General features: G+C 60.1%; 103 protein-coding genes and 1 riboswitch (2 of these 104 cut by a window edge). Of the genes, 62 read left to right on the top strand and 41 right to left on the bottom strand.

Annotated elements, in window-relative coordinates; genetic code table 11:
• From PSH96_RS20980 to PSH96_RS20945, 8 genes are all read left to right on the top strand, one after another.
• On the top strand, window positions 1-232 hold the 3' portion of the coding sequence (locus PSH96_RS20980; RefSeq protein ID WP_305454827.1) for a sulfotransferase. Its footprint begins 1,649 nt before the window's first position; 232 of the gene's 1,881 nt are visible here — the last part of the coding sequence; its start codon lies beyond the left edge, outside the window; the stop codon is at window positions 230-232.
• Between the two features lie 29 nt (window positions 233-261).
• Complete coding sequence (locus PSH96_RS20975; protein WP_058422497.1) at window positions 262-1,341, top strand: DegT/DnrJ/EryC1/StrS aminotransferase family protein; 1,080 nt, start codon at window positions 262-264, stop codon at window positions 1,339-1,341.
• 32 nt (window positions 1,342-1,373) lie between these two features.
• Window positions 1,374-4,028 (top strand): glycosyltransferase, encoded by a 2,655-nt coding sequence (locus tag PSH96_RS20970; protein ID WP_305454824.1) that lies wholly within the window; start codon window positions 1,374-1,376, stop codon window positions 4,026-4,028.
• Complete coding sequence (locus tag PSH96_RS20965; protein WP_305454822.1) at window positions 4,018-5,196, top strand: glycosyltransferase; 1,179 nt, start codon at window positions 4,018-4,020, stop codon at window positions 5,194-5,196. Before PSH96_RS20970 ends, PSH96_RS20965 begins: the two co-directional genes overlap by 11 nt.
• Window positions 5,197-5,278: 82 nt before the next feature.
• Complete coding sequence (locus tag PSH96_RS20960; RefSeq protein ID WP_305454819.1) at window positions 5,279-5,935, top strand: acetyltransferase; 657 nt, start codon at window positions 5,279-5,281, stop codon at window positions 5,933-5,935.
• Complete coding sequence (locus PSH96_RS20955) at window positions 5,935-6,900, top strand: glycosyltransferase (RefSeq protein WP_305454817.1); 966 nt, start codon at window positions 5,935-5,937, stop codon at window positions 6,898-6,900. The genes PSH96_RS20960 and PSH96_RS20955 overlap by 1 nt, the downstream gene beginning before the upstream one ends.
• Window positions 6,897-7,970 carry a glycosyltransferase gene (locus PSH96_RS20950; protein ID WP_305454815.1) on the top strand — a complete coding sequence of 358 codons (1,074 nt, stop codon included), beginning with the start codon at window positions 6,897-6,899 and terminating at the stop codon, window positions 7,968-7,970. Before PSH96_RS20955 ends, PSH96_RS20950 begins: the two co-directional genes overlap by 4 nt.
• A 34-nt stretch (window positions 7,971-8,004) precedes the next feature.
• Complete coding sequence (locus tag PSH96_RS20945) at window positions 8,005-8,454, top strand: hypothetical protein (protein ID WP_305454813.1); 450 nt, start codon at window positions 8,005-8,007, stop codon at window positions 8,452-8,454.
• 145 nt (window positions 8,455-8,599) lie between these two features.
• Here the strand turns inward: PSH96_RS20945 and cysN are convergent, their stop codons facing one another.
• From cysN to PSH96_RS20925, 4 genes are all read right to left on the bottom strand, one after another.
• The gene (gene cysN, locus PSH96_RS20940; RefSeq protein ID WP_305454811.1) at window positions 8,600-10,486 is read right to left on the bottom strand and encodes a sulfate adenylyltransferase subunit CysN; all 1,887 of its coding nucleotides are present in this window, start codon (window positions 10,484-10,486) and stop codon (window positions 8,600-8,602) included.
• Window positions 10,486-12,024, bottom strand: coding sequence for a sulfate adenylyltransferase subunit CysD (cysD, locus tag PSH96_RS20935; RefSeq protein WP_305454809.1), 1,539 nt, complete (start codon window positions 12,022-12,024; stop codon window positions 10,486-10,488). Before cysD ends, cysN begins: the two co-directional genes overlap by 1 nt.
• A gap of 100 nt (window positions 12,025-12,124) precedes the next feature.
• Window positions 12,125-13,018: a DMT family transporter gene (locus PSH96_RS20930; RefSeq protein WP_305454806.1), complete on the bottom strand. Its 894-nt coding sequence runs from the start codon at window positions 13,016-13,018 to the stop codon at window positions 12,125-12,127.
• A gap of 64 nt (window positions 13,019-13,082) precedes the next feature.
• Window positions 13,083-14,645: a methyl-accepting chemotaxis protein gene (locus PSH96_RS20925; RefSeq protein WP_370694374.1), complete on the bottom strand. Its 1,563-nt coding sequence runs from the start codon at window positions 14,643-14,645 to the stop codon at window positions 13,083-13,085.
• A gap of 451 nt (window positions 14,646-15,096) precedes the next feature.
• Here PSH96_RS20925 and aceK point away from each other — a divergent pair, with 451 nt between their 5' ends.
• The 5 genes from aceK (at window position 15,097) to PSH96_RS20900 (ending at window position 23,353) form a co-directional block, all read left to right on the top strand.
• Complete coding sequence (gene aceK, locus PSH96_RS20920; protein WP_305454802.1) at window positions 15,097-16,806, top strand: bifunctional isocitrate dehydrogenase kinase/phosphatase; 1,710 nt, start codon at window positions 15,097-15,099, stop codon at window positions 16,804-16,806.
• Between the two features lie 183 nt (window positions 16,807-16,989).
• Window positions 16,990-20,901, top strand: a complete 3,912-nt coding sequence (hrpA, locus tag PSH96_RS20915; RefSeq protein WP_305454800.1) for an ATP-dependent RNA helicase HrpA — start codon at window positions 16,990-16,992, stop codon at window positions 20,899-20,901.
• 365 nt (window positions 20,902-21,266) lie between these two features.
• The gene (locus PSH96_RS20910; RefSeq protein WP_056861495.1) at window positions 21,267-22,388 is read left to right on the top strand and encodes a beta-ketoacyl-ACP synthase III; all 1,122 of its coding nucleotides are present in this window, start codon (window positions 21,267-21,269) and stop codon (window positions 22,386-22,388) included.
• Between the two features lie 123 nt (window positions 22,389-22,511).
• A complete protein-coding gene (locus PSH96_RS20905; RefSeq protein ID WP_064453547.1) occupies window positions 22,512-23,126 on the top strand; it encodes an RNA polymerase sigma factor in 615 nt (204 codons plus the stop codon).
• Window positions 23,120-23,353, top strand: coding sequence for an anti-sigma factor (locus PSH96_RS20900; RefSeq protein ID WP_305454796.1), 234 nt, complete (start codon window positions 23,120-23,122; stop codon window positions 23,351-23,353). The genes PSH96_RS20905 and PSH96_RS20900 overlap by 7 nt, the downstream gene beginning before the upstream one ends.
• A gap of 120 nt (window positions 23,354-23,473) precedes the next feature.
• Here PSH96_RS20900 and PSH96_RS20895 read toward each other — a convergent pair whose 3' ends face one another.
• Window positions 23,474-24,796 (bottom strand): putative porin, encoded by a 1,323-nt coding sequence (locus tag PSH96_RS20895; protein ID WP_017134842.1) that lies wholly within the window; start codon window positions 24,794-24,796, stop codon window positions 23,474-23,476.
• A 282-nt stretch (window positions 24,797-25,078) separates the two neighbouring features.
• On the opposite strand from PSH96_RS20895, the gene PSH96_RS20890 reads away from it, so the two are divergent.
• Entirely contained in the window at window positions 25,079-26,203 is a 1,125-nt protein-coding gene (locus tag PSH96_RS20890) for a GNAT family N-acetyltransferase (protein ID WP_305454794.1), read from the top strand.
• A gap of 11 nt (window positions 26,204-26,214) precedes the next feature.
• Here the strand turns inward: PSH96_RS20890 and aqpZ are convergent, their stop codons facing one another.
• The 5 genes from aqpZ to PSH96_RS20865 form a co-directional block, all read right to left on the bottom strand.
• On the bottom strand, window positions 26,215-26,916 hold the full coding sequence (gene aqpZ, locus PSH96_RS20885) for an aquaporin Z (protein ID WP_305454792.1): 702 nt from the start codon (window positions 26,914-26,916) through the stop codon (window positions 26,215-26,217).
• Window positions 26,917-27,196: 280 nt separating this feature from the next.
• Window positions 27,197-29,029, bottom strand: a complete 1,833-nt coding sequence (locus PSH96_RS20880) for an ABC transporter ATP-binding protein (RefSeq protein WP_056861493.1) — start codon at window positions 29,027-29,029, stop codon at window positions 27,197-27,199.
• An 82-nt stretch (window positions 29,030-29,111) separates the two neighbouring features.
• Window positions 29,112-29,675, bottom strand: a complete 564-nt coding sequence (locus tag PSH96_RS20875; RefSeq protein WP_016979352.1) for a peptidylprolyl isomerase A — start codon at window positions 29,673-29,675, stop codon at window positions 29,112-29,114.
• 3 nt (window positions 29,676-29,678) lie between these two features.
• Window positions 29,679-30,482 (bottom strand): alpha/beta fold hydrolase, encoded by an 804-nt coding sequence (locus PSH96_RS20870; RefSeq protein WP_305454789.1) that lies wholly within the window; start codon window positions 30,480-30,482, stop codon window positions 29,679-29,681.
• A gap of 14 nt (window positions 30,483-30,496) precedes the next feature.
• Window positions 30,497-31,420, bottom strand: a complete 924-nt coding sequence (locus PSH96_RS20865; RefSeq protein WP_065929812.1) for a LysR family transcriptional regulator — start codon at window positions 31,418-31,420, stop codon at window positions 30,497-30,499.
• A gap of 49 nt (window positions 31,421-31,469) precedes the next feature.
• On the opposite strand from PSH96_RS20865, the gene PSH96_RS20860 reads away from it, so the two are divergent.
• The 3 genes from PSH96_RS20860 (at window position 31,470) to PSH96_RS20850 (ending at window position 33,599) form a co-directional block, all read left to right on the top strand.
• On the top strand, window positions 31,470-31,784 hold the full coding sequence (locus PSH96_RS20860) for a 3-phosphoglycerate kinase (protein WP_065929811.1): 315 nt from the start codon (window positions 31,470-31,472) through the stop codon (window positions 31,782-31,784).
• A gap of 151 nt (window positions 31,785-31,935) precedes the next feature.
• Window positions 31,936-32,535, top strand: a complete 600-nt coding sequence (locus tag PSH96_RS20855; RefSeq protein WP_099486792.1) for an FMN-dependent NADH-azoreductase — start codon at window positions 31,936-31,938, stop codon at window positions 32,533-32,535.
• Window positions 32,536-32,738: 203 nt separating this feature from the next.
• Entirely contained in the window at window positions 32,739-33,599 is an 861-nt protein-coding gene (locus PSH96_RS20850) for a carboxylate/amino acid/amine transporter (protein ID WP_305454786.1), read from the top strand.
• Window positions 33,600-33,836: 237 nt separating this feature from the next.
• On the opposite strand, the gene PSH96_RS20845 is transcribed toward PSH96_RS20850, so the two are convergent.
• Complete coding sequence (locus PSH96_RS20845) at window positions 33,837-35,135, bottom strand: mechanosensitive ion channel family protein (protein ID WP_305454783.1); 1,299 nt, start codon at window positions 35,133-35,135, stop codon at window positions 33,837-33,839.
• A gap of 193 nt (window positions 35,136-35,328) precedes the next feature.
• On the opposite strand from PSH96_RS20845, the gene PSH96_RS20840 reads away from it, so the two are divergent.
• Window positions 35,329-36,675 carry a DEAD/DEAH box helicase gene (locus tag PSH96_RS20840; RefSeq protein WP_026013512.1) on the top strand — a complete coding sequence of 449 codons (1,347 nt, stop codon included), beginning with the start codon at window positions 35,329-35,331 and terminating at the stop codon, window positions 36,673-36,675.
• 114 nt (window positions 36,676-36,789) lie between these two features.
• Here the strand turns inward: PSH96_RS20840 and PSH96_RS20835 are convergent, their stop codons facing one another.
• Entirely contained in the window at window positions 36,790-37,065 is a 276-nt protein-coding gene (locus PSH96_RS20835) for a hypothetical protein (protein WP_305454780.1), read from the bottom strand.
• A 155-nt stretch (window positions 37,066-37,220) separates the two neighbouring features.
• On the opposite strand from PSH96_RS20835, the gene PSH96_RS20830 reads away from it, so the two are divergent.
• Window positions 37,221-37,610, top strand: coding sequence for a hypothetical protein (locus PSH96_RS20830; RefSeq protein ID WP_017134854.1), 390 nt, complete (start codon window positions 37,221-37,223; stop codon window positions 37,608-37,610).
• Window positions 37,611-37,724: 114 nt separating this feature from the next.
• Here the strand turns inward: PSH96_RS20830 and PSH96_RS20825 are convergent, their stop codons facing one another.
• The 3 genes from PSH96_RS20825 to PSH96_RS20815 form a co-directional block, all read right to left on the bottom strand.
• Window positions 37,725-38,591, bottom strand: coding sequence for a DUF6279 family lipoprotein (locus PSH96_RS20825; RefSeq protein WP_305454778.1), 867 nt, complete (start codon window positions 38,589-38,591; stop codon window positions 37,725-37,727).
• Window positions 38,592-38,657: 66 nt separating this feature from the next.
• A complete protein-coding gene (locus PSH96_RS20820) occupies window positions 38,658-39,380 on the bottom strand; it encodes a TorF family putative porin (protein ID WP_305454776.1) in 723 nt (240 codons plus the stop codon).
• Between the two features lie 207 nt (window positions 39,381-39,587).
• On the bottom strand, window positions 39,588-39,767 hold the full coding sequence (locus PSH96_RS20815) for a hypothetical protein (protein ID WP_003193095.1): 180 nt from the start codon (window positions 39,765-39,767) through the stop codon (window positions 39,588-39,590).
• 324 nt (window positions 39,768-40,091) lie between these two features.
• On the opposite strand from PSH96_RS20815, the gene PSH96_RS20810 reads away from it, so the two are divergent.
• The 3 genes from PSH96_RS20810 (at window position 40,092) to PSH96_RS20800 (ending at window position 43,020) form a co-directional block, all read left to right on the top strand.
• On the top strand, window positions 40,092-40,928 hold the full coding sequence (locus PSH96_RS20810; RefSeq protein ID WP_305454774.1) for a S1 RNA-binding domain-containing protein: 837 nt from the start codon (window positions 40,092-40,094) through the stop codon (window positions 40,926-40,928).
• Between the two features lie 52 nt (window positions 40,929-40,980).
• Window positions 40,981-41,379 carry a DUF2177 family protein gene (locus PSH96_RS20805; protein WP_305454771.1) on the top strand — a complete coding sequence of 133 codons (399 nt, stop codon included), beginning with the start codon at window positions 40,981-40,983 and terminating at the stop codon, window positions 41,377-41,379.
• A gap of 198 nt (window positions 41,380-41,577) precedes the next feature.
• On the top strand, window positions 41,578-43,020 hold the full coding sequence (locus PSH96_RS20800) for an NCS1 family nucleobase:cation symporter-1 (protein WP_305454768.1): 1,443 nt from the start codon (window positions 41,578-41,580) through the stop codon (window positions 43,018-43,020).
• Here the strand turns inward: PSH96_RS20800 and PSH96_RS20795 are convergent.
• The gene (locus PSH96_RS20795) at window positions 42,932-44,131 is read right to left on the bottom strand and encodes an MFS transporter (RefSeq protein ID WP_305454766.1); all 1,200 of its coding nucleotides are present in this window, start codon (window positions 44,129-44,131) and stop codon (window positions 42,932-42,934) included. The genes PSH96_RS20800 and PSH96_RS20795 overlap by 89 nt on opposite strands.
• Before the next feature lie 103 nt (window positions 44,132-44,234).
• Here PSH96_RS20795 and PSH96_RS20790 point away from each other — a divergent pair, with 103 nt between their 5' ends.
• Both PSH96_RS20790 and PSH96_RS20785 read left to right on the top strand, forming a co-directional pair.
• On the top strand, window positions 44,235-45,128 hold the full coding sequence (locus PSH96_RS20790; protein WP_305454763.1) for a LysR family transcriptional regulator: 894 nt from the start codon (window positions 44,235-44,237) through the stop codon (window positions 45,126-45,128).
• 142 nt (window positions 45,129-45,270) lie between these two features.
• Window positions 45,271-45,393, top strand: coding sequence for a PA1414 family protein (locus PSH96_RS20785; protein ID WP_305454760.1), 123 nt, complete (start codon window positions 45,271-45,273; stop codon window positions 45,391-45,393).
• 196 nt (window positions 45,394-45,589) lie between these two features.
• Here PSH96_RS20785 and PSH96_RS20780 read toward each other — a convergent pair whose 3' ends face one another.
• Genes PSH96_RS20780 through speB form a run of 4 tightly spaced genes read right to left on the bottom strand, consistent with a single transcriptional unit; the run spans window position 45,590 to window position 49,976 of the window.
• Window positions 45,590-46,972 (bottom strand): sodium:solute symporter, encoded by a 1,383-nt coding sequence (locus tag PSH96_RS20780; protein ID WP_305454758.1) that lies wholly within the window; start codon window positions 46,970-46,972, stop codon window positions 45,590-45,592.
• Window positions 46,973-47,001: 29 nt separating this feature from the next.
• A complete protein-coding gene (locus tag PSH96_RS20775; RefSeq protein ID WP_305454756.1) occupies window positions 47,002-48,585 on the bottom strand; it encodes a cytosine permease in 1,584 nt (527 codons plus the stop codon).
• 21 nt (window positions 48,586-48,606) lie between these two features.
• On the bottom strand, window positions 48,607-49,026 hold the full coding sequence (locus PSH96_RS20770; protein WP_305454754.1) for a nuclear transport factor 2 family protein: 420 nt from the start codon (window positions 49,024-49,026) through the stop codon (window positions 48,607-48,609).
• Window positions 49,026-49,976, bottom strand: a complete 951-nt coding sequence (gene speB / locus PSH96_RS20765) for an agmatinase (protein ID WP_056861477.1) — start codon at window positions 49,974-49,976, stop codon at window positions 49,026-49,028. Before speB ends, PSH96_RS20770 begins: the two co-directional genes overlap by 1 nt.
• 278 nt (window positions 49,977-50,254) lie before the next feature.
• On the opposite strand from speB, the gene PSH96_RS20760 reads away from it, so the two are divergent.
• The 7 genes from PSH96_RS20760 (at window position 50,255) to PSH96_RS20730 (ending at window position 58,194) form a co-directional block, all read left to right on the top strand.
• Complete coding sequence (locus tag PSH96_RS20760) at window positions 50,255-51,148, top strand: LysR family transcriptional regulator (RefSeq protein WP_305454752.1); 894 nt, start codon at window positions 50,255-50,257, stop codon at window positions 51,146-51,148.
• A 6-nt stretch (window positions 51,149-51,154) separates the two neighbouring features.
• A complete protein-coding gene (locus tag PSH96_RS20755; RefSeq protein ID WP_305454751.1) occupies window positions 51,155-51,760 on the top strand; it encodes a tRNA-uridine aminocarboxypropyltransferase in 606 nt (201 codons plus the stop codon).
• Between the two features lie 217 nt (window positions 51,761-51,977).
• A complete protein-coding gene (gene cysM / locus PSH96_RS20750; protein ID WP_305454750.1) occupies window positions 51,978-52,880 on the top strand; it encodes a cysteine synthase CysM in 903 nt (300 codons plus the stop codon).
• Window positions 52,880-54,232, top strand: coding sequence for a 23S rRNA (uracil(1939)-C(5))-methyltransferase RlmD (gene rlmD / locus PSH96_RS20745; RefSeq protein ID WP_305454749.1), 1,353 nt, complete (start codon window positions 52,880-52,882; stop codon window positions 54,230-54,232). Before cysM ends, rlmD begins: the two co-directional genes overlap by 1 nt.
• Window positions 54,233-54,384: 152 nt before the next feature.
• Window positions 54,385-56,628, top strand: coding sequence for a GTP diphosphokinase (gene relA, locus PSH96_RS20740; RefSeq protein ID WP_017134872.1), 2,244 nt, complete (start codon window positions 54,385-54,387; stop codon window positions 56,626-56,628).
• Window positions 56,629-56,789: 161 nt separating this feature from the next.
• Complete coding sequence (gene mazG / locus PSH96_RS20735; protein ID WP_305454746.1) at window positions 56,790-57,623, top strand: nucleoside triphosphate pyrophosphohydrolase; 834 nt, start codon at window positions 56,790-56,792, stop codon at window positions 57,621-57,623.
• A 25-nt stretch (window positions 57,624-57,648) separates the two neighbouring features.
• Window positions 57,649-58,194, top strand: coding sequence for a DUF2058 domain-containing protein (locus PSH96_RS20730; RefSeq protein WP_017134874.1), 546 nt, complete (start codon window positions 57,649-57,651; stop codon window positions 58,192-58,194).
• Window positions 58,195-58,261: 67 nt separating this feature from the next.
• Here PSH96_RS20730 and PSH96_RS20725 read toward each other — a convergent pair whose 3' ends face one another.
• The 7 genes from PSH96_RS20725 to purM all read right to left on the bottom strand — a co-directional run bounded on the left by PSH96_RS20725 (window position 58,262) and on the right by purM (window position 66,916).
• Window positions 58,262-60,382, bottom strand: a complete 2,121-nt coding sequence (locus PSH96_RS20725) for a TonB-dependent receptor (protein WP_305454744.1) — start codon at window positions 60,380-60,382, stop codon at window positions 58,262-58,264.
• Window positions 60,379-61,605: an MFS transporter gene (locus PSH96_RS20720; RefSeq protein ID WP_305454741.1), complete on the bottom strand. Its 1,227-nt coding sequence runs from the start codon at window positions 61,603-61,605 to the stop codon at window positions 60,379-60,381. The genes PSH96_RS20725 and PSH96_RS20720 overlap by 4 nt, the downstream gene beginning before the upstream one ends.
• Window positions 61,595-63,520 (bottom strand): IucA/IucC family siderophore biosynthesis protein, encoded by a 1,926-nt coding sequence (locus tag PSH96_RS20715; protein WP_305454739.1) that lies wholly within the window; start codon window positions 63,518-63,520, stop codon window positions 61,595-61,597. Before PSH96_RS20715 ends, PSH96_RS20720 begins: the two co-directional genes overlap by 11 nt.
• A gap of 385 nt (window positions 63,521-63,905) precedes the next feature.
• On the bottom strand, window positions 63,906-64,094 hold the full coding sequence (locus PSH96_RS20710; RefSeq protein WP_305454737.1) for a hypothetical protein: 189 nt from the start codon (window positions 64,092-64,094) through the stop codon (window positions 63,906-63,908).
• A 391-nt stretch (window positions 64,095-64,485) separates the two neighbouring features.
• The gene (locus tag PSH96_RS20705) at window positions 64,486-65,199 is read right to left on the bottom strand and encodes a DUF3108 domain-containing protein (RefSeq protein WP_305454735.1); all 714 of its coding nucleotides are present in this window, start codon (window positions 65,197-65,199) and stop codon (window positions 64,486-64,488) included.
• 8 nt (window positions 65,200-65,207) lie between these two features.
• Entirely contained in the window at window positions 65,208-65,858 is a 651-nt protein-coding gene (purN, locus tag PSH96_RS20700; protein ID WP_017134880.1) for a phosphoribosylglycinamide formyltransferase, read from the bottom strand.
• Window positions 65,858-66,916 (bottom strand): phosphoribosylformylglycinamidine cyclo-ligase, encoded by a 1,059-nt coding sequence (gene purM, locus PSH96_RS20695; protein ID WP_305454731.1) that lies wholly within the window; start codon window positions 66,914-66,916, stop codon window positions 65,858-65,860. Before purM ends, purN begins: the two co-directional genes overlap by 1 nt.
• 355 nt (window positions 66,917-67,271) lie before the next feature.
• Here purM and PSH96_RS20690 point away from each other — a divergent pair, with 355 nt between their 5' ends.
• The 5 genes from PSH96_RS20690 (at window position 67,272) to PSH96_RS20670 (ending at window position 71,889) form a co-directional block, all read left to right on the top strand.
• Complete coding sequence (locus tag PSH96_RS20690) at window positions 67,272-68,312, top strand: DUF2066 domain-containing protein (protein ID WP_305454729.1); 1,041 nt, start codon at window positions 67,272-67,274, stop codon at window positions 68,310-68,312.
• A gap of 53 nt (window positions 68,313-68,365) precedes the next feature.
• Window positions 68,366-69,439: an AI-2E family transporter gene (locus PSH96_RS20685; RefSeq protein WP_056861686.1), complete on the top strand. Its 1,074-nt coding sequence runs from the start codon at window positions 68,366-68,368 to the stop codon at window positions 69,437-69,439.
• Window positions 69,440-69,642: 203 nt separating this feature from the next.
• On the top strand, window positions 69,643-70,347 hold the full coding sequence (gene hda / locus PSH96_RS20680; protein ID WP_017134884.1) for a DnaA regulatory inactivator Hda: 705 nt from the start codon (window positions 69,643-69,645) through the stop codon (window positions 70,345-70,347).
• A gap of 213 nt (window positions 70,348-70,560) precedes the next feature.
• Window positions 70,561-71,205 (top strand): C40 family peptidase, encoded by a 645-nt coding sequence (locus PSH96_RS20675; RefSeq protein WP_305454726.1) that lies wholly within the window; start codon window positions 70,561-70,563, stop codon window positions 71,203-71,205.
• A 144-nt stretch (window positions 71,206-71,349) separates the two neighbouring features.
• Entirely contained in the window at window positions 71,350-71,889 is a 540-nt protein-coding gene (locus PSH96_RS20670) for a C40 family peptidase (RefSeq protein WP_056861462.1), read from the top strand.
• 539 nt (window positions 71,890-72,428) lie between these two features.
• On the opposite strand, the gene PSH96_RS20665 is transcribed toward PSH96_RS20670, so the two are convergent.
• Complete coding sequence (locus tag PSH96_RS20665) at window positions 72,429-73,742, bottom strand: sorbosone dehydrogenase family protein (protein ID WP_305454723.1); 1,314 nt, start codon at window positions 73,740-73,742, stop codon at window positions 72,429-72,431.
• Between the two features lie 99 nt (window positions 73,743-73,841).
• A riboswitch (cobalamin riboswitch) is annotated at window positions 73,842-74,093 on the top strand.
• Between the two features lie 78 nt (window positions 74,094-74,171).
• Here PSH96_RS20665 and cobO point away from each other — a divergent pair.
• The 13 genes from cobO (at window position 74,172) to PSH96_RS20600 (ending at window position 85,965) form a co-directional block, all read left to right on the top strand.
• Entirely contained in the window at window positions 74,172-74,783 is a 612-nt protein-coding gene (cobO, locus tag PSH96_RS20660) for a cob(I)yrinic acid a,c-diamide adenosyltransferase (protein ID WP_025855821.1), read from the top strand.
• Window positions 74,780-76,183: a cobyrinate a,c-diamide synthase gene (locus tag PSH96_RS20655; RefSeq protein ID WP_305454720.1), complete on the top strand. Its 1,404-nt coding sequence runs from the start codon at window positions 74,780-74,782 to the stop codon at window positions 76,181-76,183. Before cobO ends, PSH96_RS20655 begins: the two co-directional genes overlap by 4 nt.
• Window positions 76,180-76,830 (top strand): 5,6-dimethylbenzimidazole synthase, encoded by a 651-nt coding sequence (gene bluB, locus PSH96_RS20650; RefSeq protein ID WP_305454718.1) that lies wholly within the window; start codon window positions 76,180-76,182, stop codon window positions 76,828-76,830. The genes PSH96_RS20655 and bluB overlap by 4 nt, the downstream gene beginning before the upstream one ends.
• Window positions 76,827-77,735 carry an adenosylcobinamide-phosphate synthase CbiB gene (gene cbiB / locus PSH96_RS20645; RefSeq protein WP_305454716.1) on the top strand — a complete coding sequence of 303 codons (909 nt, stop codon included), beginning with the start codon at window positions 76,827-76,829 and terminating at the stop codon, window positions 77,733-77,735. The genes bluB and cbiB overlap by 4 nt, the downstream gene beginning before the upstream one ends.
• Window positions 77,728-78,717 (top strand): threonine-phosphate decarboxylase CobD, encoded by a 990-nt coding sequence (gene cobD, locus PSH96_RS20640; RefSeq protein WP_305454715.1) that lies wholly within the window; start codon window positions 77,728-77,730, stop codon window positions 78,715-78,717. Before cbiB ends, cobD begins: the two co-directional genes overlap by 8 nt.
• On the top strand, window positions 78,714-80,165 hold the full coding sequence (locus PSH96_RS20635; RefSeq protein WP_305454713.1) for a cobyric acid synthase: 1,452 nt from the start codon (window positions 78,714-78,716) through the stop codon (window positions 80,163-80,165). The genes cobD and PSH96_RS20635 overlap by 4 nt, the downstream gene beginning before the upstream one ends.
• Before the next feature lie 514 nt (window positions 80,166-80,679).
• Window positions 80,680-81,201 (top strand): bifunctional adenosylcobinamide kinase/adenosylcobinamide-phosphate guanylyltransferase, encoded by a 522-nt coding sequence (cobU, locus tag PSH96_RS20630; protein ID WP_305454711.1) that lies wholly within the window; start codon window positions 80,680-80,682, stop codon window positions 81,199-81,201.
• Window positions 81,198-82,253, top strand: a complete 1,056-nt coding sequence (gene cobT / locus PSH96_RS20625; RefSeq protein ID WP_305454710.1) for a nicotinate-nucleotide--dimethylbenzimidazole phosphoribosyltransferase — start codon at window positions 81,198-81,200, stop codon at window positions 82,251-82,253. Before cobU ends, cobT begins: the two co-directional genes overlap by 4 nt.
• A complete protein-coding gene (gene cobC, locus PSH96_RS20620; RefSeq protein ID WP_305454708.1) occupies window positions 82,250-82,825 on the top strand; it encodes an alpha-ribazole phosphatase family protein in 576 nt (191 codons plus the stop codon). Before cobT ends, cobC begins: the two co-directional genes overlap by 4 nt.
• Before the next feature lie 2 nt (window positions 82,826-82,827).
• Window positions 82,828-83,556 (top strand): adenosylcobinamide-GDP ribazoletransferase, encoded by a 729-nt coding sequence (locus tag PSH96_RS20615; RefSeq protein ID WP_305454707.1) that lies wholly within the window; start codon window positions 82,828-82,830, stop codon window positions 83,554-83,556.
• A 42-nt stretch (window positions 83,557-83,598) separates the two neighbouring features.
• Window positions 83,599-84,003: a MarR family winged helix-turn-helix transcriptional regulator gene (locus PSH96_RS20610; RefSeq protein ID WP_305454706.1), complete on the top strand. Its 405-nt coding sequence runs from the start codon at window positions 83,599-83,601 to the stop codon at window positions 84,001-84,003.
• A 64-nt stretch (window positions 84,004-84,067) separates the two neighbouring features.
• Window positions 84,068-85,267 carry an MFS transporter gene (locus PSH96_RS20605; RefSeq protein ID WP_178076253.1) on the top strand — a complete coding sequence of 400 codons (1,200 nt, stop codon included), beginning with the start codon at window positions 84,068-84,070 and terminating at the stop codon, window positions 85,265-85,267.
• 149 nt (window positions 85,268-85,416) lie between these two features.
• Complete coding sequence (locus tag PSH96_RS20600) at window positions 85,417-85,965, top strand: glutathione peroxidase (RefSeq protein ID WP_058422151.1); 549 nt, start codon at window positions 85,417-85,419, stop codon at window positions 85,963-85,965.
• 63 nt (window positions 85,966-86,028) lie between these two features.
• Here the strand turns inward: PSH96_RS20600 and PSH96_RS20595 are convergent, their stop codons facing one another.
• The 4 genes from PSH96_RS20595 to PSH96_RS20580 form a co-directional block, all read right to left on the bottom strand.
• Window positions 86,029-87,330 (bottom strand): OmpP1/FadL family transporter, encoded by a 1,302-nt coding sequence (locus PSH96_RS20595; protein WP_305454704.1) that lies wholly within the window; start codon window positions 87,328-87,330, stop codon window positions 86,029-86,031.
• 146 nt (window positions 87,331-87,476) lie between these two features.
• Entirely contained in the window at window positions 87,477-87,959 is a 483-nt protein-coding gene (locus PSH96_RS20590; protein ID WP_056861447.1) for a hypothetical protein, read from the bottom strand.
• 277 nt (window positions 87,960-88,236) lie between these two features.
• Window positions 88,237-88,461 (bottom strand): hypothetical protein, encoded by a 225-nt coding sequence (locus PSH96_RS20585; RefSeq protein ID WP_005790139.1) that lies wholly within the window; start codon window positions 88,459-88,461, stop codon window positions 88,237-88,239.
• A gap of 442 nt (window positions 88,462-88,903) precedes the next feature.
• The gene (locus PSH96_RS20580; RefSeq protein ID WP_305454702.1) at window positions 88,904-89,209 is read right to left on the bottom strand and encodes a hypothetical protein; all 306 of its coding nucleotides are present in this window, start codon (window positions 89,207-89,209) and stop codon (window positions 88,904-88,906) included.
• A gap of 461 nt (window positions 89,210-89,670) precedes the next feature.
• Between PSH96_RS20580 and PSH96_RS20575 the strand changes: the two genes are divergently transcribed.
• Window positions 89,671-89,994 carry a hypothetical protein gene (locus PSH96_RS20575; RefSeq protein ID WP_056861445.1) on the top strand — a complete coding sequence of 108 codons (324 nt, stop codon included), beginning with the start codon at window positions 89,671-89,673 and terminating at the stop codon, window positions 89,992-89,994.
• Between the two features lie 175 nt (window positions 89,995-90,169).
• Window positions 90,170-91,534: a DNA recombination protein RmuC gene (gene rmuC / locus PSH96_RS20570; RefSeq protein ID WP_305460126.1), complete on the top strand. Its 1,365-nt coding sequence runs from the start codon at window positions 90,170-90,172 to the stop codon at window positions 91,532-91,534.
• Window positions 91,535-91,598: 64 nt separating this feature from the next.
• On the opposite strand, the gene PSH96_RS20565 is transcribed toward rmuC, so the two are convergent.
• The 3 genes from PSH96_RS20565 to PSH96_RS20555 all read right to left on the bottom strand — a co-directional run bounded on the left by PSH96_RS20565 (window position 91,599) and on the right by PSH96_RS20555 (window position 96,180).
• Window positions 91,599-95,069 carry a PAS domain-containing hybrid sensor histidine kinase/response regulator gene (locus PSH96_RS20565; RefSeq protein WP_236370781.1) on the bottom strand — a complete coding sequence of 1,157 codons (3,471 nt, stop codon included), beginning with the start codon at window positions 95,067-95,069 and terminating at the stop codon, window positions 91,599-91,601.
• Between the two features lie 119 nt (window positions 95,070-95,188).
• Complete coding sequence (locus PSH96_RS20560; protein ID WP_305454696.1) at window positions 95,189-95,581, bottom strand: YbaN family protein; 393 nt, start codon at window positions 95,579-95,581, stop codon at window positions 95,189-95,191.
• Window positions 95,582-95,592: 11 nt separating this feature from the next.
• Window positions 95,593-96,180: a YecA family protein gene (locus PSH96_RS20555; protein ID WP_017134909.1), complete on the bottom strand. Its 588-nt coding sequence runs from the start codon at window positions 96,178-96,180 to the stop codon at window positions 95,593-95,595.
• A gap of 276 nt (window positions 96,181-96,456) precedes the next feature.
• Here PSH96_RS20555 and recQ point away from each other — a divergent pair, with 276 nt between their 5' ends.
• Complete coding sequence (recQ, locus tag PSH96_RS20550; RefSeq protein WP_065929768.1) at window positions 96,457-98,586, top strand: DNA helicase RecQ; 2,130 nt, start codon at window positions 96,457-96,459, stop codon at window positions 98,584-98,586.
• Window positions 98,587-98,707: 121 nt separating this feature from the next.
• A complete protein-coding gene (locus PSH96_RS20545; protein ID WP_056861440.1) occupies window positions 98,708-99,142 on the top strand; it encodes a MarR family transcriptional regulator in 435 nt (144 codons plus the stop codon).
• 179 nt (window positions 99,143-99,321) lie between these two features.
• On the opposite strand, the gene PSH96_RS20540 is transcribed toward PSH96_RS20545, so the two are convergent.
• Window positions 99,322-101,511, bottom strand: coding sequence for a patatin-like phospholipase family protein (locus PSH96_RS20540; RefSeq protein WP_305454693.1), 2,190 nt, complete (start codon window positions 101,509-101,511; stop codon window positions 99,322-99,324).
• An 84-nt stretch (window positions 101,512-101,595) separates the two neighbouring features.
• Between PSH96_RS20540 and PSH96_RS20535 the strand changes: the two genes are divergently transcribed.
• Complete coding sequence (locus PSH96_RS20535) at window positions 101,596-101,883, top strand: SelT/SelW/SelH family protein (RefSeq protein WP_017134913.1); 288 nt, start codon at window positions 101,596-101,598, stop codon at window positions 101,881-101,883.
• A gap of 3 nt (window positions 101,884-101,886) precedes the next feature.
• Here PSH96_RS20535 and PSH96_RS20530 read toward each other — a convergent pair whose 3' ends face one another.
• Both PSH96_RS20530 and PSH96_RS20525 read right to left on the bottom strand, forming a co-directional pair.
• Window positions 101,887-102,771: a DMT family transporter gene (locus PSH96_RS20530; RefSeq protein WP_305454691.1), complete on the bottom strand. Its 885-nt coding sequence runs from the start codon at window positions 102,769-102,771 to the stop codon at window positions 101,887-101,889.
• Window positions 102,772-102,871: 100 nt separating this feature from the next.
• Complete coding sequence (locus PSH96_RS20525) at window positions 102,872-103,621, bottom strand: AraC family transcriptional regulator (protein ID WP_305454689.1); 750 nt, start codon at window positions 103,619-103,621, stop codon at window positions 102,872-102,874.
• 138 nt (window positions 103,622-103,759) lie between these two features.
• On the opposite strand from PSH96_RS20525, the gene PSH96_RS20520 reads away from it, so the two are divergent.
• Window positions 103,760-104,569, top strand: coding sequence for a UDP-2,3-diacylglucosamine diphosphatase (locus tag PSH96_RS20520; protein ID WP_065929763.1), 810 nt, complete (start codon window positions 103,760-103,762; stop codon window positions 104,567-104,569).
• 145 nt (window positions 104,570-104,714) lie between these two features.
• Here the strand turns inward: PSH96_RS20520 and PSH96_RS20515 are convergent, their stop codons facing one another.
• From PSH96_RS20515 to phhA, 3 genes are all read right to left on the bottom strand, one after another.
• Window positions 104,715-105,908, bottom strand: coding sequence for an amino acid aminotransferase (locus PSH96_RS20515; protein WP_305454687.1), 1,194 nt, complete (start codon window positions 105,906-105,908; stop codon window positions 104,715-104,717).
• On the bottom strand, window positions 105,908-106,264 hold the full coding sequence (locus PSH96_RS20510; RefSeq protein ID WP_110625390.1) for a 4a-hydroxytetrahydrobiopterin dehydratase: 357 nt from the start codon (window positions 106,262-106,264) through the stop codon (window positions 105,908-105,910). Before PSH96_RS20510 ends, PSH96_RS20515 begins: the two co-directional genes overlap by 1 nt.
• Before the next feature lie 97 nt (window positions 106,265-106,361).
• Window positions 106,362-107,168, bottom strand: a complete 807-nt coding sequence (phhA, locus tag PSH96_RS20505) for a phenylalanine 4-monooxygenase (protein ID WP_305454685.1) — start codon at window positions 107,166-107,168, stop codon at window positions 106,362-106,364.
• 257 nt (window positions 107,169-107,425) lie between these two features.
• Here phhA and PSH96_RS20500 point away from each other — a divergent pair, with 257 nt between their 5' ends.
• The 7 genes from PSH96_RS20500 to flgK all read left to right on the top strand — a co-directional run.
• Window positions 107,426-108,988 (top strand): sigma-54-dependent transcriptional regulator, encoded by a 1,563-nt coding sequence (locus tag PSH96_RS20500; protein WP_305454682.1) that lies wholly within the window; start codon window positions 107,426-107,428, stop codon window positions 108,986-108,988.
• Window positions 108,989-109,316: 328 nt separating this feature from the next.
• A complete protein-coding gene (locus PSH96_RS20495; RefSeq protein WP_017134921.1) occupies window positions 109,317-110,057 on the top strand; it encodes a flagellar basal body rod protein FlgF in 741 nt (246 codons plus the stop codon).
• Between the two features lie 67 nt (window positions 110,058-110,124).
• Window positions 110,125-110,910, top strand: coding sequence for a flagellar basal-body rod protein FlgG (gene flgG, locus PSH96_RS20490; RefSeq protein WP_056859743.1), 786 nt, complete (start codon window positions 110,125-110,127; stop codon window positions 110,908-110,910).
• Window positions 110,911-110,963: 53 nt separating this feature from the next.
• Window positions 110,964-111,659, top strand: coding sequence for a flagellar basal body L-ring protein FlgH (gene flgH / locus PSH96_RS20485; RefSeq protein WP_056859744.1), 696 nt, complete (start codon window positions 110,964-110,966; stop codon window positions 111,657-111,659).
• A gap of 27 nt (window positions 111,660-111,686) precedes the next feature.
• On the top strand, window positions 111,687-112,775 hold the full coding sequence (locus PSH96_RS20480) for a flagellar basal body P-ring protein FlgI (RefSeq protein ID WP_305460124.1): 1,089 nt from the start codon (window positions 111,687-111,689) through the stop codon (window positions 112,773-112,775).
• 4 nt (window positions 112,776-112,779) lie between these two features.
• Window positions 112,780-114,051, top strand: coding sequence for a flagellar assembly peptidoglycan hydrolase FlgJ (gene flgJ, locus PSH96_RS20475; RefSeq protein ID WP_305454676.1), 1,272 nt, complete (start codon window positions 112,780-112,782; stop codon window positions 114,049-114,051).
• A 10-nt stretch (window positions 114,052-114,061) separates the two neighbouring features.
• Window positions 114,062-114,504: the start of a flagellar hook-associated protein FlgK gene (flgK, locus tag PSH96_RS20470; RefSeq protein WP_305454673.1), read on the top strand. The gene runs 1,594 nt beyond the window's last position; only the first 443 of its 2,037 coding nucleotides appear in the window; it begins with the start codon at window positions 114,062-114,064; the stop codon falls past the right edge of the window.

Raw genomic sequence — 114,504 nt, 5'->3', positions numbered from 1 at the left:
GCGTTTGATTCAACAACTGACTGCTTCTGTTGACGCGTTGAATTCAACGAGCATGCAACAGGCGGAAAAAATCGAACAACTGATGTTCGATGCTGTTGTCAGTGCTAATACGAATTCCCAACTCGTTCAGGAAATCACCGATCAAAAACTATTGATCGAGGATTTGGAAGGCCGTCTTAATGAATTTGAGCGTTCGTGGTATGGAATCCTAAGAAAACGTCTCTCTAAATGAGATGTTATTAATTTTCGCTTGAGAACTTCATGAATATTACAGTCACCAAACCCTTTATGCCGCCGTACGCCGACTATCAGAGCTATCTGGCAGGCATATGGTCTCGCGAGTGGTTAACGAACAACGGCCCTTTGCTGAACGAGCTGGAAATCAAGCTCAAAGAATGCCTGTCGGTTGATAATCTGCTGTTTTTGAGCAATGGCACCGTCGCGCTGCAGATTGCAATCCGTGCGCTTGAACTTCAAGGCGAAATCATCACTACGCCGTTCAGTTATGTTGCGACCACTTCCAGCATTGTCTGGGAGCATTGCGAGCCGGTCATGGTCGATATCTGCCGGGACACGCTGAACATCGACGTGACCCTGATCGAACAGGCCATTACCGAAAAGACCACAGCGATCCTTGCCACGCATGTCTTTGGTAACCCGTGTGACGTCGAAGCGATTGCGGTTATTGCCAAAAAGCATAACTTGAAAGTGATCTACGATGCGGCGCACGCTTTTGGTACACAGCACAAAGGCAAATCCTTGCTGGCCTACGGTGACGTGTCGACGTGCAGTTTCCACTCCACCAAGCTCTTCCATACAGTGGAAGGCGGTGCCGTGATCAGCCCGCACGCCGATGTCTCCAAGCGCATGGCCATGATGCGAAACTTCGGCCACTCCTCGGCGACTGATTTCGGCGATGTGGGTATCAACGGCAAGAACTCCGAGTTTCATGCGGCGATGGGCCTGTGCAACATCAAGCATGTACCCGATATCTTGAAGGTGCGCCGCCAACTGTGTGAGCGTTATGTGCAAAATCTGGAAGGGCTGCCTGTCACTTTCCAGAAGATCCTGCCGAAGACTGAATATAACCACGCGTATTTTCCGGTGGTGTTTCAAAGCGAAGCGGTGCTCTTGAAACTGGTTGAATTTCTCAACCTGAACAGCATCTACCCACGTCGTTACTTCTACCCGTCGCTGACAAAACTGCCGTATGTACACGGGCAGAGCGCCAGCGTCGCAGAAGATATTTCTCGCAGAATTCTTTGCTTGCCGCTGTATCACACCCTTTCTTTGGAAGAGGTGGACATGATCTGCCGGCTGGTAAAACAAGACCTGTCGTGACCGGCAGTTTTGTATAAATAGGGACATTTGAAATGGCTGTCAATACTAGTGAATACGCAGGCGGGGACACGAACGTGAGTGGTACTGAAGTCTTTAAACGTGATTATTTCAGCGACGAGGATAAGCTCGGTTTGCTGAATTTTCTCATGCAGGAGTTCGGTCTCGAGCAGCCACTCGTGTTGAAAGGGGCCGACGCAGCGGTGTCGGCCCGGTTCATTGCCAAGCAGTATTCACTTCGCGGCAAAAAAATCGACCTGCTGTTGTTGGATGCTGTCCTCGTGCAGCAGGCTGACGCCTCGGTGGCCAAGCTCTTCGAACTGCTGTCGGGGAGAGGGCTTGTCTGTGTTGAGTCCAAAGGCGCCGCGCCTGAAGTGCTGAACAGCCTGCAGCAGGCATTTGAGCCGATTCTGACCACGCCCGGTTTTTCGATCTTCGCGAAGCAGGAAGGTGAGCGTTCAGTTCGCAGTGCGCGCTATCAAGTTGATCTGTTTCTCAGAAAGCTGCATTTTCAGAAAAGCTGCTTGATTGCCAAAGGCCCTGACCACCTGCCCCTGGTGACCGTGGTTGTCCTGACTTACAAGCATGAAGCTTACATTGCAGAGTGCATCAACTCGGTACTGCGCCAGCAAGGCGCGTTCCGTATGCGCATTATCGTGATTGACGATGTGTCGCCGGATAACACTGCCCAGGTGGTTCGTTCCACCATCGAGAACCAGCAGAACGAACGTATCTCCATTGAGTTCCATGCCAACACCAAGAACGTTGGCGTTGTAGCGAACCTGGCGACCTCGGTGAACCTGGCCAAGGGCTGTGACTACCTGACGTTTTGTGAAGGCGACGATTTCTGGACCTCAGACACGCGTATTCAACAGCATATTGATTTCCTGGCGAAGCACCCGGAATCGGTCATGTCGTTCAACTCGATCGAGCTGTGTGTGTCTGATGGCTCTTCGCGCGAGATTTTTTCGGAACACAAGCATCTGGCGAGTGACACGATCAGCGGCCTGGAACTGGCCGAAAACAATGTCATCGGCAACTTTACCGCGTGCTTCTATCGTGGCCCGATTCTGGACGTTATCCCTGCAGAAATATTTGATATTTATACAGTGGATTGGTTCTTCAACACGTACTGCGCGCAGTTTGGCAGTATTGCGCACCTCAAGCAGCCGCTGTCGGTTTACCGTCAGCATATCGGTGGCGAGTGGAGTGCGCGTAAAGAACTGGACAAGGCCACTGCGCTGCTCGGCCTGATCGATGAATACAACGCTTTTATCGACTTCAACTACAACGAAGGCTACCAGAAGTACAACTGGAAGCTGTATGCGTGGGTAAACGGCAACTACTCCGACAGCTTTGAAAAGCTTGACTTGATTGTTGTCGATGATGTGTTCCCCTCGCGTCGTAGCGGTTTCCGCCATGTCGAGTTCACCGCCTACTTGAAGGCGTTCAAGCGTTCGCTGGTACTGACCACCGGCGCTACCTTGCACGTGCTTGAAAACGCGTCGATCAACAGCGTGGTTCGCGATTACCAGCACAGCTACCCGGAGCTGGGCAATCGGGTCATGGTCGCGGATGAGTCGTTCCCATTGACCATCGGCAAGGTGCTGTACGCCAACTTCATCTCCAACGCTTTTTCGTTGTTGCCGCATGCTGAAGCGCTGAATATTCCGTTCGTCTTCACCCTGTATCCGGGCGCCGGTTTTGCCCTGAACAGCATCGAATGTGACAAGAAGCTCAAGCGCATCTTTGATTCGCCTTGCTTCCAGAAAGTCATCGTTACCCAGCAAGTGATTTATAACTACATCACTGAAAAGCACCTGTGCCCGGCTGACAAGATCGAGATGATTTTCGGCGTGGTGATGCCTGAACCCGTCGGCGAGCGACCGCGCCTGCAGAAAAACCGTTGGGGGTTCGGCAAGGAGCGTCTGGACATCTGCTTCATGGCGCATAAATACACGACCTACGGTGAAGACAAGGGTTACGACGTCTTTATCAACACGGCGAGTATCTTGTGCCAGCGCTATGACAACATCTTCTTCCACGTGGTCGGCCCGTTTAACAAGACGGTCATCGACGTCAGCTTGTTCAGTGACCGGATCAAGTTCCATGGCTCGCTGAACCCGGATGAGTTTGATGGCTTCTTCCAGGACATGGACATCATCATGTCGCCGAACATCAGCGGCAAAATCTTCCCCGGCTCTTTCGATGGTTTCCCAACGGCCAGCTGCACTGAAGCTGCGCTGCGCGGTACCGCGATTTTCGCCTTTGACGAGTTCAACTCCGCCAAGGGGCGGTTCACCGACGGCGAAGATATCGTACTGATCAAGTACGACCTGTGGGATATCGTTGGCCTGGTTGAGAAATACCATGCCGATCCTGCCGCCTTGAAAGCGGTCGGCGAGGCGGGCATCGGCCGTGTCCGTGCGCTTTACAGCTATGACGCACAGCTTGCACCGCGCATCGAAATACTGCGTGAGGTCATCCGCAATCCGGTGATTTCGTCGGTGAGTGTCGACCCGTTGCCGCTGGGCATGCAAAACGTCGTGCCGGCGAATGAGGGTGTGCAGCAAGTGGCTTCCTTACCGGTAGCGTCGGCCCCCCGTGGCAGATTGGGTACGCTGCGCAAGTACTGCCCTGAACCGCTCAAAAAAGTGTATCGCCTTTGGAAGGCTCGCCATGTCTCTTAAGCAAGTGGATGCAGTACCGGGCGCTGACGAGATGCCATTGGTCAGCGTTGTGGTGCCGTCTTATAACCACGCAAAACATATCAGCAAGGCCATCGACAGTGTCCTGGGCCAGAGCTTTTCGAACTTTGAATTGCTGATCTCCGATGACTGCTCGCCGGACAATAGCTGGGAAGTGATTTCCAGCTTCACGGATCCGCGTATTCGAACGTTCCGGCAGGAACGAAACCTCGGGCCTGTGGGGAACCTGGTGTTCCTGATCCAGCAGGCACGCGGTCGGTATGTTGCGCTGCTCAATTCCGATGATGCCTGGTACCCGTCCAAGCTCAGCAAGCAGGTCGCGATCCTGGACGCTCAGCCTGAGTTGGGCGCGTGCTTTACGTGGGCTGACCTGGTGGACGGCACGGGGCAGGAGATTTCCGGCCCTGAGGCGATCTGGAACGATGTCTTCAGGCAGCCTAACCGCACGCAGGGTGAGTGGCTCAAGCACTTCTTCTTGAAGGGCAACTGTATTTGCCACCCAAGCATGCTGGCGCGCAAGGAAGTGTTCGAGACCCTTGGCTATTACAACCCTGGGTTAAGGCAGCTGCCGGACTTCGATATGTGGATTCGGCTGGTCAAGCAGTTCCCGATTCATGTGATCCAGGAGAACCTGGTCGCGCATCTTCGCGATGGCAACAATACCAGTGCGGTGTCGCCGGAAAACTCGGCGCGAAACTTGACCGAACTGGTCGAGATATTTGCATCCTTCTTCGAGTCGTTGCCGGATCACGTCTTTATTGACGGGTTTTCTGAATACTTTCGCCTCAAAGGTGTGCCGCTCACCCCGGCCAGACTGGAAGCCGAGAAGTTCTTTCTGCTGTTGGACAGCGCATTCGTTCAAGCATCGGGCAAAGCCGCGGCCTTGTCCTTGTTTATCAAACGGTGTGCGGACCCGGAGTTCGAGCGTGTGCTGCGCGATGAGTACATGTTCTCGGTTTTTGATTTCTACCGCATAACCGGACAAACCGGGTTCGGGCATTTCCTGATGGCTGCCCATCATGCTGCTGCCCCAGCGCCGGCTTCGGTAGGCGGGACACTTGCAAGCCCGTCGGGTCAGAGCCGTGTTATCCACTTTTTAAAGCGGGTAGTGCGCCGTTTGCGCAGAGAATTACAGCGTATCAGTGCGTAGGCCAGCGGGTTGAAGGTGGACTGGCAGGAGGGTGCATCAGCACGTTCCTGTCGAAACAGCGAATAATCGTTCAGAGAGCATTATGAAAACATTTTTTGGTCTTATTGGTGCAGGCGGGCATGGCAGGGAAGTCATGCCGATGCTGCGATCAATGATCAAGGGCACGCCCGCCGAATTGAACGCTGAATTATTATTCGTTGTGGAGAATTTAGAGGCGCCAACTCAGATCAATGGGTATCGGGCGATCAGTCTGGAGGCCTTCTTCGCGCTCGAGGGGGTCAAGCGATTCAACATCGCGATTGGCAACTCGGAGGCTCGTCAGCGGATTGCTGACGCGTGTCTGGCGAACGATATACAGCCGTTCTCATTAATTGCTGGCAGCGCAATCTTGTTGGACAGCAATGAGATCGGTGAAGGGGTGATGATCTCCGAGCAAACGATCATTACTTCCAATGTAAAGATTGGTCGTTTTTTTCAGGCCAACAACCAGTGCAACATTTCCCATGACTGTGTGATTGGCGATTTTGTCACGTTCGGACCGGGCGTGAAGTGCAACGGCAATGTCACCATTGGTGATCATGCTTACGTAGGCGCCGGTGCACTGATCAAACAAGGCAGGCATGGGGCTCCCTTGAAGATTGGGGCGGGAGCGGTTGTAGGCATGGGCGCGGTTGTGGTCAAAGACGTTGAACCCTACACCACGGTAGTGGGTAACCCGGCCCGGCTGTTGGTGAAGTAATGTCAGACGCAAGTTCGCGCTTCGAATTATCGGTGCTGCTGGTGACCTATAATCATGAGCGGTATATCGAGCGGGCGCTGGACTCGCTGTTCAGCCAGGAGTTCTGCGGCGCTATTGAACTGGTTATCGCGGACGATGCTTCATCGGATTCGACGTTGGCCTGTATCCAGCGTTATGAGGGTCGCGACGCGCGGTTTACCTTCAAGTACCTGGCGCCGTCGGCCAACCTTGGGATTACCAGGAATTATCAGCGCGGTTTTTCGGCGTGCTCCGGTACCTATGTGGCGGTGCTTGAAGGTGATGATTACTGGAGCAGCCCGTATAAGTTGACGCGCCAGGCCCGGTTTCTTGATGCACATGGGGAATGTGGCCTGTGCTCGGTCAATTACTTCGTTTTTAATGAAGAGGACGCCAGCTTCGTCAGCCGGGTCGAGCGCGGCGACGGTTATCGGTTGTTAAGTGCGCGTGATCTGATTGCGGATAACCTGGTCGGTAACTTTTCGACCTGCCTGTATAGAAAGTCCGCCTTGGACGCACTGCCGCAAGCATTGTTCGAAATCAAGTCGTATGACTGGATCGTCAATATCTGCGTGGCCAGAAGCAGCCTGATCGGGTTTATCGAAGAGCCGATGTCGGTGTATCGCGTGCATTCAGGCGGGGCGTGGTCCCACGTCGCCCATGCCGGGCAATTGGAGCTGCAACTGAGCCTGATTCCCGCTTATGACCAACTGACCCATCAGCTGTTTCATACCAGCTTCGTCAAACTGCAGCGCCACTTGCGCAAGGCGATTGTGATGTCGCGACGTGGCCATTCACTGGGTACCGTTGCGCGTGCGGTTGCCTGGGGTGCAGCCAACGTTGAGCAGTTCCTGCCGCCTGTTGTGGTCATGCTGTTCAACGCCTTGACGCCGCCAGTGGTTAAAAAAGTCTTCCTGAGACTCATCCGCCGCGGTGGAGGTGTATGAGCGGGCCTCTGATCAGCGTGATAATGGCAACCTTCAATCACGCTGAATACGTGAAAGAAGCGATTGCCAGTGTATTGAAGCAGCGCGGGGTCGAACTGGAATTTTTGATTGCCGACGACGGTTCCACCGATGGCACTCCTAAGGTCGTCGAGGCGATTGTCGACCCTAGAATCCGTTTTTTCCCCTATGAAGAAAATCGCGGCGCCTGCGCGGTAACCAATGAGTTAATTGCGCGTTCGCAGGGGCAATACATCGCGCTGATCAACTCGGACGATGCCTGGTGTGATGACGACAAGCTGATCTATCAGCTGCAGATATTGCTTGAGAACCCGCAGCTAGGGGCAACCTTTGGCCGCGCCCGTTTTATTGACAAGCGTGGTGAAGTCATCAGCAAGGGGCGTTTGACCTTTGGTTCGGTATTTGATCAGCCGAACCGTTCCCAGGGCGAGTGGTTGCGCTTTTTCTTCGATCGGGGCAACTGCATTTGCCATCCGACCATGCTTATTCGGCGTGAATGTTTTGATCAGGTGGGTGTCTACGATAATAACCTTCGACAGCTGCCTGACTTTGATATGTGGGTCCGACTGGTCAAACGCTTCCCTATTCACATCTCTGAGCGCGAACTGATCAACTTCCGCGTGCTACCAGGGCAAAGCGCCAGCAGTCAAACGGTGGCCAACGCTGTGCGCACGATGAATGAGCATTATTTGATTGCCAGTAGTTTTTTTCAGCACGTCGGAACTCAACATCTCAAGGATGGTTTTTCTGACTTGCTGAGATATCCTGACGTTCCGGGTGACAAGCACTTGGATATCGAGAAAGCACTGCTTTTTTTCGTGCCAAACAAAGCCTTGGGCAAGGCCTATGAGATGGTCGGTATTCTCGAACTCAATCGGCTTCTCAGCGCCGATGAGCATCGGGAAGTGCTGGCAAGGGACTACAAGATCGATGCCGGTTGGTATCATCGCAAGATGCAGGAAGTCGATGTGCTGCGCCCGAAATTTCTGGCAGTGATTGGCAATAAAATCGCGGGTTTGAAAAGCCTCTGTTTGAAGCTTTTCAAGTCTTAATTGTTTGAAAATAGTAACTTAAAAAGGAATATTTATGCGTTCTCTCTATCTGCTACCGGCCGTTGCTTTACTGGGTCTTCTTGCTGGCTGCGATGCAGACAAGATGAAAGATGTTGCGGCGAATGATTCGTGCTCGCTGGACAGCCCGGTCAACGGTAGCGAAGTCATGTCCAATGTCCCGTTCGAGCCATGGGGCTGGGCATACAACGCTGTAGCCAGCACCATTCCAAAAGACGTGACGCTGCAAATCATCAACGCCAAGAACGATGTTGTGCTGACTTCGCCGGTTGCACGCGTTCCGCGTCCGGACGTAGCCAAGGCCTTCTCCAAGCCTGACCTGGCGAACTCCGGCTTCGTTGGCAAGCTCGACATCAGCAAGCTGGACGCGGGTACCTACTCGATCAAAGTAATCCAGCAGGAAGGCAACTTCCGCTACAACTGCACGTCCCCAACCAAATTCAAGATCCAGGCCAAAAAAGCCTGATTGAATTCGGATTGAGCTGCACACACAACTCGGCGTTGAGCGGGTTGTGAGCATTCGTCATTAATGGATAGCTGCATTAATGACCGGGAAAAACACCTACCCTGTCGCCAACAAGGTAGGTGTTGCCCGTAGGGTGTTACATTGATTACTTGATGATGTCCTGCAGCCGTTCAAGTGCCAATGCGAGGTCGGTATGCGCCGTATCGATTTCAAGCTGCGCTTCGACGGGCGCTTCATAAGGGCTGCCCACCCCTGACAGGTTCGGCAGTTGTCCGGCCCTGGCCTTTTTATACAACCCTTTCACATCCCGCTCTTCACACACTTCAAGGGTTGTACTGACGTACACCTCTACAAACCGGTCCTCACCAATCAGTTCTTTCGCCATTTGCCGCTCTCTCCTGAACGGCGAGATAAAGGCCGTCAAGACGATAAGCCCGGCATCCATCATCAGTTTGGCCACTTCGGCGATACGCCGGATATTTTCCACGCGGTCCGCATCGGTAAAGCCCAGGTCTCTATTCAGGCCCTGGCGTACGTTATCGCCATCGAGAATATAGGTGCGATAGCCTTGGGCATGCAGTTCCAACTCCAGTGCGTTGGCCAGCGTTGACTTGCCCGACCCCGACAGCCCGGTAAACCAGATGACTTTGCCTGGGTGGCCATTGAGCTTTTCCCGGTCTTCACGGGTAATCGAAAGGGCCTGCCGGTGCACGTTCTGCGCCCGCCGCAGGCTGTGGTTGATCAGCCCTGCCGCAACGGTGGCGTGGGTAACGCGATCCACCAGAATGAAGCTTCCCAGGGTCCTGGACTGTCGATAGCTGTCAAATACCAAGGGTTTGCTGGTTGCCAGGGTGCAGACACTGATGTCATTTAGGGACAGATGGCGGCTGGCATCACGGGCAAGGGTGTTGGTGTCGATGCGATATTTTATGTTGGTGATTGAAGCCGATGCCCATTGCGTCGCCAGTTTGATGTCGTAGCTGCGGCCGTTGAGCCCCGCGTCTTCGTTCATCCAGATCAGCACGGCTTCAAACTGGTCGGTAACCTCCAGCGGGCTGTGGCTCAGGGACAGTATGTCACCGCGTGAGACGTCGATTTCCTTGCTCAGTGTCAGCGTAACGGCGTCGGTGGCAGTGGCGCACTGGGTGGAGCCGTTCATGCCGATAATGTCGGTGACCGTAGCGGTGTGGCCCGAGAGGCTTGCGCGCACCTCATCGCCGACGCTGACCTGACCTTCTGCCACACAGCCGCTGAACCCTCGAAACGAGGCATCCGGACGATTCACCCATTGCACCGGAAATACCAGGCGCTCGGACGCAGGCGTAGCAATCTCAAGGGTTTCCAGGCAGCCCATCAGGGTCGGGCCGTTGTACCAAGGCGTGTGGGTGGAGCGTTGGGTGATGTTGTCACCCTTGAGCGCGCTGAGAGGGATCGGAATGATCTTCTCGAACCCCAGGCTTTGCGAAAACTCGCGGAACTCGTCGGTAATCTGGCGAAAAACGCCCTCGTCGAACCCGACCAGATCCATCTTGTTCACGGCCACGACCACCTGGCGAATGCCCATCAACGACACCAGGTAGGCATGCCTGCGGGTTTGCGTCAGCACGCCCTGGCGGGCATCGATCAGGATCACCGCGACATCGGCGGTCGATGCACCCGTGACCATATTGCGTGTGTACTGCTCGTGGCCTGGGGTGTCGGCGACGATGAACTTGCGTTTGGCGGTGGAGAAAAAACGGTAGGCCACGTCAATAGTGATGCCCTGTTCACGCTCGGCGGACAGGCCGTCGACCAAGAGTGCAAAGTCGAGATCCTTGCCCTGGGTGCCATGTTTTTTCGAGTCGGCGTGCAGCGCCGTCAGCTGATCGTCGGTGAGTTGCCGTGCATCCCACAGCAAGCGGCCGATCAGTGTGCTTTTGCCGTCGTCGACGCTGCCGCAGGTGATGAAACGCAGCAGGTCCTGGTCACCCTGTTGCGCCAGAAAGGCTTCGATCGTTGCATCAGTGGCGAGCGCGGTAGGTTCGAGTGCCATCAGAAATAGCCCTCCTTTTTCTTCTTCTCCATGCTTGACGCGCTGTCACTGTCAATCGCTCGGCCTTGTCGCTCGGAGCGGGTGGAGCCCAGCAATTCAAGGATGACATCGGCGGCGGTGAGGGCGTTTGACTCCACCGCGCCGGTCAGTGGGTAGCAGCCCAGGGTGCGAAAACGCACGTTGCGCGCTTCAATTTTCTCGTCCGGGAGCAACTTCATGCGTGAATCATTCACCATAAGTGCCACGCCATTACGGATAACGACAGGCCTTTGTTTTGCGAAATAGAGTGGGACCAATGGGATGTTTTCCTGGTGGATGTATTGCCAGATATCGAGTTCTGTCCAGTTGGACAGCGGAAAAACGCGAATGCTCTCGCCAGGATTTTTATGGGTGTTGTAGAGGTTCCATACCTCGGGACGCTGGTTTTTTGGATCCCATTGATGGCTTTTGCTGCGGAAGGAAAACACGCGCTCCTTGGCGCGGGATTTCTCTTCATCGCGGCGTGCGCCACCAAACACCAGGTCAAATTTGTACTTATCCAGGGCTTGCTTGAGGCCTTCGGTCTTGGTCAGGTCGGTGTGCAGCGCCGAGCCGTGGTCAAAGGGGTTGATGTTCTTGCTGATCGCTTCGGGGTTGATATGCACCAGCAGGTCCATGCCGCTTTCGCGTGCCATGAAATCGCGGAACATGTACATCTCCTGAAACTTCCAGCGCGTATCGACGTGCAAGAGCGGGAAGGGCGGCACAGAAGGGTAAAAGGCTTTGCGGGCCAGGTGGAGCATGACCGCGCTGTCTTTGCCCATCGAATACAGCATGGCTGGGTTTTCGGATTCGGCCACCGCTTCGCGGATGATTTGCACGCTCTCTGACTCAAGTCGCTTGAGATGAGGCGTGAGCGACTTTGCCGGGGAATGTGGCGCGCGCAATGAGCTTTCGTCGAGTACCGGGGCATAACTGAGCAGCCCGAGTTCGACGCTGGCCGGTGGGCAGACTTGCCTGCAAATGGCAGTGAGACGTCCGCTGGGAAACACGACGATGTATTTGCCAATGTGGGCTTGCAAGCGCTGCAGGGCATTGGCCAGGGCCTGGGAATCGAGCGGCACCGGCCCGAGCGGCAGCCAGTAGCGGGCGCCCCTGGCGTCGTTGGCGTGCAAACAGTCTTGGCCGTCCGGTGTACGGAACAATTGCGCGAAGATCACCAGCTTGCGCTTGGCCCGCGCCCTTTCTACATCCCAGGCCAGCACGACAGGGGTCGGTGGGCGTCCCAACTCATCTTCAAGGGAGTGCACCGTGAGTTCGGCGGGCAGCAAGCCCAATTCGTGCAGGCGGCGTTCGGCCGTGCGTTTGGTGTCGGCTTGTTCGAGCGCATGAAGGTGTTGATAAGCCGAGTGCGTATCCCATACAACGGGGGCATCCAAGCCGAAAAAGTCTGGGTTGGGCATGATGACCTTTGTCGCATTTTGCGAATCTGTCCAATTGTGCTGCGTAAAATACATTATCTGTATTTTTTTGTTATGTGTTTTGTTTGTGTATTGCAAATAGCGACGACCTGGTGTGCGAAACCTTCACGTCACCCTGAAGGAATTGCTACGGCCAATACCTCAAGCGTTTACTGCGTGACCAGATGATGACGGGCGCCTAGCGGGTCGATAATTTCCCTGGTCGCAGCACCAGCCAAAGGGCGCCCGCAATCAACACCCCGCCATACAGATGGGCCATCGACAACGGTTCATCGAGCAGCAACGCGCCCCACAACACGCCAAATGGCGGAATCATAAAGGTCACGGTCATCGACTTCACCGGCCCAATCGACGACAGCAAGCGGAAGTACAGGATGTAGGCAAACGCCGTACACACCAGCCCCAACCCCAGCAATGACGACCATACCTGCCAACCACCCCAGCTCGCCGGTGGATGGCTGATGGCGCTGTAGGCAAAAAACGGCAGTAAGAACAGGGTAGCGCCGAGCATGCTGCCCAATGCCGAAAGCCGGCTGTCCAGGCCGCCACGCTGATCGAGCCAGCGCCGCGCAAGGAAACCGGCAAAGCCGTAGCACGTGGTGGCCAGCAGACAGGCCAGTGCGCCCATCAACAAGTCCATATCAAAGGCTACCGGCCCGGCACGGGTCAGGATTCCTACGCCAAACAGGCCCAAACAAACACCTGCGATTTTGGAAGGCGTCAGGCGCTCACTGAAGAACAGCCCGCCGATCAACACACCCATCAACGGCGTGGTGGCGTTGAAGATCGCCGAGTAACCCGCCGGCAGCACCTGGGCGGCCACGGAATACATAGTCGCGGGAATCCCGGAGTTGATCACGCCGAGCAGCAGCACGGTCTTGAACTTGCCCTGGAAGTCCCAGTTCACGCGCATCATCGTGAGGATCACCAGCAACCCGGCGGCGGCGATCGACACGCGAAAAAACGCCGTCGGCACCGTGCCGATTTCCGGCGCAATGATGCGCATGAACAGGAAGCTGGCGCCCCAAATGGCAGCCAGCCCCAACAGGTACAGGGTGTCGACAGGTCTCACGGAACACTCCTACATCAATAAGGCGGCGAGTGTTGCCCAGTGGCCTGCGCGACACAATCGCTAATTACAGGACAAACCGCGTGACCATGCCGTTGAGGTCCACCGCCAGGCGTGACAGCTCCTGGCTGGCCGCCGAGGTCTGGGTGGCACCGGCGGCGGTCTGGGTCGACAGGTCGCGAATGTTCACCAGGCTGCGGTCGACGTCGCGGGCCACCAGCGCCTGTTGCTCGGCGGCGCTGGCGATCACCAGGTTACGTTCACTGATCTGCGAGATGGCTGCGGTGATTTTTTCCAGGGCGCTGCCGGCGCTGTTGGCCCGCTGCAAGGTCTGGCCGGCGTGCTCGGCGCTGCTGTTAAGCGCTTCGACAGTGCCTTGGGTGCCTTGCTGGATGCCGTTGATCATCTGCTCGATTTCTTCGGTGGAGTCCTGGGTGCGTTGTGCCAGCGAGCGTACTTCGTCGGCCACCACTGCAAACCCGCGCCCGGCTTCGCCTGCACGGGCGGCTTCGATGGCGGCATTGAGCGCCAGCAGGTTGGTTTGCCCGGCGATGCCGCGGATCACTTCCAGCACTTTACTGATGTCCTGGGCCTGCACCGCCAGGCCTTCGGCCTTGTTGGACGCACCGAGCACTTCGTCCACCAGGCTCTGGATCGAGCTGATGGTTTCGCTGATCTGGTAATGACCGTGCTTGCTGTCTTCGTCGGAGGCCGTGGACGCCTCGGCGCTGGACACTGCATTGGCCGCTACTTCGTCCACCGCCGCGCTCATCTCGTTGACGGCGGTGGCGGCCTGTTCGATCTCATCGTTCTGCGCTTGCAGGCCACGGGTGCTCTGCTCCATCACCGAACTCATCTCTTCGGCTGCGGACGCCAGTTGCTGGGCCGACTCGCTGATGCCATGAATGGTGGTGCGCAACTGATCCTGCATGGTGGCCAGGGCCGTCAGCAATTGCGCCGGTTCGTCGCTGCCTTTGACCACGATGGGCTGGCTCAAATCGCCACCGGCAATGGTGCGCGCCACCGCCAGGGCCTGGCCCAGCGGGGCGGTGATGCTGCGGGTCAGCAGCCAGGCGAGCAACAAGGTTGCGATCAGTGCACACAGGATGATCAGGCCGACCACCCACTGCGCGCGGGTGTACATCTGCGCCGCCGCGTCCGCTGCGGCTTCCACGCCTTTTTGATTGAAGGTAATCATGTCCTCCAGGCTTTTATTCAAGACCGTGCCCTGTGGGCCGATGCGTGTGTTGAGCAGGTCGATGGCGTCTTGCTGCTGGTCCTTGTCGACCAGCTCCATCATCTGGCTGACGATGCTGTTGTAGGTGTTCACATCGCTGTTGAGTTGCTTGAGCATGGCGCGCTCTTCGTCGCCGCTGAGCAGGTCGGTGTGGTGCTCAAGCAGGGTGTTGAGTTCGTTGCGCTGGCGGGCGATCAGGCTTTTGCTGTTGTCGCGGATCCTTGATTCGTCGGTGGTCGCCATGCGCATCGACTCCAGGCGGATGCTGGCGATGCAGGCTGCAGCGTCGTGGATATTCTCGATGCTCGGCATCCACGACTCTTCCATCACCAACGCGCTTTCGCGCAGCTTGGCCATCTGCCCCAGGCCAAACATTCCGACGATCACCAGCATGCTGGCCAACACCCCGAAACTCAGGCTGGCGCGCAGACCGATCGGCATATTCCTCAATGACATCTTAGTGCTCCTTAGGCGATTTGAACCGGTTCCCGGGTCGGTCTTCAGACCTTGTTCGGTTGGGAAAGGGCGCGCTGTATATCAAAGTGCCATTAAGGTAGTAATCGGGGTTTCCCCTAAGCGGTGTCGAGGTTGTTACATCAGTTGTGAATTCACAGGTGGGTACGCTTTGCGCTCGGCTTGGGCAGGGCCACGCAGTTCCAAGCCTGTAGCGGTGAGTGGGGTGACTTTTTGGTGCGTTTATTGACTGAGTGGTCTACTTATTAAAACTGAAACTAAATGTACAAAACACATGATGTTGTACAGTCAGGCCGTGCAAATCATCCTTCTCCTGCCTCGATTCACTGGCTAAGCTCAGGCATCCAGATACCCGTTCGAGGTTTCCCGCATGTCGTCATCCGCCCCTGCCATTGCCCGCATGATCCTCGATGGCTTCGACGATTACCGTGAGCACTTTCGCCAGATCACTGACGGCGCCCGCGAGCGCTTCGAAAAGGCTCAATGGCAGCAAGGGCAGGCGGCATCGGCGGCGCGCATCAATTTGTATGAAGAGAAGGTCGCTGAAGTCACGGCGCGTCTGCGTGCCCACTTCGATGAGGCGGCGTTGCTGGCAGTGGACGAGTGGCCATTGGTCAAAAGCGCGTACATCGGCCTGATCGATCTGCGTTTTGACGATGAGCTGTCCGAGACCTGGTACAACTCGATCTTCTGCGGGCTGTTCAGCCATGACCTGATCAGCGACGGCTGCATGTTCATCCACACCACGCGGCCGAGCCTGCGCCGGGCGCGTGCGGCGCAAACCCGAACGTATCAACCTGCGGGCGACCTGGCGGCGACGCTGGCGCAGATCTTCGCCGATTACCGCTTCAGCGAAGCCTACGCCGACCTCGACGGCGACCTGCGCCGCCTCCAGGCGCAGCTGCGCGAAAATCTGCCGGATTGGGTGTGCAAAGACCCGCAGCTGAGTATCGAGCTGTTTTCATCGGTGCTTTACCGTAATAAAGGTGCCTACCTGGTCGGGCGCATTTTTACCCGCGACGAGCAGTGGCCACTGGTGATCCCGTTGCTGCACCGCGAAGGGCGCGGCATCCAGATCGATGCGCTGATCACCGACGAAGCCGATGTGTCGATCATCTTTTCCTTCACACGCTCTTACTTCATGGTCGATGTGCCGGTGCCCGCGGAGTTTATCGGCTTTCTCAAGCGCATCCTGCCCGGCAAGCATATTGCCGAGCTGTACACCTCGATCGGTTTCTACAAGCACGGCAAATCGGAGTTCTACCGCGCGTTGATCAACCACCTGGCCACCACCGATGATCAATTCATCATGGCGCCCGGCGTGCGCGGCATGGTCATGAGCGTGTTCACGCTGCCGGGTTTCAACACCGTATTCAAGATTATCAAGGACCGCTTTTCGCCGTCGAAAAACGTCAACCGCGCCACGGTGATCGAGAAGTACCGGCTGGTTAAAAGCGTTGATCGGGTGGGGCGCATGGCCGACACCCAGGAATTTGCCGACTTCCGTTTTCCCTTGAGCAAATTCGAGCCCGAATGCCTGGCCGAGTTACTGGAAGTCGCCGCCGGCACGGTGCAGGTGGAGGGCGATACGGTACTGATTCGCCATTGCTGGACCGAGCGGCGCATGACCCCGCTCAACCTCTACCTGGACAATGCCAACCCCGCCCAGGTGCGCGAAGCCCTGGAAGACTATGGCCTGGCGATCAAGCAACTGGCGGCGGCGAACATCTTCCCCGGCGACATGCTGCTGAAGAACTTCGGCGTCACCCGTCACGGTCGTGTGGTGTTCTATGACTATGACGAGATCTGCTTTCTCACCGAAGCCAACTTCCGCCACATCCCCGCACCGCGCACGCCCGAAGATGAAATGGCCTCGGAGCCCTGGTACTCCATCGGCCCGCTGGACGTGTTCCCGGAAGAGTTCCCGCCGTTCCTGTTCGCCGATGCCGGCCAGCGCAAGCTGTTCGACGAGTTGCATGGCGAGTTGTACAACGCCGACTACTGGAAAGGCCTGCAGGAAGCGATTCGCGCCGGCAAGGTGATTGATGTGTTTCCGTATCGGCGCAAAGACCCGCTGTAAACGCCTATTCCTGTGGGAGCGGGCTTGCTCGCGAAAGCGGTGCATCAGTTGACCATTAAGGTGACAGGCACACCGCATTCGCGGGCAAGCCCGCTCCCACATTTAGATAGGCGTCTGCCAGATCAGCCGCTTTTCTGCCACACTTGCCGGCCGTGCATAAATAGACGACCTGCAAAGTACCTGATGACTGACCAAGCGCCCGCTATCGACCAACTGCTCAAGAACCTCGATCACGCCATGCTCGCCGACCGCCACCGCTTGCGGCGCCAGTTGCTTGAGCTGCGCAAGAAGCCTGACGAGGAGAAGCTGGCGCAGTGGGTCACGCGTATGCAAGCATCCTGCGCCCAGGTCACCGCGCGGCGCGCCAGCCTGCCGGTGATTCGCTATGACGACAGCCTGCCGATTGCCGCCAAGCGCGACGAGATCAAAGAAGCGTTGCTCAAGCATCAGGTGCTGATCATTGCCGGCGAAACCGGCTCGGGTAAAACCACCCAGTTGCCGAAAATCTGCCTGGAAATCGGTCGCGGCCAATACGGCCTGATCGGCCACACCCAGCCGCGCCGGATTGCCGCGCGCAGCGTCGCCAGCCGGGTTGCCGAAGAGCTTGCTACGCCATTGGGCGCGCTGGTCGGCTATCAGGTGCGTTTCGAAGATCAGAGTGACTCCAACACCCTGATCAAGCTGATGACCGACGGTATTTTGCTGGCCGAAACCCAGAACGACCGTTACCTCGAGCGCTACGACACCATCATCGTCGACGAAGCCCACGAACGCAGCCTGAACATCGACTTCCTGCTCGGTTACCTGAAAACCCTGTTGCCGCGTCGCCCGGACCTTAAAGTCATCATCACCTCGGCGACCATCGACCTGGAGCGCTTTTCCAAGCACTTCGACGATGCGCCGATTGTCGAGGTCTCGGGTCGTACCTTCCCGGTCGACACCTGGTACCGCCCGCTGACGCTGGAGCAGGACGAGGAGGGCAACCGCGTCGAGGATGACTTGACCGTCGACCAGGCGATTCTCGCCACCCTCGACGAAATTGCCGCTTATGAGCGCAGCGAACGTCGCAGCCCCGGCGATGTGCTGGTGTTTTTGCCCGGCGAACGCGAGATTCGCGACGCCGCCGACATGCTGCGCAAGGCCCAGCTCAAGCACACTGAAATTCTGCCGCTGTACGCGCGCCTGTCGCCGGCCGAACAGCAGCGGATTTTCCAGTCCCACCCAGGCCGCCGCGTGGTGCTGGCGACCAACGTCGCGGAAACCTCGCTGACGGTGCCGGGCATTCGCTATGTGATCGACAGCGGCACCGCGCGCATCAGCCGCTACAGCTACCGCGCCAAGGTGCAGCGCCTGCCGATCGAGGCGATTTCCCAGGCCAGCGCCAACCAGCGCAAAGGCCGCTGCGGCCGGGTCGAGCCGGGCATTTGCATTCGCTTGTACAGCGAAGAAGATTTTATCGGCCGCCCGGAATTTACCGACCCGGAGATCCTGCGCACCAACCTCGCTGCGGTGATCCTGCAGATGCTGCACCTGCGTCTGGGCGAAATCACCGACTTCCCGTTTATCGAGCCGCCGGATGGCAAGGCGATCAGCGACGGTTTCAACCTGCTGCAAGAACTCTCGGCGGTGGACCGCAACAGCCAGCTCACGCCTCTGGGCCGCCAATTGGCGCGCCTGCCGGTGGACCCGCGCATGGGCCGCATGCTGCTCGAAGCAGCCAAGCTCGGCAGTTTGCAGGAAGTGTTGATTGTGGCCAGCGCCATGTCGATCCAAGACCCACGCGAGCGTCCGCCGGAGCGTCAGCAAGCCGCCGACCAGGCCCACGCGCAGTGGAAGGATGCCGATTCGGACTTCGCCGGGCTGGTCAATCTGTGGCGTGGCTTTGAAGAACAGCGCCAGGCACTGACCGCCAGCCCGTTGCGTAACTGGTGCCGCAAGAACTTCCTGAATTACCTGCGCCTGCGCGAGTGGCGTGACTCCCATCGCCAGTTGAGCCTGATCTGCCGCGATATGCAGCTGACGGTCAACAAGGAACCGGCCGACTTTGCGAAACTGCACAAGGCGGTGCTGTCCGGTTTGCTCAGCCAGATCGGCCAAAAGACCGAAGACGGCGATTACCTCGGCGCACGGCAGCGGCGCTTCTGGATTCACCCGTCTTCGGGCATCGGTAAAAAGCGTCCGCAATGGCTGATGGCCGCCGAACTGGTGGAAACCACCAAACTGTATGCGCGCATGGTCGCCAAGATCGATGCCGACTGGATCGAGCCGCTGGCCGGGCACCTGATCAAGAAAAACCACTTCGAACCGCACTGGGAAAAGAAGCGCGGCCAAGTGGTGGCGTTTGAGCAGATCACCCTGTTCGGGCTGATTGTGGTCGGGCGACGGCCGGTGCATTACGGGCCGATTGACCCGGTGGTGTCCCGCGAGTTGTTTATTCGTGAAGGTTTGGTACGCGGCGAGATTCAATCCCGCGCCAAGTGCCTCACGGCCAACCAGCAACTGCTGGAGCAGCTCGATGAGCTGGAGGCCAAGGCCCGTCGTCGTGACATTCTGGCGGATGAAGAAACCCTGTACGCCTTCTATGACGCGCGCTTGCCGGCAGAGATCCACCAGACCGCCACGTTCGACAGCTGGTACAAGGTCAACAGCCAGAAAGATCCGCAACTGCTGATCATGCGTGAAGAAGACGTACTGGCCCGCGAGGCCAGCGAGGTCACCGCCGCGCATTACCCGGACACGCTGCATTTGGGCGACCTGGAACTGGCCCTGAGTTACCACTTTGAACCCAACCACCCTCGCGACGGCGTAACCCTGCGCGTACCGGCGCCGCTGTTGCCGGCGTTGCCGCCGGAGCGTCTGGAGTGGCTGGTGCCGGGTGTGATCGAAGCCAAGTGCATCGCGCTGGTGCGCAACCTGCCCAAGGCGCTGCGCAAGAACTTTGTGCCGGTGCCGGACTTCGTCAAGGCCGCCCTGCAACGTATCGAATTTGGTCAGGGCTCGCTGCCTCAGGCACTGGGCCGCGAATTGCTGCGCATGACCGGCGCGCGGGTCAGCGATGAGGCCTGGGCCGAGGCGGCGCAGCAGGTGGAAAGCCACCTGAAGATGAACCTTGAAGTGGTCGACGGCCAGGGCAAGTTCCTGGGCGAAGGCCGCGATCTGGCCGAGCTGACCGCACGTTTCGCCGAGGCCAGCCAGGCCGCATTGGCGGTGCCGCAGACTGCGAAAAGCCAGCAGCCGGTGGAAGCCAAGGTGTTTGCCGCCGTAGCGGAAAAGACCCAGCAAAAGATTGCCGGCCTGTCGATGACGGTCTATCCGGCCCTGGTCGAAGAAAACGGCACGGTCAAGGAAGGGCGCTTTTCCACCGCCGCCGAAGCCGAGTTCCAGCACCGTCGCGCCTTGCAGCGCCTGCTGATGCAGCAACTGGCGGAACCGGCAAAATTCCTGCGGAGCAAACTGCCCGGTTTGACCGAATTGGGCCTGATGTACCGCGAGCTGGGGCGCATTGATGCACTGGTGGAAGACATTCTATTGGCCAGCCTCGACACCTGCGTGCTCGAAGGCGAAGCCAGCCTGCCGCGTGACGGTGCCGGCCTGGCTGCATTGGCCGAACGCAAGCGCGGCAGTTGGGCCGAGCACGCCGAGCGCCTGGCGCGCTTGACCCTGGACGTGCTGAAACTCTGGCATGGTTTGCAGAAACGCTTCAAAGGCAAAATCGACCTGGCCCAGGCCGTGGCGTTGAACGACATCAAGCAGCAGCTCAGCAACCTGGTGTATCAAGGGTTTGTGCGCGAAACCCCGGCGCAGTGGTTCAAGGAATTGCCACGCTTTCTGAAAGCCATCGAACTGCGCCTGGAGAAACTGCCGAGCCAGGTGCAAAAAGATCGCGTGTGGAGCACTGAGCTGGGCGGCTTATGGGCGCAGTACCAGAACCGCCTGAACAAACACGCCCAGGAAGGCAAGCGCGACCCGCAGCTCGAACTCTATCGCTGGTGGTTGGAGGAATACCGAGTGTCGCTGTTCGCCCAGCAGTTGGGCACCAAGGTGCCGATTTCGGATAAGCGTTTGAGCAAGCAGTGGAGCCTGGTCGAGGCCTGATTACTGTTGATGAGCGGCTGTTGTGGCGAGCGAGCTTGCTCGCGCTGGGCTGCGAAGCAGCCCCACCTTGGGCATCGAGATAGTTGAGTTAAAACTCGGTTGTTGGCAATAGGGGCCGCTACGCGCCCCAGCGCGAGCAAGCTCGCTCGCCACAGGGTTTGTGCGCACCCATTACAGCGGGTGGCGCCAAATCTGCAGGGTTGTGGCAAACTTCGCAGTCATAAAGACCGGTAACGCCGCGAAACGCGTGGCGCGATGGGATAAAGCGTTGCCAGTTTGATGCCCGCTGGAAGGCATCGAACGACTTAAAGTTTGGTACGACGGTACCAATTTCTTCTCTGCCTGACAGATTTAGAGGAACGACCGTGCATAACGTCGTCATCAGCGGCACTGGCCTGTACACCCCGGCCAACAGCATCTCCAACGAAGAGCTGGTGCAGTCTTTCAATGCTTACGTGCAACAGTTCAACAGCGATAACGCCGCGGCCATCGAGCGCGGTGAGGTGCAGGCGCTGACCGAGTCGAGCGCGGCCTTTATCGAGAAGGCTTCGGGCATCAAGAGCCGTTTTGTGATGGACAAGGACGGCATCCTTGACCCGCAACGCATGGCCCCGCGCTTGCCCGAGCGCAGCAACGACGAGTGGTCGGTCCTCTGCCAGATGGCCATCGGCGCCGCCGAACAGGCCCTGCAGCGCGCCGGCAAGACCGCCGCCGACATTGATGGCGTGATCGTCGCCTGCTCCAACCTGCAGCGCGCCTACCCGGCCATCGCCATTGAAGTCCAGGAAGCCTTGGGCATCCAGGGTTTCGGCTTCGACATGAACGTGGCGTGTTCCTCGGCCACCTTCGGCATCCAGAACGCCGCCAACAGCATCCAGCTGGGCCAGGCCCGGGCGATCCTGATGGTTAACCCGGAAGTCTGCACCGGCCACCTGAATTTCCGCGACCGCGACAGCCATTTTATCTTCGGTGATGCGGCCACGGCGGTGATCCTCGAGCGCGCTGATCTGGCGACCTCCGAGCACCAGTTCGACGTGGTCAGCACCAAGCTGCTGACCAAGTTCTCCAATAACATCCGCAACAACTTCGGTTTCCTCAACCGTACCGCCGAAGAAGGCATCGGCGCGCCGGACAAACTGTTCGTGCAGGAAGGCCGCAAAGTCTTCCGTGATGTCTGCCCGATGGTTGCCGAGTTGATCGGTGTGCACCTGGAAGAAAACCAGTTGAACGTGACCGACGTGAAGCGCTTCTGGCTGCACCAGGCCAACCTGAGCATGAACCACCTGATTGTGAAGAAACTGCTGGGCCGCGAAGCCTCGGTGGAGGAAGCGCCGGTGATCCTTGATACTTACGCCAATACCAGCTCGGCAGGTTCGGTGATTGCGTTTCACACCTACCAGGACGATCTGCCCAAGGGCTCGGTTGCAGTGCTCAGCTCGTTCGGCGCGGGTTACTCGATTGGCAGCGTGATCCTGCGCAAGCGCTGATCCTGTGGGAGCTGGCTTGCCTGCGATGGCATCACTGTGGTGTGACTGATCCACCGGGGTGCCTGCATCGCAGGCAAGCCAGCGCCCACATCGACCGTATTCCAAGGTAATTTGAGGTAAACAATGGCAGCAGCCGACGACGCGCACCTGCTTGAACGGCTGCTCAAGGGCGAGCAGCGGGCCTACAAGGAACTGGTCACCACTTACCAGAGCGCCATGCGCGCGGTAGCCTATGCCATTGTCGGCCAGCGCCACGCCGATGAAGTGGTGCAAGACGCCTGGCTGTCGGTGGTACGCAACCTGGCCAAGTTCGAAGGGCGCTCCAGCCTCAAGACCTGGCTGCTGACCATCACCGCCAACTCCGCCAAGGGCCGCTACAAACAGAATCGTCGGGAAGTATTGCTCGATGATTTGCCTTCGCCCCACGGCACCATTGGTGATGATCGCTTCGTCCCCGACGACGGCCACTGGGCTGTTGCGCCTTACGCCTGGCACCAGGACACCCCGGAAGCCTTGCTGACCGAGGATGAGCTGCGCAAATGCCTGGAGCATACACTCCTGAGTTTGTCGGAGCTGCAAAGCAGCGTGCTGGTGCTGCGTGAACGCCAAGGCCTGGAGTTGGAGGAGATTTGTAATCTTCTGACCCTCTCGCTCTCCAATGTTCGTGTGCTGTTGCATCGAGCACGGCTTAAAGTCTTCGCCACGGTGGAGCATTTTGAGGAAACGGGTGAATGTTGACCTGTAAGGAACAAGTGGCGCGGTCCAGTGACTACCTCGATGGGCAATTGACCTTTCGAGAGCGTTTGCTGGTGCGTCATCACTTGATGTTCTGCCCCAACTGCCGGCGATTTATTCGTCAGATGCGCCTGATGCAGGCGACGTTGAAGATCCTGCCGCAGGAGCCGGTAAAGGATGTTGATGCACTGGCTGATCGGCTGGCGGCCGAAAGGCTCAAGGATCAGTAACGGCGGGGAAGAGCCAGGCTCGCGTGGGTGAGTCGAACGGATGATGGGGATCGACCCATCCACGCAAGGCTGTTGAAACCCCCTCGGGCCGTCCTGGCCCAAGGGTTATTGCACACACATTTAGAACTTGGCTTCAGCATCCAGCTGCAGGGTGTTGGTGTTGGCATCACGCTGCGTGCGGCTGGCGTAGTCAGCCTTGGTCAGGAAGTACGTGGCGCCGAGGGCGAAGTTCTTGTCGATGTCGTAGCTGACTTTGAGCTTGTGACCGCGCGAACCGGTGGTGCCGTTGGCGAAGTCCGAATCGGTGAACGCGCCAACCACTGCATCACGCTGAGTATCGCGGTAGTTGTAGTCCAGGTTGAAACCGAACACCTTGGATTTGGCACCGATCAACCAAGCGGTGTCCTGGTCGGTCACTGCATCGTTGTTTTTCACGTACTGGCCGTAGAACGCCAAAGGCACGGCCAGGCCGCCGATGTCGGCTTGGGCAAAGCCTTCATACAGGCGGAATTCGTTGTTGGCCGAGTTGCCGTTGACCGCCAGCGCGCATGGCGTGGTGGTGGTTGTGCAGCGGCTGTCCTTGTCGTTCTGGTAGGCGTAGACGCTGCCGCCCAGGGTCATTTTCAGGTTGTCGGTGAGCGAGAAGCGCGTGCCCAACTGGCCGGACGTCAGGCGCAGGTCATGGCGAAATTGCACGCCGTCGCCGTCCACGTTGTCCTTGAGGTTGTAGTTACCCAGGCTGCCGAACAGCTCGGCGCTGCCGCCCAATGGGTACTTGTAGGTGACGGCCAGGCCTTCAGGGTTGATGTCGCTATCCCAGATCACGTCGCCCATGTTCACCCACGGTTGCAGCATCTTGCCGCCGATCACGTGCAGGTTCTTGATCTGGTCCGGGTGGTAGTCGATGTAGCCCAGGTCCAGCCAGATCGACTTCTTGTCGAAGTAGTTGTCCTGGTCCTGGTTGGTGGAGCGCGCGTCGTCGCTGCTGCCGGTGGCCACGCGGATGCCGGTGTCGACCTGGGAGTTGATCTCGGTGTAGGCGCCCAGGCGGGCACGGATGCGCTGACGGTCTTTGTCGCGGCCGCCGTTGTTGGATTCGCCCTGGATCTTCACGGTTTCCTGACGGAAGCGCACATCACCCTTGAGCTGGGTGCGCGCGGCCCAGGCCAGCTTCTGATCGAAGACGCTGAGGTCGTTGGTTTTTTTCGCGGTGGCCGCGATCTGCTCGTTGGTCTCTTGTTGAGCTTGCTGTGCGATCTGCTTTTCTTTCTGGTCCTTGGCTAATTCCGTTTGCAGTTCAGTGTACTGCGCAGCGGTGATCTGGCCGTTGGCCTTGAGCATGTCGAGCAATTTAGCGTCGACTGCAGCGCTGGCCGGAACGCTCAGGGCCAGCAACAGGCCGCCACACAGGGCCGCCGCAGTTTTAGTGGAAGCAAGACGCATATCAATCTCCGAAAGTGAGGAGGGATGGCAAACCATCCAGGACACAACCGACCGATGACGGACGGAAAATAGCCGCCTGGTAGAACCAGGCGCTCTAAAAACAGGCGTCAGTATCACGATCGTTTATGACGGAGTAGTGGCTAAGTGATTTCACCTAGATGACAAATTATTTAATCTGGAACTAATTGTTTCGAGGTTTGTCCCGCTCGTTTCGAGGTGTGCCTGGCGCCGCGATAGGCGATACTCGCCAGGCTTTCACGCCAAGAAACAGAGAGGATGCCGATGCCGCTGCAACGCCTGGACAAGCTGTCTGCAATCGCCCCACAAGTCTGGGATGCGCTGGTGCCGCAGGCCCAACCCTTTGTGCGGCATGCCTTTCTGAGTGCGCTGGAAGACAGCGCCAGCCTGGGCCCGCAGTCCGGTTGGCAGCCCGAGCATTTGCTGCATTGGGAAGGCGAACGGCTGGTGGCGGCCCTGCCCAGCTACCGCAAGTGGCACTCCTATGGCGAGTACGTGTTTGATCACGGCTGGGCGGATGCCTGCGCGCGCGCGGGCATCGAGTACTACCCCAAGTTGCTGACGGCGGTGCCGTTCAGTCCGGTGAGTGGCCCGCGCTTGCTGGCCAGGAATGCCGAGGACGGGTTTGAACTGCTGGGTAGCCTGCCCGGTTATCTGGAAATCGAAGGGCTCTCCAGTGCCCATATCAACTTCACCGACCCGTTGGCCGATGCCGCACTGGCTGGGCAGGCGGGTTGGTTGCAGCGCCTGGGCTGCCAGTTTCACTGGCAAAACCGCGGTTATCGCGACTTCCAGGACTTTCTCGATGCCTTGAGTTCACGCAAGCGCAAACAGATGCGCAAAGAACGCGAGCAAGTTGCCGGGCAGGGCATCGATTTTGAATGGTTGCAAGGCCATGAGTTAAGCGAGGCGCAGTGGGATTTTGTCTACGCCTGCTACGCCAATACCTACGCGGTGCGTCGCCAGGCACCCTACCTGACCCGCGCCTTTTTCAGCCTGCTGGCCGAGCGCATGCCCGAGGCGATTCGCGTGGTGCTGGCCAAACAAGGCACACGCCCGGTGGCCATGGCCTTCAGCCTGATCGGTGGCGACAGTTTCTACGGCCGTTACTGGGGCTGCCTGGCCGAGTTCGACCGCCTGCATTTTGAAACCTGCTTCTACCAGGGCATGGACTACGCCATCGCCCACGGCCTGCAACGTTTCGACGCCGGCGCCCAGGGCGAACACAAGTTGATTCGCGGGTTTGAGCCGGTGATCACACGGTCGTGGCACTACCTGCGCCATCCCGGTTTGAAGAATGCTGTCGAAGACTTCCTGGAACGCGAGCGGGTTGGGATTCTGGCGTATGCCGAAGAGGCGAGGGCAGCCCTGCCTTATCGGCAGGGCTGAACCCGTTTGCCTCAGGCCGGCTGCTCCTTGCCCAGCCATCGATAGGTCACGCCACCGATTACAGCGCCGAGGATTGGCGCCAGCCAGAACATCCACAACTGCTGGATCGCCCACCCGCCGACGATCAATGCCGGGCCGGTACTGCGGGCCGGGTTGACCGAAGTGTTGGTCACGGGAATGGAGATCAAGTGGATCAAGGTCAGGGCCAGGCCGATGGCGATAGGTGCAAGACCTGGCGGGGCACGACGGTCGGTGGCGCCGAGAATGATCAGCACGAACATCGCTGTCATCACCAGCTCACAGACAAACCCCGCAGCCATCGAGTAGCCCCCTGGCGAATGCTCGCCGTAGCCGTTGGAGGCCAGGCCGCCGGCTAGCTCAAAGCCCGGTTTGCCGCTGGCAATGAAGTACAACAGTGCAGCAGCGACGGTGGCGCCGATTACCTGCGCGACGATGTAAGCCGGTAAATCTCTGGCCGCAAACCGCCCGCCCACGACCAGCCCCACTGACACTGCCGGGTTGAGGTGGCACCCACTGATATGCCCGATGGCAAACGCCATGGTCAGCACCGTCAGCCCGAAGGCCAGGGCCACACCCAGGAACCCGATCCCGACGGCGGGAAACGCTGCGGCCAACACCGCACTCCCGCAACCGCCCAACACCAGCCAAAACGTACCTAACCCCTCTGCGACTGAACGTTTGAACAAAGACATGCGACACGTCCTTGATAGATAGCTCTACCGAATCAGTAAATCAATGATGCTCCCTGCAGATTTACTTCAGCGCCCCTCTGGGCACTGCACTGATTACAGCACGCTTTTGATATAAATCCAGGCCATAAAAAAGCGCCAGGGGCCCGTGCATGAGGGGCTTGGCGCTGATTAAAGGTGGGAGCTGGCTTGCCTGCGATTGCGGTGTGCCAGATAACCGATTCGTTACTGACGGTGCGCTATCGCAGGCAAGCCAGCTCCCACATTGTTTCGCGGTGTACTTTTAATCGATACCGACGAACCCGCCGGTCTGGTGCTGCCACAACCTGGCATACAAGCCACCATGGGCCAGCAATTCGGCATGGCTGCCGGTCTCGGCGATCTGGCCTTTTTCCAGCACTACCAGGCGGTCCATGCGGGCAATGGTCGACAAGCGGTGCGCAATCGCGATCACGGTCTTGCCTTGCATCAGCGTTTCCAGGCTTTCCTGGATCGCCGCTTCCACTTCCGAATCCAGCGCCGACGTCGCTTCGTCCATGATCAGAATCGGCGCGTCCTTGAGCAGCACTCGCGCAATGGCAATGCGCTGGCGTTGCCCGCCCGAGAGTTTCACCCCGCGCTCGCCCACGTGTGCATCCAGCCCGGTGCGGCCTTCGGCATCCGACAACAGCGGGATGAACTCATCGGCGCGGGCTTTGTGGATGGCGGCGTTGAGTTCTTCATCGCTGGCATCCGGTTTGCCATACAACAAGTTGTCACGGATCGAACGATGCAGCAGCGAGGTGTCCTGGGTGATCATGCCAATCTGTGCCCGCAAGGACTCCTGGGCGACTTCGGCGATGTTCTGGCCGTCGATCAGGATGCGCCCGCCTTGCAGGTCGTACAGGCGCAGCAGCAGGTTGACCAGGGTAGATTTACCCGCACCGGAGGGGCCGATCAGGCCGATTTTCTCACCGGCCTTGATCTGAAGGTTCAAGCCGCCAATGATCCCGCTCTTCTTGCCATAGTGGAAATCCACCTGCTCGAAACGTACTTCGCCGTGGGGCACCTGCAGGCGCGGCGCGTTTTCGCGGTCGGTCACCGCCAGCGGTGCCGCGATGGTTTTCAAACCGTCCTGCACCATGCCGATATTTTCGAAGATGCCGTTGACCACCCACATGATCCAGCCGGACATGTTGACGATACGGATCACCAGGCCAGTGGCGAGGGCGATGGCGCCCACGGAAATCAGCGACTGCGTCCACAGCCACAAGGCCAGGCCAGTGGTGGTGACGATCAGCACGCCGTTCAAGGTGCAGATCACCACGTCCATGCTGGTGAGCACGCGCGCGGCCAACTGGGTTTTTTCGGTCTGCTCGATGATCGCTTCCTTGGCGTACTCCTGCTCATTCTGCGTATGGGCGAACAGCTTCAAGGTGGTGATGTTGGTGTAGCCGTCGACAATGCGGCCCATCAGTTTGGAGCGCGCTTCGGAGGAGATCACTGAGCGTTCTTTCACGCGGGGCACGAAGTAACGCAGCGCCAGGCTGTAGAGAATGATCCAGGTGATCAGCGGGATCATCAGGCGCCAGTCCGCCTCGGCAAACAGCACCAGCGCGCTGATGGCGTAGATCGACACATGCCAGATGGCCTCCGCCGTCGCCACTGCCGAATCGCGCAAGGAGTTGCCGGTTTGCATGATGCGCTGGGCGATGCGCCCGGCGAAATCGTTCTGGAAGAAGTTCAAGCTCTGCTTGAGTACGTAGCTATGGTTCTGCCAGCGGATCAAGCTGGTCATGCCGGGGTTGATGGTCTGGTGCACCAGCAAGTCATGCAGGCCGTTGAAGATCGGACGCAGCAGCAGGGCCACCACGGCCATCCAGATCAGTTCGGCACTGTGAATCTGGAAAAAATTCGCGGGCGGTGTGCCTTGGGCCAAATCGATAATGCGGCTCAGGTAGCTGAACAGCGCCACTTCGATCAACGCACCAATCAGGCCGACCACCAGCAAGGCGGCAAAGCTTGGCCATACCTGGCGCAGGTAGTAGAGGTAGAAAGGCAGGACTTTATCAGGAGGGGCGGCGCTGGGAGCGTCGCGGAAGATGTCGATCAGTTGTTCAAAGCGACGATAGAGCATTCAGTCTGACGCCCGCGCTGCGGGCTCTCCTTTCAAATGCGCACGCGGCGTTGTGGGCCGCGTGCGGAGCTTGCTGCGGACCTCAGTCGATGCGCTTGGCCGACTTGATCACCACAGGATCGATTGGCACGTTTTGCATGCCTTGCTTGGTAGTGGTTTGCGAGTTGACGATAACATCGACGACGTCCATGCCCTTGACCACTTTGGCGAACACGGCATAACCCGCATCGCGGCCCGGGTCGAGGAAGGCATTGTCGGCCACGTTGATGAAGAATTGGCTGGTGGCCGAATTTGGATCATTGGTGCGTGCCATCGACAAGGTGCCGCGCACATTATGCAGGCCGTTGCTGGCTTCGTTCTTGATCGGCGCTTCGGTCGGCTTCTGCGACATCTGCGCGGTGAAACCGCCGCCCTGGACCATGAAGCCCGGGATCACGCGGTGGAAAATCGTGTTGGTGTAGAAGCCTTTGTCGACATAGGCCAGGAAGTTCTTGGTGCTGATCGGCGCCTTGACCGGGTCCAGTTCGATTTCGATGTCGCCGTTGGTGGTGGTGATCAGGACGTGAGGGGCCTTGGCAGGCTCAGCAGCCATCAGGTTGGCTGCGAACAATACGGAGCCGGCAAAGAAGGCGATTTTTTTCAGCATGGGTCAGTGATCCTGGGTAGTGGTTTCGACTGTCTTTAGAAAATCGAGCAAGGTAGCGTTAAAGACTTCGGGTTGGTCCAAGGGCGTGGCATGGCGGGAATCCTCGATCACCACCAGCCGCGCATCGGGCAGCAGTTTTACATAGTTTTCTTTGTGCGCCACGGGGGTGTAGTCGTGGTCGGCGCTGATGACCAGCGTAGGACAGGTAATTCGGGAAAGTTGTTCCTGTACGCCCCAGCCGACAATCGCATCGAAGCTGGCGAGATAAGCACGTTTGTCGTTTTTTGCCCAGCGTTCGGCCATTTTGCGCCGCAGGTCGGCTTGCTCGGGTTTTGGGAACAGCCGATCGCCCAGGGCCTTGCCGATGGTGGCCAGGCTGAGCACGCGCGCCAGGCTCCAGCGCTTGGCCCATTGCCAGTAATCATCGGCGCTGCGCACCTTGACCTCCGGTGCGCTGTTGACGATGCACAGGCTCGTGACCCGCGCGGGCTCGTCCACGGCCAGCTGGAACGCGATCATGCCGCCCATGGACAAGCCCACGACATGGGCGGCCGGCAGGTTCAGGTGTTCGATCAACGCCAGCAGATCGAAGGTAAAACCCTGGATGCTGTAGCGTTCGCGGGGTTTGTCGGAGCGTCCGTGACCGCGTACATCCACCACGATCAGGCGGTAATGCCGGGCCAGCACCGGAATCTGCAATTCCCAATCCTGGCTGCTGGAACCCAGGCCGTGGATCAGGATCAGCGGGGTGCCGTGACCGTATTCTTCGTAATGCAGGCTGCAGCCTTCGTGGTCGAACCAGGCCATGGGTGAACTCCGTTTCAGGCTTGCTGGGGAGCGGCGAAAGGTGCGTCCAGGGGAGCGGTGTCAAAGGTGCGCAACAAATCGATAAGAATCTGCGTGGCCGGCCCCAGGGGTTTGTCTTTGTTCGAGTACAGGTAGAACGTCGGGTTGCGGCTGCCACCCTTTTCCAATGGCAGCTGCTTGAGCAGGCCATCTTTGAGTTCGCGTTCGATCAAGTGTCGGGGCAACCAGGCGAAGCCCAGGCCGCTGCTGACGAAAGTGGCGGCGGTGGGCAAGCTGCCGACGGTCCAGCGCTGTTCGGCGCCAAGCCAGCCGACATCGCGCGGCTGTTGGCGACCGGAGTCACGGATCACCACTTGCATCTGGCTTTCCAGGTCCTGGAAGCTCAACTCGCGGTTCAGGCGATGCAACGAGTGGTCGGGATGGGCCACGGCAATAAATTCCACGTCGCTCATTTCGGTGCCCAGGTAGCCCGGAATGATGAAACTGCTGATGGCCAGGTCAGCCATGCCATCTATCAACAGCTCTTCAACCCCCGACAGCACTTCTTCACGCAGGCGCACGCGGCAGCCACGGCTTTGCGGCATAAAGGCGGTGAGGGCACGCACCAGGCGCGCATTCGGGTAGGCGGCGTCCACCACCAGGCGTACTTCGGCTTCCCAGCCCTGTTCCATATGGTGGGCGAGGTCTTCCAGTTGGCTGGCATTTTTGACCAGTTGCCGCGAGCGGCGCAACAGCACTTCACCAGCCTCGGTGAGCACGGCCTTGCGCCCGTCGATGCGCAGCAATGGCACGCCAAGCTGGTCTTGCATGCGGGCCACGGTGTAGCTCACCGAGGACTGCGAACGGTGCAGTGCTTCAGCCGCCTGGGCGAAGCCACCGTGGTCGACCACGGCCTGCAGCGTGCGCCATTGATCGAGGGTAACGCGGGGCGCTTTCAAGATGAGCTCCTCTTGTCCTAAGCTGGCGGTCCTTATTGGAGACTGCCGAATGAGAAAATTCTGTTGTGTGTTGCTGGCGCTGCTGCCGATGAGCGCGTTTGCCTATCCCACCGACGTTACTAAAAAGATCGAGGGCGTGAGCATTGACTACACGGCGTCCGACGTCGACAACGACATCAGTTCGATACAGCTCAATAACTACGGCACCAATGACGCGGTGTGCTCGGTAACCTTCACCAACGGCCCGGAATCGCCGCGTCGCCGAACGGTCACGGTGCCGGCAGGTAAAAGCACCAACACCACGGTCAAATTCACCCGCTCGATTATCAAGATGCGTATCGCCCTGGCGTGCGCGCCAAAATAACGCGGCAGCGGAGCATGCCCACAGCAATACTCCGCTTATAAACAAATTTATAGATGGGTTATAGCAGTTTTTTACGCTTTTTTATCGAATTGGCTCTGTTTAATCTTCACTCCATCGCCTTACAGCATTTACAGATGGAGCCTACCCAGCCATGTCCAATGTTCTGATCATCGAAAGCAGCGCCCGCCAGCAGGATTCGATTTCCCGCCAGCTGACTCAACAGTTCATCAGCCAATGGCAGGCCGCCCACCCGGCGGATCAGATCACTGTGCGTGATGTGGCCCTCAACCCGGTCCCGCACCTGGACGCCAACCTGCTCGGCGGCTGGATGAAACCCGCCGACCAGCGCAGCGGCATCGAACAGGCGTCCCTGGACCGCTCCAACGAACTGACTGACGAGTTGCTCGCCGCCGATGTGCTGGTGATGGCCGCGCCGATGTACAACTTCGCCATTCCCAGCACCCTTAAAGCCTGGCTGGACCACGTGCTTCGCGCCGGTGTGACCTTCAAGTACACCGCCACCGGCCCGCAGGGTTTGCTGACCGGCAAGCGCGCCATTGTGTTGACCGCCCGCGGTGGCATCCACACCGGCGCCACCTCCGATCACCAGGAACCGTACCTGCGCCAGGTCATGGCGTTTATCGGGATTCATGACGTCACTTTCATTCATGCCGAAGGCGTGAACCTGAGCGGTGACTTCCAGGAGAAGGGCATCAACCACGCCAAAGCGCTGCTGGCACAGGTCGCTTAACGCTTTAATCGTCACATAATCGTGTGGTGTTTATATCGCCCCACGCAAACCCTTCAAGTACGCGTATCGAACCTCCCTTTGCACTTGTTGCTCCTGAGTGCTCCTGCCCGACTGCCGCTATAGCGAGGTCGGGTTTTTTTTGCCTTGAGTTTCAGTAAACGCCGAAAACCTTTAATGTCCCGCCCATTCGAAACGAGGCGCGCATGGGCTACTTACTGGTTGTCACCCTGATTCAGGCATTTTCCTTCAGCTTGATCGGCGAATACCTCGCCGGTCACGTTGACAGCTACTTCGCCGTGCTGGTGCGCGTGGTATTGGCCGGGCTGATTTTCATCCCGCTGACCCGTTGGCGTTCGGTGGCGCCACCCTTCATGCGCGGCATGTTGCTGATCGGCGCGCTGCAGTTCGGCGTGACGTATGTGTGCCTGTACTTGAGCTTTCGTGTACTTACGGTGCCGGAAGTATTGCTGTTCACTATCCTCACACCGTTGCACGTGACCCTGATTGAAGACGCGCTTAACCGCCGTTTCAACCCGTGGGCATTGGTTGCTGCGCTGGTGGCCGTGGGCGGCGCGGCCGTGATTCGCTTCGACCAGATCACGCCGAACTTTCTGATGGGCTTCTTGCTGCTGCAACTGGCCAACTTTACCTACGCCGCCGGGCAGGTGATGTACAAGCATTTGGTGGCGCGTTATCCGAGCGATTTGCCGCACTACCGGCGCTTTGGCTACTTCTACGTGGGCGCCTTGATCGTGGTGCTGCCGGCGTTCCTGCTGTTCGGCAAAACCAACTTCCTGCCCGAAGCGCCGCTGCAATGGGGCGTGCTGGTGTTTCTCGGGCTGGTCAGCACTGCGCTGGGCATGTACTGGTGGAACAAAGGCGCCTGCCTGGTCAACGGTGGCACACTGGCAGTGATGAACAACCTGCATGTGCCGGTGGGGTTGCTGCTGAACCTGCTGATCTGGAATCAGCACGAGCCGCTGGGGCGGTTGGCGTTGGGTGGGTTGGTGATTCTGGGGGCGGTGTGGGTCAGTCGCTTGGGTGTGCGTCAGCAAGCGGCCTAACGCTGACCCTAATGTGGGCTTGCGCTAATGCCAGCCAGTTAAGAGCTAGAACTGACAACCAGTAACCTGTGGCGAGGGAGCTTGCTCCCGCTGGGCCGGGCTGGCGCTCCAGCGCGAAGCGGCCCTGCTCTTTGCTTTAAAAGCATGGGACTGCTACGCAGTCCAACGGGAGCAAGCTCCCTCGCCACAATTACCGGCTATCTCTTAACTGCAAGCCCCCACAGGGAATTGATGGCGTCAGGCAGATTCGTTTTCCAACGCTGGCAAATGGCTGGCCCCCAACACTGCCGGCAACACCCCGGCGCGTAGATCATTGCCACTCGGCTGCTGATACAGGCTCAAGCCAAACTCCGGCAACACCGCCAGCAAATAATCAAAGATATCGCCTTGGATGCGCTCGTAATCGCCCCACGCCGTGGTGCGCGTGAAGCAGTAGATCTCCAGCGGCACGCCTTGGGCAGTGGTTTGCATCTGGCGCACCATGCAGGTCATGTTCGGCTGGATGTCCGGGTGGCTTTTCAGGTACGCCAGGGCGTAGGCACGGAAGGTGCCGAGGTTGGTCATGCGGCGGCGGTTGGCCGACAGTTGCGCGCTGTGGCCCTGGGCTTCGTTCCAGGCCTTGAGTTCGGCCTGCTTGCGGCTGATGTAGTCGGTGAGCAGGTGTACCTGGGTCATGCGCACTTCTTCGTCGTCGCGCAAAAAGCGCACGCCGCTGGCGTCGATATACAGGCTGCGCTTGATACGGCGCCCGCCGGACGCCTGCATGCCGCGCCAGTTCTTGAACGACTCCGACATCAGGCGCCAGGTCGGGATCGAGACAATGGTTTTGTCGAAGTTCTGCACCTTGACCGTGTGCAGGGTGATATCCACCACATCACCGTCGGCGCCGACCTGGGGCATCTCGATCCAGTCGCCGACCCGTAGCATGTCGTTGCTGGTCAGCTGCACGCTGGCCACAAACGACAGCAGCGTGTCCTTGTACACCAACAAAATCACGGCCGACATGGCACCCAAACCGGAGAGCAGCAACAGCGGTGAACGATCGATCAAGGTGGCGACGATGATGATCGCGGCAAACACGAACAGCACCATCTTCGCCAACTGCACATAGCCCTTGATCGAGCGCGTGCGGGCATGTTCGGTGCGCGCGTAGATATCCAGCAAGGCGTTGAGCAGGGCGCTTACGGCCAGCGTCATGAACAGGATGGTGAACGCCAGCGCCACATTGCCGATAAACAAGGTGGCGGTCTTACTCAGGTCGGGCACCAGGTACAGGCCGAACTGGATCACCAGGGAAGGCGTCATCTGCGCCAGGCGGTGAAAGACTTTGTTATGCCGCAGGTCATTGAGCCAGTGCAGCGCCGGTTGCCGGCCGAGCAGTTTGATGGCGTGGAGGATGAGGTAGCGCGCTACCCGTCCGACCAATAAGGCGACTACCAGCAATATCAGCAAACCCAGGCTGGAATGCAGCAGTGGGTGTTCATCGAGGGCGCCCCAAAGGTCTTGGACGTTAAGCCAGAGCTGTTTGATATCCATGGGTAAAACCGATTCTTCTGTAAGACAACACGGGCCGATTAGAGCATTTATGTGCAACAAAGTTGGTTTTGTGGACAAATCTGCTGACAAAAAAGCAGCTGATTAGCGCCGTTCGCGTAAAGAAACTCGGTTTGAGCGCCCGAAACCGTTACCCTATGCAGCTGATATTTTGTATTTCTTCGAGGTAGCACCCGTGTTTTCCCAATTCGCCCTGCACGAACGCCTGCTCAAAGCCGTGGCCGAGCTTAAATTTGTCGAGCCTACGCCTGTGCAAGCAGCGGCCATCCCGCTCGCGCTCCAAGGGCGTGACCTGCGGGTGACGGCGCAAACCGGCAGCGGTAAAACCGCTGCTTTCGTCTTGCCGGTGCTGAACCGCCTGATTGGCCCGGCCAAAGTGCGCGTGAGCATCAAGACCCTGATCCTGCTGCCGACCCGCGAGCTGGCCCAGCAGACCTTGAAGGAAGTGGAGCGCTTTTCGCAGTTCACCTTCATCAAGTCCGGCATCATCACCGGCGGTGAAGACTTCAAGGTCCAGGCCGCCATGTTGCGCAAGGTGCCCGACATCCTGATCGGCACTCCAGGCCGCATGATCGAGCAGCTCAACGCCGGCAACCTCGACCTCAAGGAAGTCGAAGTGCTGGTGCTCGACGAAGCCGACCGCATGCTCGACATGGGCTTTGCCGACGACGTGCAGCGCCTTGTGGCCGAGTGCGTCAACCGTCAGCAGACCATGCTGTTCTCCGCCACCACCGGCGGTTCGACCTTGCGCGACATGGTTGCCAAGGTGCTGAACAACCCTGAGCACTTGCAGGTCAACAACGTCAGCGACCTGAACGCGACCACGCGTCAGCAGATCGTGATGGCCGACCACAACGTCCACAAAGAACAGATCCTGAACTGGTTGCTGGCCAACGAGACCTATCAGAAGGCCATCGTCTTCACCAATACCCGTGCAGCAGCCGACCGCATCTACGGTCGTCTGGTGGCTCAGGAATACAAGGCGTTCGTGCTGCACGGCGAGAAAGATCAGAAGGACCGCAAGCTGGCCATCGACCGCCTCAAGGCCGGCGGCGTTAAGATCCTGGTCGCCACCGACGTTGCCGCCCGAGGCCTGGACGTGGATGGCCTGGACATGGTCATCAACTTCGACATGCCGCGCAGCGGCGACGAGTACGTACACCGTATCGGCCGGACCGGGCGTGCCGGCAACGATGGCCTGGCCATCTCGCTGATCTGCCACGGCGACTGGAACCTGATGTCGAGTATCGAGCGCTACCTCAAGCAGTCGTTCGAGCGCCGCACCATCAAGGAAGTCAAAGGCACCTACACCGGGCCGAAGAAGGTCAAGGCGTCGGGCAAAGCCGTTGGCGTGAAGAAGAAAAAGACCGACGCCAAGGGCGACAAGAAGAAAACCGGCGCCAAGTCGCCGACCAAGCGCAAGATCGCCAACCGGCCGAAGACCGACAACCTGTCGCTCGTCAGCAAGGACGGCATGGCGCCGCTCAAGCGCCGCAAGCCAGAAGCGCCAGCTGCCGAATAAGGCCGCTGATATGAAAAAACCGGACGCTGTCCGGTTTTTTTTTGCCCTCAGTTAATCGTTCCTACGCTCTGCGTGGGAATGCCGCCAGGGGCGCTCCGCGTCCCGTTGTGGTGGTTAATTTTTTGCTTTGGCGGCCGCCTCATCCAGCTCCCTGAGGCGCTGGTCGATCAGTTGGCACTTGTCCGGCAGGTCCGCGCTGGCGGTTTCCAGGTTCATTTTCTGCAGCTCATCGTTAATTTCCTTGGCCTTGGCCGGATTTTGCTGGGTCAGCCTGGTCACTTCCTTGGCCAGTTGTTCGCGTTTGGCCGTGGCCTCTTCCGGCGTGCAGGCCCAGGCAGGCAGGGCGCTCAGCAGGGTGGCGGCGATGGCCAGGTTCATCAGGGTTTTCATGGTCGGACCTCCTTGGCAGTGATGTTCAGTTGAGGGGGCGAACGTCTGGAAAGTTCAGAGAAATGACGCTCGTCTATTCGGGTGAACGGCCAGTGCACGGTCGTGTCATTACCTCTAACGGGCCACTTTTTAATCTGCCCGCAGGAGGAATCAGGATGACGACTTACAACTGGGATCTGATCGAGCGACTGCTGCATGAAGTGCAGAACGGTGAAGGCAGCTTTGCGCCGCGCAAATACGCCGAGCAGGAAGCGGCCGAGAAGGCCACGGCGGGCGAATCCACCGGTAACCTGGACGCGTTGAAAAAGACCGCCGCCGATTACGAAGCGCTGTTGTTCAAGCGTGGTTTCATTGAATCGCGCCCGGAAGAAGAGGGCGGCAATGGTGAGAACTTCATTCTCACGGCGCTGGGCGCGCAGCTGCTGGCCCTGATCGATAGCTCAATTCCGGGCAACGACCACCCGCGCCAAGTGCTGGACGAGCAGGCCGACGCGCTGGACCCGGCGACGTTCGCCGAGGTGGCTTCCAAGGCGCAGATTGCCTAAAAGAGCACACCCCAAACCAAAATGTGGGAGCGGGATTGCTCGCGAATACAGTGTGTCAGTCAATAGATTCATCGACTGATTCACCGCATTCGCGAGCAAGCCCGCTCCCATATTTTAAATCGAGGCGGCCTTGAGGCATTTGAGGGCCTGGAAGTCACTGCGAACCTTGCCGATTTTTTGTGTGAGTGTCTGGCGCTGCTGCGCCGTGCTTTCGGCCATCAGGTCGATGATCAGGCCGCGCGCAGCGGCTTCGGTCTGTGCATAGGCGGTGCGGTATTGCGGGGTCCACAGGCTCTCGCGGTCGACCAGCAGCTGTTGGATTTTCTGTGGGAAGTCAGCGCTGTGACGCTGCTGCAAGGCATCGATAAATTGCGCCTGCCAATGGGCGCGATTACCGATCCACTCCTGATTCTGTTCACCCAGCGCGGTTGACCACGCCGTCACTCGGTTCTGCTGGCTGGGACTCAACGGCCCCATCCACGCATCCAGGCGTTTGCTCATGCGCTCGGCGCGCTCTTTGATCTGTTGAGCCAGTGGCGGTTTGAGGTATTCGTCCTGGCGCTTGCGCAGGTCTTTGGCCAGCGCCTCACCCATGTCTTTGACTTGTTGATCATCCAGGCCCTGCAGCAACTGGATGGCTGACGGCGTGATCTCGCGGGCCACTTCAGCGATCGCCTGCTTGGCTTCGCTGGTGCGCGCTTGCAGCGCGGCGTCGGTGATCTGGTTGTTGTCGACCATCTGTTGCAGGCGATCAAGCCAGTCCAGGTAGCCCGGCAGTTGAGTGGTGCAGTGCCAGGCCAGGTGTTCCTTGAGGGTGTCATTGAACCAGCTCTTTTGCCCGGCGTTCATGTCCAGGTAGTCGTTGAGGGTCCAGGGGATTATCACATCAAGGTTGCGGTAGGCCAGGCCCACGCGATTGCAGCCGGCGAGCACCAGGCTCAACGTCAGTAAAACCACCAGTAATTTGAGCCGACGCAGCATGGGCGTGTCCTTGCGCAGTGAGGGTTCATGTATGTGAACCTGCGCGGGGCGCGACAGTTCAGCCCATCAATAAAACGACCGTGCGGCCTTTAAGGTCAACAGGCCGTCGCATTGCGAATTGTGTCCGGAGTAGGCCGAGCAGTCGCCGCCACTGAGGCTGGAACCGCTGTAGATCAGGTCCAGGTCCACGCCTTTCCAGGCGCGGGAGAACTGCACCGACCAGTCGCTGAAGCTGCTGATGGTGCCGCCTTCTACCGCCGCCGGCGTGCCGAGTTGGTGGGTGGTGTATTTCATGCTGACGCCGATGCCGAACGGCTGCGTACCGCCGAGGTCGGCAAACAGCGTGCTGTCCTGGCGATCCGGATCGTTGCTGAAGGACACGCCGAAGCGATTGCCCAGCAGGTTCAGGCCGCCGTAGAACTCCTGGCTATCGAGCGGGCTGAGCTTGGGGTAGCTGTAGTGGATCATGCCCACTTCGTAGCCCAGGGTCTGGTCGAAGGGGCGCTTGAAGCCCATGTAGGAGTCGACTTCGAGGTTGTTGGCCGAGGACAGGCCCATATTGGGCGAAAACTGGCCGAAATACAGGCCGCTGTCGTGGCTCAGGTCCAGGCCGCCGTGGAAGGAATCGCTGCCCGGCGAGGTGGGCTTGACCAAACCCTGGGCCATACTGCGGCTGGGCGTGGTGCCCAATTTGAGGTCGAAGTCACCCAGTTCACGCTGAAAAATCTGCGCGTGTACGAGGGTACTTGCCGTAAGGGCAGCGATGAGAAACAAGCAGGGCTTGAGCATGCTTCACTCCATGAAAAGCGAGGAGCAGTTACGAAAAAATCGGACAGATGCCCGTGCTAGACGGGTGCAAGCATACCGGCGAATGCTTCGCGGTGAGCCCCGTTCGTCGATTAGCGCATCAGGAGAGGTAGCAGGAGGGTGTTTCAGACTCTAGTCCTGGCGCCTTGGAAGGCAAGACGCTTAGGAGCTAGATGCGACGCGCGGGTATTACTTTTTGCCCAGGCTGATCTGCTTGGACGGGCCGAAAGTCTGGCCGCTCACGCCCTTGGCAATTTGCTGGATTTCGCCACCGGACTTGAGGAAAGCAGCAATTTGGCTGTTGATCGATTCGCTGGTTTCAACGGCGGGAGCTGGCTTTGCTTTGCTATTGGATGCTTTTACGCGCATGGCGGCCACTAACCTGTAGAAAATTAACTTGGCCAGGCATCGTACAGGAAATACTTGACAATTGCTTGGCAAATATCCCCTGGGAATTACGCGAGCCGCTGTAATCGGCCAAAGTTTGACCTTTAAATAAACCGCTAACTTACTGTTTTAACTCGAAACCACAGGGTTTGTTCGGCTGCCGGCCACCGGCAAAATTCGATCGATTGATCAGACGAGCGGGGCGGTGCCATTACCACGCCACGTTGGCGGGCGATTTTTCAGGCGCACGCGCGTGGCGGGCGCAACTCGGGTAGAATGCCGCCCACGTAACGAAGGTATCTGGAAATGGCTTTAGTCGGGCGCTACAACAGCTTGCAAGTGGTTAAACACACTAACTTTGGTTTGTACCTGGATGGTGCGCAAGATGGCGAAATCCTCTTGCCTAATCGGTATATCCCCAAAGATATTCCCAGTGAAGATGAAGACTGGCTTAACGTTTTCATTTATCTGGACAGCGATGACAAACTTATCGCGACGACTGAAAAGCCGAAAGTTCAAGTCGGCGAATTCGCCAGTTTGAAAGTCGTCGAAGTCAACAGCATCGGCGTATTCCTCGACTGGGGTTTGCCAAAAGACCTGTTGCTGCCGTATTCGGAAGAAAAACGCCAGTTGACCGCCGGTGAATACTGCGTGGTGCATGTCTACCTCGACAAGCACACCAAACGCATCACCGCCACCGCGCGACTTGACCGCTACCTGGATAAGACGCCTGCCAACTACCAGGTGGGCCAGGAAGTCGACCTGCTGGTGGCCGAAGCCACCGACATGGGCTTCAAGGCGATCATCAACAACAAGCACTGGGGCCTGATCCACAAGAACGAAGTGTTCAAGTTCCTGCGCCCGGGCAAGGAAGAGAAAGGCTTTATCAAAGAGATCCGCGCCGATGGCAACATCAGCCTGAGCCTGCAGCCGGTCGGCCAGGAAGCGGCCTCCAGCCTCAACTCGAAGATCCTCGCCAAGTTGCGTGAAAACAACGGCAGCCTGCCGGTCAGCGACAAGAGCGACCCGGCGGTTATCAGTCATTTGTTCGGTGTCAGCAAAGGCAACTTCAAGAAGGCCATTGGTGCGCTCTACAAGCAGGGCCAGATTGTGATTCACGCCGATCGCATTGAACTAAGCTGATCGCGTTTTGCTCTTCTGTAGGTGCCGCTCGGCGCCTACAGAGGCTGCAACCATGACCCGCAAAATACTCTTCGCCTACCTAGGCACCTTGCTCGCGTTTCTGGTGCTCGACGGCCTCTGGCTCGGCGTCTTCATGGGCCCGACCTATAAATCCCTGCTCGGCGCGCTGATGCTTGATCAGCCCCGCGTGCTGCCCGCCGTGCTGTTTTATCTGCTGTATGCCCTCGGTTGCGTGGTGTTCGTGGTCCTGCCCAGCGGCAGTTGGCAACGTGCAGCACGCCTTGGCGCTCTGCTCGGCCTGGTGGCCTACGGCACCTATGACCTGAGCAACTGGGCCACGCTGCAAGGCTGGTCAGCCGGGTTGGCGCTGATGGACATGGCCTGGGGCACCTTCCTGACCGCAGTCTGCTGCAGTGTCGGCTATCTGTGTGCACATCGAGTGCAGCGTTGATTGTGTACAGGATTGACCTGCACCGTTGCTGAGCACAACCCCCGCCTATAGGCCCTCACAAACCCCTTTGGAACGCCGTTTTAGAGGGATTGTGTGCCATTGGCACGCATTCTGCTGAATACCTCGTATACAAACCACGCCGCGTCCCGTATGCACACCGTTACGGCAGCGCAGGCCGGTATTTCGAGGAGCCAAGCGATGACCGAACAATTGCCCAAAGGCTACAGCCCGCGCCTGTACAACCAGGACCTCGGGCCGCTGCCGCAAAAGTGGACCTGGTACAACATTTTCGCCTTCTGGATGAGCGACGTGCACAGCGTCGGCGGCTACGTGTTCGCCGCCAGCCTGTTTGCCCTTGGGCTGGCCAGTTGGCAGGTGTTGATCGCCTTGCTCGCCGGCATTTGCATCGTGCAGTTGATTGCCAACCTGGTGGCCAAGCCGAGCCAGCAAGCGGCGGTGCCATACCCGGTCATCTGCCGGCTGGCATTTGGCGTGTTTGGTGCGAATATTCCGGCGGTGATTCGTGGTTTGATCGCCGTGGCCTGGTACGGCATCCAGACGTACCTGGCGTCGAGTGCCTTGATTATCGTAGTGCTGCGCTTTTTTCCACAGATGGCGGTGTATGCAGAGCCGCACTTCGCGGGCCTGTCTTACCTGGGCTGGTTTGGTTTCCTCAGCTTATGGGCGTTGCAGGCAGCCGTATTCTGGGCGGGCATGGAGTCCATCCGCCGCTTTATCGATTGGGCGGGGCCAGTGGTCTATGCGGTGATGTTTGCCCTGGCCGGCTGGATCGTGTGGAAGGCAGGTTGGTCGAATATCAGTTTCACCCTGGCGGAAAAATCCCTGTCAGGCTGGCAGGCGTTTGGCCAAGTGATTGTGGCGACGGCGCTGGTGGTGTCGTACTTCTCCGGACCTACGCTCAATTTCGGCGATTTCAGCCGCTATTGCCGCAGCATGCACGACGTGCGACGTGGCAATTTCTGGGGGCTGCCGGTTAACTTCCTGGCGTTCTCGCTGGTGACCGTCGTCATCGTTTCGGGCACCTTGCCGGTGTTTGGCGAAATGTTGCATGACCCCATCGCCACGGTTTCACGCATCGACAACAGCATGGCCGTGCTGCTCGGCGCCTTTGCCTTTGTGACGGCCACAATTGGCATCAACATTGTCGCCAACTTCGTGTCACCGGCGTTTGATTTCGCCAACGTTGCGCCGAGCAAAATCAGTTGGCGCGCCGGTGGAATGATCGCCGCCGTGGCCTCGATCTTTATCACGCCGTGGAACCTGTTCAACAACCCGCTGATGATCCACTACACCCTGGATATCCTCGCCGCGTTTATCGGGCCGCTGTTCGGGATTTTGATCGTGGATTTCTACCTGATCAAGAAGCAGAAAATCGACGTGGATGCCCTGTTCGACGACAGCCCCAACGGCCCTTATTATTTCGACGGCGGCGTGAACTGGACAGCCGTCAAAGCCTTGGTGCCGGCGACGCTGGTGGGCGTCGCGATCACCTTCACGCCCGCGTTGCAGGGCATGGCCAATTTCGCCTGGTTCACCGGGTGTTTCCTGGGAGGGCTGTTTTTCCTGGTGCTGGCACGGCGTGAGCAGGTTCGTGCGCCAACGTCGCTGGTTGCCGGTTGACCAGCACCGCACCTGCCACCACCAAGCCGCAACCGGCAATGATCAAGGCCGGTTGCAGGCCACCGCTCACGTGGCTGCTCACCGAGGCCAGTAATGGGCCGCACAATTGGCCGATAGCAAAACTGGCGGTGAGCAGCCCGGTGCTGCGCTGGTAGCCGTGGGGTGCCACCTCGCGCAAACGCGCCATCACCAGTTGCATGCACGCCAGGAACGGCGCACCACACAGCAACACACCCAGCGCCAGGCCCCAGCCATTGCCCAGCAGGCAGGCGAATACCCCTGCCGCTTGCAGCCACAAGGTCGTCATCAGCCAGCGGCGGGTGGTGTTCGGGTCCTTGCGACGCAGGCTCGCCACCACCACACCCAGCGCCGCCGCCAGGCCAAAGCACGGCCAGAACAGGTCGGCTTGCCAGGCGCCTTTGAACTGCGCGCTGGCCATCTGCGACAAGAAGGTCGCGGGGATGATGTAACCCAGGCCATACAAGAAGTAGATCCAGCCCAGGTGCGCGATGCTGGCGTTGCTGCCCGCGCGGGTGGCATGGGCCACCGTCACGGTCGGTTTCGGTAAAAAGGGCAGGATGGCCAGCAACATCACCAATGCCACCACGCCATAGACCAGCCACAAGGTCGCAGAGTCTTCGCCCAGTAGATTGGAACCCAGTGCCAGCAACCCGGTCAGCAGAATCCCCAAGCCCGGCCCGGCAAACACCAAGGCCCCCAAACGTGGACGCCCGGCGGCAATCGCCAGCGGCTGGCTCAGACTGGTGATCATTACCAGCGCCCAGGCGCTCGCCACGCCGGTGCCAAAGCGCAGCAGCAAATGCGGCCAGAACCCATGCGCCCAGTACGACCCCAGGGTCAGCAGCACGCACAGCCACAGCCCGCCATACAAACGCCCTTTTACGTGGTGATGGCTGCGGGCGAAGATCGAGTCCACCGCGCCGACGAAATAGCCCAGGTAGTTGGCGGCGGCAATCAGGCCGGCGCCGGTCAGGTCAATCTGCCCCTCGCTGAGCAAATGCGGCATCTGCGGGGTGAGGGCGAAGCGCCCAATGCCCATGGCCATCATCAGGGCGATAAAGCTGGCGGTTAAGCGAATCAGCGGTGACATGTTCAGGTTTCCTACGGGGTAGCGAATGACCGTAGGCTAAAGCAGATTGACTTTCTGTAAAAATGAATAATAGTGAGTAACTTGTTCAGTTTTGGAGAAAGGTATGGAGTTCAGTCAATTGCGCATCTTCCAGGCCGTGGCGGAAGAGGGCTCCATCACCCGCGCGGCTGAGCGCCTGCATCGAGTGCCCTCGAACCTGTCCACCAGGCTCAAGCAAATGGAGGAGCAACTTGGCGTCGAGCTGTTCGTGCGCGAGCGCCAGCGTTTGCAGCTTTCTCCTGCGGGCAAAGTGTTGCTGGACTACAGCACCCGTCTGCTGGCGCTGCATGATGAAGCCCACGGCGCGGTGCAAGGAGGGCAGCCGGCGGGCGATTTTGTGCTGGGCAGCATGTACAGCACGGCCGCAGTGCATTTGCCCAAGTTGCTGGCGCGCTATCACAAGGCATATCCGATGGTGAACCTCCAGGTGCAATCGGCGCCCAGCGGCGAGTTGCTAGAGGGCTTGATCACCGGGCGTCTGGACGCGGCCTTTGTGGATGGCCCGATAACGATCGCGACGCTGGACGGCGTGCCGCTGTGCGAAGAGCGCCTGGTGATCATTTGCGAGGCGGATCACCCGCCCGTGCGTGGCCCCCAGGATGTCGCCGGCCGTTCGGTGTTCACCTTCCGACGCAGTTGCGCCTACCGCGCGCGCCTGGAAACCTGGTTTTCCCACAAGCGTGTGGCCATGGGGCGTGCCATCGAGATTGAGTCTTACCAAGGCATGCTCGCCTGCGTGATCGCCGGTTCCGGCGTGGCATTGATGTCAGAATCAATGCTCGACAGCCTGCCAGGCAAGGACAGCGTGTCCGTTCATCCGTTGACCGGGCCTTTTGCCACTGCCACCACCTGGTTGATGTGGCGCAAGGGCATGCTCGGCGCTAACCTCAATGCATGGATCGATCTGCAACAAGAGGGCAAGGCCGATTTCCTGCAAGACACGCGCGCGATTGCTTGAACGATCCGTCAGGATTCGGATCAATCCTGTAATAGTTCGTTGTGGTTTCGTTCAAGCATTACGTAAGACTTAGAGCTACTATCACTGTAGGAAAAGGCGACAGAACTCCCGCCTAGCCGCATTACCCTCAAAGGGGGCAACCATGAAAGAGAAAATTCAAACCTGGCTCCACGACCTCGGCGTTGCGCTGGGCCTGATTGAACCGCCACTGCAGCCGATACCGATTCGCACAGATGACGAGCAGCGTCGTCCGCGTCGTCGCTAAGCGCTGGTCGCAGCAGCTTTTAGAATGTGGGAGCGGGCTTGCCCGCGATAGCGGTGTATCAGTCGATAATAAGTTGACTGACACACCGCTGTCGCGGGCAAGCCCGCTCCCACAGTTGTTTTGTGCAAGGTAAAAAAACGGGCGCGACATCCGACGTCGCGCCCGCTGAAGAAACAGCTTTAAATCCTGTTACCTGTCAAATGGCCCTGGCCACCGAAGCCTCCGGTCGGCGCGACAACAAACTTACCAACACAAAACTCACCAGCCCAACCGCCAGGCTGTAGTAGATCGGTGTGTTCGCGTCCAGGCCGTCCTTGAACATAAACACCAGCGCCGTCACAAAGCCCAAGGTCATGGAGGCAATGGCGCCGGAGGTGGTGGCGCGTTTCCAGAAAATCGCGCCCATCAGCGGGATCAGCATGCCGCCCACCAACAGGTTGTAGGCCAGGGTCAGGGCGCTGATCACGTCGTTGACCACCAGCGCGATACCCAGCACGGCGATACCGGTGAGCATCGTAAACAGACGGTTGATGTTCAGGCTCGATTGCTTGCCGCCGCGCAGGCGTGGCAGCAGGTCTTCGGTCAATACAGTGGACGCGGCGAGCAGGCCGGCGCTGGCGGTGGACATCATCGCGGCCAGTGCGGCGGCGATCACCAGGCCGCGAATGCCGTCGGGCAGCGAGGCTTTGACGATGGCGGCGAAGGCGTTGTTGACATTGTCCAGGTTCGGCAGCAGCACGTGCGCGGCCATGCCGATCAGGGCGCAGGCCAGGCCGTAGAGGATGCAGTAGAAACCGGCGAACGTGCCTGCGTACTGGGCGACCTTTTCGTCACGGGCGGTGAACACGCGTTGCCAGATGTCCTGGCCGATCAGGATGCCGAAGAAGTAGATCATGAAGTAGGTGATGATCGTGTCCCAGCCGATTTCGGTGAAGCTGAAGTTCGACGCTGGCAGCTTGGCCACCAGTTGATCCCAGCCGCCGACGCGGTACAGGCAGATCGGCAGCAGGATAAACATCAGACCGACGGTTTTGATCACGAATTGCACGATGTCGGTTAGGGTCAGCGACCACATGCCGCCGATGGTCGAATACACCACCACCACGCCACCGCCGAGCAGCACCGACACCCAGAACGGCAGGCCGAACAGCACTTGCAGCACGGTGCCGATGGCCAGAATCGAGGTCACGCCGATCATCAGCGCGTAGGCCAGCATGATCACCGCACTCGCTTGGCGGGCCATGGGGTTGTAGCGTTTTTCCAGCACCTGGGTGACGGTGAAAATCTTCAACTTGAGCAGCGGCTTGGCCAGGAACAGGTTCAGCGCAATGATCCCCGCGCCCAGTGCGGCGCACAGCCAGAAGCCGGAAATGCCATGCACATAACCCAGGCGCACGGTGCCGACGGTGGATGCACCGCCCAATACCGTGGCGGCCATGGTGCCCATGTACAGCGACGGGCCCAGGTTACGACCGGCCACCAAATAGTCTTCGTGGGTCTTGGCGCGACGCATGCCGTAATAGCCGAGCACGAGCATGCCGGCGGCGTAGATGAGTACGACGAATAAATCCAAAGCCATGACGGCGAGTCTCCGATTATTTTTTTAGGCTATTGAGAAGCTTTCTGCTGGAAGGAAGCTTGCTGTGGCGAGGGAGCTTGCTCCCGTTCGACAGCGAAGCTGGAGCCGGCTTTTTTGAGGCCGCTTCGCATCCCAGCGGGAGCAAGCTCCCTCGCCACAACGGCCGGGCCATAAACCGAAGCCGGTTCCGGAAACACACGAAGCAAGGTCAGGTACACCACCGACGCCAGCCCCAGTGTCACTGGCAGGCTGATATCAATGCCCTCGGCCAGGTTGCCCAGCGGCCCGACAAATTGCCCCGGCAGGTTGACGAAGCACAGGCCCACCACTGCGCTCGGGATCCAGGCGCCCAGGCCGCGCCAGTTCCAGCCGTGGCTGAACCAGTAGCGCCCGCCGGTTTCACCGCGAGTGAACACTTGCAAGTCGTCCGGGCAGTAGAAACCCCGGCGCACGATCAGGCCGATGATCATCATCACCATCCACGGCGTGGTGCAGGTGATGATCAGCACAGCGAAGGTCGACACGCTCTGCACCAGGTTGGCGGCGAAACGTCCGATAAAGATGAAGGCAATCGACATCACCCCAATCAGCAATGTGGCCTTGACCCGCGACAGCAAGCGCGGGAACACGCTGGACATGTCCAGCCCGGTGCCATACAGCGAGGTGGTGCCGGTGGACATGCCGCCGATCACCGCAATCAGGCACACCGGCAGGAAGAACCAGCTCGGTGATACGGCCAGCAAACCGCCGACATAGTTGTTGGCCGCGATGTAGTCCGGCGCCTTGATCGCCACGATGGTCGCTGTGGCCAGGCCGAACAGGAATGGAATCAAGGTGGCGATCTGCGCCAGCACCACCGCCAGCATGATGCGCATTTTCGGCGTTTCACGCGGGATGTAGCGCGACCAGTCACCCAGGAACGCGCCGAAGGAAATCGGGTTGCTCATGGCCACCAGTGCCGAGCCGATGAAGGCCGCCCAGAAGCCAGCCTGGCCCAAGGCGACGCTGCCGGCGAAATGGCTGTCGAACGCCGGTTCGAACGCGAAGATGCCCAGCAGAAACAGCAGGCTCGCCGCCCATACCGCAATGCGGTTGACCCACAGCATGAAGCGAAAGCCGTAGATGCACACGGTCAGTACCAGCAGGGCAAACAGGCCGTAAGCCAAGCCCAGCGTGAGGTCGGTTTCCGGCAGGCCAATCAGACGTTTCGCACCACCGACCAGCGCATCACCCGAACTCCACACCGACAGTGAGAAGAAGGCAATCGCCGTCAGCAGCGACAGAAACGAGCCGACAATCCGCCCATGCACACCAAAGTGCGCACCGGAAGACACGGCGTTGTTGGTGCCATTGATCGGCCCGAACAGGCCCATGGGCGCCAGGATCAGCGCGCCCACCAGCACCCCCAGCACAATCGCCCAGACGCCGGCCTGGAACGACAAGCCGAACAGCACCGGAAACGAGCCCAGCACGGCGGTAGCAAAGGTATTGGCACCGCCGAAGATCAGGCGAAACAGATCCTTGGGCCCGGCGGTACGTTCGTGGTCCGGGATCTGTTCGACCCCGTTGGTTTCTATTTTGCGAATACTGTTTTCGTTGTTTTTATTATTCATGATCAGCTCCGATCACATTGGCTAAGGGGGCGGCAGCCCTTCCGGCATAGCGGACAAATGTTCGTGACAGGCCAGCCACAGGCCTTGTTGTTTTAGGTGAGACGCTTGCCGTTTGAAGACAATGGTCTCGCGCTCCTGGCTAAAAAATTGCTCCCCGTTCATGCGCAGCTCGGTGGCCACGTCATGAATAAAAATCGCCACGTCACCTTGCAGGCTGATCACGGCATTGCTTGAGCTGCAGGACAGCACCTCAAACCCCTCGTCCGCGCGCCAGCTGTCCCACAATGCCTGGTAGGCATCGCGATTGAGCAGTGGTTGGGGCAGGGTGTAGAACACGAAGCTGGCATCGGCCGTGAACGCGCCAAAGTAAGCCTCGCGGTCATTCGCGGCGAAGGCCGCCACCAGCTTGGCGGCGGCTTTCAATACCTCATGGGCGCTCATCAGCGGTGCGCCACGCCGGGCAGTACGCAGAGCATCTCGTACAACAGGTTGGCGCCGAGCAGCGAGGTGTTGCCGGTGGTGTCGTAAGGCGGCGAAACTTCCACCAGATCACAACCAACCAGGTCGAGGCCCTGGCAACCACGGATGATCTCGATCGCCTGGATAGTGGTCAGCCCGCCGATTTCCGGGGTGCCGGTGCCGGGCGCCCAGGCTGGGTCGATGCCGTCGATATCAAAGCTCAGGTACACCGGGCCGCCGCCGACTTTTTCCCGCACTTCGGCCATCAGCGGCGCGAGGGAGTGGTGCCAGCATTCTTCAGCCTGGACCACACGGAAGCCCTGTTTGCGGCTCCAGTTGAAGTCTTCGGCGGTGTAGCCCTGGGCGCGCAGGCCAATCTGTACGACGCGGTCGCAATCGAGCAAACCCTCTTCCACCGCGCGGCGGAAAGTGGTGCCGTGGGCGATTTTCTCACCGAACATATGGTCGTTGACGTCAGCGTGGGCATCGATGTGCACCAGCCCGACCTTGCCGTGCTTTTTGTGGATGGCGCGCAGGATCGGCAGGGTGATGGTGTGGTCGCCGCCCAGGGTCATCGGGATCACGTCGTGCTCAAGGATCTCGTCGTACGCTTCTTCGATGATGCGCACGGCGTCGAGCAGGTTGAAGGTGTTGATCGCCACATCGCCAATGTCGGCAACCGACAGTGAGTCGAACGGTGCGGCGCCGGTGGCCATGTTGTAAGGGCGGATCATCACCGATTCGGCGCGGATTTCACGCGGCCCGAAGCGGGTGCCGGCGCGCAGCGAGGTGCCGATATCCAGCGGCACGCCGACAAAAGCGGCGTCCAGGCCCTTGGCCGTTTGCAGGTGGGGAAGTCGCATCATGGTGGCGATGCCGGCGAAGCGCGGCATTTCGTTGCCGCCCAGTGGTTGGTGGAAAATCTTGTCCACGGGAGTGCCTCATCGTTGTTTTGTTTATTAGTGGCCGATTCTGCGAAAAGCCCGTGGCGGGAAGAATCGGCAGAGGCAAATACTTAGTTCAGATTTTTCTAAACTAATGGCTGAGGTAAACTTTGTGACCCGGCAGGTCCTTCCTGCCGAACTCGGTTCAAAATGTGGGAGCGGGCTTGCTCGCGAATTAGGTGTATCAGTCACAGATGTAGTAACTGAACTACCGCATTCGCGAGCAAGCCCGCTCCCACAGGTTTTGTGTGTCCTTTGGAGACCCTATGGCCAACGCCTTGCCCGACCTGAAACTTCTGCGCATCTTCGTCAGCGTCGTGCGGCACCAGGGTTTTGCCAATGCTCAGCACGAACTCAACCTGTCGACGTCGGCCATCAGCACCTACATGAGCCAACTCGAATCGGCCCTAGGCCTGGTGCTGTGCCATCGCGGCCGGGGCGGTTTCAGCCTGACCAGCAAGGGCGAGCTGTTCCATCAGGAAACCTTGCGTCTTTTAGGTGAGCTCGAAGGCTTCGAGCAATACGCCGCCGCCCTCAAAGGCGAACTGCGCGGCACGCTCAAGCTGGGCGTGCTGGACTCCACCGTCAGCGACAAGGCCTTGCCGTTCGCCGAAGTGATCGGTGCCTACAGCCTCGAACACCCGGCCGTGCATCTGCATCTGTCGGTGATGAGCCCTTACGAGCTGCAACTGGGTGTGCAGGACAATCGCCTGGACCTGGCCATCGGCGCGTTCTCCAACCGCATGAGCGGGCTGATCTACATGCCGCTGTACCGTGAGCAGCACTGGTTGTATTGCAGTACGCGCCACCCGTTGTTCAATGAGCGGCGCATCCCCGAGCAGGTGATCACCCAGCAGCGTATGGTCGGCCGCGGCTATTGGAGCCAGGCCGAACTGGCGCGGCATGGTTTCAAACACAGCGCCGCCACGGTGGAAAGTATGGAGGCGCAGTTGATCCTGGTGCTGTCCGGCGCCTATATCGGCTACCTGCCCGAGCACTACGCCCAGTCCTGGGCCGACAAGGGCGACTTGCGTGTGCTGCTGCCGGCGACCTTCGGCTATCAGGCGCCGTTCTCGATGATCATGCGCCGTGGCCGTAGCCGCGAGCCGCTGATTCAGACCTTTCGCGATTTACTCAAAGCCCAGCTCAACCAGGCCTGATAAACCATGTCCAGACCCCAATGTCCACGTTGCCAGCGGCCCGCCACTCATTGCCTGTGCCCGCTGATCCCCAGCCTCGACAGCCGCACCCGTGTGTTGCTGCTGCAGCACCCGAGTGAGGTCAACCATGCGCTCAATACCGCGCGGTTGGCGGCGTTGGGGTTGAGCAATGCACAGTTGGTGGTGGGTGAGGTGTTTGACGATTTGGCGACCTTGTTAAACCCGCCCGGTTATCAAGCGCGCCTGCTGTTTCCCGCTGATGACGCCCAGCCTTTGCAGGTGTATGCGCCCGACGACCAACCGCTGTTGTTGGTGGTGCCCGACGGCACCTGGCGCAAAGCGCGCAAATTGCTGCACCTCAATCCTTTATTGGCCGCATTGCCCCGGGTGACCCTGGCCGAGGGTGGCGTTTCTCGCTACCGGTTGCGCAAAGCGCCGGGGCCAGGGGCTTTGTCGACGGTAGAGGCAATTGTGCAGGCGTTACAGGTGCTGGAAGCGCCGACCTCTTTTGATGCGCTGCTTAAACCGTTCGAGGCACTGATTGACGGGCAGATTTCGGCGATGGGGGACGAGGTGTTTCGTAAGAATCATGGCGGCGGGCAATTGGGGTAGTCGGTTTACCGAGGTGTGGCCTTCGCAGGCAAGCCAGCTCCCACATTGATCTGCACGCTGTCCTCTGTGGAGGCGGGCTTGCCCGCGATAGCATCCTCCCAGGCAACACATTCTGTGCTTATGCCTTTAAGCCATAAGCACCGCACTTTGCGTGATATGGCCCGCCGGCCTTTCCCGGTATGATGTTCGCCCCCGCAGTCTGGATTGCGAATACGCCATGACCTTGCAGTACCCTACAATCGCCGATTGCGTCGGCAACACACCCCTGGTCCGCTTGCAACGCATGGCGGGTGAAACCAGCAATACCCTGTTGCTCAAGCTCGAAGGCAACAACCCGGCCGGTTCTGTCAAGGACCGCCCGGCGTTGTCGATGATCACCCGCGCCGAGTTGCGCGGGCAGATCAAGCCCGGTGACACCCTGATCGAAGCCACCTCGGGTAACACCGGCATCGCCCTGGCCATGGCCGCGGCGATCAAGGGTTACAAGATGGTGCTGATCATGCCCGACAACGGCAGTGCCGAGCGCAAGGCGGCGATGACCGCCTATGGCGCCCAACTTATCCTCGTCACCCAGGAAGAGGGCATGGAAGGTGCGCGCGACCTCGCCGAGCGCATGGCCGCCGAAGGCCGTGGCGTGGTGCTGGACCAGTTCGCCAACGGCGATAACCCCGAGGCGCATTACACCAGCACCGGCCCGGAAATCTGGCGCCAGACCAACGGCGCCATCACCCATTTCGTCAGCTCCATGGGCACCACCGGCACCATCATGGGCAATTCGCGCTACCTCAAGGAGCAGAACCCGGCGATCCAGATCGTCGGCCTGCAACCGATGGAAGGCGCGGCCATTCCCGGTATCCGTCGTTGGCCTGAAGAGTACCTGCCGAAGATCTACAACGCGACGCGTGTAGACCGCATCATCGACATGGCCCAGCGTGAAGCCGAAGACACCACCCGCCGTCTGGCGCGTGAAGAAGGCATTTTCTGCGGCGTGTCCTCCGGTGGCGCTGTGGCCGGTATGTTGCGCTTGTCCAAAGAAGTTGAAAACGCGGTGATCGTCGCGATCATCTGTGACCGAGGCGACCGCTACCTGTCGACCGGCATCTTCGACGAACCCAACTGATGGCCAAGCACGAGAGAGGCCTGCGCTTTCAGCCGACGGGCGGCAGCCGCGCCCCGCAGATTCCGGTGGGCAAGAAACAACGCCTGACCATCGAGCGCCTGGCCAACGATGGCCGCGGCATTGTGTTTTTTGAAGGCCGCACCTGGTTCGTCAATGGCGCGCTCGCCGGCGAAGAAGTCGAAGCGCGAGTGTTGGGCGCCCACGGCAAAATCGTCGAGGCCCGCACCGAGCGTGTGTTCAAGGCCAGCGAGTTGCGTCGCCCGGCACCGTGCGCGCACTTCGGCCGCTGCGGCGGTTGCAGCGTGCAGCACTTGCCCCATGACGAACAACTTGCCCTGAAACAGCGCATGCTCGCCGAGCAACTGTCCCGTGTGGCCGGTGTCGAACCGCAAGAGTGGGCGCCACCGTTGAGCGGGCCGGAATTCGGCTACCGTCGCCGCGCCCGTGTGGCCGTGCGCTGGGATGCCAGGGCCAAACAGCTTGAGGTGGGTTTTCGCGCGGTGGCCAGCCAGGATATCGTCGCCATTGATGATTGCCCGGTGCTGGTACAGGCCTTGCAACCGATCATGCAGCGTTTGCCGAACATGCTGCGCCGCCTGAGCAAGCCTCAGGCGTTGGGGCATGTGGAGTTGTTCAGTGGTTCGTCGATTGCCGTATTGCTGCGGCATATGGCGCCGTTGTCCGAAGCGGACCTGCAGGTATTGAACGAATTTTGCACCTTCCATCAAGCCCAGTTGTGGCTGCATGGCGAGGGCCAGCCGGAGCCGGTAGAACCGGGTCAGGCGCTTGGTTTTAGACTGGCGGCGTGGGATCTGGAACTGGCTTACCGTCCGGGAGATTTTGTCCAGGTCAACGCAGGCGTCAACGATGCGATGGTTGCCCAGGCCCTGGAATGGTTGGCGCCACAGCCCGAAGATCGGGTACTCGACCTGTTTTGCGGGCTGGGCAACTTTGCCCTGCCGCTCGCCAAACAGGTGCGCGAAGTGGTGGCGGTAGAAGGCGTGCAGACCATGGTCGAGCGTGCGGCGCTGAACGCCCTCAGCAACAATTTGCATAATGTGCAGTTTTTTCAGGCCGATCTGTCCCAGCCTTTGAGCGACGCGCAATGGGCCAAACAGGGCTTTTCTGCGGTACTCTTGGACCCACCCCGTGACGGTGCCCTGGAGGTTGTGCGCAAGCTCGCCACCCTGGGAGCCAAGCGTCTGGTGTATGTGTCCTGCAACCCGGCCACGCTGGCGCGGGACACGGTTGAGTTGGTCAAGCAAGGCTACCGGCTAAAACGTGCCGGGATCCTCGACATGTTTCCGCAGACAGCGCATGTCGAGGCCATGGCGTTATTTGAAGCGGGCTAGGATGCCCGTTTAATCCGACTGGCCTGTCGTCTCCTGGGCCGTGACCTGTCAGGGAGTGGTACCTAGCCTAATGGTTGCACCGCTAGGGTTACGCAGCAGGTCAGCGATGATTTTTGGCGCATCCAAGGTGCGTCGTAGGGAAGGTAAGCAAGATGGTACAGGTGAGAGCACACCAGCCGATCAACACCGACGGCAGTATCAATCTCGAGGCATGGCTGGATCATGCCGTCAGTGTCGACCCGGCACTGGACCGTGAAGCCTTGAAAGCAGCCTGCGAGTTCGCTCGTGAGTCTGAACAGCAAGACAATGCGGCCAAGAACCTGTGGGCCGAAGGCACTTCAAGCTTTCGCACCGGGTTGGAAATCGCCGAGATCCTCGCCGATCTCAAGCTGGACCAGGATTCGCTGATCGCCGCCGTGCTGTATCGCGGCGTGCGTGAAGGGCATATCCCGTTGCCGACGGTCAGCCAGCGTTTCGGCGCGGTGGTGGCCAAGCTGATCGACGGCGTGCTGCGCATGGCCGCCATCAGCGCCAGCCTCAGCCCGCGCCAGTCGATGGTGCTGGGTACCCAGGGCCAGGTCGAAAACCTGCGCAAAATGCTGGTGGCCATGGTCGACGACGTGCGCGTCGCGCTGATCAAGCTGGCCGAACGTACCTGCGCGATCCGTGCGGTCAAGACCGCCGATGACGAAAAGCGCAACCGCGTGGCCCGCGAGGTGTTCGACATCTATGCGCCGCTGGCGCACCGCCTGGGCATCGGCCATATCAAGTGGGAGCTGGAGGACTTGTCCTTCCGCTACCTCGAACCCGATCAATACAAACAGATTGCCACGCTGCTGCACGAGCGGCGGCTCGACCGCGAGCGCTTTATCACCGATGTGATGGGCCAGTTGCGTTCCGAGTTGCAGGCCACCGGCGTCGATGCCGACATCAGCGGCCGCGCCAAGCATATCTATTCCATCTGGCGCAAAATGCAGCGCAAGGGCCTGGCCTTCAGCCAGATCTACGACGTGCGCGCCGTGCGCGTGCTGGTGCCGGAAATGCGTGACTGCTACACCGCGCTGGGCATCGTGCACACCCTGTGGCGGCACATTCCCAAGGAGTTCGACGACTACATCGCCAACCCCAAGGAAAACGGCTATCGCTCGCTGCACACTGCGGTGATCGGCCCCGAGGGCAAGGTGCTGGAAGTGCAGATCCGCACCCACGCCATGCACGAAGAGGCGGAGCTTGGGGTTTGCGCGCACTGGCGTTACAAGGGCACCGACGTCAAGGCCGGGTCCAACCAGTACGAAGAGAAGATCTCCTGGCTGCGCCAAGTGCTGGAATGGCACGAAGAGCTGGGCGATATCGGCGGCCTGGCCGAACAGCTGCGGGTGGATATCGAGCCCGACCGGGTCTATATCTTCACCCCCGACGGCCACGCCATCGACCTGCCCAAGGGCGCCACGCCGTTGGACTTCGCCTACCGCGTGCACACCGAAATCGGCCACAACTGCCGGGGCGCCAAGATCAACGGGCGCATCGTGCCGCTCAACTACAGCCTGCAAACCGGTGAACAGGTCGAGATCATCACCAGCAAGCACGGCACGCCGAGCCGCGACTGGCTGAACCCGAACCTGGGCTACATCACCACGTCGCGGGCACGGGCGAAGATCGTTCATTGGTTCAAATTGCAGGCGCGCGACCAGAACGTCGCGGCCGGCAAGACCTTGCTTGAACGCGAATTGGCGCGCCTGGGCCTGCCACAGGTGGACTTCGACAAGCTGGCCGAAAAAGCCAACATGAAGATCGCCGAAGACATGTTTGCCGCCCTGGGTGCCGGTGACCTGCGCCTGGCGCAATTGGTCAACCTGGCTCAGCAACTGGTCGAGCCGGAGCGCGGCAGCGAGCAGTTGGAACTGATCCCACGCAAAGCCACCGGCTACAAGCCCGGCAAGCGCGGCGATATCCAGATCCAGGGCGTGGGCAACCTGATGACGCAAATGGCCGGCTGTTGCCAGCCATTGCCGGGCGATGCCATCGTCGGCTACATCACCCAAGGGCGTGGCGTGAGCATTCACCGCCAGGATTGCGCCTCGGTGTTGCAACTGGGCGGGCGCGAACCCGAGCGCATCATTCAGGTCAGCTGGGGCCCAGTGCCGGTACTCACGTATCCGGTGGACATCATCATCCGGGCCTACGACCGTTCCGGTTTGCTGCGTGACGTGTCGCAAGTGCTGCTCAACGAGCGCATCAACGTGCTGGCGGTCAACACCCGCTCGAACAAAGAGGACAACACCGCATTGATGTCCCTGACCATCGAGATCCCGGGGTTGGACGCGCTGGGGCGGTTGCTGGGGCGCATATCCCAGTTGCCGAACATCATCGAGACCCGGCGTAATCGCACACCATGACACGGCTTGAAAACCTGTCTGGACTGCTTTGTGTGGGAGTCGGGCTTGCCCGCGATGCAGGCACCTCGGTCTGTTTGACAGACCGAGGCGAGGCTATCGCAGGCAAGCCAGCTCCCACATTAGATCTTCAGTGGTTCCAGAAAATGGGCAGAGATTGACCGATGTATTCACTTGAAGACCTGCTGCACCTGATGAACCGCCTGCGCGACCCGCAATACGGGTGCCCGTGGGACATCAAGCAAACCTACGCGACCATCGTGCCGCACACCCTTGAAGAAGCCTACGAAGTTGCCGACGCCATCGAGCGTGGTGACTTTGATCACTTGCAAGGCGAGTTGGGCGACCTGTTGTTCCAGGTGGTGTATTACAGCCAGTTGGCGCGGGAAGAAGGGCGCTTTGAATTTGCCGGCGTGATCGACAGCATCACGCGCAAGCTGATCCGTCGCCATCCCCACGTGTTCCCCACGGGTGACCTGTATGCGCCGCTGGATATTCCCCAGTTGAGCGAAGAACAGGTTAAAGAACGCTGGGAGCAGATCAAGGCCGAGGAGCGCGCAGAAAAATCCGACGCACCCGAGCAACTGTCGCTGCTCGATGACGTACCTACGGCCTTGCCCGGATTATCCCGCGCCGCCAAACTGCAAAAGCGCGCCAGCCAGGTCGGTTTCGACTGGCCGTCTGCCTTGCCGGTGGTCGACAACGTGCGTGAAGAGCTGGATGAAGTGCTCGAGGCCATGGCCGATAACGACTCGGTGGCGATCGCTGATGAAGTCGGCGACCTGCTGTTTGCGGCGGTTAACCTGGCCCGTCACCTCAAGGTCGACCCGGAAACCGCGCTGCGTGGTGCCAACGCCAAGTTCGAGCGACGTTTCCGATTTATCGAACAGGCATTGCGCGATACGCACAAACCCATAGAAGATTGCACCCTCGAAGAGTTGGACGCCCTGTGGGGCGAAGCCAAACGCCAGGAAAAGAATGTGTCCAGCTGCGGTTGAGCAGTTGCCTAAGTGAGTAAGCACCATGAGCCTTTCCCTTCGCGACCAGTTGCTCAAAGCAGGTCTGGTCAACCAAAAGCAGGCCAAGCAGGTCGGCAAAGACAAACAGAAACAGCAGCGTCTGGTCCACAAAGGCCAGATCGAGGCCGATGACACTCAGGCGCGTTTGGCCGCCGAAGCGCACGCCGAAAAGGTCAAGCGCGACCAGGAACTGAACCGCCAACAGCAGGAAAAAGCCGAGGCCAAGGCGCGCACGGCTCAGGTCAAACAATTGATCGAGACCTCGCGCCTGCCCAAGCTGACCACCGAGGACTACTACAACTTCGTGGATGACAAGAAGGTCAAGCGCCTGTCGGTCAACACGCTGATGCGCAACAAGCTGAGCAACGGCTCCCTGGCGATCGTGCACCACGGTGGCGGCTACGAGGTGATCCCGCGTGAAGCGGCGCTGAAGATTCAGGAGCGCGCACCGGAGCGTATCGTGCAGCTCAATATCCTCACCGAAAGCCAGGTGCCGGATGAGGATGATCCATACGCCGCCTACCAGATCCCGGATGACCTGATGTGGTAAGGCGTTAAAAACAACAAACCCCGCTCAAAAGGCGGGGTTTGTGTTTTTAACCTGCAGCTTCAGCCGATCACCAATCCACTGCATAACTCACGCTGAAGGTACGCCCTTCAGCGTTCGGGTATGGCGCACGGGCGTTGGCCTGGGCAAACATGTTCTGGTAATTGCGGTTACTGAGGTTGTAGATCGCGCCTTCCAGGCGACCGACTGGCAACCTGACCGAACCGAGCAGATCGACCAGCGTATAACCTTTGATATCGCGGCCGTTGTTGTCTTTGGCCGCGGCGTCATAGTCGGCCAGTTGCATGCCTTGCAGGCGCAGGCTGTAGTCGCCACGGTCATAGCCGACAAAGGCGGTGGTCTTGGCAGGCGAGATACGCGTGGCGGGCAGGTCGATCCATTTGCCGTTTTGCTGGGTCTCGCCTTTGGCGTAGGCGTAAGTGCCGCCTACCGACCATTGATCGGTGATGTTGTAGGTCAGGCTGGTTTCGATGCCGCGCACGCGCTCTTTCTGGTTGATCAGGCGCAACACACGGTCATTGGCATCATAGAACTGGGTGACGTCCGAGGTGTTTTCATAGGCGGTGACGTTAGCCAGCCACTTGTCCCAGTTGCCACGCCAGCCCAGCTCGTAGCTGTCGACCTTGAGGGCTTGGGCGTTCAGGTCCTGGATGTCGTACTTGCTGTTGACGTCACGCAGGAAGCGCTGGATATCCGGCAGGGAAAACCCCTGGCTGAAATTGACGAACACATCCTGGTTTTCATTCAGGTGGTACACCGCACCCAGGTTGTAGAGCGTGTCATCGTATTTGAGGGTGCCGCCCGGCAAAGTGGCGCGGTTGCCGGTCTGCACGATCTCGCCGTAGGCAATACTGTCGGACACTTCGCTTTCGATCCACTCACGACGTATGCCGCCACGTAAGGTCCAGTCATCGATATCGTAGGACAGCTGACCAAAAATGGCTTTGGTGGTGGTTGCGATGTCCGGGCCCATCTCGAAGGTGGTGCCGGTCTTGGTATAGCTCAGGCCATTGACCCGGTATTGGTCGCCGCGTTGGCGCGAGGTTTCATGGTCATAGTCGGCGCCCCAGACCAGGTTGCCGGTCGCCGGGCCGATGTCCGGCATTTGTGTATCGATCGCTGCCCGCACACCATAAACGTCTTGCACACTGTTGTTGTCGGACACGCCGGCACGGCCGCGAGACAGGTCGGGGAAGAACAGTGCGTCGGCACGCCGCCAGTAACTTTCGACCTGCAAGCCCTGGCCGTAGAAGTCCTTGTCGGCGTAATTGAGGTTGACCGCCTGGTTGTGGGTGAACGGTTGGTCATCCAGGTCCAGGCCTTTTACCGCGACCGCAGTGCTGGTGATGCGTGGGTTCTTGGTGTAGCGGGTGTCCTGTTCATCTTTATAGTCTTGCAGCGACAGGCTGATCTTCTTGTCGTCGTCCAGCTCGTAGCCGAAGCGACCTTGCAGGTCGTAGGTGTCAGTGTCCATGTTGCTGCCCTGGGACGTATCCTGGGGAATGCGTTTGCCGTTACCGTCGAACTGGTCGTTGCGTTGCACCGTATTGCCCGACACGTACCAGTCCACCGGGCCCTTGCGGCCGGTGGCACTTTGGAAGGCTTCGTAGGAGAACCCTTTATGGCTGAAGTTGTTGCCGGCGGTCATGCCGATCTTGCTGCTGAAGGCCAGGTCTTCGCCTTTGTTGCGCTTGGTGATGATGTTGATGATGCCGCCTGACGCGCCGGCGCCGTAGACGCTGCTGGCGCCGGATATCACTTCGATGCGCTCGATGCTTTCCGGTGCCACGCTGTTGAGCTGGCGGAAGTTGTCACGCGTGGCGTTCTGGGACACACCATCAATCAGGATCAGCGTGTTGCGCCCGCGCAGCGTCTGGCCGAAGTTGCTCATGCCACCGCTGGAGGGCGCTATGCCCGGGACCAGTTGCCCGAGGATATCGGCAACCCGGCGTCCTGCCGCTGTCTGCTGGCGGATCTGTGCTTCGTCGATAACCTGCACCGAGCCTGGGATCGCGGCAATGCTGGTTTCACTGCGAGTGGCTGAAACGACCGTCGCCTGCAATTGCAAGTTGGTAGCCGCCGCTGGCGCGTCTTCAGGTTGATCGGCCCAGACCGGCACGCTTATCGAACCGAGCAGGGGCAGCAGCACGGCCCATTGTGATTTGTTCATGATCTTGCCTTTGAGTTATTAGAAGTATTGACAGAAAAATCGGAAGTCTCAGGTGTTCGGGTGAACGAACGGATGGCGCGGATACCCAGGGCCGCCAAGGCATAGGTCAGTGCCACCAGCCAAAAGCTGTGCGCCAAGCCCACCATTGCCATGCCGACGCCACCCAACAGTGCGCCGCACAACGCGCCACCTTTTGCGGCGCTATTGCCCAGGCCCAAGGCAAACCCCTGCTGGCTGGGTGCAACGGTGTTGGCGATCAACGTGTAGGCGACCGGCAGCAGCGCGCCTTGCCACACCCCCCACAGCAGCCGGCTGGCGAGGAACCCCAGCCATTCGCCGGCCATCGCCGTGAAGGCCAGCGTCAAGGCGCAAAGCCAGGTGACCCATTCAATGATGCGCAGCGTATGCGCCGCCGGGTGCCGGTCAAACAGGCGGCCCCACAGCGGCGCGGACAGCGCGAGCGTCAGTGCGCTGGCGGCGTAGCTGGCGCCGATCAGCCAGGCAGGGGCGTGCAGAACATCGGCGACGTACAGGGCATAAAACGGTTGGGGCATCATCTTGGCTGCCTGGATCAGCACTATGATGGCGAGCATTGCGCCGAGCCAGCCTTTGGGCAGTGCCGTAGGCGTTGAGGCACGTGTCGGTCTTGAGCGCGGCGCATCGCTGGGTAGAAACAGGCTGATCAGCGCGCACAGCAGGCAAACCGCCGTGGCGCTGTAGCACAGCAATGCGAAGCCGGAAATGTCCATCAGCCAGCCACCCAGCACCGGCCCGGCCAGCGAGCCCACGGCGGTGGCCGATTGCAGCCGCGCCAGAATGTGCCCGCGCCCACCTTCGGCGCAGTACGCCAGCGCATAGGCTTGGGCGGCGGCAATAAAGCCGGCCAGCGCACCTTGCGCCACGCGAATGACCACCAGCAGCCACGGATCGGTGGTCACTGCGGCCAGCGCCTGGCATACCGCCAGGGCCAGCAGCGCGCGAATGATCATCGGCTTGTGGCCGGTACGATCACCCAGGCGTCCCCACATTGGCGTGAGGATCATCGCCGCCATCATCGGCCCGGCATACACCAGCGATGACAGCAGGCCGGTGTACTGGGCGTTGGCAACGCCCAGCAGCTTCTGGATCTGCAACGGCCAGAAGGGGCCGCTCATTTCCATGGCGCCCATCGACACCAGCTGAATCACCACCAACAGGCGCAGTGCCGTGTGGTTAGCCGACATTGGCGGCAGTGCTCAGCGGGTTCGGCAGGCGGCCGACGATATCGGCGTGGCTTTCCATCAGGCGCATGCGCATAAATGACTTGGCTGGCCAGTCCTGCTCCAGCAGCGCGGCACGTTCGGTCTGCCAACGCTGGGGCTCGACCTGGCTGCGCAAATCATCGAAACACTCGCGGACCTGGGCTGACAGTTCGTCCCACAGCAGCCCCTGGGGAATATCGAAGTGGCGCGCACTGAGCAATACCAGTTCGCCCAAGTGGCACATGAACACCGTGTGCAGCAACTTGTCGCGCACGAAGCCGGCATCGTCGTACAAGGTCATCTTCGGGTCGTGCAGTTCGATGTCCAGGCCGTGGGCGTGCAAGGTCTTGCGGTCGATACGGATATCACCGAAATCACGCAGCAACAGACGGCTTGCTTGCCCGTCGGTGCCCATGACCACAAAGGAGTTCTGCTGATGGGCCTCGAAGGCCACGCCATAACGCAGGTACATGCCCAACAGTGCCGGCACTGCGATCGATGCATAGTCTTTAAAAAACGCCTGCATGGCTTGCGCGTCGTCGGTGCCTTTGCTCAGGCGTACCCACTGCTTGAGCAGGGGTTGCCCATGCTGATCAATGGCAAACAGGCTGCCTACCGGAATGGCCATTTCGCCCGGTTTAAGCAGGCTCTGCGGGTTGTCCCGGTACAGCACGGCCAGGTGCCGCGAGTGTTCGTCATTGGCAGGTTGTGGTTGGAAATGCACGCCGAGTCGTTCGGGCACGATGCTCAGGATTTTTTGAATGTGTGGCTCGCGTGCCAGGATGGTTTGCAGCAAATGGCTGATCCGTGGGCCCATGCGCGCGGAGCGTGGCGACACTGTGCGCTGCACACTGGTCAAGCGCAGCGACACCGGAAGCTTCACCATTGGCGCATCGCACCGGCCTTCGGGCAACACGGTCCTGAACGACATGGTGGGGTGGGCGGTGAACGCGACGATGTCGGTCAGCACCAGCAGCCGGTCGCCGATTTCATTGGCGAACAGTTGCGGCAGCTCTTGGCGAGCCTGCCAAGGGTGAGCGGGCATCGGCAGGTAGTCGCCGGCCTCAAGGCCTTGAGCGGTCAGCTGCGCTGTCAATTGGCGGGCCGCCTGCGGGAAGTGGTTTTGCCACCACTGCCAGTAATCTGCAGTACCGGCCAGGCTTTCGACATGGGCGAACTGGCGGTGCAGCGCGCAGAGTAAAACCGGGAAGCGCGCTTCGAACTCCGGCGAGAATTCAATCACCTGCTCTGTTCCCAGGCCCAGCTTTGTCTTGTAGTTGGGGTGCCATGGATGGCCCAGGGTGCCCCACTGCTCAAGTACTGATGTCGGGTTGGAAACGCTTGGGTTGTTCTTGAGGTAGCTGAGCAAGTTGTTTTGATGCGCGGGGGCCATCGCGGCGTGCAGCTCGAGGGTCCACTGCTCGTGGAAAGCGAGGCACAGCGTATCGTTGACAACGCTGTCATCGATCTCGCTGTTGAGGCGGCTCAAGACGTCGGGGGCGGCAGGTGATTCCAGGCTGCTGTTGAGTAATGTCAGCAACTGCGAGGGGAACCGGATTTTCTGTTCTGGCTGGCCAGCACGCAGGACACTCACCGCGCCGCGCAAATCCCAGCTGGCCATGCGGCCCGGGCGCAGGTGATCAAAGCATAGGCGGGTGTGGTCGGGTAGCTCCAGCCAGCAGCGATTGTGTTCGTCATAGGTGCGCGTGGCGGGGTTGAGCAGACCTTCACGGAACAAGGCCTGGATCAAGCGCTGGAAGCTGCGTTCGGCGGCGGGTGCAAGGGTATCGATCAGGGCATCAAGCGTGACGTGCTTAGCCTGGAATTGGCGAGTGGAGAGTGCTTCACCCCAGCGTTCAAGCAGTAGTTTTTCCGGTGTGGCGACGTGTCCGTGCATCAATTCGAACTCCTTATCCGTGGGGCTGAGTGAAAAGCGAACGGATACTATCGAGAATCATTACCAAATGTCTATTTGTTGTTACGCTTTTTGCGGAAACGATTATTCAGGGGGTGAAAGGAGGGCGGTTCGAAGACGGACAGAGCAACCATGCAGGTCTGCAGTCAGGGCTTGAAGCGTCTAAGTCAGGCTAGTTCAGTGTCTTTGAGATGGCTTGTAATACGCGGCCTGAGACTTTGTAGGATGTGTCTGTTTTCATTCGGTCGTGGCAGAACACAGGAAAACGACGCAGGTGAGAAACGAAAAACCCCGCTCAAAGGCGGGGTTTTGTGTGCAGGCACACCAGCTGCTGTGTGGGGCTGGGTGGCTACCGGATTTCAGCGTCTCAGGAGCCTTGCGCCTGGCGTTTCATCTCAAGAGATTCGAGCTCGTTTTTATAATTGTGGGCTTCGTTCTCATTGTGGAACATGCCGACCAGTTGGTCTTGTTGATGTACATCCCAGATGTGAATCCCATGGCCCAGTGCTTCGTGAGACATGTGTGCATCGTCGCGTTCAGTTACTTTTACAGTCATCTGCTTGCTCCAATCTCTGGTGGATCTGCGGCAAGTCGTCGCAGGCCTCTTTTATATGTTTTGTTAGCTTGCTAAGTAAACCGATTTTGCGCGCAACTATTTATTGCAGGAAACGCAACAGTGCTGCAGGCCACGCAAATCGCGACATTGCGTCGCAGGGTGCTGAGTTTTATGACAAAAGTTTCATGTTTGCGACCGGCTGGAGCCTTGTGTTGATGATTGAGCCGCCATCGCAGGCAAGCCAGCTCCCACCTTGAAATGCGTTCCAATGTGGGAGCTGCGGTTCGACGCTTCGACTTGCCTGCGATAGCGGTAGTGGGTTCAACACAAAACCTTCAGGCGAAAAAAAGCCCCGCATTCAGCGAGGCTCTTTTTTAATCACATCACGGTATCAGCTACCTTTGATAGCCTGGCCATCAACGGTGCCGTCCAACAGCATGATGTTGTATTCCTTGCCGTCGGTTTCCACCTGGCGCAAGGCTACCAAAATACCGCCCAGGTCCTTGGCAAACCACATCTGGGTGATGCGCTTGCTTTGAGTTGGGTCGCGTACACGTTCAACCTTGATCGCATCGATGGCGCCGACTTTGGTCTGGACCTTTTCCGGGCCGATCACGCGGAAGTCGTAGGTGTCGGTGTCGGTGCCTTCAACGACGATGTAGCTCATGCTCTTCTTGCCGGCCGCCACATCGCGTTGCAACGCCAACTGATAGGTCGACTTGTCGAGCATGCCGCTTTGCAGGGCGACGTTGACCGGGTCTTTGTTTTCAAAGCCGGTGACTTTCTTGGCCGTCTGGTCGAAGTCCAGGTTGATCTTCTTCGACTTGCCCAGGCCGCCACGCTCGAAGCTGTAGCTCACGGGCTGCAGGGCATCTTTGTCGAGACGGATCACACTGGTCTCGGTGAGGCTGGCGATCATCATGGACGCCTTGAAATTCAAGGTCCACGAGCCGTTGTCATTCTTGACCAGGCTGCGTTCGGCCGAACCGCTCATGGGCAACTGCTTCCAGTCGGCGGTGTAGCTGGCGGAGAAAGGGTGAAGGTCTGCTGCTTGCACAGCGGGCAAGGCGAACAGCGCAAAAGCGAAGAGCAGGGCGCGACGCATAAAATCTCCTAGGTTCGAATCAAGTGGCCGCTGGCCGCGAGTAACTGACCGTCCAATAATGCACCCTGTTCGCCGAGAATCAATCGTCCCTCGGCAAACCAGCGAACAGCCAGCGGGTAAATCCTGTGTTCCTGGGTGTGAACCCGTTGCGCAAGTGTCTGCGCCGAATCTGCAGACTCTACCGGAACCACTGCCTGTACGACCAGAGGCCCGCCATCGAGTTCCTCGGTGACAAAGTGCACGCTGCAGCCATGCTCCGTGTCGCCGGCCTCGAGAGCGCGTTGGTGCGTGTGTAACCCTTTGTATTTGGGTAGCAGGGACGGGTGGATATTGAGCAGGCGCCCCTGGTAGTGCCGCACGAAATCGGCGCTGAGGATGCGCATGAAACCGGCAAGCACCACGAGTTTGGGATTGAAGGCGTCGATCAGTTCGATCAAGGCGCTGTCGAAGGCCTCGCGACCTTCGAAAGCCTTGTGATCCAGCGAGCGGGTGTCGATACCCGCGTCCCTGGCGCGTTGCAGGCCGTAGGCGTCGCTGCGGTTGGAGATCACCGCAGCAATGCGCACCGGGCTATCGCCGGTGCGCGTGCTGTCGATCAGGGCCTGCAAGTTACTGCCGGTGCCGGAGAGCAGCACCACGACATCACAGGTCTCAGGCATCAGTGAGCCTTGAGGTTCTTCAGTTCAACCTGGGCCGCGCCTTCTGGAGCGGTAGCGATCTGGCCGATAACCCAAGGCTGCTCGCCCGCTTCACGCAGTACGTTCAGCGCGGTTTCAACGTGTTCTTGCGCCACGCAGATGACCATGCCCACGCCGCAGTTCAGCACGCGGTGCATTTCGGTTTCGTTGACGTTGCCTTGCGTTTGCAGCCAGTCGAACACGGCAGGACGGGTCCAGCTTGCCACGTCGACAATCGCCTGTGCGCCTTTTGGCAGCACGCGCGGGATGTTGTCCAGCAGGCCACCACCGGTGATGTGGGCCATGGCTTTAACGGCGCCGGTGTCTTTGATCAGCTTGAGCAAAGGCTTCACGTAGATGCGGGTCGGGGCCATCAGCAGGTCGGTCAGCGGTTGGCCGTCGAGCTGGGTGTTCTCGATGTCGGCGCCGGACACTTCGATGATCTTGCGGATCAGCGAGTAGCCGTTGGAGTGCGGGCCGGACGATGGCAGGGCGAGCAGGGCGTCACCGGCTGCGACTTTGGAACCGTCGATGATTTCAGCTTTTTCGACAACACCGACGCAGAAACCGGCCAGGTCGTAGTCTTCGCCTTCGTACATGCCCGGCATTTCAGCGGTTTCGCCGCCGACCAGGGAGCAACCCGACAGTTCGCAGCCGGCGCCGATGCCGGTGACCACTTGAGCTGCGGTGTCCACGTTCAGCTTGCCGGTGGCGTAGTAGTCGAGGAAGAACAGCGGCTCTGCGCCACACACCACCAGGTCGTTGACGCACATGGCAACCAGGTCGATACCGATGGTGTCGTGCTTGTTCAGGTTCAGCGCCAGGCGCAGCTTGGTGCCCACTCCGTCGGTGCCGGACACCAGCACAGGCTGCTTGTAGCCGGCCGGGATTTCGCAGAGGGCGCCAAAACCGCCCAGGCCGCCCATGACTTCGGGGCGCGCAGTGCGCTTGGCGACGCTCTTGATGCGTTCGACCAATGCTTCACCGGCGTCGATGTCTACACCGGCGTCCTTGTAGCTCAGGGAGGGTTGCTTGCTCATGATCCAGGCCTTTAGGGGGGATTTCTGGGTAACGACCGAGCCGGCAGGCGCTTTGGATAAAAGGCCCAGCCGCTGACGGTCTGCGAAGGCGCGCGATTTTATCAGGCTTGAGGGGCAGCGGCCATCCTCGGGCCGACGGGCAGGGCCATATAGGTAAAAAAAGCCGGTTAAAAAAATGCTAATCGAGCCGGTAATGGCGTGTATTAAGGTATAGCCTTTAACCCGCTATCGTTATGACAGTACAAAAACTGCCATGACCCTGTGAATGTTTTACCGGCTGCTGTGGTCACAGCCTTGCCAAGCCGAGTTCACGCGGTCTGTTCCAGCCGCTAAATTTGTCGTTCGGGAATCTTCCATGCGTCTGTGTAATGTCTTCTTTGTAGGCTGCTTGTCGTTGGTCAGCCTGGCGAGTCATGCCGAAACCCTCAACGGCCTTTATCAAGTACTTGAACCGGTTGCCAGCCAGTCGCCCCAAGAGCGTGACCAGGCCACCCAGCGCGCCGTGCAAACCCTGGTGATCCGCCTGACCGGCGATGCCAAGGCCGCCGAGGGCCCAGGCCTGGCGGCGATCCGCAAAGACCCGCAGCAAATCATCAGCCAATACGGCTACGACGCCGGCCCGCCGGAAAGCCTGCAAGTAGACTTCGACCCCGTGAGCACCGATCGCGCCCTGCGTGAAGCGGGCCTGTCGATCTGGGGCAGCAATCGGCCGTCGATCCTCGGCTGGTGGCTCAACGATTCCACTGACGGCAGCAGCCTGGTCGGTGATGGCCAGACGATAGCCGGTGCACTGCGCCGTGCCGCGCAACACCGCGGCTTGCCGTTGCGTTTGCCGCTGGGTGATCTGGATGAGCAAGTCGTCGCCACTGCACCGAATCTGGAAAGTGCCGACGCCACGCCCTTGCGCTCCGCCTCCGAACGCTACGGCGCCGACGCCTTGCTGGCCGTGCACGCGCGCCAGGAAGGCAACCAGTGGCAAGCCAAATGGCGCCTGTGGTTGGGCGACAAGAGCGAGCAGGGCACCGCCCAGGGCGCTGACACTGGCGCGGTGGCCGATGCCGTGATGTTGGCGGTCAGTCAAAAACTGGCACCACGCTTTGCCGTCAAGCCAGGCGTCAGTACCGAACAATTGCTCGAAGTGCAGGGCATGAATCTGGAGCGCTATGCCGCTTTGGGCCATCTGCTTGAACCCTTTGGCGCTCAGCCGCAGTGGGTGGATGGCAATCGCATTGTGTATCGGGTCAACGGCAGTGCCGATCAGTTGCGCACTCAGTTGAGCCTGGCCAAGTTGCAGGAAGTGCCTGCGGGCGAAGCGCCGGTTCAACCTTCGGTAGCCGATGGCACGCAGCCGCCGGCGGCCCCGGAGCCTCAGGCGCAGTTACGTTTTCGTTGGTAGGTGATCTTCCTTCTATATAGATAGAAGGAAGCAAATGATAGATGGAGTGGTTTATGGCGGATACGCGTCGTTGGGTGTGGCTTGGTGGGGTTGTCCTGCTGTGCGTTTTTGTGTTCTTGCTGCATTCGATCCTGACGCCGTTCCTGGTCGCGTTGCTGCTCGCTTATCTGTTCGATCCGGTGGTGGATCGCCTGGAGAAAGCCGGTTTGTCGCGAACCTTGGGCGTGGTCGCGGTGTTTGCACTGTTCACGCTGATTATTACCGCCTTGGTGCTGGTGTTGGTGCCGATGCTGGCCAAGCAGCTGTTTCGCCTCTATGAGCTGGCGCCGCAAATGCTCGACTGGTTGCAGCACACGGCGATGCCGTGGGCCCAGGCCAAGCTGGGGTTGGCTGATGGCTTCTGGAAGTTCGACAAGGTCAAGGCCGCGATCAGTGAGCATATGGGCCAGACCACCGATATTGTCGGTGTGGTGCTCAGCCAGGCCACGGCCTCCAGCCTTGCATTGATCGGCTGGTTGACCAATTTGGTGTTGATCCCGGTGGTGGCGTTCTACCTGCTGCGTGACTGGGACATCATGATGGCCAAGATCCGCAGCCTGCTGCCACGCAATAACGAAGAGCGCATCGTTTCCTTGGCGCAAGAGTGTCACGAGGTGCTCGGCGCTTTCGTACGCGGCCAACTGCTGGTGATGCTGGCACTGGGGATCATCTATGCCGCGGGCCTGATGGCGATTGGTTTGGAGCTGGGGCTGTTGATCGGCTTGATCGCAGGCTTGGCGGCCATCGTGCCGTACATGGGCTTTGTGATTGGTATCGGCGCGGCGCTGGTAGCCGGGTTGTTCCAGTTTGGCGGCGACCTGTACCCGATGCTTGGGATTGTGGCGGTGTTCATGGTCGGCCAGGCCCTGGAAGGCATGGTGCTGACGCCGCTGCTGGTGGGTGACCGGATTGGCTTGCACCCGGTGGCGGTGATCTTTGCGATTCTGGCGGGCGGTGAGCTGTTTGGTTTTACCGGCATCTTGCTGGCGCTGCCGGTGGCGGCGGTGATCATGGTGTTGGTGCGCCACGTGCATGATCTGTATAAGGATTCGGATGCATATACCGGGGTTGAAGACCCGGATCTGTAACGGTTTCGCAACAAACCCGGCCTAAGCCGGGTTTGTTGTTTCTGGGGCGGGGTGTCAAACAATTTGCGCAAATCGCCCCAAGTTAACGCAAACCTTTGATTTTGCTTGTGGTCTGCTGCATTGTGCGCCCGGCTTCACGGGTATAAACTTTGCAAACTTTACACAGAGGCCACTAACGGTTCGTTTGGAGCCGTTCAGTCAGCATGAAACCGATTCAGCTGCCCTTGGGTGTGCGTCTGCGTGACGACGCCACCTTTATCAATTACTACCCAGGCGCCAATGCCGCTGCACTCGGCTATGTCGAGCGGCTCTGCGAAGCCGACGCCGGGTGGACTGAAAGCCTGATCTATCTGTGGGGCAAACACGGCGTGGGGCGTACCCACCTGTTGCAGGCGGCCTGCCTGCGCTTCGAGCAGATGGGCGAGCCGGCAGTTTATTTGCCGCTGGCTGAGCTGATGGACCGTGGCATCGGCATCTTCGACCACCTTGAGCAATACGAACTGGTGTGCCTGGATGACCTGCAGGCCATCGCCGGCAAGGCAGATTGGGAAGAGGCGCTGTTTCACCTGTTCAACCGCCTGCGTGACAGCGGCCGGCGCCTGTTGATTGCCGCGTCTACCTCGCCGCGTGAGCTGCCGGTAAAACTGGCTGACCTCAAGTCACGCCTGACCCTGGCGCTGATCTTCCAGATGCGCCCGCTCTCCGATGAAGACAAGCTGCGTGCCCTGCAATTGCGCGCATCGCGTCGCGGTCTGCACCTCACCGACGAAGTCGGGCACTTTATCCTCACCCGTGGCACCCGCAGCATGAGCGCGTTGTTCGATTTGCTCGAACAGCTCGATCAAGCCTCGCTGCAGGCCCAGCGCAAGCTGACCATTCCGTTTCTTAAGGAAACCCTCGGCTGGTAGCCAGCCCTTGTCCAGCAAGGTTTTCGGCAACTTCCAGGCGTCAGAAAACCTGCGTTTGGGCCGGTTTGGCCACGCAACAGGCATGAATAGGGTGTTAAGGGCTTAGATGTCATAGTCCAAACAAGAAGTCACATAGATCACGATTGAATTTGCAAATCGATGTGATAGAGGGCATAGTCTCGACTTCTTTACACATCAGCCACGGTCGTGCCCATGCTAAATCGCTTCGCACCCCTCGTGCCTCTCGCACTCGTTACCCTGTTGTTTGGTTGCGCCACCCACACTCAAAACGTGGCTGAGCAGCAAAAACCACAGGTTCAAAATCAGGCAAAGTTCGTTGCAGCGCAGTCTTCCACTGTCTATCAGGAAGCTCTTTATAAAGAAGAGCAGGCAACCGAGAAAGAACTGGCCAACTTCGCCGGCAGCAAGCCTTACCAGCTTCCCGTTCTGGCCGACAGCATCCTCGAACGCGGCATGTCCCTGATCGGTACCCGTTACCGTTTCGGCGGTACCTCTGAAGCCGGTTTCGACTGCAGCGGCTTTATCGGCTACCTGTTCCGTGAAGAAGCCGGCATGAACCTGCCACGCTCGACACGTGAAATGATCAACGTGGATGCACCGTTGGTCGCACGCAACAACCTCAAGCCCGGTGATCTGCTTTTCTTTAGTACGGCAGGCCGCGGTCGTGTAAGCCACGCCGGTATCTACTTGGGCGATAACCAGTTTATCCACTCCAGCAGCCGTCGCAGTGGCGGTGTTCGAGTCGACAACCTGGGCGACAGCTACTGGAGCAAAACCTTCATCGAAGCCAAGCGCGCACTCGCCATGGCCCCGACTACGGTTACCGCTAGTAAGTAAAGTTAAAGTGATACTTGAAGTTTGACGTGTAAGCGCTAGAATCCCTGGACATTGTTGTAATCCGTTCGCGCGAGCTTTGCTTGCGCGTTCTGGTTTTCAGCGTTCGGCAGCGAAAGCCGCATCCAGATCAGGATTGTTCTGCCCATGTCGACCTCAGCACGCCTCATTTTGCTGGTATGTGCCGCGCTCCTCAGCGCCTGCGCAAGCCGTCCACCGCCGCCTGCGCCTGTCGCGGTCAAGCCCAAGCCGGTGTTCAACTATTCCACCCAAAATTTCTCGCCGGCTGCCGAAGACGTGCTCTTTCGTGCGCTGGGCCTGGTCGGCACACCTTACCGTTGGGGCGGCAATACGCCGGACTCCGGGTTTGATTGCAGTGGCCTGATCGGCTTTGTCTACCGTGACGCCGCCGGCATCAGCCTGCCGCGCACTACCCGCGAATTGATCGTGATGCGCGCTCAGGATGTGAGCGAAAACAACCTGCAAACCGGCGACCTGATCTTCTTCGCCACCGGCGGCGGCTCGCGAGTAAGCCACGCAGGTATCTACGTGGGTGAAGGGCGATTCGTACACGCGCCGCAAACGGGCGGTACGGTGAAGTTGGACACCTTGTCCAAGGCCTATTGGCAAAATGCCTACCTGAGCGCCAAGCGCGTGTTGCCGGCGAGCCTGGCGCGTAATCCTTAAGTCGCTCAGGCCCAAGTGTCGGAGCTGGCTTGCCTGCGATAGCGGGTTATTGGTGTGCATATCCGTTGCTGCGGTAACGGCTGCCTATGGTTCCGCTCTTACAGCGGGTCACTTTTGCAAGGACGCAAAAGTAACCAAAAGGTCCTCGCCCCAACACTCGGTGCCTCGCTATGGCTCGGCATGCCCGCAATCCGACAGTGATTTGGGGGGCCGCCGCGATGGGCCATCCTTGGCCCAGCGCGGCTAAACCGGCATCCCTGCCGGTTTACCCCCCAAATCACTGTCAGATTCCGGCCATCGTGTTTGACGGGGCGATTTCAGATCAAGATCACGATCAAAAGCGCAGATCAAAAGACCGCTGACTTCGTCATCGAAAAGGGATGTAAGGGCCAGAGCAACAGCGACAGCAACAGCAGAGCCATACTCGGTCAAAGGTGGGAGCTGGCTTGCCTGCGATGGCATCAACTCGGTGTACCTGATGTACCGAGGTGTCTGTATCGCAGGCAAGCCAGCTCCCACATGAGCCCCCTACAAGGCAGTTACTTAGCCGCCGACACCCGCCACACTTTATTCCCCACATCATCGGCCACCAGCAAATCCCCCTGCTGATCAATCACCACGCCCACCGGCCGGCCCATGGCTTTCTCGTCTTTATTGAGAAACCCGGTCAGCACATCCACCGGCTGCCCCTTGGGTTGCCCACCTTCGAACGGCACGAAAATCACCTTGTAGCCACTGTGCGGCTTGCGGTTCCACGAACCATGCTGGCCGATAAATGCGCCGTTGCTGAACTGCGCCGGGAGTTTGCTGCCCTCGGCAAACGTCAGCCCCAATGACGCAGTGTGCGGCCCCACGGCATAGTCCGGGGCGATGGCCTTGGCGACCAGGTCGAGGTTTTGCGGCGAGACACGCACGTCCACATGCTGGCCGTAATAACTGAAGGGCCAGCCATAAAACGCGCCATCTTTCACCGAGGTGATGTAGTCCGGCACCAGGTCGCTGCCGATCTCATCGCGCTCGTTGACCGCCGTCCACAGCTTGCCGCTCTGCGGTTCCCAGGCCATGCCGTTGGGGTTGCGCAGGCCGGAGGCAAAAATCCGGTGCTGGCCCGTGGCGCGGTCAACTTCCCAGATCGCTGCGCGGCCTTGTTCCGCGTCCAGGCCGTTTTCGCCGACGTTACTGTTGGAGCCGACACTCACATACAACTTGCTGCCGTCCTTGCTGGCCACCACGTTTTTGGTCCAGTGGTGGTTGATGCTGCCGCCCGGCAGGTCCACCACCTTGGTGCCGGCTGCCTTGATCGCGGTTTCGCCCGGCTGATAAGGGAAGCGCAGCAGTTTGTCCGAGTCGGCGACGTACAGGTCGTTACCCACCAGCGTCATGCCAAACGGCGAATTGAGGTTCTCCAGAAATACCGTGCGCGTCTCGGCCACGCCATCATGGTCGGCATCGCGCAGCAGTGTGATGCGGTTTGGGCTTGGCACGCCCGCGCCGGCGCGGCCCATGACTTTCTCCATCACCCAGCCGCGAATGCCGGTGGCGTCGTCCGGCTTGGGCGGCGAGTTCGTTTCGGCGACCAACACATCACCATTGGGCAATACGTAGAGCCAGCGCGGGTGATCCAGGCCTTCGGCAAACGCCGCCACCTGTGTACCGGCGGCGGCTGTCGGCTTGGCGCCGTCCGGCCAGCCGATCGCCGGGGCGATGTTGACGGTGGGGATCAGGGTTTTGTTCGGCTCCGGCAGTTTGGGCGATGGCCCGGTGCCGTCCGAGACCTGCAAGGTAGAGCTTTCACCGCAGGCGGCGAGGGTGCCTGCCAGCATGATCAGTAAGGCGAGTCTGGTTTTGTGCATGGTTTTCTCCTTAATACCTGTAAAGGTAGAGAAGCGCGGCAGTCGGATGGTTCAAGTGCAAAGCCAGCTTTAATTGACGCTCCACCCCCAACCCACTAACCTTCGCGGCTTGTTCCAGGTGCTCTGTGGCCGATGTGCCGACAGAGTGAAACAGGGAAGCCGGTGAGTGAGCGCGCTTGTACACAGCGCAGCTGCAATTCCGGCGCTGCCCCCGCAACGGTAAATGAGTCAAAACGGTGCTTTTTGCCACTGTATCCGCGTGATATGGGAAGGCGCGCCGTTGGCCTGCTCGCGCTTTAAGCAGAGCGCCACTTATGAGCCCGGAGACCGGCCTGGATCATCCAACAGCATCACGGTGGGCGATGCTTGGCTGTCTGTTTTTCTTTTTTCCTGCCCGCCGTTTTTGTCCAGCCCCAACGGAGAGCTGCCATGACTGATTCCCCCGACCGCGACGAACGCCACCTGGCGCGCATGCTGCGCAAAAAAGCCGTGATCGACGAGCGTATCGCCAATTCCCCAAACGAGTGCGGCTTGCTGCTGGTGCTGACCGGTAACGGCAAAGGCAAAAGCAGCTCGGCGTTCGGCATGCTCGCCCGCGCCATGGGCCACGGCATGCAATGCGGCGTGGTGCAGTTCATCAAGGGGCGCAACAGCACCGGCGAGGAACTGTTTTTCCGGCGCTTCCCCGAGCAAGTGCGTTTTCATGTGATGGGTGAAGGCTTCACCTGGGAAACCCAGGACCGCCAGCGCGACATCGCCGCCGCCGAAGCCGCCTGGGCGGTTTCCCGCGAATTGCTGCAAGACCCGGCCATCGGCCTGGTGGTACTGGACGAACTGAACATTGCCCTCAAGCACGGCTACCTCGATCTGGACCAGGTACTCAGCGACCTGCAGGCCCGCCCACCCATGCAGCACGTTGTGGTGACGGGCCGTGGCGCCAAGCCCGAGCTGATTGAAATGGGCGACACCGTCACCGAAATGGGCATGCTCAAGCACGCGTTCCAGGCCGGTATCAAGGCACAGAAGGGCGTCGAACTTTGAATCAGCCCCGTCATTGCCCGGCCGTATTGATCGCCGCACCGGCATCCGGCCAGGGCAAAACCACCGTCACCGCCGCGCTTGCCCGCTTGCACCGTAACCTGGGGCGCAAGGTGCGCGTGTTCAAATGCGGGCCGGACTTTCTCGACCCGATGATCCACGAGCGTGCCAGCGGTGCGCCTGTGTATCAGTTGGACATGTGGATGGTGGGCGAGCAGGAAAGTCGCCGCTTGCTGTGGGAAGCGGCGGGCGAGGCTGACCTGATCCTCATCGAAGGCGTAATGGGGTTGTTTGACGGCACACCCTCGAGCGCCGACCTGGCGCGGCACTTTGGTGTGCCGGTGCTCGGTGTGATCGACGGCACCGCCATGGCCCAGACCTTCGGTGCCCTGGCGCTGGGCCTGGCGCGCTACCAGCCGGACTTGCCGTTCGCCGGTGTGCTGGCCAATCGCGTCGGCACCTTGCGTCATGCGCAATTGCTCGAAGGCAGCCTCACCGAAGGCCTGCGCTGGTATGGCGCGTTGTCCCGTGAAACGGGGATTGAATTGCCGAGTCGTCACCTGGGCCTGGTGCAAGCCAGTGAACTCAATGACCTTGATGCCCGCCTGGACGCCGCAGCCCAGGCGCTGGGCAGCAGCTGCGAAGTGGCGTTGCCGCCGCCGGTGACGTTCGCCGCGCCGCAACTGATTGAAGCCGAGCCGCTGTTGGCGGGTGTGCGTATTGCCGTGGCCCGTGATGAAGCCTTCGCTTTCACTTACGGCGCCAGCCTGGATCTGTTGCGGGCAATGGGCGCAGAGCTGACGTTTTTCTCGCCGATCCACGATCGCCAGTTGCCCGACGCCGACAGTCTCTACCTGCCCGGTGGCTATCCCGAATTGCATCACCAGGCACTGTCCGAAAACACCCCGATGCTTGCGGCTATCCGCGCCCATCATGCGGCTGGCAAACCGCTGCTGGCTGAATGTGGTGGCATGCTCTACCTGCTGGATTCGCTCACCGACGTGCACGGCACCCGTGCCGAACTGGTCGGCCTGTTGCAAGGCGATGCGGTGATGCAAAAGAAACTCGCGGCCCTGGCGCTGCAAAGTGTCGAGTTGCCCGAAGGCGTGCTGCGTGGTCACACCTATCACCATTCCCTGACCAGCACCGAATGGCAGCCGATTGCCCGTGGCCTGAGCCCCAATGGAGGGCGCGGGGCGGAAGCGGTGTATCGGCAGGGGCGGATGACGGCTTCCTATGTACACTTTTATTTTCCGTCCAACCCGACGGCGGTGGCTGCACTCTTTGCGCCAACCCTTGAGACCGCCATCGCAGCGATGCGGCGACCCGACAAGCCAGCTCCCACATTGACCGAGTTCACACATCAAAATGTGGGAGCGGGCTTGCCCGCGATAGGGCCATGACGGACAACGCCTATCCCCACGCCGACCGCCAAGCCGTCTACCGCGCCATCGCCGAACGCCGCGACATGCGCCACTTCACCGGCGGCACGGTCGCGCCCGAATTGCTGCACCGCCTGCTTCAGGCCGCACACCAGGCGCCCAGCGTGGGCTTGATGCAACCCTGGCGGTTTATCCGCATCAGCGACCGTCAACTGCGTGGGAACATTCAGCAGTTGGTGGAGGAAGAACGCGTGCGCACCGCCGAAGCCTTGGGCGAGCGCTCCGATGAGTTCATGAAGCTTAAGGTCGAAGGTATCCACGACTGCGCCGAAGTCTTGGTGGCCGCGTTGATGGATGACCGCGAGCGCCACATCTTTGGCCGGCGCACCTTGCCGGAGATGGACATGGCGTCATTGTCCTGCGCGATCCAGAATCTCTGGCTGGCCGCCCGCGTCGAGGGCCTTGGCATGGGCTGGGTCTCGCTGTTCGAGCCACAAGCGCTGGCCGACCTGCTGGGCCTGCCGCCCGGGGCCAAACCCCTGGCTGTGCTGTGCCTGGGCCCGGTGGCCGAGTTCTACCCGGCACCGATGTTGCAACTCGAAGGCTGGACCGAACCACGGCCGCTGAGTGACATGTTGTATGAGAATGTGTGGGGAGTGAGTCAATGAGTGTGGCCTTGCTGTGTGTCGCTGCGGTGGCGCTGGATGCGCTGCTGGGCGAACCCAGGCGCTGGCATCCGCTGGTGGCGTTCGGCAATTTCGCCGGGCGCATCGAGCAACGTTTCAACACCGGTGGCCGTGGCTGGCGCAGCCACGGCGTGACCGCATGGTTTATCGCCGTGGTGCCGCTGACGCTGCTGGCCACTGCGTTGTCATGGGCGCCCTATATCGGCTGGGTCCTGGAAATCCTGGCGCTGTACCTGGCGCTGGGCATGCGCAGCCTGGGTGAGCATGTGATGCCGGTTGCGCAGGCGTTGCGCAGCGGTGACCTGGATGAAGCGCGCAAACGCGTGAGTTATCTGGTCAGTCGCCAGACCAGCGAGCTGGACAGCACCGAAGTCGCCCGCGCCGCCACCGAGTCAGTGCTGGAGAACGGCAGCGACGCGGTGTTTGCCGCGTTGTTCTGGTTTGTGGTCGCCGGTGTGCCGGGCGTGGTGCTGTACCGCCTGAGCAACACCCTCGACGCCATGTGGGGCTATCGCAACGAACGCTTCGAGCGCTTTGGCTGGGCAGCGGCCAGGATCGACGATGTGCTCAACTATATTCCTGCACGGCTGGTGGCACTGACCTACGCCGTGTTGGGCAAAACTCGCCTGGCGCTCAGATGCTGGCGCACCCAGGGCCCGACCTGGGACAGCCCCAACGCGGGTCCGGTGATGGCGGCCGGGGCGGGTGCCTTGGGCGTCGAGCTGGGTGGCGCGGCGATCTATCACGGCGAGCTGCATCAACGCCCGCAATTGGGCGAAGGCCCTGCCGCCGATGCCGACGCCATCGACCGTGGCTGGCAACTGGTGCAGCGTGGCGTTTGGTTATGGCTGTTGATCCTCTGCGCGGGGGCGCAATTGTATGCTTGAGCACGGTGGGCGCCTGCGTAAGGCGGTGATTGAGTACGGCATTGCCGAGGCCGATTGGCTCGACCTGTCCAGCGGCCTCGCGCCCTGGCCCTGGCCGATCCCCGAGATCCCGTTGCGCGCGTGGGCGCGTTTGCCGGAAGCCGATGACGGCCTGGAAAAGGCCGCCTGCGACTATTACGGCGCCGCCCACCTGCTGCCGGTGCCGGGCTCCCAGGCAGCGATCCAGCTGCTGCCGCGCCTGCGCCGTTCCGGCAAGGTTGGCGTGTTGTCGCCCTGTTACGCCGAGCACGCCGAAGCCTGGCGCCGCGCCGGGTATGTGGTGCGCGAAGTGCAGGAGCAGGAAGTCGACTTCTTTCTCGACAGCCTCGACGTGCTGGTGGTGGTCAACCCCAACAACCCCACCGGCCTGAGCCTGAGCCCGCAACGCCTGCTGGACTGGCACGCACGGCTGGCACAACGCGGCGGTTGGCTGGTGGTGGACGAGGCGTTCATGGACGTCACTCCAGAGCTGAGCCTGGCCAGCCATACCCATCATGTTGGCCTGATCGTGCTGCGCTCGTTCGGCAAATTTTTCGGCCTGGCCGGTGTGCGCCTGGGCTTCGTGCTGGCCGAGCGCAGGTTGCTGCGGCTGTTGGCCGAGCAGGTGGGGCCGTGGGCCGTCAGCGGGCCGACCCGCGTGCTCGGCCAAGTGTGCCTGCGTGATACCGCCGGGCAGGCTCGTCAGCGTGAGCGCTGTATCGAAGCAGGCCGGCGCTTGTTTGACCTGCTCGAACGCCACGGCTTTCAACCCCACGGCGGCTGCGCCTTGTTCCAGTGGCTGATCACCCCACACGCCGAACGCATGCATGAATTCATGGCCCAGCGCGGCATTCTGTTGCGCCTGTTTGTCCACGACAGCAGCCTGCGCTTTGGCTTGCCCGATACTGAGGCAGATTGGCTGCGACTCGACGAAGCCCTGGCCGTCTACAAGGAAGCCCCATGAGTACGCTGATGGTGCAAGGCGCCACCTCCGACGCCGGCAAAAGTACTCTGGTGACCGCGCTGTGCCGCTGGCTGGTACGCCAGGGCATCGCGGTGGCGCCGTTCAAGCCGCAGAACATGGCGCTCAACAGTGCCGTGACCGCTGAAGGCGGCGAGATCGGCCGCGCCCAGGCGGTGCAAGCCCAAGCCGCCAACCTCGCGCCGCACACCGACATGAACCCGGTGCTGCTCAAACCCAACAGTGACACCGGCTCCCAAGTGATCATTCACGGTCGCGCCGTAACCAGCATGAACGCCGTGGCTTATCACGACTATAAAGCCATCGCGATGCAGGCGGTGCTGGCCTCCCACACACGCCTGAGCGCGGCCTACCCGGTGGTGATGGTGGAGGGCGCGGGGTCGCCTGCGGAAATCAATCTGCGCGCCAATGACATTGCCAACATGGGCTTTGCCGAAGCGGTGGATTGCCCGGTGTTGTTGATCGCCGATATCAATCGTGGCGGCGTGTTCGCCCATCTGGTCGGCACCCTGGAATTGCTTTCGCCGACCGAGCAGGCGCGGGTCAAGGGCTTCATCATCAACCGGTTTCGCGGCGATATCGCCTTGTTGCAGCCTGGCCTCGACTGGTTGGAAGCGCGCACCGGCAAGCCCGTGGTGGGCGTGCTGCCTTACGTGATGGACCTGCACCTGGAAGCCGAAGATGGCATCGACCAGCGCCAGATCGACAAGGCTGCCCAAGTGCTCAAGGTGGTGGTGCCGGTTTTGCCGCGCATCAGCAACCACACCGATTTCGACCCGCTGCGCCTGCACCCCCAGGTGGATTTGCAGTTTGTCGGGCCGGGCCAGCCGATTCCGCCAGCCGACCTGATTATCCTGCCGGGCTCCAAAAGCGTGCGCAGTGACCTGGCCTATCTGCGTGGCAATGGCTGGGACACTGCCGTGGCTCGGCACTTGCGCTACGGTGGCAAGGTGCTGGGGATTTGCGGCGGCTTGCAGATGCTCGGCGAGCAGCTGCATGACCCGCTCGGGCTGGAGGGGCCGGCCGGCTCCAGTGAAGGCTTGGGGCTGCTGGCGTTCAGTACGACCCTGGAAGCACAGAAGCAACTGCGTAATGTGCGAGGGCGGTTGTTGCTGGAAGATGCCGAGGTCAGTGGTTATGAGATTCACGCCGGCGTGACTTGCGGTGAAGCGCTGGCGAACGCCGCCGTGCGGCTGGATGATGGCCGCAGTGACGGCGCCCAGAGTGCCGACGGGCAGATCCTCGGCACCTACCTGCACGGCCTGTTCGAAAGCCCCGCCGCGTGCAGCGCCTTGTTGCGCTGGGCTGGGTTACAGGACGTGCAGGAGGTGGATTACCACGCCTTGCGCGAGCGCGATATCGAGCGTTTGGCGGACCTGGTGGAGAACCATCTGGATACCGCGTTGTTGCGCAAGCTATGCGGGCTCTAACGGTGTCTTACGATCGCGGCGTGGCTGACACAACCCGGTCAAAATGTGGGAGCTGGCTTGCCTGCGAAGGCGGTTTGTCGGTGTACATATCCGTCAGTTGGGTAACGCCCACTTATGGTTCCGCTCTTACAGCGGGTCACTTTTGTAAAGACACAAAAGTAACCAAAAAGTCTTCGCCCCACCACTCGGCACCTCGCCTGGGCTCGGTGTGCCCGAACGCAGGCTTGAATCCGTGGGCCGCCGCGATGGGCCATCCTTGGCCCAGCGCGGCTAACCCGGCGTCCTGCCGGGTTACCCACGGCTTCAAACCTGCGTTCGGCCAGCGTGGTTTAACGGGGCGACTGAGATCAAAATCAAAAGCCAGATCAACCGCCAGATCCAAAGCGAATCTGCCCTCCTGTGGGAGCTGGCTTGCCTGCGATGGCGATGGCTCAGACACTGCATGCCTATCTGGCTCACCCCACTCGCCGCTGCACACCCCAACCTCTCCACCCGCCGAACAAGGTGCTACCCCATGCATCAATTAATCCTCGGCGGTGCCCGCTCCGGCAAAAGCCGCCTGGCCGAAAAACTTGCCAGCGACAGCAGCTTGCCCGTCATCTACATCGCCACCAGCCAGCCGCTGGACGGCGAGATGAGCGCACGTGTCGCGCATCACCGTGAGCGGCGTCCCGATCATTGGGGCCTGATTGAAGAACCCATCGAACTGGCCCGCATACTGCGCGAAAACGCCGCTGCCGGTCGCTGCCTGCTGGTGGATTGCCTGACCCTGTGGCTCACCAATCTGCTGATGCTCGAAGACCCGGCGCGCATGGCGCTGGAGCGCGATCTATTGCTGCACACCCTGGCAGCGCTGCCGGGAGAAATTATTTTTGTCAGCAACGAAACCGGAATGGGTGTCGTGCCGCTGGGCGAATTGACTCGCCGCTATGTGGATGAAGCCGGTTGGCTGCATCAAGCCTTGGCCGAGCGGTGTCAGCGTGTTGTCCTGACGGTCGCCGGCCTGCCCCTGACTTTGAAAGGTACTGCGTTATGACTGACACCTGGTGGCTCAACCCCTGCAAGGCCGTCGACACGGCGGCGCACGAACACGCGCTGGCACGCCAGCAACAGCTGACCAAACCGGCCGGTTCGCTCGGCCAGCTCGAGGCGGTGGCGGTGCAACTGGCCGGCCTGCAAGGTCAGGTCAAACCATTGGTGGACCCAGTGTGGATCGCCATTTTTGCCGGTGACCATGGCGTGGTCGCCGAGGGCGTGTCGGCGTTTCCCCAGGAAGTGACCGGGCAAATGCTGCACAACTTCGTTACCGGCGGCGCGGCCATCAGTGTGTTGGCTCGCCAGCTGGATGCGCAGCTGGAAGTGGTCGACCTCGGCACGGTGACGCCGTCGCTGAACCTGCCCGGCGTGCGTCACCTGAACATCGGCGCGGGCACCGCCAATTTCGTCAACGGCCCGGCCATGACCGAAGCCCAGGGCCGCCTGGCACTGCAAGCCGGTCGTGACAGCGCGCGTCGCGCATTGGAAAGCGGCGCTCAGCTGTTTATCGGCGGCGAAATGGGCATCGGTAATACCACCGCCGCCAGTGCCTTGGCGTGCGCACTGCTCGATTGCAAAGTCAGCGACCTCACCGGCCCGGGCACCGGTTTGAACGCCCAAGGCGTCAGCCACAAAGTGGCAGTTATCGAGCGCGCATTGGCGCGGCATGCCGGGCAGCGCGATGACGCATTGCACACGCTGTTCAACCTCGGTGGGTTTGAAATTGCCGCGTTGGTCGGTGCTTACCTGGCCTGCGCACAAGCAGGCATCGTCGTGCTGGTGGACGGGTTTATCTGCACCGTCGCCGCACTGGTTGCCACGCGCCTGAACCCGGCGTGTCGCGAATGGCTGGTGTTCGGCCACGGTGGCGCCGAGCCGGGCCATCGTCACGTGCTGCAACACCTTAACGCCGAACCCTTGCTGCAACTCGGCCTGCGCCTGGGCGAGGGCAGTGGTGCGGCGCTGGCGGTGCCGTTGCTGCGCCTGGCGTGCGCGCTGCACGGGCAAATGGCGACTTTCGCCGAAGCGGCCGTGGCAGACCGCCCGGCATGACCTTGCACCTGGACCTGTTGCGCCACGGCGAAACCGAGCTGGGTGGCGGTCTGCGCGGCAGTCTCGACGACGCCTTGACCGACAAGGGTTGGGCACAGATGCGCGCCGCCGTGGCAGAGCAGGGGCCTTGGGACCGCGTGATCAGTTCGCCGTTGCAACGTTGCGCGCTGTTCGCCCAAGAGTTGGGCACACGCCTGGGTTTGCCGGTGAGCCTGGAAAAAGACCTGCAGGAATTGCACTTCGGCGCCTGGGAAGGGCACAGCGCAGCGGCGCTGATGGAAACCGACGCCGAAGGTCTGGGCCTGTTCTGGGCCGATCCCTACAGCTTCACACCGCCTGAGGGCGAGCCGGTCAGTGACTTTTCCCGCCGTGTCCTGGGCGCCGTCTCACGTTTGCATCAGGCTTATGCCGGTGAGCGCGTGTTGCTGATCAGTCACGGTGGCGTGATGCGTCTGCTTTTGGCGCAGGCGCGTGGTTTGCCACGTGAGCAGTTATTGAATGTCGAAGTCGGCCATGGCGGGTTGTTCAGCCTGCAAGTCTTGGCCGATGGCGTGTTGAAGGAAGGAGCCTGACGATGCTGCCATTCTGGATCGCCCTGCAATTTCTCAGCAGCCTGCCGATTCGTTTGCCGGGCATGCCGCAGCCTCAGGAGCTGGGGCGTTCGCTGCTGTTTTATCCCGTGGTCGGGCTGTTGTTCGGCGTGCTGTTATGGGCGCTGAACAGCGTATTGATGGGCGCGCCGTTGTTGCTGCATGCCGCCTTATTGCTGACGGCGTGGGTGTTGCTTAGCGGTGGCCTGCACCTGGACGGCCTGGCGGACAGCGCCGATGCCTGGCTCGGTGGTTTCGGCGACCGTGAGCGCACCCTGACCATCATGAAAGACCCGCGCAGCGGGCCGATTGCCGTGGTCACCCTGGGTTTGGTGCTGTTGCTCAAGTTCACCGCGCTGGTGGCGCTGATCGAGCAACAAAATGGCGCTGCATTGATCCTGGCGCCGTTGATCGGGCGCGCTTCGATGTTGGCGCTGTTCCTAACCACACGCTACGTGCGTGCAGGCGGTTTGGGTCAGGCGCTGTCGGACCATTTACCGCGGGTTGTCGGCCAACAGGTGCTGATCCTCAGTGGCCTGGCCTGCATCCTGATTGGCGGTTTCAGCGGTGGGCTGGCGGTTTTGCTGGCTGCGCTGTGTTTTATCGGTCTGCGCCAATTGATGGTCAACCGGTTGGGCGGCACCACCGGCGACACAGCCGGTGCGTTGCTGGAGCTGCTGGAAGTCGCGGTATTGATCGGTTTGGCTCTGTAACACTTTCTTGCATTTCCTTAATCGCGGGTATATACACGTTCCATGCTTGCCTCCCAATGTTTATGCACCAACCTGCGACGTGCCGCCCGTGGCGTCAGCAGGCATTACGACGGCGCTCTCGACGGCTTCGGGATCAACGTCGCCCAGTATTCTTTGCTGTGCAACTTGCAGCGTCTCGACCAACCGAGTATCTCCAGCCTGGCCGACGCCATGGGCCTGGATCGCAGCACCCTGGGGCGCAACTTGCGCGTGCTGGAAGGCGAAGGCCTGGTGCAGTTGGTCGAGGGTGATGACTTGCGCAACCGCCTGGTGCTGTTGACGCAAACCGGCGAAGAGCGGCTGGCTGCGGCGTTACCGGCCTGGGAAGCGGCGCAGCAAAAATTGATTGATCAGTTAGGCGCCGAAAAGCGCGAAACCTTGTTGGCCTTGCTGGATGAACTCGCCTGAGCGCGAGTTTGTTCGATTACAAGCGGGTATATACCCGCGAGCGGAGAATAAGAACATGACCTCGATGTGGCGCACCAGTGGTTGGATCCTTGTAGGGAGTGCGCTGATCCTGGCGTTGTCCTTGGGCGTGCGGCATGGCTTTGGCCTGTTCCTGGCGCCGATGAGCAACGAATTTGGCTGGGGGCGTGAGACGTTTGCCTTCGCTATCGCCTTGCAGAACTTGATCTGGGGCTTGGCGCAGCCGTTTACCGGCGCCCTGGCCGATCGTTTTGGCGCGACCAAAGCGGTGTTTGTCGGCGGCGTGCTGTACGCCGTGGGCCTGGTGTTGATGGGCATGTCCGACTCGGCGTGGTCATTGTCGTTGAGTGCCGGCTTGCTGATTGGTATCGGCCTGTCGGGCACCTCGTTTTCGGTGATTCTCGGCGTGGTCGGCCGCGCGGTGCCGCCGGAAAAACGCAGCATGGCCATGGGCATCGCCAGCGCCGCAGGCTCGTTTGGCCAGTTCGCCATGGTGCCCGGCACCTTGGGCTTGATCGGCTGGCTGGGCTGGTCGGCCGCCCTGTTGGCACTGGGCCTGATGGTAGCGCTGATTCTGCCGCTGGTGGCGATGCTCAAGGATAAGCCGCTGCCGGTGGTGACTGGCCAGCAAACCTTGCGCGAAGCCTTGAAAGAAGCCTGTTCCCATTCCGGTTTCTGGTTGCTGGCATTCGGTTTCTTTGTTTGCGGTTTCCAGGTGGTGTTTATCGGTGTGCACCTGCCGGCGTATCTGGTCGACCAGCACTTGCCCGCCACGGTGGGCACCACGGTGCTGGCCTTGATTGGTCTGTTTAATGTGTTCGGCACCTACACTGCCGGCTGGCTCGGCGGGCGCATGTCCAAGCCGCGCTTGCTCACCGGCCTGTACCTGCTGCGTGCGGTGGTCATCGTGTTGTTCCTGTGGGCGCCGGTCACCGAAGTCACGGCCTACCTGTTTGGCATGGCCATGGGCTTTTTGTGGCTGTCCACGGTGCCGCTGACCAACGGCACCGTCGCAACCTTGTTTGGTGTGCGAAACCTCTCGATGCTCGGTGGGATCGTGTTCCTGTTCCACCAACTCGGGTCGTTCCTTGGCGGCTGGTTGGGCGGGGTGGTCTATGATCGAACCGGCAACTACGATTTGATCTGGCAGGTGGCGATTCTGCTCAGCCTGCTCGCCGCCGCGCTGAACTGGCCGGTGCGCGAGCGGCCGGTGGCGCGCTTGCAGGCGCAGATGGAGGCGGCATGAGTGTGACGGCACGGTGTTTGACGGTAGCGGCGCTGGTCGTGCTGATGCTGCTGGCCTGGTGGGGCTGGCAGCGTGGTGGGCTGGCGTTGATGCAACTGGGTATGTCGATCTGTTAAGTTCGTGGTCTGGAAATGTTAAGGACTCACGACATGCAGATGCGCTGGCTTGCAGTACCCGTCCTGATGGCCATTGGCAGTGTTGCCATGGCCGCCAATTGCCCGCCGTTGCTTGAGGGCCAATTGCCCAAGCTGCGCGCCAAGGAATCCATCGATCTGTGCCAGCGCTTTGCCGGCAAACCTCTGGTGATCGTCAACACCGCCAGTTTCTGCGGCTTCGCGCCGCAGTTCAAAGGCCTCGAAGCCTTGTACCAGCGCTACAAGGGCCAGGGGCTGGAAGTGATTGGCGTGCCGTCCGATGACTTCAAGCAGGAAGCCAAGACCGGTGAAGAGACCGCCAAAGTCTGTTACGTGAATTACGGCGTGACCTTCACCATGACCGAGCCGCAAAAAGTCAAAGGACCGGACGCGGTGCATCTGTTCAAGATCCTCGCGCAGCAGACCAGCGCACCGAAGTGGAATTTCTACAAGTATGTGGTCGATCGCCAGGGCAAGGTGATTGCCAATTTCTCCAGTTTGACCAAGCCGGACAGCCCGGACTTGATCAAGGCAGTGGAAGAAGCATTGGCTTCCAAACCCTGATCGTCGGCCATTAAAAAGCCCCGCCTCCTGTGCAGGAGGGCGGGGCTTTTTATACAGCTTGAATCAGAACTTGTACGTCATGCCCAGCCCGAAGCCGTTGGCGCTGTTTTCGTACTTGGACGCATAGGTTTGGCCCAGCGCGTTCTGCTTGTTGACCTTGACCGGCTCTTCCTTGAGGTAGGAGTACGCCAGGTCGATGGTCATATTGTCCATCACAGCGTAGCCCAGGCCAACGCTGAAGATGGTCCGGTCACCGGTCGGAATACGTGGCGAACGGTCAGTGTTGTTGGTAGGCGACTGGTCGAAGGTCAGACCGGTACGCAGTACCACTTGTTTGGTGACCTGGTACGAAGTACCGATGGCATAGGCCCAGGTGTCGTGCCAGTTTTGCGGCTCTTTGATCTGGCCGACGATCTGAGGTGCGAGCGCACCGCCAGCACGGGTCACGCCTTCGTTGTTGACGGTAATGTCTTTCAGGCGGCTCCAGCGTGTCCAGGTTGCACCGCCGTATAATTTCCAGTCGCTGCTCAGGTCTTGAGTGACCGAGGCATCCCAGGATTCAGGGGTGTCAACTTTCAGCGACGCGTCGTAACGACCGGCACCCAGGTAGGCAGCTGGAACGCCGGTGCCTGGAGTAACCTCTGTATGGCCTTCAAGCTTGTACTTCACTTTCGAGTGATACGTCAGGCCCACGCGGGTAGTGTCGGTGGCTTGCACCAGGATACCGGCGTTGAAGCCCAGGGCAGTGTCGTCGCCTTTGACTTTGACTTTGCTGTCACCCGTGCCTGCGAGGCCAGGCAATGGCAGCAAACTAAGGTTTGGCTGCGACTCAAGCGTGCCGGAGATGCGGTTGATGGTCGGGCCAAAACCGATCGACACTTTGTCGTTGAAGGCGTAGCTCACAGTCGGCTGGAAGGTGATGACCGCCACTTCACTTTTGTTGCCGAATGCTCGGCCCTGGAAGCCGCGTTCATAGTCAGTCTTCAGGCCGAACGGCGCATAAACGCCAAAGCCGATTGCCCACTGGTCGTTTAGTTTGTTGGTGTAGAAACCAAAAGGGACCGCGGTGAACGGCACCATGTCGCCTTTGTTGCTGCCGCGTGAGCGACCGCTGGCGTCCTTGATGTCGGTAGAAGCGTCAATGGCTGCGACACCACCGGTGATTTGCTGGCCTTCAAGGCGAGCCATACCGGCAGGGTTACCATAGACAGTGCTGGCGTTATCGGCAGAAGAAGAACGGCCTGCGAAACCCGTGCCCATACCCGCGACGTCTTGCTCGTTGAGGGCAAAGCCGCTCGCGAACAGTTGGGTGGAGGCCATTGCAACGGCGAGGCTAAGTGTGGTCTTGAGCATTACTTTTTTCATTATTAGAACTCCGTGGTGATCACCGCTGCGGAAAGTAACAATAAATTTAAGTTAGCGCTATAGGCTGTAATGCAGGAGATAGAGCGGTTTTGTAGGACAATCCGACCAAAATCAACGTTTTTAGCCGAACCTTGCAAAACGCCTGATCAACAAGTGACCTGATTCATGGGTGAAACACAGGTTTGCCAGGCTTGGGTGAAATCCCGCAGCCGCCCTTGAGGGTGAAATATTTCTTTCCAGATACGCGCCATGGCCAGTACATCGCCCGGCGCCGGCAGGGCAGGGCTGTGTTGCTCCACCAGCAGCCAGGCAATTGCGGTTGCGTAACGCAGGTTGACGGTCAGCTCAAGCTGGGGCGCACTGAGGAATGCGTGCTGGCTGGCCAGGCCGCGTACCAGGCTGGCGCGCTCGGGGTCGCGTGCGAGGTAGTGGTCCCAAAGTGCGCGGTGGCGCGGTTCGGTGATGCTGTACAGGCCGTGGCCACGCCGGTCGTGCAGGGCGGAGCCGAGTTCCGACTGGCTGGCGGCAATGCCCAGAAGCAGGGCTTCGGCTGTCGCGTCATGGCGGCCGAGGTAAATCAACGTCGGCCGGATCACATAACGACACAATTCGCTGGCGGCGATACCCATACAAGCCTCGGTCCATGAAAGTGGTCGACGGTGCCTGAGAGGGGGGCTTGGCAGCTGTGAATCGGATCTCAGGCCCGTCGCAAGCGGATCATGCCGCTTGAGTTGAAGTGTAGTGTCATATTCACGATGTAAAGGACTGTTTTTAAAACATCTTCTTCATTTAGTTATAATGTTTATATCTATTTGAACTTAGTCAAAATGTTTCGATGGCAAATTTCAGGCAATAAAAAACCCTGCTTTTTAAACAGGGTTTTTGTGTTTCAGCGACTCGGGTCGATCAGGCAGTCAGTGCCTGACGGGTACGCTCGATCACGGCCTGCAGCGGCTCTGCGCTGGAGTATTGATCGGGGTACAGGCGTTCGCTGTGACGAGCGATGCCGTGTTCGTTGACCAGGGTGAAGCTGAAGCAGCCTTTGCGAGCGGCCATGATCAGGCAGTTCATTGGTGCAAAAGCGTTGGTGAGGGTGCGAATGGCATCCTGAGTATGGATTTGAGCGTTCATATTATTGGTGTTCCTACAAATGACACGGATAAGAACCGTGCAGCGTTAAAACGTTCCAGTAACGTTGATCACCATTGATCAAACGAAGAACCTGACTGGAACAAAGCAGCCAGTTTGAAGCGCTATTAAGTTGGCGCGCTTGGGCTGGCAGGTAGGTACTTAGGAGGGCAGGCAACACAACAGGGGCAAAGGTTCTGGGCCCAGGGTGAAGATCCTGATCAATTTGCAGGTTGGTTCGGTCAGAGTATTGAGACTTCGCGACACCCTTTGCATGTTCAAAGGCAGTGTCGTCGCAAGTGATACCTGGAAACCATCGAGGTGGTCGCTCCCGTGTTGTTCAGGGGATTGGTTCGACCAGAATTGACTTTCAGCTTGGTACTAACGCCGCGGATAGTAACGGATCGAATCCGGGAAGGGAAGCGGCTGAGCAAAAAAACTTTTATCAGCCGCCGAGCAAGTCACGATAGACCAGCACCGTCACGGCGGCGGCCAGCGAGCAACCCAGGCCGTAGGCCGCGAGGGTCAGGCGCCAGGAGCGGCCGGTCTCGATTACCTTCATCACGTCGCGCATGTCATTGATCCGGCCGTCTCCCAGCTCAATGCACAAGCTGACGGCAGTAAAGGCCGCCGATAACAGGATGGCGATGGCGAACAACGCGCCGTCAGGCGAGGGCAGCGCTGCATTGATGCCCAGTGAGGTCGCGCAGATGGCGAGCAGCAACACGGCAAATAACAGGATTCCTTTCATCAGCGCCTACAGGAGAGTTACGTCGATGGGGGCATGAGTGTGGCGAGCCGAGGTGGATTTGAAAAGTCCTCTGTTCCTGCGGGCCGGTAACATTCCCAAGCGGGTTGAAGCAAAAAACGGCGGTGATATAACCAGTGGATGGGTACTTGTGCACATTAGTTGCGCGGTGTGTAACCACTCTGTCAACTGCCCGAAAGCGCCGTTGTTTGCCTGCATCGAAAATTTAAGTCAATGAAAAACATCACTTTTTTTTATTGGTGAAAAAATCGTCAGTTTGACTGCGGCCCCCGTTTCATGGGGCTTTGCGCGGGTTCAAGGTGGGTTGTCCACTGAGTTATCCACAGCTTCTGTGGATTGTCCCAAGCGCTTGCTCTAGAACGGGCGTGTAGGATTTTTCCAGCTTTACCTGCGCGAAAAAAAGAGTAGAGTGGCGCGCCTTCCAATCTGTCCCACAGTGCTTTATGAAGTTTCGCTCAGTATCACCTTCTGTTACCGACACCCCTCAAACTGTTACCGCACCCAAGCGCTTTTCGCTGAAGGTTGCCTTGTGGCTGCTCGACAGCCCGAGGTTGGGGCACAACGCCAACATCAAGCACTTCGCCGGGCGCCTGCTCAAGCAGCCGGCCCGCGATGGCGTCGTCGCCGCCCAAAGCCGCCTGGGCCAGTTGATGTGCCGCGAGTGCGGCAACGCCCGTGACCGCCGCATTGGCCACGACCTGCTGCGCCTGGCCGCCCGTGCCGGTGACCGCCGCGCCCTGCGCGAGCTGGGGCAGGTCGAAGACTGAGCTGTCCTCAAGCCCCGCGCTTGGTTAACCTTGCTCCTTTTCGGTAATGGCAGAAATGGCTATGGTTTTTGACTGGACCAGTATTGCCTTGGGTCTGGCGGGTGCAGCAGTGCCTTTATTGGCCCTGTGCTGGCAGATTCAACGACGACTGACCGCACGCATGACCGGCTGGGAGCTGCTCGAAGAGCGCCTGGCGACCGCGCAACTGGCCCAGGAAGGGCTGGCAGCGCAACTGGACGCCAGCCGCGATGAAATCAGTGACCTCAGCCAGGCCAATGCCGCAAAACAGGCCGACCTGGCCGCCATGCGCCGCGAAGTCGAACTGCTGCAAATCGACCGCGATAACGCCCGCGACGCCGCCCACGCCTGGAACCTCGACCGCAGCGCCAAGGAAACCGAGCTGCGCCGCCTCGATGCGCTGTCAGCCGCCTTGCGCGCCGAATTGCGTGAACAACAGGACAGCCATCAACAACGTCTTGCCGACCTGCAAGGTTCGCGCGATGAGCTGCGCGCGCAGTTTGCCGAGCTGGCTGGGAAGATCTTCGATGAGCGCGAGCAGCGTTTCGCCGAAACCAGCCAGGAGCGCCTGGGCCAATTGCTTGACCCGTTGAAGGAACGCATCCAGTCCTTCGAAAAGCGGGTAGAAGAAAGCTATCAGAACGAAGCCCGCGAGCGTTTTTCCCTGGCCAAAGAGCTTGAGCGTCTGCAGCAATTGAACCTGCGCCTGTCGGACGAAGCCACCAACCTGACCCGCGCCCTCAAGGGCCAGAAAACCCAGGGTAACTGGGGCGAACTGATTCTTGAGCGGGTGCTGGAGCATGCGGGGCTGGAGAAGGGCCGCGAGTACCAGACCCAGGTGAGCCTCAAAGGGCCGGACGGCGAGCGCTTCCAGCCGGATGTGCTGATCATGCTGCCGGGCGACAAGCAGGTGGTGGTCGATTCCAAGGTCAGCCTCACGGCCTATCAGCAATACGTCGCGGCGGAGGATGAGGTGATTGGCCAGGCGGCCCTCAAGCAGCATGTCTTGTCCCTGCGTAACCACGTCAAAGGCTTGGCCGGCAAGGATTACAAGCGCCTGGAAGGGCTGCACAGCCTGGATTTCGTATTGCTGTTCGTGCCCATTGAGGCCGCATTTTCCGCTGCCCTGCAGGCCGAGCCTAACCTGTTCCAGGAAGCGTTCGACCGCCATATCGTGATTGTCAGCCCCACTACCTTGCTCGCCACCCTGCGGGTGATCGACAGCCTGTGGAAGCAGGAGCGCCAAAGCCAGAATGCGCGGGAAATCGCCGAACGGGCCGGCTGGCTGTACGACAAGTTCGTGCTGTTTATCCAGGACCTGGACGAAGTGGGCAACCGTCTGCAACAGTTGGATAAGGCTTACAGCGCAGCGCGTAACAAGCTGACAGATGGGCGTGGGAATCTGGTCAGCCGCACCGAGCAATTGCGGTTGCTGGGCGCGCGTGCGAGCAAAAGCCTGCCGGCGGATTTGCTCGAACGCGCAATGACCGATTCCGACGGTGTGGCGCATCTGCCCGAGTAAATGCAATCCGAAATGTGGGAGCGGGCAAGCCCGCTCCCACATTTTTGACCGATTACACTGTTTATTAAAGCGGCAAATGCCGACTCAACAACGCCCGCAACGCCGCCGGTTTTACCGGCTTGGCCAAGTAATCCAGCCCCGCGGCATGTACCTCGGCGACCATCTCCGGTCGCCCATCGGCACTGATCACCACCCCGGGAATCGGCTCCGCCAACTGCGCCCGCAGCCAGCCCATCAGCTCCGTGCCCGTCTCGCCGTGGTCCAGGTGGTAATCCACCAACGCCAGTTGCGGGCGCACTCCCTCGGCCAGCAGCGCCGCACATTGCGCCTGGTCGGTGGCGGTCCACACTTCGCAGCCCCAGCGCGTCAGCAGGCTGCGCATGCCGATCAGGATGCTTTCTTCGTTGTCCACGCACAGCACCTGCGCGCCGCTTAATGGCAGCCCATTGTCTTGTGCGATCTTGACCTGCGGGCTGGCCTGGTTGCGCGCCAGCGGCACGCGCACGCTGAACACGCTGCCTTGGCCCGGCCACGAGCGCACGCTCAACGTATGCCCGAGTACGCGGCACAGGCCGTCGGCGATTGCCAGGCCCAGGCCCAGGCCTTTCTCGGCGCGGGTCTGGTGGCTGTCCAGGCGCTTGAACTCTTCGAAGATGACCTTCTGTTTATCCAGCGGAATGCCAGGGCCACGGTCCCACACTTCCAGACACAGTTCGCCCTTGCGCCTGCGCACGCCCAGTAGCACGGGGCCGTCGGCATAGCGGAACGCGTTGGTGAGAAAATTCTGCAGAATTCGCCTGAGCAACTTGATGTCGCTGTCCACCCGCAACCGGCTGCCGCGCAGGCGGAAACGCAGGCCCTGCTCCTGAGCCAGTGCCTTGAATTCGGCGCCGAGGGTGTCGAACAGCTCGTTGAGCACAAAGGGCTGGCGCTGCGGGTTGATCTTGCCGTTTTCCAGGCGTGAAATATCCAGCAGGTCGCTGATCAAATCTTCGGCCGAGCGCAGCGAACTGTCCAAGTGCTGCACCAATTGCCGGGCCTCGGCAGACAAGCCGTCGTGCTGGTGGGAGAGGGCGGCGGAGAACAGGCGTGCGGCGTTCAAGGGTTGCATCAGGTCGTGGCTGACAGCCGCAAGGAAGCGGGTCTTCGACTGGCTGGCGGATTCGGCCACGCCCTTGGCATCGGTCAGTGCAACATTGAGCTGAGACAGTTCATGGGTGCGCTCGGTTACCCGTTGCTCAAGGCCTTCGTTGGCTTCGGTCAGCGCCTGCTCGGCTTCACGGAACGCTGTGATGTCGGTAAAGCTCATGACAAACCCACCGCCAGGCATCGGGTTGCCGATCAGCTCGATCACTCGGCCATTCGGGAATAAACGCTCGGAAGTGTGCGCGCGGCCCTGGCGCATCCAGTGCAGACGGCGTGCTACGTGCACTTGGGCTTCACCCGGCCCGCACAGGCCGCGCTCGGCGTTGTAGCGAATGATGTCGGCAATCGGCCGACCCACGCTGATCAGGCCTTCAGGGTAGTTGAACAGTTCCAGATAGCGGCGGTTCCAGGCCACCAGCTTGAGGGACTGGTCGACCACACTGATGCCCTGGGTGATGTTTTCGATCGCGCCTTGCAGCAACGCGCGGTTGAACTGCAACACCTCGGAGGCTTCGTCGGCGATGCGTACGACGTCCTCCAGCTGCATTTCCCGACCTTCAATCGCGGCTTTTACCACTGCGCGTGTCGACGAGGCGCCGAGCACGCCGGCCAGCAAGCGTTCAGTGTGGGCGATCCAGTCGTTATCAGCGTTCTGGTTCGGGTTGAAGCCTTTGCCCTGACGATAGGCGAAACGGATAAAGCTCTGCTGGGCGCGTTCCTCGCCGACAAAACGTGCGGCGAGGCTGAGCAGGTCGCTGATCTGCACCGACAGCATCGAGCGCGCATTGGCGCGCTGGCTGATTTCCTGGCCGATAAAGCGCCCGGCCTGCCAATGCTCGGACACCCGTGTGCGCGACAGCATCGACACCCACACAAACAGCGTGAAGTTGCCCGCCAGGGAAAACACAGTGCCCAGGGTCAGCGAGGTGACGGTGAAACCAAAGGGGTGCGAATGCATCCACGTCAGGCCGGGGAAAAGGCTTAACGACCAGCCCAGGCTTTTCGCCGTCACCGGTAGGACCAAGGTGTAGAACCACAGGAAAGTGCCTGCCGCCAAACCGGCAAACACGCCGCGTCGGTTGGCCTGCTTCCAATACAACGCGCCGAGCATCGCGGGCGCCAGTTGGGTAACGGCGGCGAACGCAATCTGGCCGATGGTCGCCAGGCTCGCGCTGGAGCCGAGCAGGCGGTAACTCACGTAGGCCAGCAACAGGATGATCACAATGCTGACCCGGCGCACCGACAGCATCCAGTGGCGGAATACTTCAAACGGCCGCTCGGCGCTGGAGCGGCGCAACAGCCACGGCAGCAACATGTCGTTGGAGACCATGGTCGACAAGGCAATACTCGCCACAATCACCATGCCGGTTGCCGCCGAGGCACCGCCGATAAACGCCAGCACGGCAAGGGCCGGGTGCGCTTCGGCCATGGGCAGGCTGATCACGTAGGAGTCCGGCAATACCGAGGCGGGCAAGAGCATTTTGCCGCCGAGGGCGATAGGGATGACGAACAGCGCGGCGAGGATCAGGTAGGCCGGGAACACCCACTTGGCCAGGCGCAAATCCTGCGGGTCGATGTTCTCTACCACCGTGACGTGAAACTGCCGGGGCAGGCAGATGATCGCCATCATCGCTACGCCGGTCTGCACCACCATCGACGGCCAGTTGATGGTTTCTGTCCAGTATTCTTCAAGGCGCGGGGCGAGCATGGCCTGGCTGAACAGATCGCCAAAACCGTCGTACAGGCCGAAGGTCACGAATGCGCCGACCGCCAGAAAGGCAAACAACTTCACCAGGGATTCAAACGCAATCGCCAGCACCATGCCACGGTGGTGTTCGGTAGCATCGAGGTTGCGGGTACCGAACACAATGGTGAACAGCGCCAATACCAGCGACACGATCAACGCGGTGTCCTGGGCGCGGGTGCCGGTGGTGTCGGGGCCGGAGCCGATCAACAGGTTCACGCCCAGCACGATGCCTTTGAGTTGCAGGGCGATATAGGGCAGCACGCCGACCAGGCAGATCAACGCCACCACCACGGCCAGTGATTGGGATTTGCCGTAGCGTGCGGCGATAAAGTCGGCAATGGAGGTGATGTTTTCCTGCTTGCTGATCAGGATCATCTTTTGCAGCACCCAGGGTGCCAGCACCAGCAGCAGCACAGGTCCCAGGTAGATCGGTAAAAACGCCCACAGCTGCTCGGCGGCCTGGCCCACGGCGCCGAAGAAGGTCCAACTGGTGCAATAAACGGCCAGCGACAGGCTGTATACCCAGGCACGCATTCGCGGCGGCAATGGCGCGTGGCGGCGATCACCGTAAAAGGCGATGGCAAACATAATGGCCATATAGGCCAGGGCAACGGCGGCGATCAGCCCGCTGGACAGCGTCATGGTAACTCCGAGCATAAGAACACCCGGGCATTCCGAGCCCGGTGGGACAGTCTCGCATGATGCCGGGGGTTAGTCAGTGTCGACCAAGGTCGTGTGGGATCGAATGTCGCAGTGCGTGTTTATCGCGGTGGCAGGGTTTTCTGGCGCAAGATGTAGACGGTTACCAACACCGCACTGGTCAGCATAAACCCACGTGCCCAAGGCAGCGGCACCAGGTAGCAGGAAAACCCAATGCTCAGCCACATCAACCCAATGGCATACACCTTGCCCTTGAGCGGAATGCCATTGCCATCCAGATAGTCTTTGATCCACGGGCCCAGGCGCGGATGTTCCACCAGCCATTGGTAGAAACGCGGGGAGCTTCGAGCGAAGCAGGCGGCGGCGAGTAGCAGGAAGGGGGTGGTCGGCAATACCGGCAGGAAGATACCGATCACGCCCAGCGCTACGCTCAGCCAGCCGATGGCCAGCAGCACGTAGCGCAGGAGCAGTGAGCGCTTGCCCATGGGCGTCATGGGCAAACGACTCAGTGGTGACGTGGCTTGAGGATCGCCGGTTTCTCGTCAGGCGCGTTGCACAGCAGGTACAAGGCGGTGAGGGCTTCCGGGATCTGTACGATCATGTCGTCCATCAGGTTGGCGTCGGCGGCGATGTCGGAGAATTCCGGCTGGTCGTCGAACAGGCCCGAACCGACCATGATCGGCAGCAGCATTTCGCTGACTTCTTCCTCGGCAGTTTCGAACCAGGCGGCTTCGCGCAGGAACACGCCTTCCATGAAGCCGATGCACCAGCCGCGCAGGTCGGAGTCATCCGGCTCTTCGCCCAGGTCCAGCTCGCATGGCAGCTCGAATTCCTCATCGGAAGCCAGCTGGCGACCAATGTGGGCCTTGAGGGCCAGCAGGGTCGATTCGATTTCTTCGCGTTGGGCGGCATCGGCGTAGTGTGGTTCTTCGGCGAACAGCGCGTCGATCCATTCACGGTCGGGCACGACGTCGGCACAGATCGACAGGGCGGTCAGGTAGCCGTGAGCGGCCACGTAGTCCAGCGCCTCGTCATGCAGCTCATCGGCGTCGAGGAAGGCTTGCAGGCGGGTTAGTTGCTCAGCGAAGGACATTGAAGGGCTACCTTGGGAATAAACGATGCGCAATTCTAGGCTTTCTTGAGCCTCCAGGCCAGCTGCAAGGCATATTTGCCGGGTTCTGGAGCGGGATGACTATTCGTCAGTGACGCCCTTTGCCGGGTAACGCTCGGGTATACTGCCGCGTTTTGTGATGCCCCTGCAGGCCAAACGCCAATCAGCGAAAACTTCGCTTACGGATTATTTCCCGTGAAGCGGTGTTTTTTCGGCCAGCCTGTACAGAGGGATTTCGGCACCATTTTGGAGTTTTACATGCTCGAGCAGGCTCAACGCGTCCTCAAGGACATCTTCGGCTACGACAGTTTTCGTGGCCGCCAGGGTGCGATCATTGAGCGCGTGGCCAGTGGTGGTGATGCCCTGGTCCTGATGCCTACCGGTGGCGGCAAGTCGCTGTGCTTCCAGGTACCGGCGTTGTTGCGCAATGGCTTGGCCGTGGTGGTGTCGCCGTTGATCGCGTTAATGGACGATCAGGTCGCCACGCTGGAAGAACTCGGTGTCGCCGCCGCTTCCTTGAACTCCACCTTGAGTGCCGAGCAGCAGCGCGAGCTGGCTGCGCGCATCAAGCGCGGTGAAGTGAAAATGCTCTACCTGGCGCCTGAACGGCTGGTGCAGCCGCGCATGCTGGCCTTCCTGCAAAGCCTGGAAATTGCGCTGTTCGCCATCGACGAAGCCCACTGTGTGTCGCAATGGGGCCATGATTTCCGTCGCGAATACCTGCAGCTGGGCCAACTGGCGGAACTGTTCCCCGACGTGCCGCGCATCGCCCTGACCGCCACCGCCGACAAACGCACCCGCGAAGAAATCGTCGAGCGCCTGCACCTGCAAAACGCCGAACGCTTCCTGTCGAGCTTCGACCGGCCGAATATTTTTTACCGCATCGTGCCCAAGGAACAGCCGCGCAAACAGTTGCTGGCGTTCCTGTCCGAGCGGCGCAGCGACGCAGGCATCGTGTATTGCCTGTCGCGCAAGAAGGTCGATGAAGTGGCCGCGTTTCTCTGCGAGCAAGGCTACCCGGCGCTGCCGTATCACGCGGGCCTGCCCAATGACACGCGCTCTGCCCACCAGAAGCGCTTCCTCAACGAGGAAGGCCTGATCATGGTGGCAACCATCGCGTTCGGCATGGGCATCGACAAATCCAACGTGCGCTTTGTGGCGCATATGGACCTGCCAAAATCCCTTGAGGCCTACTACCAGGAAACCGGTCGCGCCGGCCGTGATGGCCTGCCGGCGGATGCCTGGATGGTCTACGGCCTGCAAGACGTGGTGATGCTCAAGCAGATGCTGCAGAACTCCGAAGGCGACGAGCGGCACAAACGCCTGGAACAACACAAGCTCGATGCCATGCTTTCGCTGTGCGAGGAGACCCGCTGCCGCCGTCAGACGCTGCTGGCGTATTTCGACGAGGACATGCCCGAGCCATGCGGGCACTGCGATAACTGCACCGATGGCGTACAGACCTGGGATGCTACCGAGCCGGCGCGCCAGGCGTTGTCGACCATCTACCGTACCGGCCAGCGCTACGGCGTGGGGCATCTGGTGGACGTATTGCTGGGCAAGGACAACGAGAAAGTGCGCAGCTTCGGCCACGAAAAACTCTCGGTATACGGCGTCGGCAAGGCGCGCGCCGAAGGCGAATGGCGTTCGTTGTTCCGGCAGATGGTCGCGCGCAACCTGGTGGACATCGACATCGAAGGTTACGGCGGCTTGCGCCTGAACGACAGTTGCCGGCCCTTGCTCAAGGGCGAGGTGAGCCTGGAGCTGCGCCGCGACCTTAAGCCGCAGACCACCGCCAAAAGCAGCAGCACCAGCCCGGCCAGCCAGTTGGTGCGTGGCGAAGAGCGCGAGCAGTGGGAAGCCTTGCGCACCCTGCGGCGCAAACTGGCGCAGGAACACAGTGTGCCGCCTTACGTCATCTTCCCCGACTCCACCTTGCTGGAGATGCTGCGCGAGCAGCCGACCAGCATGGCCGAGATGGCCAAGGTCAGCGGCGTCGGTGCGCGCAAGCTGGAGCGCTACGGCCAGGCCTTCCTCGAAGTGCTCGGTGGCCAGGCCGAGGCGCCGAAGGAAGTTGCCGATATCCGCCATGAGCTGATCAGCCTGGCACGTGCCGGCATGACCCCGATCCAGATCGCCGGCCAGCTGCAATGCTCGGAAAAAAACGTCTACACCTTGCTGGCTGAATCTATCGGCAAGCAGCAGTTGTCGTTGGAGCAGGCGCTTGATTTACCGGAAGATCTGCTCGGTGAAATCCAGGATGCCTTCCTCGACGGAGAAGGCGAATTGCCACCGGTTACGGAGATTGCGCCGCTGTTTACCGGGCGCGTGCCTGAAGGTGTTTTGTACTGCGTACGTGCCGCTTTGCAGTCTGAATTCGAAATTTAGTGTGCCAATTACGACAATGTAACGAATCAGTCCATAGCGCCACTTGCCTCTTGGCATGGCTCATGCTTAGCTGACTAATAATTAGCCACATTTTATTTTCAGTCTAAACCATGAGTTTTTTATGCCGTTAACCGAACAACACCGCTTTGGCATGCAGTTGGCGCAAATGTCCCGAGGCTGGCGCGCCGAACTGGACCGCCGTTTGGCGGGGCTGGGTTTGTCCCAGGCGCGTTGGCTGGTGCTGTTGCATCTGGCCCGTTTTGTCGATGCACCCACTCAGCGTGAACTGGCGCAAAGCGTCGGCGTAGAAGGTCCGACCCTGGCGCGCCTGCTCGACAGCCTGGAAGGCCAGGGCCTGGTGCAGCGCCAGGCGGTGCTGGAGGATCGTCGCGCCAAACGCATCCTGCTGTGCGACACCGCCCGCCCGTTGATCGACCAGATCGAAACCATCGCCACAGCCTTGCGCCATGAGCTGTTTGTGGGCGTGGATGAAGACGATTTGCGTGTGTGCATGCGCGTGCATGGGCACATTCTGGCGAACCTGGAAAAGTCCTGAGGCAGAAAGGCTTGTTGTGGCGAGGGAGCTTGCTCCCGCTGGGCTGCAAAGCAGCCCCAAAACCACCCACCTCGTTGCGCCTGAATAATTGCATAAACCACATTGGGGGCGCTTCGCACTGGAGCGCCAGCCCGGCCCAGCGGGAGCAAGCTCCCTCGCCACAGTAGCCTGGCATCCAGCTAGAACGTCTGCCCAAGGTTCAGGTACACCGCCTGCTGCTTGTCATCATTGAACCCATAGCTGAAGTTCAGCGGCCCCAACGGCGTATCAAAGCCGAGGAAAATACTCGCCGCGTTGATATAGCCACTGTCGAACTGATTGTCGTTGTTCCACGCCCGGCCGCGCTCCAGCGAAGCCCCCAGGTACAGTGGGAAATCCAGCGGCAGGTACGAGCGCGGCGTCAGGCGCCGGTAGTACACGGCGCGCATCAGGGCGATGTTCTGCCCCGAGATTGAATCTTCGCGAAAGCCCGATAATTGCCGCGCACCGCCGAGCAGGAAGCTGGAAACCACCACGGCGGATTTATCCAGGGTACGGCCATAACGACCGCCGAGTATCAAGGTGTCCGGGCCGTGGCTCATGGCTTTGTCCAGCTTGAACTCCCACTGTCGGTAGCGCTGGTCCGAACCCAGGCCGGGTTCGAACTCGCGGAAGGCCAGGCCGATATCTTCGCCAGAGTGGGGGAAGTACACGTTATCCAGTGAGTCGAACGAGTACTTGAGCTCATAGAAACCCTCGTTGAAGCTGACACTCGGCAAGTCGCGCTCGCCAATGCGCACATCTGCCTTGCCCCAGGCTTCACCAACGCCGAAGCGGATCTCGCCGCTGTTGCCGATCTGGCGCCCCACGTTCAAGCCAAAACCGTAGCGCTCCAGGCGGTATTCGGCGATAGGGTCGCTGTCCAGCACCAGCTCAACGTTCTGCGCCTGGGCACTGATATAGGGCGCGACGAAGTAGCGTGAACCCACATCCAGTGGCTGGTAGAACTCGCTGTACAGCTCTTGGCGATCACCAATCTGCACGCGAGTCAGCCATTCGGCGCCGAGGCGGTTGATGCCGTTCATGCGGTAACTGGCGCCGAGGTTGTAGGCGCTTTCGCCGCGCATGTCATCCGACAGGCTCAGTCCCAGGCGCAAATAGTCGGTGCCGCTGCGTTTGCCGCGCGCGCTGATGACCAGGGTATTGTCCTGGCCCTTTTTCACTACTCGGTATTGCACCTGCTCGAAGTAATCCAGGCCGTACAACGTGCCCATATCGGCTTGCAGGCGGCCCAGGTTCAGCGGCTCGCCCAGGGTCTGGTGGATGTAGTAGCGAATCACGTCGTCACTGACTTTCGAGTCGTTTTCCACCTTGATGGCGGTGATCACCGGCGTGCGTTCACCCGGGGTGCGGGCCTCCACCAATTGCGCGTCGATCGGTTCGGCGGGGCGCAGATGCGCCAGGCGCACGTCGAGGGCGCGGGTGGCGCGGTAGCCGGCGTCAATCATGTCTTTGGCGCGGCCGAAGTCGGTGACGCCGTAGGCGGCCAGAGGCGGCTGGATCAACACATCCTTGGGATGCAGGGCCTTGAGTTGCTCTTCGGAATTGCGCCGGGTCATCAGGGTGATGGACTGGTTGAGCACATCCACCACAGTGGCCAGTTGCTTGCGTGAGCGCAGCGGCGTGCCGATGTCCACGACGATGGCGATATCGACGCCCATTTCGCGCGCCACATCCAGTGGGATGTTGTCGGTCATGCCGCCGTCCACCAGCAGCCGCCCGTCCAGCTCAACCGGGGCGAACACTGCCGGAATCGACATGCTCGCACGGATTACCTGGGGCAAGTGACCCTTGCTGAACACCACTTTTTCGCCGGTGGTGATGTCGGTGGCCACAGCGCGGAACGGGATTGGCAGCTTGTCGAAATTACGCGTATTGCTGGAGTGGGCGAACATGCTTTCCAGCAACAGCGCCAGGTTCTGGCCCTGGATCACGCCGAGCGGCAGGCCGAGGCTGCCGTCATCGCGGAAGCTGAGCTTCTGTTTGACGAGGAAGTCGCGGTCATCCTGTTTGCGCCGAAACGGCACGTCTTCGCGTGGCGGGGCATCGGACAATGCCTGTTGCCAGTCGATATTCAGCGCGAGCTTTTCCAGTTCATCGATCTTGTAGCCCGAGGCATACAGGCCGCCAATCACTGCGCCCATGCTGGTGCCGGAGATAGCATCGATATGGATACCTTGCTCCTCCAGGGCCTTGAGCACGCCAATATGCGCGAGGCCACGGGCGGCACCGCCGGACAGCACCAGGCCGATCTTGGGGCGTGGGCTTTCGACGGCATCGGCGATCAGGGGAAGCAGGCACAGAAACAGGCAGGACAACAGGCGGCGCATCATGAATCTCGAGGCTGGGCGATAAAGGCCGGTATTATAGTCACTCGATCGTCCGTGCCCGTTATGTCAGGAACTTCTCAAATTATGTCTGCCAGCAAACCCGAGATCGTCATCACCTATTGCACCCAATGCCAATGGCTGTTGCGCGCCGCGTGGCTGGCCCAGGAATTATTGAGTACATTTGCCGATGACCTGGGCCGTGTGGCGCTGGAACCGGCCACCGGCGGGGCGTTTCGCATCACCTGCGACGGCGTGCAGATCTGGGAGCGCAAGGCCGATGGCGGGTTTCCGGAGGCCAAGGTGCTCAAGCAGCGCGTGCGCGACCAGATCGACCCGCAGCGCGACCTGGGCCACAACGACCGCAAGGCCTGAAGGCTACACGGTAGCTGCCGGCTGTTTGGCCTGGCTGGCGCTGCCTATCAAGCCTGAGAGCACGATGGCGACAATGATCAGCGCGCCGCCCAGCAGCATGCGCAAGGTCGGGGTTTCGGCGAACAGCAGCCAGGCCGCGGTGATGCCATAGACCGGCTCCATGGCGAACACCACGGACGCGGTGCGTGCCTTGATCACCGCGAGGCTGGCGACAAACAAGCTATGGGCCAGGCCGGTACAGAACACGCCGAGCAGCCCGATCCACAGCCAGTCAATCCCACGCACATCCGCCAGGCCCGGCGCTGCTACTGGCAGCAGGCAGGCCGCGACCACCACGTTCTGGCACAGCGCGGCCTGCACCGCCGGAATGCGCCCGGAGCTGGCGCGGTTGTTCAGCGACAGCAGCGAGAACAACAGGCCCGAGAGAATCCCCCACAGCAGGCCGCCCGTGGCTTGGCTGGCGAGGTCGAAGTCTGGCGTCACCAACACCAGGCCCACCGTGACCAGCGCCACCAGCAGCACTTCGTTGGCGCGAATGCGCTCGCGGAAGATCAGCCCTTCAAGTATCACGGTAAAGGCCGGGAACGCAGTGAAGCCAAGGGTGGCGACGGCCACCCCGGCGACTTTGACTGCAATGAAGAAGGTCACCCAATGCGCCGCCAGCAGCACGCCGCTGCCCACCAGGCGACGCCAGTCGCGCATCTCCAGGGTTTTCCAGGTGGTGTTGCTGGCAAATCGCGCAAAAATTGCCAGGGCGATTACGGCAAAGGCGGCGCGGCCAAACACAATGATGGCCGGCGAGGCGGCCGCCAGTTTGCCAAAAACACCGGTGAGGCCAAACATCAGTGCGCCGATATGCAGGGCGCCAAGGGCTGAGCGGGGAGTCATTGCGATCCTTGAACCAACGGGGGTGACAGAATCGCAGTCTAGAGGCTCGAGGGCGCCGGTGTCTGTCGCCGGCCTCGCGAATCTTAGCGCCAGGCTCTTGTCAGGCCGAGCGACGCAGTGTGCCCGGCGAGGCGCCAAACTCACGCAGCATGGCGGCAGAAAAGGCACTTTGCGAGGCGTAACCGACGCGCTCGGCGATTTCGCCAACGGGCAGCGGCGTCTCGCGCAACAGTTTCAACGCCATGTGCAGGCGACGGCTACGCAGGTAGTCCATCGGTGTTTGCCCGCACTCGGCCATAAAACGTGCATGCAGGCGCGCCACCGAGAGGTCGGCAATACGCGCCAGGTCGGCCACCTGCAACGGATGCGCAGCATGGCGTTCGATGTGCGCATTGAACGCCGCATACGGCAAACGCTTGCCCGGTATAGGTTGGGCCAACGGATGATTGAGACTGGCCAGCAGCAACACTGCGCCTTGCTGGGCGATCAGCGCATCATCCACCGGGCTGTGTGCCAGCCATTGCACCAACTGGCTTTGCCGGGCGTCCAGTGTCAGTCGCGCCGGTTGATCGAGCAGGCGGCGACTGGTGTCGGCGTGTTCGCCCAAAGACTGCGCCACCCAATGCTCGTCGGGAACATCCAGCACCAGGCAGCGGCTGCCGTCGCGACTGCCACAGGCATGGTGGGCCGAGAAGGGCAGCACCATCACGCTGCTGGCGTGCACTTGGCTGCCCAGGCCATCGACTTCCAGGTCCAGGTGCCCCGACAACCCGAATACCAGCTGGGCGTGATCATGGCTGTGGGCGAGCGGTTCTTCGAGGTAGTGGCGCAGCGTGAGGGTCGGTCTCATCGCGGTCTCCTGGGCAGCAAGTCTGCAGTCTACAACGCTTATGAGGGCCGCGAGCGCTGTCATCAGACTGACGCACAGTTGTCATGGGCTATTAACCGCCTGGGCGCAAGCTCGCGAAAACACCGTCGAGGGATGCCCATGACCAGTGCCGAGTTCGTTAAACCCAGCCGCAAACAACGGGTTCGTACCCTGTGGATCTCCGACGTGCACTTGGGCACCCGGGATTGCCAGGCCGAGCACCTGTCGCAGTTCCTCAAGGGCTACCACGCCGACAAGGTCTACCTGGTCGGCGATATCATCGACGGCTGGAAAATGCGCGGCGGCATGTATTGGCCCCAGGCCCACACCAATGTGATCCGCCGCTTGCTCACCATGGCCAAGCGCGGCACCGAGGTGATCTACGTCACCGGCAACCACGACGAATTCCTGCGCCGCTACTCCAAACTGATTCTGGGCAATATCCAGCTGGTGGACGAAGCCGTGCACGTCACTGCCGATGGCCGCCACCTGCTGGTGATTCACGGCGATCAATTTGATGTGATCACCCGATACCACCGTTGGCTGGCCTTCCTGGGCGATTCGGCCTATGAGTTCACCCTTACGCTCAACCGTTGGCTCAATCACTGGCGTGCGCGGTATGGCTATGGCTACTGGTCGTTATCGGCGTACCTGAAACACAAGGTCAAGACGGCGGTGAGTTTTATCAGCGATTTCGAGGAAGCGATCGCCCACGAAGTGACCAAGCGCGAGTTGCATGGCGTGGTGTGCGGGCATATTCACCATGCCGAGATTCGCAAGGTGGGCGAGGTGGACTACCTTAATTGCGGGGATTGGGTGGAGTCGTGCACCGCGTTGATCGAGCACTGGGATGGCAGTATCGAGTTGTATCGGTTGGCGGATGCGCAGGCCAAAGAGGCGCAGTTGAAGGCCGAGATGGTTGCGGGCTAGAAGGTTCGCACGGTCAAAAATGTGGGAGCTGGCTTGTCGGGTCGCCGCATCGCTGCGATGGCGGTTGTTCAGTCAACTTATTCAGTGACTGACACACCGTAATCGCAGGCAAGCCAGCTCCCACAATTTGATTGGATTTCTTCAGTTATTTCGAGACGTCGGCGATAGCCTCGGCCAGTAATTCCAGGCGCGTGGCATCAATGCCGGCGACATTCGCCCGCCCTGAACTGACCATATACACGCTGTGCTTCTCACGCAGTTGCTTGACCTGTTCTGCACTCAAGCCGGTATAGGAAAACATCCCACGCTGTGCGCCAATATGCGCAAACTTCTCGGCCAGCCCGTGGGGCGCCAGCGCCTCCACCAGCCCTGAGCGCAGTTGTGCAATGCGCGAACGCATGGCCTCGACTTCATCGCTCCAGCGCTTTTTCAGCTCGGCGTCGCCCAGAATGGTCGCTACCACTGCGGCGCCATGATCCGGCGGCGTCGACCACAGGTTGCGCGCGATATTCGCCAGCTGGCTGCGCACGTCCGTGAGTTTCTCGGCGTCTGCCGCGCACACGATCAGCGCGCCGACACGGTCGCTGTACAGGCCGAAGTTCTTCGAGCAGGAACTGGTGACCAGCACTTCCGGCAGCTCGGCGGCAAACAACCGCACCGCCCAGGCATCCTGCTCCAGGCCGTCGCCAAAGCCCTGATAGGCGAAGTCGATCAGTGGCAGCAACTGCCGTTCGCGCACGATGTGCAACACCTGGCGCCAGTCGTCCTGGGACAAGTCAAAACCGGTCGGGTTATGGCAGCAGGCATGCAACAACACCACGTCGCCCTCGGGCACGGTGGTCAGCGTTGCGAGCATCGCGCCCACGTCCAGGCGGTTATCCGCGCCCACATACGGGTAATGGCTGACCTTGAGCCCGGCCTTGGCGAAGATGGTTTCGTGGATCGGCCAGGTCGGGTTGCTCAGCCAAACGCCACGGTCGGGCAGGTTTTGCGCGATAAAATCGGCACTCAGGCGCAGCGCGCCGGTGCCGCCAGGGGTTTGCGTGGCACCGGCGCGGCACTCGCGAATCAGCGCTGAATCGGCACCCAGTACCAATTCGCTGATCAGCGAACCGAAGGCCGCATTGCCGTGGCCGCCGATGTAGGTCTTGGTGGTTTGCGTGTCCACCAGGCGCTGTTCGGCCAGTTTTACCGAGTGCGGAATCGGCGTCAGGCCCTGGTCGTCCTTGTAGACGCCCACGCCCAGGTCGAACTTGTTCGGGTTGATGTCCTGAGCATACAGGTCCATCAGCCCGAGGATCGGGTCGCCGGGCACGCGGCCAATGGCATCAAAATGCATTACTTGCGGCCCTCGGCGTTTTTGGCCACTTCGTCGGTGCGCGCAGCCATGATGAAGTCGTTGCGGTGCAAGCCTTTGATCGAGTGGCTCCACCAGGTCACGGTGACTTTGCCCCACTCGGTCAAAAGGCCTGGGTGATGGCCTTCGGCTTCGGAGATTTCACCCATGGCGTTGGTAAAGGCCAGGGCGAATTTGAAGTTCTTGAACAGGAAAACCTTTTCCAGCTGCATCACGCCGTCGCGCACTTCGATGTTCCAGTCGGGGATCTGCTTGATCAGTACCGGCAGTTCTTCGTCGCTGACTTGTGGGGCATCGGCGCGGCAGGCTTCGCAATGGGCTTGGTTCAAGGTGGTCATGGAGGTGTCCTGAATTCGAATGATTGAGATCAGTGGGCGTTACCCTAAAGCAACGCGGGGCCAGGGAACAGATTCACCTGGCCTCAAATTGTAAGGTTCAAGCAGCTTCGGGTTTGGGCGGGACTGCCTTTGGCGTGAACAGCGGCGCATGCAGACCCAGCTGCATACCGCGCTCGACCATGCCCATGATGTCTTCCTGCGCCACTTCAAACAGGCGCTTAAGCTCGGGCAGTACGAAGTACAGCGGTTGCAGGATGTCGATGCGATACGGCGTACGCATTGCTTCCAGAGGGTCGAAGGCCTGGTGTTCAGGTTCATCCGACAGGCAATACACGCTTTCTTTGGGCGACGACAAGATGCCACCACCGTAGATGCGTCGACCTTGCGGGGTGTCCACCAGGCCGAATTCGATGGTCATCCAGTACAGGCGCGCCAGGTACACGCGTTGTTCCTTGGTGGCCGCCAGGCCGAGCTTGCCGTAAGTGTGGGTGAATTCGGCAAACCATGGGTTGGTCAGCAGCGGGCAGTGGCCAAAGATCTCGTGGAAAATATCCGGCTCTTGCAGGTAGTCCAGTTCTTCGCGGGTGCGAATAAAGGTCGCCACCGGAAATTGCTTGTTGGCGAGCAATTCGAAGAAGGTCTGGAAGGGGATCAGTGCGGGGACGCGGGCAACTTGCCAGCCAGTGGTTTCGGCCAGCACCTTGTTGATCTCACCCAGTTGCGGGATGCGGTCCAGGGGCAGGCCGAGTTTGTCGATGCCGTCCAGGTATTCCTGGCAGGCGCGCCCCTCGATCACTTTCAATTGGCGCGTGATCAGGGTGTTCCACACCGCGTGTTCTTCCGGCGGGTAGTGGATAAAACCTTGCGCATCGGGCTCGCGGGCCACGTAGTGCGTCTGCTTCATACGGCTCTCCTGCTAGGCATTCATTCTTGTTATGTCCTGCGATGAGCCTATTGATAACGCGGAAGGCAACGGATTCCATCGGGCTCCGGTGCTTGTGCGTAGGAAAAGTTACCGTTATTCGTAAAGTTTTCGTTACGGTATGCCGACCTCTCGTTGTCTTGGGCTGGGAAAAGGTCACAAGCTGTCACATAATCTTGACGACTATCTGCGCCCAGCGGCAAAAAGACCCGGCGCTTTCCCACCATTTGGGCTTTTTCATGCGTATTAAAGTGCACTGCCAGAACCGTATCGGCATCCTGCGGGACATTCTCAACCTGCTGGTGGAGTACGGCGTCAACGTCGCCAAAGGCGAGGTGGGCGGTGAGCATGGCAACGCCATTTACCTGTTTTGCCCCAACCTTGTGAACATGCAGTTCCAGGCGCTGCGCCCGCAATTCGAAGCGATTGCCGGGGTATTTGGGGTTAAAAGGGTAGGGCTGATGCCCAGCGAACGTCGGCATATGGAGCTCAATGCGCTGCTCGGCGCCCTGGAGTTTCCGGTGTTGTCGATTGATATGGGTGGCTCCATCGTCGCCGCCAACCGCGCGGCGGCGCAGTTGCTCGGGGTGCGGGTGGACGAGGTGCCGGGCATTCCGCTGTCGCGCTATGCCGAAGATTTCGACCTGCCGGAGCTGGTGCGTGCGAGCAAATCGCGCATCAATGGCTTGCGGGTCAAGGTCAAGGGTGACGTGTTTTTGGCGGACATCGCGCCGCTGCAGTCTTCCGAGCACGACGACAGCGAGGCCATGGCCGGTGCCGTTCTGACTCTGCACCGTGCCGACCGTGTGGGCGAGCGTATCTACAATGTGCGCAAGCAAGAGCTGCGCGGCTTCGACAGTATTTTCCAAAGCTCCAGGGTCATGGCCGCGGTGGTGCGCGAAGCCCGGCGCATGGCACCGCTGGATGCGCCGCTATTAATAGAAGGCGAAACCGGCACCGGCAAAGAGTTGCTGGCACGCGCTTGCCACTTGGCCAGCCCGCGTGGGCAATCACCCTTGATGGCGCTCAATTGCGCGGGCCTGCCGGAGTCGATGGCCGAGACCGAGCTGTTCGGCTATGGCCCCGGCGCATTTGAAGGGGCGCGGGCCGAGGGCAAGTTGGGCCTGCTGGAACTGACGGCGGGCGGTACGTTGTTTCTCGATGGCGTGGGAGAAATGAGCGCACGCTTGCAGGTGAAATTGCTGCGCTTTTTGCAGGACGGCTGCTTTCGCCGGGTGGGCAGTGATGAAGAGGTGTACCTCGATGTGCGGGTGATCTGCGCCACCCAGGTGGACCTCTCGGAACTCTGCGCCCGTGGCGAATTCCGCCAGGACCTGTATCACCGGCTCAACGTGCTGTCGCTGCATATCCCGCCGCTGCGTGAGTGCCTGGATGGCCTGGCGCCGCTGGTTGAGCATTTTCTTGACCAGGCCAGCCGACAGATTGGTTGCCCGCTGCCCAAGCTGGCACCGGCGGCGATGGATCGGCTCAGTCATTACCACTGGCCGGGCAATGTGCGGCAGTTGGAAAACGTGTTGTTTCAGGCGGTGTCGTTGTGCGACGGCGGCATGGTCAAGGCTGAGCATATTCGCCTGCCGGATTATGGGGTGCGCCAGCCGCTTGGGGATTTTTCCCTGGAAGGCGGGTTGGAGAACATCGTTGGGCGGTTTGAAAAGGCGGTGCTGGAGGCTTTGTACGCCGAGCACCCGAGCAGTCGGCAGCTGGGTAAGCGCCTTGGCGTGTCGCACACCACCATTGCCAATAAGTTGCGCGATTACGAAATCCTCAAGACCGATAAATAACCCGCTGACACACTGAGGTTAAAACTGTGGGAGCGGGCTTGCTCGCGAAGGCGGTGGGTCAGTTAATTCATCTGTAACTGACACACCGCCTTCGCAGGCAAGCCAGCTCCCACAATGGTTCTTTGTCATTTTCAAGGCCTGTGCTTGCCGCAGGCGGCAGTAGTCCGCCGTTTTTTCGACTTTCATTCTGCCGCCCAATCTTCTCGTCTCGCCGCAAACCCTTGCCCCGTCTGGATTTCCGCCTCTTTTTAAAAGTTGGTTCGCAAATTGCTTAAGCCTCATCAGAGCAACGGTGGGCGGCAAGCGTCCGTCAGAAAGAGGATAGAGCGTGGACAAGTACCTTTATGTGGCAATGACCGGCGCCAGCCAGAATGCACTGGCGCAAAAGGCCCATGCCAACAATCTGGCGAACATTTCCACCAACGGTTTTCAACGCGACCTGGAGCAGGCGCGTTCGATGCCGGTGTTCGGTGACAGCTTTCCGGCGCGGGCATTTGCCATGACCGAACGGCCGGGCACCGACTTCTCCCAGGGCGCCATGATTGAAACCGGTCGCGACCTCGATGTGGCGGTCAGCGGTGACGGTTGGATGGCCGTGCAAACCCCGGATGGCGGCGAAGCCTACGTGCGCAGCGCCAGCATGAATGTGGATGCGTTGGGCGTGTTGCGTGCCGGCAACGGCATGCCGGTGATGGGCAACGGTGGCCCGATTGCCGTGCCGCCCGAGCAGAAAATCGAAGTGGGCGCCGACGGCACCATCAGCATCCGCGCCATGGGCGAAGGCCCACGCGTGATGGCTGAAGTGGACCGCATCAAGCTGGTTCAGCCGGACCTCAAGAACATGACCAAGGGCCTGGATGGCGCCATCCATACCAAGGATGGCAAACCGGCCCAGGCCGACGCGAACGTGCGGCTGACTTCGGGTTTCCTGCAGGCGAGCAACGTCAATGCGGTGGAAGAAATGACCGCCGTGCTGTCGCTCTCCAAGCAGTTCGAGCTGCACATCAAGATGATGAACAGCGCTAAAGAAGACGACCAGGCCATGACTCGCGTTCTGTCGATGAGCTGATTGCCGGTTCACTGAAGACTAATTTTGCAGCACAGCGCCAACAAACAGGCGCACGAAGGAGAACACTATGCTTCCGGCTCTATGGGTTGCCAAAACAGGTTTGGCCGCGCAGGACACCAACCTGACCACCATCTCCAACAACTTGGCGAACGTGTCGACCACGGGTTTCAAACGTGACCGCGCCGAGTTCCAGGACTTGCTCTATCAGATCAAGCGCCAGCCAGGCGCCCAGTCGACCCAGGACAGCGAACTGCCGTCGGGCCTGCAACTGGGTACCGGTGTGCAGATCGTCGGCACCCAGAAGAACTTCAGCGCTGGTAACCTGCAGCAAACCAACCAGCCGCTGGACATGGCCATCAATGGCCGGGGTTTCTTCCAGATCCTGCAGCCCGATGGCACTACGTCGTACACCCGTGACGGTACGTTCCACCTCGACTCCAATGGCCAGATCGTCACCGCCAACGGCTTCGCGCTGGAGCCGGCCGTTGTAGTACCGGCCGATGCCAAGACCTTTACCGTCGGCACCGACGGCACCGTGTCCATCACCGTGGCCGGTAACCCGGCGTCGCAAGTGATCGGCAACCTGCAAACCGCCGACTTCATCAACCCGGCCGGCTTGCAGGCCATGGGTAACAACCTGTTCCTGGAAACCGCCTCCAGCGGCGCGCCGCAAATCGGCACCCCAGGTCTCAACGGCTTCGGTACCACCCTGCAGCAAACCCTGGAAACCTCCAACGTCAGCACGGTTGAGGAGATGGTCAACATGATCACCACCCAGCGCGCCTACGAGATGAACTCCAAGGTGATTTCCACCGCCGACCAGATGCTTTCGTTCGTAACGCAGAATCTGTAATCAAGTCTATGGGGCGCCTTTTGCGGCGCCTGCAACACCGTGAGGTAAGGGTCATGAATCGCTATGTTTCTGTTCTGGCATTGAGTGGGATCGCCGTGCTCGCGGGCTGTGTCGCCCCGTCGCCGAAACCCAATGACCCGTACTACGCGCCGGTGTTGCCGCGCACGCCGTTGCCGGCGGCGGCCAACAATGGCTCGATCTACCAGGCCGGTTTCGAACAGAACCTGTACAGCGACCGCAAGGCCTTCCGGGTGGGGGACATCATCACCATCACCCTGAACGAGAAGACCCAGGCCAGCAAAAACGCCAACTCGCAGATCGGCAAGACCAGCAAGACCGGCATCGGCCTGACCTCGCTGTTTGGTGGCGGCCTGACCACCAATAACCCCTTGGGCGATGGCGACCTGAGCCTCAATGCCGGTTACAGCGGCGACCGTGCTACCAACGGCAAGAGCGCGGCAGGGCAGGGCAACAGCCTGACCGGTTCGATCACCGTGACGGTGGCGGATGTATTGCCCAACGGCATCATCGCCGTGCGCGGTGAAAAGTGGATGACCCTCAACACCGGCGACGAGCTGGTGCGTATCGCGGGCATGGTGCGTGCCGATGATATTTCCACCGACAACACCGTGCCGTCGACGCGCATTGCCGATGCACGCATTACCTACTCGGGTACGGGTTCGTTTGCTGATGCGAGTCAGCCGGGCTGGTTCGACCGTTTCTTCCTTAGCCCGCTGTTCCCTTTCTAGGTGGCCACTTTGAACCTCAAACAGCTGATGGCTGCCGCGTTATTGCTGGCCTTGAGCGCAGGGGCACACGCCGAGCGGTTGAAAGACATCGCCAGCATTTCCGGCGTGCGCTCCAACCAATTGATCGGTTACGGCCTGGTAGTGGGGCTCAACGGTACGGGCGACCAGACCACCCAGACCCCGTTCACCCTGCAAACCTTCAACAACATGCTCTCGCAGTTCGGCATCAAGGTGCCGCCTGGCTCGGGCAACGTGCAGCTCAAAAACGTCGCGGCCGTGTCGATCAGTGCCGACTTGCCGGCGTTCTCCAAGCCGGGTCAGGTGGTGGACATCACCGTCTCATCCATCGGTAACTCGAAAAGCCTGCGTGGCGGCACCTTGCTGATGACGCCGCTCAAAGGTATCGACGGCAACGTCTACGCCATCGCCCAGGGCAACCTGGTGGTCGGCGGTTTTGACGCCGAGGGCCGTGACGGCTCGAAGATTACCGTTAACGTGCCATCGGCCGGTCGCATTCCCGGTGGCGCCACCGTTGAGCGCACCGTGCCCAGCGGTTTCAACCAGGGCAACAGCCTGACCTTGAACCTCAACCGTTCGGACTTCACCACCGCCAAGCGTGTGGTCGACAAGGTCAACGACATGCTCGGCCCTGGCGTGGCACAAGCCATCGACGGCGGCTCGATCCGTGTGACGGCGCCGCTCGACCCAAGCCAGCGCGTCGACTACCTGTCGATCCTGGAAAACCTTGAAGTCGACCCGGGCCAGGCAGTGGCCAAGGTCATCATCAACTCGCGCACCGGCACCATCGTGATCGGCCAGAACGTCAAGGTCTCGCCGGCGGCAGTCACCCACGGCAGCCTGACCGTGACCATCACCGAAGACCCGATCGTCAGCCAGCCCGGGCCGCTGTCCAATGGCCAGACGGCAGTGGTACCGCGCTCGCGGGTCAATGCCCAGCAAGAAGCCAAGCCGATGTTCAAATTCGGCCCCGGCACCACCCTGGATGAGATTGTCCGTGCGGTGAACCAGGTGGGCGCAGCGCCCGGCGACTTGATGGCGATTCTCGAAGCTTTGAAACAGGCCGGCGCCTTGCAAGCCGACCTGATCGTGATCTAAGGCCATGGCCATGGATATGCACAAAAGCGGGTTCACCAGCACGGCGGATTCGGGGTCTTACTCCGACCTGAACCGGCTGAACCAGCTCAAGGTCGGCGCCGACAAGAACAGCGAAGGCAACATGCGCAAAGTGGCGCAGGAGTTCGAGTCGCTGTTCCTGAGCGAGATGCTCAAGTCCATGCGTTCGGCCACCGAGGCGCTGGGCAAGGACAACCCGCTGAACACCCCGGCTGCCAAGCAGTACCAGGAAATGTACGACCAGCAGTTGGCGGTCTCGATGTCCCGTGAAGGCGGTGGTATCGGTTTGGCTGACGTGCTGATGCGCCAGATGCAGAAGAACAAGCCGGTTGAGGCGCAGTTCTCCACCTTGCAGGGCCCGGCGGCGGCCGAGCCGGTCAAGGCCAAGAAGGTTGATGTGCCGACCGAAATTGCCGCCGGCACCCAGGCGAATGGCCCGTTGGGGCGCTCCAATGGCCAGCGGCCGTTGTGGGCTTACCGCGTTGCGGAGCCGCAAGGTACCAGCGCACACACCAACGACATGGAGCTGATGAACCAGCGTCGCATGGCGTTGCCGAGCAAACTGACCGATCGCCTGCTGGCTGGCATCGTGCCGAGCACCCAGCCCGCCACGCAGGCCGCGAGTGCGCCACTGCGTAACAGCGCCGCCACCGATAACGTGGTTAACAGCGCAGCGCGTAACTTTGCCGTGCCGAGCGGGCGCATGCAGGTTTATGGCCGCGCGATTGCCCAGCCACCGCTGGCGCCGGCGAAAAAAGCCTTCAGCTCGCAGGACGAATTTGTCGCCACCATGCTGCCGATGGCCAAGGCGGCCGCAGCGCGCATCGGGGTCGATCCCAAGTACCTGGTGGCCCAGGCCGCGTTGGAAACCGGTTGGGGTAAATCGGTGATGCGCGCCGAGGACGGCAGCAGCAGCCACAACCTGTTCGGCATCAAGGCCGGGCAGAGTTGGCAAGGTGGCCAGGCCCGTGCAATCACCAGCGAGTTTCGTGCAGGGGCGATGGTCAAGGAAACGGCGCAATTTCGTTCCTATAACTCCTACCAGGACAGCTTCCACGACCTCGTGACATTGCTGCAAAGCAATGATCGCTATAAAGAAGTTGTGAAATCAGCCGACAACCCGGAACAGTTTGTACGCGAGTTGCAAAAAGCCGGATATGCAACCGACCCGGACTACGCCAGCAAGATTTCGCAGATCGCCAAAACGATGAACAGTTACCAGAACTTCGCTGCCGCTGGCGCAACCACACATTTATAAGGTCTGAACCATGAGTTTGCTCAGTATCGGGATGTCAGGACTCAATGCCGCTCAAGGCTCGTTGTCGGTCTTGAGTAACAACATTGCCAACGTCAATACCCCGGGATACTCGCGTCAGCAGACCACCCAGAACGCCAGCGCCAGCAACCAGTATGGCGGCGTGTTTATCGGCAGTGGCACAACGCTTGCGGATGTGCGCCGCATTTATAACGACTTCTTGGGCGCTGCCTACCAGAGCAGCACCGCCCTTAATAGCGATGCCAACGCCTACGCAGGCCAGGCTGCAGCCATCGACAAGACCCTGTCGGACAAGTCCACGGGTATGTCGGCCGTGCTCAGCGCGTTTTTTGCCTCTTTGCAGAACGCCGCGGCCACGCCCAGCGACGTGTCCGCGCGGCAGTTGTTGATCACCAACGCCCAGACCTTGAGCAACCGCTTCAACGCGATTTCCAC

Origin of the sequence: Pseudomonas sp. FP2338 (genome assembly GCF_030687515.1) — a bacterium.
Classification (GTDB): Bacteria; Pseudomonadota; Gammaproteobacteria; order Pseudomonadales; family Pseudomonadaceae; genus Aquipseudomonas; species Aquipseudomonas salomonii.
The sequence above is the reverse complement of the archived record's forward strand: the minus strand, read 5'-3'. Positions and strand labels throughout refer to the sequence as shown.

Coding starts and splice junctions, on each gene's coding strand:
- hda (WP_017134884.1), top strand. CDS start 69,643: ATGAAACCGATTCAGCTGCCCTTGGGTGTGCGTCTGCGTGACGACGCC.
- PSH96_RS20545 (WP_056861440.1), top strand. CDS start 98,708: ATGCCGTTAACCGAACAACACCGCTTTGGCATGCAGTTGGCGCAAATG.
- PSH96_RS20830 (WP_017134854.1), top strand. CDS start 37,221: ATGACGACTTACAACTGGGATCTGATCGAGCGACTGCTGCATGAAGTG.
- PSH96_RS20825 (WP_305454778.1), bottom strand. CDS start 38,591: ATGCTGCGTCGGCTCAAATTACTGGTGGTTTTACTGACGTTGAGCCTG.
- PSH96_RS20945 (WP_305454813.1), top strand. CDS start 8,005: ATGCGTTCTCTCTATCTGCTACCGGCCGTTGCTTTACTGGGTCTTCTT.
- PSH96_RS20790 (WP_305454763.1), top strand. CDS start 44,235: ATGGAGTTCAGTCAATTGCGCATCTTCCAGGCCGTGGCGGAAGAGGGC.
- PSH96_RS20715 (WP_305454739.1), bottom strand. CDS start 63,520: ATGCACGGACACGTCGCCACACCGGAAAAACTACTGCTTGAACGCTGG.
- PSH96_RS20770 (WP_305454754.1), bottom strand. CDS start 49,026: ATGAGCGCCCATGAGGTATTGAAAGCCGCCGCCAAGCTGGTGGCGGCC.
- PSH96_RS20800 (WP_305454768.1), top strand. CDS start 41,578: ATGACCGAACAATTGCCCAAAGGCTACAGCCCGCGCCTGTACAACCAG.
- PSH96_RS20900 (WP_305454796.1), top strand. CDS start 23,120: ATGTTGACCTGTAAGGAACAAGTGGCGCGGTCCAGTGACTACCTCGAT.
- PSH96_RS20555 (WP_017134909.1), bottom strand. CDS start 96,180: ATGTCCTTCGCTGAGCAACTAACCCGCCTGCAAGCCTTCCTCGACGCC.
- PSH96_RS20925 (WP_370694374.1), bottom strand. CDS start 14,645: ATGCTGGTGATCGTCGGAATGTTTGGCCTGGGGCAGATGGCCAAGCTG.
- PSH96_RS20805 (WP_305454771.1), top strand. CDS start 40,981: ATGACCCGCAAAATACTCTTCGCCTACCTAGGCACCTTGCTCGCGTTT.
- relA (WP_017134872.1), top strand. CDS start 54,385: ATGGTACAGGTGAGAGCACACCAGCCGATCAACACCGACGGCAGTATC.
- cobD (WP_305454715.1), top strand. CDS start 77,728: ATGCTTGAGCACGGTGGGCGCCTGCGTAAGGCGGTGATTGAGTACGGC.
- PSH96_RS20795 (WP_305454766.1), bottom strand. CDS start 44,131: ATGTCACCGCTGATTCGCTTAACCGCCAGCTTTATCGCCCTGATGATG.
- PSH96_RS20670 (WP_056861462.1), top strand. CDS start 71,350: ATGTCGACCTCAGCACGCCTCATTTTGCTGGTATGTGCCGCGCTCCTC.
- cobU (WP_305454711.1), top strand. CDS start 80,680: ATGCATCAATTAATCCTCGGCGGTGCCCGCTCCGGCAAAAGCCGCCTG.
- cobT (WP_305454710.1), top strand. CDS start 81,198: ATGACTGACACCTGGTGGCTCAACCCCTGCAAGGCCGTCGACACGGCG.
- PSH96_RS20850 (WP_305454786.1), top strand. CDS start 32,739: ATGGGCTACTTACTGGTTGTCACCCTGATTCAGGCATTTTCCTTCAGC.
- PSH96_RS20845 (WP_305454783.1), bottom strand. CDS start 35,135: ATGGATATCAAACAGCTCTGGCTTAACGTCCAAGACCTTTGGGGCGCC.
- PSH96_RS20665 (WP_305454723.1), bottom strand. CDS start 73,742: ATGCACAAAACCAGACTCGCCTTACTGATCATGCTGGCAGGCACCCTC.
- PSH96_RS20950 (WP_305454815.1), top strand. CDS start 6,897: ATGAGCGGGCCTCTGATCAGCGTGATAATGGCAACCTTCAATCACGCT.
- cysN (WP_305454811.1), bottom strand. CDS start 10,486: ATGGCACTCGAACCTACCGCGCTCGCCACTGATGCAACGATCGAAGCC.
- PSH96_RS20605 (WP_178076253.1), top strand. CDS start 84,068: ATGTGGCGCACCAGTGGTTGGATCCTTGTAGGGAGTGCGCTGATCCTG.
- cbiB (WP_305454716.1), top strand. CDS start 76,827: ATGAGTGTGGCCTTGCTGTGTGTCGCTGCGGTGGCGCTGGATGCGCTG.
- PSH96_RS20880 (WP_056861493.1), bottom strand. CDS start 29,029: ATGCTCTATCGTCGCTTTGAACAACTGATCGACATCTTCCGCGACGCT.
- phhA (WP_305454685.1), bottom strand. CDS start 107,168: ATGAAGCAGACGCACTACGTGGCCCGCGAGCCCGATGCGCAAGGTTTT.
- PSH96_RS20720 (WP_305454741.1), bottom strand. CDS start 61,605: ATGTCGGCTAACCACACGGCACTGCGCCTGTTGGTGGTGATTCAGCTG.
- cobC (WP_305454708.1), top strand. CDS start 82,250: ATGACCTTGCACCTGGACCTGTTGCGCCACGGCGAAACCGAGCTGGGT.
- bluB (WP_305454718.1), top strand. CDS start 76,180: ATGACGGACAACGCCTATCCCCACGCCGACCGCCAAGCCGTCTACCGC.
- PSH96_RS20520 (WP_065929763.1), top strand. CDS start 103,760: ATGACCAGTGCCGAGTTCGTTAAACCCAGCCGCAAACAACGGGTTCGT.
- PSH96_RS20590 (WP_056861447.1), bottom strand. CDS start 87,959: ATGGGTATCGCCGCCAGCGAATTGTGTCGTTATGTGATCCGGCCGACG.
- PSH96_RS20815 (WP_003193095.1), bottom strand. CDS start 39,767: ATGCGCGTAAAAGCATCCAATAGCAAAGCAAAGCCAGCTCCCGCCGTT.
- aceK (WP_305454802.1), top strand. CDS start 15,097: ATGTCGTCATCCGCCCCTGCCATTGCCCGCATGATCCTCGATGGCTTC.
- cobO (WP_025855821.1), top strand. CDS start 74,172: ATGACTGATTCCCCCGACCGCGACGAACGCCACCTGGCGCGCATGCTG.
- PSH96_RS20835 (WP_305454780.1), bottom strand. CDS start 37,065: ATGAAAACCCTGATGAACCTGGCCATCGCCGCCACCCTGCTGAGCGCC.
- PSH96_RS20510 (WP_110625390.1), bottom strand. CDS start 106,264: ATGACCACCTTGAACCAAGCCCATTGCGAAGCCTGCCGCGCCGATGCC.
- PSH96_RS20965 (WP_305454822.1), top strand. CDS start 4,018: ATGTCTCTTAAGCAAGTGGATGCAGTACCGGGCGCTGACGAGATGCCA.
- PSH96_RS20675 (WP_305454726.1), top strand. CDS start 70,561: ATGCTAAATCGCTTCGCACCCCTCGTGCCTCTCGCACTCGTTACCCTG.
- PSH96_RS20905 (WP_064453547.1), top strand. CDS start 22,512: ATGGCAGCAGCCGACGACGCGCACCTGCTTGAACGGCTGCTCAAGGGC.
- hrpA (WP_305454800.1), top strand. CDS start 16,990: ATGACTGACCAAGCGCCCGCTATCGACCAACTGCTCAAGAACCTCGAT.
- PSH96_RS20970 (WP_305454824.1), top strand. CDS start 1,374: ATGGCTGTCAATACTAGTGAATACGCAGGCGGGGACACGAACGTGAGT.
- PSH96_RS20955 (WP_305454817.1), top strand. CDS start 5,935: ATGTCAGACGCAAGTTCGCGCTTCGAATTATCGGTGCTGCTGGTGACC.
- PSH96_RS20960 (WP_305454819.1), top strand. CDS start 5,279: ATGAAAACATTTTTTGGTCTTATTGGTGCAGGCGGGCATGGCAGGGAA.
- PSH96_RS20860 (WP_065929811.1), top strand. CDS start 31,470: ATGAGAAAATTCTGTTGTGTGTTGCTGGCGCTGCTGCCGATGAGCGCG.
- flgG (WP_056859743.1), top strand. CDS start 110,125: ATGCTTCCGGCTCTATGGGTTGCCAAAACAGGTTTGGCCGCGCAGGAC.
- PSH96_RS20705 (WP_305454735.1), bottom strand. CDS start 65,199: ATGCGTCGCGCCCTGCTCTTCGCTTTTGCGCTGTTCGCCTTGCCCGCT.
- PSH96_RS20785 (WP_305454760.1), top strand. CDS start 45,271: ATGAAAGAGAAAATTCAAACCTGGCTCCACGACCTCGGCGTTGCGCTG.
- PSH96_RS20635 (WP_305454713.1), top strand. CDS start 78,714: ATGAGTACGCTGATGGTGCAAGGCGCCACCTCCGACGCCGGCAAAAGT.
- PSH96_RS20725 (WP_305454744.1), bottom strand. CDS start 60,382: ATGAACAAATCACAATGGGCCGTGCTGCTGCCCCTGCTCGGTTCGATA.
- PSH96_RS20565 (WP_236370781.1), bottom strand. CDS start 95,069: ATGACGCTGTCCAGCGGGCTGATCGCCGCCGTTGCCCTGGCCTATATG.
- aqpZ (WP_305454792.1), bottom strand. CDS start 26,916: ATGTCTTTGTTCAAACGTTCAGTCGCAGAGGGGTTAGGTACGTTTTGG.
- PSH96_RS20760 (WP_305454752.1), top strand. CDS start 50,255: ATGGCCAACGCCTTGCCCGACCTGAAACTTCTGCGCATCTTCGTCAGC.
- PSH96_RS20690 (WP_305454729.1), top strand. CDS start 67,272: ATGCGTCTGTGTAATGTCTTCTTTGTAGGCTGCTTGTCGTTGGTCAGC.
- PSH96_RS20560 (WP_305454696.1), bottom strand. CDS start 95,581: ATGACGCCCATGGGCAAGCGCTCACTGCTCCTGCGCTACGTGCTGCTG.
- purM (WP_305454731.1), bottom strand. CDS start 66,916: ATGAGCAAGCAACCCTCCCTGAGCTACAAGGACGCCGGTGTAGACATC.
- PSH96_RS20975 (WP_058422497.1), top strand. CDS start 262: ATGAATATTACAGTCACCAAACCCTTTATGCCGCCGTACGCCGACTAT.
- PSH96_RS20610 (WP_305454706.1), top strand. CDS start 83,599: ATGCTTGCCTCCCAATGTTTATGCACCAACCTGCGACGTGCCGCCCGT.
- PSH96_RS20480 (WP_305460124.1), top strand. CDS start 111,687: ATGGCTGCCGCGTTATTGCTGGCCTTGAGCGCAGGGGCACACGCCGAG.
- PSH96_RS20580 (WP_305454702.1), bottom strand. CDS start 89,209: ATGAAAGGAATCCTGTTATTTGCCGTGTTGCTGCTCGCCATCTGCGCG.
- PSH96_RS20820 (WP_305454776.1), bottom strand. CDS start 39,380: ATGCTCAAGCCCTGCTTGTTTCTCATCGCTGCCCTTACGGCAAGTACC.
- PSH96_RS20730 (WP_017134874.1), top strand. CDS start 57,649: ATGAGCCTTTCCCTTCGCGACCAGTTGCTCAAAGCAGGTCTGGTCAAC.
- PSH96_RS20685 (WP_056861686.1), top strand. CDS start 68,366: ATGGCGGATACGCGTCGTTGGGTGTGGCTTGGTGGGGTTGTCCTGCTG.
- PSH96_RS20780 (WP_305454758.1), bottom strand. CDS start 46,972: ATGGCTTTGGATTTATTCGTCGTACTCATCTACGCCGCCGGCATGCTC.
- PSH96_RS20755 (WP_305454751.1), top strand. CDS start 51,155: ATGTCCAGACCCCAATGTCCACGTTGCCAGCGGCCCGCCACTCATTGC.
- PSH96_RS20535 (WP_017134913.1), top strand. CDS start 101,596: ATGTCTGCCAGCAAACCCGAGATCGTCATCACCTATTGCACCCAATGC.
- recQ (WP_065929768.1), top strand. CDS start 96,457: ATGCTCGAGCAGGCTCAACGCGTCCTCAAGGACATCTTCGGCTACGAC.
- flgH (WP_056859744.1), top strand. CDS start 110,964: ATGAATCGCTATGTTTCTGTTCTGGCATTGAGTGGGATCGCCGTGCTC.
- mazG (WP_305454746.1), top strand. CDS start 56,790: ATGTATTCACTTGAAGACCTGCTGCACCTGATGAACCGCCTGCGCGAC.
- PSH96_RS20595 (WP_305454704.1), bottom strand. CDS start 87,330: ATGAAAAAAGTAATGCTCAAGACCACACTTAGCCTCGCCGTTGCAATG.
- PSH96_RS20615 (WP_305454707.1), top strand. CDS start 82,828: ATGCTGCCATTCTGGATCGCCCTGCAATTTCTCAGCAGCCTGCCGATT.
- PSH96_RS20875 (WP_016979352.1), bottom strand. CDS start 29,675: ATGCTGAAAAAAATCGCCTTCTTTGCCGGCTCCGTATTGTTCGCAGCC.
- PSH96_RS20810 (WP_305454774.1), top strand. CDS start 40,092: ATGGCTTTAGTCGGGCGCTACAACAGCTTGCAAGTGGTTAAACACACT.
- flgJ (WP_305454676.1), top strand. CDS start 112,780: ATGGCCATGGATATGCACAAAAGCGGGTTCACCAGCACGGCGGATTCG.
- PSH96_RS20890 (WP_305454794.1), top strand. CDS start 25,079: ATGCCGCTGCAACGCCTGGACAAGCTGTCTGCAATCGCCCCACAAGTC.
- PSH96_RS20515 (WP_305454687.1), bottom strand. CDS start 105,908: ATGCATTTTGATGCCATTGGCCGCGTGCCCGGCGACCCGATCCTCGGG.
- PSH96_RS20870 (WP_305454789.1), bottom strand. CDS start 30,482: ATGGCCTGGTTCGACCACGAAGGCTGCAGCCTGCATTACGAAGAATAC.
- PSH96_RS20855 (WP_099486792.1), top strand. CDS start 31,936: ATGTCCAATGTTCTGATCATCGAAAGCAGCGCCCGCCAGCAGGATTCG.
- PSH96_RS20530 (WP_305454691.1), bottom strand. CDS start 102,771: ATGACTCCCCGCTCAGCCCTTGGCGCCCTGCATATCGGCGCACTGATG.
- PSH96_RS20525 (WP_305454689.1), bottom strand. CDS start 103,621: ATGAGACCGACCCTCACGCTGCGCCACTACCTCGAAGAACCGCTCGCC.
- PSH96_RS20575 (WP_056861445.1), top strand. CDS start 89,671: ATGAAGTTTCGCTCAGTATCACCTTCTGTTACCGACACCCCTCAAACT.
- purN (WP_017134880.1), bottom strand. CDS start 65,858: ATGCCTGAGACCTGTGATGTCGTGGTGCTGCTCTCCGGCACCGGCAGT.
- PSH96_RS20710 (WP_305454737.1), bottom strand. CDS start 64,094: ATGACTGTAAAAGTAACTGAACGCGACGATGCACACATGTCTCACGAA.
- PSH96_RS20585 (WP_005790139.1), bottom strand. CDS start 88,461: ATGAACGCTCAAATCCATACTCAGGATGCCATTCGCACCCTCACCAAC.
- PSH96_RS20540 (WP_305454693.1), bottom strand. CDS start 101,511: ATGCGCCGCCTGTTGTCCTGCCTGTTTCTGTGCCTGCTTCCCCTGATC.
- PSH96_RS20895 (WP_017134842.1), bottom strand. CDS start 24,796: ATGCGTCTTGCTTCCACTAAAACTGCGGCGGCCCTGTGTGGCGGCCTG.
- PSH96_RS20775 (WP_305454756.1), bottom strand. CDS start 48,585: ATGAATAATAAAAACAACGAAAACAGTATTCGCAAAATAGAAACCAAC.
- PSH96_RS20500 (WP_305454682.1), top strand. CDS start 107,426: ATGCGTATTAAAGTGCACTGCCAGAACCGTATCGGCATCCTGCGGGAC.
- cysM (WP_305454750.1), top strand. CDS start 51,978: ATGACCTTGCAGTACCCTACAATCGCCGATTGCGTCGGCAACACACCC.
- PSH96_RS20600 (WP_058422151.1), top strand. CDS start 85,417: ATGCAGATGCGCTGGCTTGCAGTACCCGTCCTGATGGCCATTGGCAGT.
- rlmD (WP_305454749.1), top strand. CDS start 52,880: ATGGCCAAGCACGAGAGAGGCCTGCGCTTTCAGCCGACGGGCGGCAGC.